Source organism: Halobaculum roseum, from assembly GCF_019880245.1.
GTDB lineage: Archaea > Halobacteriota > Halobacteria > Halobacteriales > Haloferacaceae > Halobaculum > Halobaculum roseum.
In genome coordinates this window covers 2,727,998-2,835,355 of sequence record NZ_CP082286.1, presented here as the reverse complement: position 1 = coordinate 2,835,355, position 107,358 = coordinate 2,727,998, and the positions used below count along the sequence as shown (strand labels likewise).

Annotated in this window: 125 protein-coding genes (2 of these 125 only partly in view); 69 read left to right on the top strand and 56 right to left on the bottom strand. The window is 71.0% G+C overall.

All coding sequences use genetic code 11. The features are described from left to right. The 23 genes from K6T36_RS14525 to K6T36_RS14415 all read left to right on the top strand — a co-directional run. Positions 1-645 carry the 3' portion of a 30S ribosomal protein S3 gene (locus tag K6T36_RS14525; RefSeq protein ID WP_222921903.1) on the top strand. It extends 297 nt beyond the left edge of the window, so only the last 645 of its 942 coding nucleotides appear in the window; the start codon falls outside the window, past its left edge; it ends in the stop codon at positions 643-645. A 3-nt stretch (positions 646-648) separates the two neighbouring features. After that, positions 649-867 (top strand): 50S ribosomal protein L29, encoded by a 219-nt coding sequence (gene rpmC / locus K6T36_RS14520; RefSeq protein WP_222607287.1) that lies wholly within the window; start codon positions 649-651, stop codon positions 865-867. Between the two features lies 1 nt (position 868). Further along, positions 869-1,330, top strand: coding sequence for a ribonuclease P protein subunit (locus tag K6T36_RS14515; protein WP_222921902.1), 462 nt, complete (start codon positions 869-871; stop codon positions 1,328-1,330). After that, positions 1,330-1,662 carry a 30S ribosomal protein S17 gene (locus K6T36_RS14510; RefSeq protein WP_222607285.1) on the top strand — a complete coding sequence of 111 codons (333 nt, stop codon included), beginning with the start codon at positions 1,330-1,332 and terminating at the stop codon, positions 1,660-1,662. The genes K6T36_RS14515 and K6T36_RS14510 overlap by 1 nt, the downstream gene beginning before the upstream one ends. Continuing rightward, positions 1,662-2,060: a 50S ribosomal protein L14 gene (locus K6T36_RS14505; RefSeq protein WP_222607284.1), complete on the top strand. Its 399-nt coding sequence runs from the start codon at positions 1,662-1,664 to the stop codon at positions 2,058-2,060. Before K6T36_RS14510 ends, K6T36_RS14505 begins: the two co-directional genes overlap by 1 nt. After that, a complete protein-coding gene (gene rplX, locus K6T36_RS14500) occupies positions 2,057-2,419 on the top strand; it encodes a 50S ribosomal protein L24 (protein WP_222921901.1) in 363 nt (120 codons plus the stop codon). Before K6T36_RS14505 ends, rplX begins: the two co-directional genes overlap by 4 nt. Position 2,420: 1 nt before the next feature. Next, on the top strand, positions 2,421-3,128 hold the full coding sequence (locus K6T36_RS14495) for a 30S ribosomal protein S4e (protein ID WP_222921900.1): 708 nt from the start codon (positions 2,421-2,423) through the stop codon (positions 3,126-3,128). Beyond that, positions 3,125-3,649 carry a 50S ribosomal protein L5 gene (locus K6T36_RS14490; RefSeq protein WP_222607281.1) on the top strand — a complete coding sequence of 175 codons (525 nt, stop codon included), beginning with the start codon at positions 3,125-3,127 and terminating at the stop codon, positions 3,647-3,649. The genes K6T36_RS14495 and K6T36_RS14490 overlap by 4 nt, the downstream gene beginning before the upstream one ends. Next, entirely contained in the window at positions 3,646-3,837 is a 192-nt protein-coding gene (locus K6T36_RS14485) for a 30S ribosomal protein S14 (protein ID WP_222921899.1), read from the top strand. Before K6T36_RS14490 ends, K6T36_RS14485 begins: the two co-directional genes overlap by 4 nt. A gap of 2 nt (positions 3,838-3,839) precedes the next feature. Then, positions 3,840-4,232: a 30S ribosomal protein S8 gene (locus K6T36_RS14480; protein WP_222607279.1), complete on the top strand. Its 393-nt coding sequence runs from the start codon at positions 3,840-3,842 to the stop codon at positions 4,230-4,232. A 2-nt stretch (positions 4,233-4,234) separates the two neighbouring features. Continuing rightward, the gene (locus tag K6T36_RS14475; RefSeq protein ID WP_222921898.1) at positions 4,235-4,771 is read left to right on the top strand and encodes a 50S ribosomal protein L6; all 537 of its coding nucleotides are present in this window, start codon (positions 4,235-4,237) and stop codon (positions 4,769-4,771) included. Beyond that, positions 4,772-5,485 (top strand): 50S ribosomal protein L32e, encoded by a 714-nt coding sequence (locus tag K6T36_RS14470; protein WP_222921897.1) that lies wholly within the window; start codon positions 4,772-4,774, stop codon positions 5,483-5,485. After that, the gene (locus K6T36_RS14465) at positions 5,482-5,943 is read left to right on the top strand and encodes a 50S ribosomal protein L19e (RefSeq protein ID WP_222607276.1); all 462 of its coding nucleotides are present in this window, start codon (positions 5,482-5,484) and stop codon (positions 5,941-5,943) included. The genes K6T36_RS14470 and K6T36_RS14465 overlap by 4 nt, the downstream gene beginning before the upstream one ends. Further along, positions 5,943-6,506 carry a 50S ribosomal protein L18 gene (locus tag K6T36_RS14460; protein ID WP_222607275.1) on the top strand — a complete coding sequence of 188 codons (564 nt, stop codon included), beginning with the start codon at positions 5,943-5,945 and terminating at the stop codon, positions 6,504-6,506. Before K6T36_RS14465 ends, K6T36_RS14460 begins: the two co-directional genes overlap by 1 nt. Continuing rightward, positions 6,499-7,146 carry a 30S ribosomal protein S5 gene (locus tag K6T36_RS14455; RefSeq protein WP_222921896.1) on the top strand — a complete coding sequence of 216 codons (648 nt, stop codon included), beginning with the start codon at positions 6,499-6,501 and terminating at the stop codon, positions 7,144-7,146. Before K6T36_RS14460 ends, K6T36_RS14455 begins: the two co-directional genes overlap by 8 nt. Continuing rightward, positions 7,146-7,604, top strand: a complete 459-nt coding sequence (gene rpmD / locus K6T36_RS14450) for a 50S ribosomal protein L30 (protein WP_222921895.1) — start codon at positions 7,146-7,148, stop codon at positions 7,602-7,604. Before K6T36_RS14455 ends, rpmD begins: the two co-directional genes overlap by 1 nt. Further along, positions 7,604-8,110: an uL15m family ribosomal protein gene (locus tag K6T36_RS14445; protein WP_222921894.1), complete on the top strand. Its 507-nt coding sequence runs from the start codon at positions 7,604-7,606 to the stop codon at positions 8,108-8,110. Before rpmD ends, K6T36_RS14445 begins: the two co-directional genes overlap by 1 nt. A gap of 246 nt (positions 8,111-8,356) precedes the next feature. Then, a complete protein-coding gene (gene secY / locus K6T36_RS14440) occupies positions 8,357-9,820 on the top strand; it encodes a preprotein translocase subunit SecY (protein ID WP_222921893.1) in 1,464 nt (487 codons plus the stop codon). 151 nt (positions 9,821-9,971) lie between these two features. After that, positions 9,972-10,544: a metal-dependent hydrolase gene (locus tag K6T36_RS14435; protein WP_222921892.1), complete on the top strand. Its 573-nt coding sequence runs from the start codon at positions 9,972-9,974 to the stop codon at positions 10,542-10,544. A 132-nt stretch (positions 10,545-10,676) separates the two neighbouring features. Beyond that, positions 10,677-10,871, top strand: a complete 195-nt coding sequence (locus K6T36_RS14430) for a DUF7511 domain-containing protein (RefSeq protein ID WP_222923487.1) — start codon at positions 10,677-10,679, stop codon at positions 10,869-10,871. 247 nt (positions 10,872-11,118) lie between these two features. After that, entirely contained in the window at positions 11,119-11,580 is a 462-nt protein-coding gene (locus K6T36_RS14425; RefSeq protein ID WP_222921891.1) for a universal stress protein, read from the top strand. Further along, positions 11,577-13,814, top strand: coding sequence for an amino acid permease (locus K6T36_RS14420; protein ID WP_222921890.1), 2,238 nt, complete (start codon positions 11,577-11,579; stop codon positions 13,812-13,814). The genes K6T36_RS14425 and K6T36_RS14420 overlap by 4 nt, the downstream gene beginning before the upstream one ends. A gap of 106 nt (positions 13,815-13,920) precedes the next feature. Further along, positions 13,921-16,224, top strand: coding sequence for a prolyl oligopeptidase family serine peptidase (locus K6T36_RS14415; protein ID WP_222921889.1), 2,304 nt, complete (start codon positions 13,921-13,923; stop codon positions 16,222-16,224). Between the two features lie 8 nt (positions 16,225-16,232). Here K6T36_RS14415 and K6T36_RS14410 read toward each other — a convergent pair whose 3' ends face one another. Beyond that, on the bottom strand, positions 16,233-17,114 hold the full coding sequence (locus tag K6T36_RS14410; protein ID WP_222921888.1) for a winged helix-turn-helix domain-containing protein: 882 nt from the start codon (positions 17,112-17,114) through the stop codon (positions 16,233-16,235). A gap of 308 nt (positions 17,115-17,422) precedes the next feature. Between K6T36_RS14410 and K6T36_RS14405 the strand changes: the two genes are divergently transcribed. From K6T36_RS14405 to K6T36_RS14390, 4 genes are all read left to right on the top strand, one after another. Then, a complete protein-coding gene (locus K6T36_RS14405) occupies positions 17,423-17,839 on the top strand; it encodes a DUF8159 domain-containing protein (protein WP_222921887.1) in 417 nt (138 codons plus the stop codon). After that, on the top strand, positions 17,836-18,783 hold the full coding sequence (locus K6T36_RS14400) for an alpha/beta hydrolase (protein WP_222921886.1): 948 nt from the start codon (positions 17,836-17,838) through the stop codon (positions 18,781-18,783). Before K6T36_RS14405 ends, K6T36_RS14400 begins: the two co-directional genes overlap by 4 nt. 101 nt (positions 18,784-18,884) lie before the next feature. After that, complete coding sequence (locus tag K6T36_RS14395) at positions 18,885-20,144, top strand: ornithine cyclodeaminase, nickel-pincer nucleotide-dependent (RefSeq protein ID WP_222921885.1); 1,260 nt, start codon at positions 18,885-18,887, stop codon at positions 20,142-20,144. Between the two features lie 193 nt (positions 20,145-20,337). Continuing rightward, the gene (locus tag K6T36_RS14390) at positions 20,338-20,580 is read left to right on the top strand and encodes an amphi-Trp domain-containing protein (RefSeq protein ID WP_222921884.1); all 243 of its coding nucleotides are present in this window, start codon (positions 20,338-20,340) and stop codon (positions 20,578-20,580) included. Positions 20,581-20,690: 110 nt separating this feature from the next. Here K6T36_RS14390 and K6T36_RS14385 read toward each other — a convergent pair whose 3' ends face one another. Together K6T36_RS14385 and K6T36_RS14380 are read right to left on the bottom strand one after the other, a co-directional pair. Then, positions 20,691-21,233 carry a GNAT family N-acetyltransferase gene (locus K6T36_RS14385; RefSeq protein ID WP_222921883.1) on the bottom strand — a complete coding sequence of 181 codons (543 nt, stop codon included), beginning with the start codon at positions 21,231-21,233 and terminating at the stop codon, positions 20,691-20,693. Positions 21,234-21,342: 109 nt separating this feature from the next. Next, positions 21,343-21,750, bottom strand: coding sequence for a universal stress protein (locus K6T36_RS14380; protein WP_222923475.1), 408 nt, complete (start codon positions 21,748-21,750; stop codon positions 21,343-21,345). Between the two features lie 112 nt (positions 21,751-21,862). On the opposite strand from K6T36_RS14380, the gene K6T36_RS14375 reads away from it, so the two are divergent. Next, positions 21,863-22,873, top strand: coding sequence for a DUF7490 domain-containing protein (locus tag K6T36_RS14375; RefSeq protein WP_222921882.1), 1,011 nt, complete (start codon positions 21,863-21,865; stop codon positions 22,871-22,873). Beyond that, positions 22,870-23,328, top strand: a complete 459-nt coding sequence (locus tag K6T36_RS18930) for a DUF8060 family membrane protein (RefSeq protein ID WP_225935138.1) — start codon at positions 22,870-22,872, stop codon at positions 23,326-23,328. The genes K6T36_RS14375 and K6T36_RS18930 overlap by 4 nt, the downstream gene beginning before the upstream one ends. Positions 23,329-23,362: 34 nt before the next feature. Here the strand turns inward: K6T36_RS18930 and K6T36_RS14365 are convergent, their stop codons facing one another. Both K6T36_RS14365 and K6T36_RS14360 read right to left on the bottom strand, forming a co-directional pair. Continuing rightward, positions 23,363-24,223, bottom strand: a complete 861-nt coding sequence (locus tag K6T36_RS14365) for a ZIP family metal transporter (protein ID WP_222921881.1) — start codon at positions 24,221-24,223, stop codon at positions 23,363-23,365. Positions 24,224-24,304: 81 nt separating this feature from the next. After that, complete coding sequence (locus K6T36_RS14360; RefSeq protein WP_222921880.1) at positions 24,305-25,834, bottom strand: molybdopterin-dependent oxidoreductase; 1,530 nt, start codon at positions 25,832-25,834, stop codon at positions 24,305-24,307. Positions 25,835-26,026: 192 nt separating this feature from the next. Between K6T36_RS14360 and K6T36_RS14355 the strand changes: the two genes are divergently transcribed. Beyond that, the gene (locus tag K6T36_RS14355; RefSeq protein WP_222921879.1) at positions 26,027-26,164 is read left to right on the top strand and encodes an HVO_2523 family zinc finger protein; all 138 of its coding nucleotides are present in this window, start codon (positions 26,027-26,029) and stop codon (positions 26,162-26,164) included. Between the two features lie 209 nt (positions 26,165-26,373). Then, positions 26,374-27,333, top strand: a complete 960-nt coding sequence (locus K6T36_RS14350) for a phytoene/squalene synthase family protein (RefSeq protein ID WP_222921878.1) — start codon at positions 26,374-26,376, stop codon at positions 27,331-27,333. Positions 27,334-27,419: 86 nt separating this feature from the next. Here K6T36_RS14350 and cruF read toward each other — a convergent pair whose 3' ends face one another. The 3 genes from cruF to K6T36_RS14335 are packed head-to-tail and all read right to left on the bottom strand — an operon-like array spanning position 27,420 to position 30,909. Continuing rightward, a complete protein-coding gene (gene cruF / locus K6T36_RS14345) occupies positions 27,420-28,289 on the bottom strand; it encodes a bisanhydrobacterioruberin hydratase (RefSeq protein ID WP_222923473.1) in 870 nt (289 codons plus the stop codon). Positions 28,290-28,333: 44 nt separating this feature from the next. Beyond that, positions 28,334-29,296: a prenyltransferase gene (locus K6T36_RS14340; RefSeq protein WP_222921877.1), complete on the bottom strand. Its 963-nt coding sequence runs from the start codon at positions 29,294-29,296 to the stop codon at positions 28,334-28,336. A gap of 8 nt (positions 29,297-29,304) precedes the next feature. After that, entirely contained in the window at positions 29,305-30,909 is a 1,605-nt protein-coding gene (locus K6T36_RS14335) for a phytoene desaturase family protein (RefSeq protein WP_222921876.1), read from the bottom strand. A gap of 147 nt (positions 30,910-31,056) precedes the next feature. Here K6T36_RS14335 and K6T36_RS14330 point away from each other — a divergent pair, with 147 nt between their 5' ends. Next, positions 31,057-31,755: an SDR family NAD(P)-dependent oxidoreductase gene (locus tag K6T36_RS14330; RefSeq protein ID WP_222921875.1), complete on the top strand. Its 699-nt coding sequence runs from the start codon at positions 31,057-31,059 to the stop codon at positions 31,753-31,755. Between the two features lie 79 nt (positions 31,756-31,834). On the opposite strand, the gene K6T36_RS14325 is transcribed toward K6T36_RS14330, so the two are convergent. Beyond that, complete coding sequence (locus K6T36_RS14325) at positions 31,835-32,053, bottom strand: hypothetical protein (protein WP_222921874.1); 219 nt, start codon at positions 32,051-32,053, stop codon at positions 31,835-31,837. A gap of 55 nt (positions 32,054-32,108) precedes the next feature. Between K6T36_RS14325 and ddh the strand changes: the two genes are divergently transcribed. After that, positions 32,109-33,047, top strand: a complete 939-nt coding sequence (gene ddh, locus K6T36_RS14320) for a D-2-hydroxyacid dehydrogenase (protein WP_222921873.1) — start codon at positions 32,109-32,111, stop codon at positions 33,045-33,047. Positions 33,048-33,135: 88 nt separating this feature from the next. On the opposite strand, the gene K6T36_RS14315 is transcribed toward ddh, so the two are convergent. Together K6T36_RS14315 and K6T36_RS14310 are read right to left on the bottom strand one after the other, a co-directional pair. Continuing rightward, on the bottom strand, positions 33,136-34,056 hold the full coding sequence (locus tag K6T36_RS14315; protein ID WP_222921872.1) for a DUF106 domain-containing protein: 921 nt from the start codon (positions 34,054-34,056) through the stop codon (positions 33,136-33,138). Between the two features lie 77 nt (positions 34,057-34,133). After that, a complete protein-coding gene (locus K6T36_RS14310) occupies positions 34,134-34,760 on the bottom strand; it encodes an adenylate kinase (protein WP_222921871.1) in 627 nt (208 codons plus the stop codon). 101 nt (positions 34,761-34,861) lie between these two features. Between K6T36_RS14310 and K6T36_RS14305 the strand changes: the two genes are divergently transcribed. Beyond that, entirely contained in the window at positions 34,862-35,314 is a 453-nt protein-coding gene (locus tag K6T36_RS14305) for a DUF7975 family protein (protein ID WP_222921870.1), read from the top strand. Positions 35,315-35,350: 36 nt separating this feature from the next. On the opposite strand, the gene K6T36_RS14300 is transcribed toward K6T36_RS14305, so the two are convergent. Genes K6T36_RS14300 through gatD form a run of 4 tightly spaced genes read right to left on the bottom strand, consistent with a single transcriptional unit; the run spans position 35,351 to position 38,174 of the window. Beyond that, a complete protein-coding gene (locus tag K6T36_RS14300) occupies positions 35,351-35,602 on the bottom strand; it encodes a hypothetical protein (protein ID WP_222921869.1) in 252 nt (83 codons plus the stop codon). A 55-nt stretch (positions 35,603-35,657) separates the two neighbouring features. Continuing rightward, positions 35,658-35,912 carry a hypothetical protein gene (locus K6T36_RS14295; RefSeq protein WP_222921868.1) on the bottom strand — a complete coding sequence of 85 codons (255 nt, stop codon included), beginning with the start codon at positions 35,910-35,912 and terminating at the stop codon, positions 35,658-35,660. 40 nt (positions 35,913-35,952) lie between these two features. Further along, the gene (locus K6T36_RS14290; RefSeq protein WP_222921867.1) at positions 35,953-36,906 is read right to left on the bottom strand and encodes a GNAT family N-acetyltransferase; all 954 of its coding nucleotides are present in this window, start codon (positions 36,904-36,906) and stop codon (positions 35,953-35,955) included. After that, positions 36,903-38,174, bottom strand: coding sequence for a Glu-tRNA(Gln) amidotransferase subunit GatD (gatD, locus tag K6T36_RS14285; RefSeq protein ID WP_222921866.1), 1,272 nt, complete (start codon positions 38,172-38,174; stop codon positions 36,903-36,905). The genes K6T36_RS14290 and gatD overlap by 4 nt, the downstream gene beginning before the upstream one ends. A gap of 172 nt (positions 38,175-38,346) precedes the next feature. On the opposite strand from gatD, the gene K6T36_RS14280 reads away from it, so the two are divergent. Beyond that, positions 38,347-38,871: a hypothetical protein gene (locus K6T36_RS14280; RefSeq protein WP_222921865.1), complete on the top strand. Its 525-nt coding sequence runs from the start codon at positions 38,347-38,349 to the stop codon at positions 38,869-38,871. A 43-nt stretch (positions 38,872-38,914) separates the two neighbouring features. On the opposite strand, the gene K6T36_RS14275 is transcribed toward K6T36_RS14280, so the two are convergent. Both K6T36_RS14275 and K6T36_RS14270 read right to left on the bottom strand, forming a co-directional pair. Beyond that, positions 38,915-39,661, bottom strand: coding sequence for an ArsR/SmtB family transcription factor (locus K6T36_RS14275; protein WP_222921864.1), 747 nt, complete (start codon positions 39,659-39,661; stop codon positions 38,915-38,917). 26 nt (positions 39,662-39,687) lie between these two features. Beyond that, complete coding sequence (locus K6T36_RS14270) at positions 39,688-40,398, bottom strand: DUF1405 domain-containing protein (RefSeq protein WP_222921863.1); 711 nt, start codon at positions 40,396-40,398, stop codon at positions 39,688-39,690. Between the two features lie 221 nt (positions 40,399-40,619). Here K6T36_RS14270 and K6T36_RS14265 point away from each other — a divergent pair, with 221 nt between their 5' ends. The 3 genes from K6T36_RS14265 to K6T36_RS14255 all read left to right on the top strand — a co-directional run bounded on the left by K6T36_RS14265 (position 40,620) and on the right by K6T36_RS14255 (position 43,496). Further along, positions 40,620-41,381 carry a DUF1405 domain-containing protein gene (locus K6T36_RS14265; protein ID WP_222921862.1) on the top strand — a complete coding sequence of 254 codons (762 nt, stop codon included), beginning with the start codon at positions 40,620-40,622 and terminating at the stop codon, positions 41,379-41,381. A 55-nt stretch (positions 41,382-41,436) separates the two neighbouring features. After that, on the top strand, positions 41,437-42,528 hold the full coding sequence (locus tag K6T36_RS14260; RefSeq protein ID WP_222921861.1) for a hypothetical protein: 1,092 nt from the start codon (positions 41,437-41,439) through the stop codon (positions 42,526-42,528). 74 nt (positions 42,529-42,602) lie between these two features. Next, a complete protein-coding gene (locus K6T36_RS14255; RefSeq protein WP_222921860.1) occupies positions 42,603-43,496 on the top strand; it encodes a carbohydrate ABC transporter permease in 894 nt (297 codons plus the stop codon). Positions 43,497-43,591: 95 nt separating this feature from the next. On the opposite strand, the gene K6T36_RS14250 is transcribed toward K6T36_RS14255, so the two are convergent. Genes K6T36_RS14250 through K6T36_RS14240 form a run of 3 tightly spaced genes read right to left on the bottom strand, consistent with a single transcriptional unit; the run spans position 43,592 to position 46,272 of the window. Further along, a complete protein-coding gene (locus tag K6T36_RS14250) occupies positions 43,592-44,527 on the bottom strand; it encodes an HFX_2341 family transcriptional regulator (protein WP_222921859.1) in 936 nt (311 codons plus the stop codon). Between the two features lie 46 nt (positions 44,528-44,573). After that, complete coding sequence (locus tag K6T36_RS14245) at positions 44,574-46,052, bottom strand: sodium:solute symporter family protein (RefSeq protein ID WP_222921858.1); 1,479 nt, start codon at positions 46,050-46,052, stop codon at positions 44,574-44,576. Beyond that, positions 46,045-46,272 (bottom strand): DUF3311 domain-containing protein, encoded by a 228-nt coding sequence (locus K6T36_RS14240; protein WP_222607235.1) that lies wholly within the window; start codon positions 46,270-46,272, stop codon positions 46,045-46,047. Before K6T36_RS14240 ends, K6T36_RS14245 begins: the two co-directional genes overlap by 8 nt. A gap of 290 nt (positions 46,273-46,562) precedes the next feature. On the opposite strand from K6T36_RS14240, the gene K6T36_RS14235 reads away from it, so the two are divergent. After that, the gene (locus K6T36_RS14235; protein WP_222921857.1) at positions 46,563-47,678 is read left to right on the top strand and encodes a glycosyltransferase family protein; all 1,116 of its coding nucleotides are present in this window, start codon (positions 46,563-46,565) and stop codon (positions 47,676-47,678) included. Positions 47,679-47,779: 101 nt separating this feature from the next. Then, on the top strand, positions 47,780-48,379 hold the full coding sequence (locus K6T36_RS14230) for an NUDIX hydrolase (protein ID WP_222921856.1): 600 nt from the start codon (positions 47,780-47,782) through the stop codon (positions 48,377-48,379). A gap of 30 nt (positions 48,380-48,409) precedes the next feature. On the opposite strand, the gene K6T36_RS14225 is transcribed toward K6T36_RS14230, so the two are convergent. Together K6T36_RS14225 and K6T36_RS14220 are read right to left on the bottom strand one after the other, a co-directional pair. Beyond that, complete coding sequence (locus K6T36_RS14225; protein WP_222607232.1) at positions 48,410-48,550, bottom strand: hypothetical protein; 141 nt, start codon at positions 48,548-48,550, stop codon at positions 48,410-48,412. 40 nt (positions 48,551-48,590) lie between these two features. Beyond that, a complete protein-coding gene (locus tag K6T36_RS14220; RefSeq protein ID WP_222921855.1) occupies positions 48,591-48,755 on the bottom strand; it encodes a hypothetical protein in 165 nt (54 codons plus the stop codon). A gap of 251 nt (positions 48,756-49,006) precedes the next feature. Here K6T36_RS14220 and K6T36_RS14215 point away from each other — a divergent pair, with 251 nt between their 5' ends. The 3 genes from K6T36_RS14215 (at position 49,007) to K6T36_RS14205 (ending at position 51,858) form a co-directional block, all read left to right on the top strand. Continuing rightward, a complete protein-coding gene (locus K6T36_RS14215; protein ID WP_222921854.1) occupies positions 49,007-49,813 on the top strand; it encodes a DUF7388 family protein in 807 nt (268 codons plus the stop codon). Between the two features lie 84 nt (positions 49,814-49,897). Next, positions 49,898-50,665 carry a creatininase family protein gene (locus K6T36_RS14210; protein ID WP_222921853.1) on the top strand — a complete coding sequence of 256 codons (768 nt, stop codon included), beginning with the start codon at positions 49,898-49,900 and terminating at the stop codon, positions 50,663-50,665. Further along, positions 50,665-51,858, top strand: coding sequence for an NAD(P)/FAD-dependent oxidoreductase (locus tag K6T36_RS14205; protein ID WP_222921852.1), 1,194 nt, complete (start codon positions 50,665-50,667; stop codon positions 51,856-51,858). Before K6T36_RS14210 ends, K6T36_RS14205 begins: the two co-directional genes overlap by 1 nt. Positions 51,859-51,873: 15 nt before the next feature. Here K6T36_RS14205 and K6T36_RS14200 read toward each other — a convergent pair whose 3' ends face one another. Together K6T36_RS14200 and K6T36_RS14195 are read right to left on the bottom strand one after the other, a co-directional pair. Next, positions 51,874-52,485 carry an Hsp20/alpha crystallin family protein gene (locus K6T36_RS14200; protein WP_222921851.1) on the bottom strand — a complete coding sequence of 204 codons (612 nt, stop codon included), beginning with the start codon at positions 52,483-52,485 and terminating at the stop codon, positions 51,874-51,876. A gap of 2 nt (positions 52,486-52,487) precedes the next feature. Next, positions 52,488-52,646, bottom strand: a complete 159-nt coding sequence (locus tag K6T36_RS14195) for a DUF7559 family protein (protein ID WP_222921850.1) — start codon at positions 52,644-52,646, stop codon at positions 52,488-52,490. A gap of 137 nt (positions 52,647-52,783) precedes the next feature. Here K6T36_RS14195 and K6T36_RS14190 point away from each other — a divergent pair, with 137 nt between their 5' ends. From K6T36_RS14190 to K6T36_RS14175, 4 genes are all read left to right on the top strand, one after another. Further along, entirely contained in the window at positions 52,784-53,677 is an 894-nt protein-coding gene (locus K6T36_RS14190) for a DUF429 domain-containing protein (RefSeq protein ID WP_222921849.1), read from the top strand. An 81-nt stretch (positions 53,678-53,758) separates the two neighbouring features. Further along, positions 53,759-54,001, top strand: a complete 243-nt coding sequence (locus K6T36_RS14185; protein WP_222921848.1) for a hypothetical protein — start codon at positions 53,759-53,761, stop codon at positions 53,999-54,001. A gap of 119 nt (positions 54,002-54,120) precedes the next feature. Further along, entirely contained in the window at positions 54,121-55,902 is a 1,782-nt protein-coding gene (locus tag K6T36_RS14180; RefSeq protein ID WP_222921847.1) for a radical SAM protein, read from the top strand. Further along, positions 55,902-56,726, top strand: a complete 825-nt coding sequence (locus tag K6T36_RS14175) for an MBL fold metallo-hydrolase (RefSeq protein WP_222921846.1) — start codon at positions 55,902-55,904, stop codon at positions 56,724-56,726. The genes K6T36_RS14180 and K6T36_RS14175 overlap by 1 nt, the downstream gene beginning before the upstream one ends. Positions 56,727-56,732: 6 nt before the next feature. Here the strand turns inward: K6T36_RS14175 and K6T36_RS14170 are convergent, their stop codons facing one another. Further along, positions 56,733-56,945, bottom strand: coding sequence for a DUF7511 domain-containing protein (locus tag K6T36_RS14170; RefSeq protein ID WP_222607222.1), 213 nt, complete (start codon positions 56,943-56,945; stop codon positions 56,733-56,735). A 142-nt stretch (positions 56,946-57,087) separates the two neighbouring features. Here K6T36_RS14170 and K6T36_RS14165 point away from each other — a divergent pair, with 142 nt between their 5' ends. Together K6T36_RS14165 and K6T36_RS14160 are read left to right on the top strand one after the other, a co-directional pair. Continuing rightward, positions 57,088-57,861 carry a YkgJ family cysteine cluster protein gene (locus tag K6T36_RS14165; RefSeq protein WP_222921845.1) on the top strand — a complete coding sequence of 258 codons (774 nt, stop codon included), beginning with the start codon at positions 57,088-57,090 and terminating at the stop codon, positions 57,859-57,861. 116 nt (positions 57,862-57,977) lie between these two features. Further along, positions 57,978-58,391, top strand: a complete 414-nt coding sequence (locus K6T36_RS14160; RefSeq protein ID WP_222921844.1) for a TRAM domain-containing protein — start codon at positions 57,978-57,980, stop codon at positions 58,389-58,391. Between the two features lie 86 nt (positions 58,392-58,477). On the opposite strand, the gene K6T36_RS14155 is transcribed toward K6T36_RS14160, so the two are convergent. From K6T36_RS14155 to K6T36_RS14145, 3 genes are all read right to left on the bottom strand, one after another. Beyond that, on the bottom strand, positions 58,478-59,020 hold the full coding sequence (locus tag K6T36_RS14155; RefSeq protein WP_222921843.1) for a CARDB domain-containing protein: 543 nt from the start codon (positions 59,018-59,020) through the stop codon (positions 58,478-58,480). Between the two features lie 100 nt (positions 59,021-59,120). After that, on the bottom strand, positions 59,121-59,546 hold the full coding sequence (locus tag K6T36_RS14150; protein WP_222921842.1) for a universal stress protein: 426 nt from the start codon (positions 59,544-59,546) through the stop codon (positions 59,121-59,123). Between the two features lie 161 nt (positions 59,547-59,707). Beyond that, positions 59,708-61,732 (bottom strand): ATP-binding protein, encoded by a 2,025-nt coding sequence (locus K6T36_RS14145; protein ID WP_222921841.1) that lies wholly within the window; start codon positions 61,730-61,732, stop codon positions 59,708-59,710. Between the two features lie 105 nt (positions 61,733-61,837). On the opposite strand from K6T36_RS14145, the gene K6T36_RS14140 reads away from it, so the two are divergent. Continuing rightward, positions 61,838-62,173, top strand: a complete 336-nt coding sequence (locus K6T36_RS14140) for a DUF7113 family protein (RefSeq protein WP_222607216.1) — start codon at positions 61,838-61,840, stop codon at positions 62,171-62,173. A gap of 42 nt (positions 62,174-62,215) precedes the next feature. On the opposite strand, the gene K6T36_RS14135 is transcribed toward K6T36_RS14140, so the two are convergent. Continuing rightward, positions 62,216-63,469 (bottom strand): DNA double-strand break repair nuclease NurA, encoded by a 1,254-nt coding sequence (locus tag K6T36_RS14135; RefSeq protein WP_222921840.1) that lies wholly within the window; start codon positions 63,467-63,469, stop codon positions 62,216-62,218. Between the two features lie 130 nt (positions 63,470-63,599). Between K6T36_RS14135 and K6T36_RS14130 the strand changes: the two genes are divergently transcribed. After that, entirely contained in the window at positions 63,600-64,265 is a 666-nt protein-coding gene (locus K6T36_RS14130) for an HAD family hydrolase (RefSeq protein ID WP_225935137.1), read from the top strand. 125 nt (positions 64,266-64,390) lie between these two features. Here the strand turns inward: K6T36_RS14130 and K6T36_RS14125 are convergent, their stop codons facing one another. From K6T36_RS14125 to pan1, 3 genes are all read right to left on the bottom strand, one after another. Continuing rightward, a complete protein-coding gene (locus K6T36_RS14125) occupies positions 64,391-64,822 on the bottom strand; it encodes a DUF7993 family protein (RefSeq protein ID WP_222921838.1) in 432 nt (143 codons plus the stop codon). Then, positions 64,822-65,358, bottom strand: coding sequence for a DUF2240 family protein (locus tag K6T36_RS14120; RefSeq protein ID WP_222921837.1), 537 nt, complete (start codon positions 65,356-65,358; stop codon positions 64,822-64,824). Before K6T36_RS14120 ends, K6T36_RS14125 begins: the two co-directional genes overlap by 1 nt. A 142-nt stretch (positions 65,359-65,500) precedes the next feature. After that, positions 65,501-66,718 (bottom strand): proteasome-activating nucleotidase Pan1, encoded by a 1,218-nt coding sequence (gene pan1 / locus K6T36_RS14115; RefSeq protein ID WP_222921836.1) that lies wholly within the window; start codon positions 66,716-66,718, stop codon positions 65,501-65,503. Between the two features lie 127 nt (positions 66,719-66,845). Between pan1 and K6T36_RS14110 the strand changes: the two genes are divergently transcribed. Next, positions 66,846-67,112: a MarR family transcriptional regulator gene (locus tag K6T36_RS14110; RefSeq protein ID WP_222921835.1), complete on the top strand. Its 267-nt coding sequence runs from the start codon at positions 66,846-66,848 to the stop codon at positions 67,110-67,112. Positions 67,113-67,173: 61 nt separating this feature from the next. Here the strand turns inward: K6T36_RS14110 and K6T36_RS14105 are convergent, their stop codons facing one another. Further along, positions 67,174-68,007, bottom strand: coding sequence for a helical backbone metal receptor (locus K6T36_RS14105; RefSeq protein ID WP_222921834.1), 834 nt, complete (start codon positions 68,005-68,007; stop codon positions 67,174-67,176). A gap of 197 nt (positions 68,008-68,204) precedes the next feature. Here K6T36_RS14105 and K6T36_RS14100 point away from each other — a divergent pair, with 197 nt between their 5' ends. The 3 genes from K6T36_RS14100 to K6T36_RS14090 all read left to right on the top strand — a co-directional run bounded on the left by K6T36_RS14100 (position 68,205) and on the right by K6T36_RS14090 (position 70,453). Beyond that, entirely contained in the window at positions 68,205-69,203 is a 999-nt protein-coding gene (locus K6T36_RS14100) for a transcription initiation factor IIB (RefSeq protein ID WP_222921833.1), read from the top strand. 58 nt (positions 69,204-69,261) lie between these two features. After that, positions 69,262-69,969, top strand: coding sequence for a type I 3-dehydroquinate dehydratase (locus K6T36_RS14095; RefSeq protein WP_222921832.1), 708 nt, complete (start codon positions 69,262-69,264; stop codon positions 69,967-69,969). Positions 69,970-70,084: 115 nt separating this feature from the next. Further along, complete coding sequence (locus K6T36_RS14090; RefSeq protein WP_222921831.1) at positions 70,085-70,453, top strand: DUF7575 domain-containing protein; 369 nt, start codon at positions 70,085-70,087, stop codon at positions 70,451-70,453. A 40-nt stretch (positions 70,454-70,493) separates the two neighbouring features. On the opposite strand, the gene K6T36_RS14085 is transcribed toward K6T36_RS14090, so the two are convergent. Next, complete coding sequence (locus tag K6T36_RS14085) at positions 70,494-70,862, bottom strand: winged helix-turn-helix transcriptional regulator (protein ID WP_225935136.1); 369 nt, start codon at positions 70,860-70,862, stop codon at positions 70,494-70,496. A 79-nt stretch (positions 70,863-70,941) separates the two neighbouring features. Between K6T36_RS14085 and K6T36_RS14080 the strand changes: the two genes are divergently transcribed. Further along, complete coding sequence (locus K6T36_RS14080) at positions 70,942-71,391, top strand: hypothetical protein (RefSeq protein WP_222921830.1); 450 nt, start codon at positions 70,942-70,944, stop codon at positions 71,389-71,391. A 37-nt stretch (positions 71,392-71,428) separates the two neighbouring features. Here the strand turns inward: K6T36_RS14080 and K6T36_RS14075 are convergent, their stop codons facing one another. The 6 genes from K6T36_RS14075 to trpC all read right to left on the bottom strand — a co-directional run bounded on the left by K6T36_RS14075 (position 71,429) and on the right by trpC (position 77,116). Beyond that, positions 71,429-72,625 carry a 3-dehydroquinate synthase II gene (locus tag K6T36_RS14075; protein WP_222921829.1) on the bottom strand — a complete coding sequence of 399 codons (1,197 nt, stop codon included), beginning with the start codon at positions 72,623-72,625 and terminating at the stop codon, positions 71,429-71,431. An 81-nt stretch (positions 72,626-72,706) separates the two neighbouring features. Continuing rightward, on the bottom strand, positions 72,707-73,120 hold the full coding sequence (locus K6T36_RS14070; RefSeq protein WP_222921828.1) for an EamA family transporter: 414 nt from the start codon (positions 73,118-73,120) through the stop codon (positions 72,707-72,709). 168 nt (positions 73,121-73,288) lie between these two features. Beyond that, the gene (locus K6T36_RS14065) at positions 73,289-74,086 is read right to left on the bottom strand and encodes a 2-amino-3,7-dideoxy-D-threo-hept-6-ulosonate synthase (RefSeq protein WP_222921827.1); all 798 of its coding nucleotides are present in this window, start codon (positions 74,084-74,086) and stop codon (positions 73,289-73,291) included. Positions 74,087-74,130: 44 nt separating this feature from the next. Further along, positions 74,131-75,018, bottom strand: a complete 888-nt coding sequence (trpA, locus tag K6T36_RS14060) for a tryptophan synthase subunit alpha (RefSeq protein WP_222921826.1) — start codon at positions 75,016-75,018, stop codon at positions 74,131-74,133. Positions 75,019-75,020: 2 nt separating this feature from the next. Beyond that, a complete protein-coding gene (gene trpB / locus K6T36_RS14055) occupies positions 75,021-76,313 on the bottom strand; it encodes a tryptophan synthase subunit beta (RefSeq protein WP_222921825.1) in 1,293 nt (430 codons plus the stop codon). Then, complete coding sequence (trpC, locus tag K6T36_RS14050) at positions 76,310-77,116, bottom strand: indole-3-glycerol phosphate synthase (RefSeq protein WP_264083994.1); 807 nt, start codon at positions 77,114-77,116, stop codon at positions 76,310-76,312. Before trpC ends, trpB begins: the two co-directional genes overlap by 4 nt. A gap of 222 nt (positions 77,117-77,338) precedes the next feature. Here trpC and K6T36_RS14045 point away from each other — a divergent pair, with 222 nt between their 5' ends. Continuing rightward, positions 77,339-77,830 carry an MGMT family protein gene (locus K6T36_RS14045; RefSeq protein ID WP_222921824.1) on the top strand — a complete coding sequence of 164 codons (492 nt, stop codon included), beginning with the start codon at positions 77,339-77,341 and terminating at the stop codon, positions 77,828-77,830. 45 nt (positions 77,831-77,875) lie between these two features. On the opposite strand, the gene K6T36_RS14040 is transcribed toward K6T36_RS14045, so the two are convergent. The 4 genes from K6T36_RS14040 to lonB all read right to left on the bottom strand — a co-directional run bounded on the left by K6T36_RS14040 (position 77,876) and on the right by lonB (position 81,925). Further along, entirely contained in the window at positions 77,876-78,223 is a 348-nt protein-coding gene (locus tag K6T36_RS14040; RefSeq protein ID WP_222921823.1) for a hypothetical protein, read from the bottom strand. Positions 78,224-78,301: 78 nt separating this feature from the next. Continuing rightward, a complete protein-coding gene (locus K6T36_RS14035) occupies positions 78,302-78,775 on the bottom strand; it encodes a rhodanese-like domain-containing protein (protein ID WP_222921822.1) in 474 nt (157 codons plus the stop codon). A gap of 57 nt (positions 78,776-78,832) precedes the next feature. Then, on the bottom strand, positions 78,833-79,783 hold the full coding sequence (locus K6T36_RS14030) for a CPBP family intramembrane glutamic endopeptidase (RefSeq protein WP_222921821.1): 951 nt from the start codon (positions 79,781-79,783) through the stop codon (positions 78,833-78,835). Positions 79,784-79,792: 9 nt separating this feature from the next. After that, positions 79,793-81,925, bottom strand: a complete 2,133-nt coding sequence (gene lonB, locus K6T36_RS14025) for an ATP-dependent protease LonB (protein WP_222921820.1) — start codon at positions 81,923-81,925, stop codon at positions 79,793-79,795. A 166-nt stretch (positions 81,926-82,091) separates the two neighbouring features. On the opposite strand from lonB, the gene K6T36_RS14020 reads away from it, so the two are divergent. From K6T36_RS14020 to K6T36_RS14010, 3 genes are read left to right on the top strand one after another with little or no spacing between them, the layout of a single operon-like run. Further along, positions 82,092-82,655: a nicotinamide-nucleotide adenylyltransferase gene (locus tag K6T36_RS14020; protein ID WP_222921819.1), complete on the top strand. Its 564-nt coding sequence runs from the start codon at positions 82,092-82,094 to the stop codon at positions 82,653-82,655. Between the two features lie 7 nt (positions 82,656-82,662). After that, positions 82,663-83,472, top strand: coding sequence for an SAM hydrolase/SAM-dependent halogenase family protein (locus tag K6T36_RS14015; protein ID WP_222921818.1), 810 nt, complete (start codon positions 82,663-82,665; stop codon positions 83,470-83,472). 38 nt (positions 83,473-83,510) lie between these two features. Next, the gene (locus K6T36_RS14010; RefSeq protein WP_222923470.1) at positions 83,511-84,107 is read left to right on the top strand and encodes a trimeric intracellular cation channel family protein; all 597 of its coding nucleotides are present in this window, start codon (positions 83,511-83,513) and stop codon (positions 84,105-84,107) included. A gap of 49 nt (positions 84,108-84,156) precedes the next feature. On the opposite strand, the gene K6T36_RS14005 is transcribed toward K6T36_RS14010, so the two are convergent. Both K6T36_RS14005 and thsA read right to left on the bottom strand, forming a co-directional pair. Next, complete coding sequence (locus K6T36_RS14005) at positions 84,157-85,512, bottom strand: APC family permease (protein WP_222921817.1); 1,356 nt, start codon at positions 85,510-85,512, stop codon at positions 84,157-84,159. Between the two features lie 152 nt (positions 85,513-85,664). Then, complete coding sequence (gene thsA, locus K6T36_RS14000; RefSeq protein ID WP_222923469.1) at positions 85,665-87,224, bottom strand: thermosome subunit alpha; 1,560 nt, start codon at positions 87,222-87,224, stop codon at positions 85,665-85,667. A gap of 211 nt (positions 87,225-87,435) precedes the next feature. Here thsA and K6T36_RS13995 point away from each other — a divergent pair, with 211 nt between their 5' ends. Then, positions 87,436-88,269: an amidohydrolase family protein gene (locus K6T36_RS13995; RefSeq protein ID WP_222921816.1), complete on the top strand. Its 834-nt coding sequence runs from the start codon at positions 87,436-87,438 to the stop codon at positions 88,267-88,269. Between the two features lie 102 nt (positions 88,270-88,371). Here the strand turns inward: K6T36_RS13995 and K6T36_RS13990 are convergent, their stop codons facing one another. Further along, a complete protein-coding gene (locus tag K6T36_RS13990) occupies positions 88,372-89,286 on the bottom strand; it encodes a glycosyltransferase family 2 protein (protein WP_222921815.1) in 915 nt (304 codons plus the stop codon). Between the two features lie 124 nt (positions 89,287-89,410). Next, positions 89,411-89,683: a MarR family transcriptional regulator gene (locus K6T36_RS13985; RefSeq protein ID WP_222921814.1), complete on the bottom strand. Its 273-nt coding sequence runs from the start codon at positions 89,681-89,683 to the stop codon at positions 89,411-89,413. 261 nt (positions 89,684-89,944) lie between these two features. Between K6T36_RS13985 and K6T36_RS13980 the strand changes: the two genes are divergently transcribed. Beyond that, complete coding sequence (locus K6T36_RS13980; RefSeq protein WP_222921813.1) at positions 89,945-90,337, top strand: PPOX class F420-dependent oxidoreductase; 393 nt, start codon at positions 89,945-89,947, stop codon at positions 90,335-90,337. A 100-nt stretch (positions 90,338-90,437) separates the two neighbouring features. Continuing rightward, a complete protein-coding gene (locus K6T36_RS13975; protein ID WP_222921812.1) occupies positions 90,438-91,142 on the top strand; it encodes a class I SAM-dependent methyltransferase in 705 nt (234 codons plus the stop codon). 54 nt (positions 91,143-91,196) lie between these two features. Here the strand turns inward: K6T36_RS13975 and K6T36_RS13970 are convergent, their stop codons facing one another. Next, the gene (locus K6T36_RS13970; protein WP_222921811.1) at positions 91,197-91,688 is read right to left on the bottom strand and encodes a universal stress protein; all 492 of its coding nucleotides are present in this window, start codon (positions 91,686-91,688) and stop codon (positions 91,197-91,199) included. Between the two features lie 238 nt (positions 91,689-91,926). Further along, complete coding sequence (locus tag K6T36_RS13965) at positions 91,927-93,327, bottom strand: KaiC domain-containing protein (protein ID WP_222921810.1); 1,401 nt, start codon at positions 93,325-93,327, stop codon at positions 91,927-91,929. A gap of 251 nt (positions 93,328-93,578) precedes the next feature. Here K6T36_RS13965 and K6T36_RS13960 point away from each other — a divergent pair, with 251 nt between their 5' ends. Further along, positions 93,579-94,400 carry an NAD(+)/NADH kinase gene (locus tag K6T36_RS13960; RefSeq protein WP_222921809.1) on the top strand — a complete coding sequence of 274 codons (822 nt, stop codon included), beginning with the start codon at positions 93,579-93,581 and terminating at the stop codon, positions 94,398-94,400. 28 nt (positions 94,401-94,428) lie between these two features. On the opposite strand, the gene K6T36_RS13955 is transcribed toward K6T36_RS13960, so the two are convergent. Together K6T36_RS13955 and carB are read right to left on the bottom strand one after the other, a co-directional pair. Continuing rightward, positions 94,429-95,100, bottom strand: a complete 672-nt coding sequence (locus K6T36_RS13955) for an HD domain-containing protein (protein ID WP_222921808.1) — start codon at positions 95,098-95,100, stop codon at positions 94,429-94,431. A 103-nt stretch (positions 95,101-95,203) separates the two neighbouring features. Next, positions 95,204-98,563 carry a carbamoyl-phosphate synthase large subunit gene (gene carB / locus K6T36_RS13950; protein WP_222921807.1) on the bottom strand — a complete coding sequence of 1,120 codons (3,360 nt, stop codon included), beginning with the start codon at positions 98,561-98,563 and terminating at the stop codon, positions 95,204-95,206. 136 nt (positions 98,564-98,699) lie between these two features. On the opposite strand from carB, the gene K6T36_RS13945 reads away from it, so the two are divergent. Continuing rightward, a complete protein-coding gene (locus tag K6T36_RS13945) occupies positions 98,700-99,713 on the top strand; it encodes an LD-carboxypeptidase (RefSeq protein WP_222921806.1) in 1,014 nt (337 codons plus the stop codon). A gap of 237 nt (positions 99,714-99,950) precedes the next feature. On the opposite strand, the gene K6T36_RS13940 is transcribed toward K6T36_RS13945, so the two are convergent. Further along, on the bottom strand, positions 99,951-100,484 hold the full coding sequence (locus K6T36_RS13940; protein WP_222921805.1) for a DUF5815 family protein: 534 nt from the start codon (positions 100,482-100,484) through the stop codon (positions 99,951-99,953). Between the two features lie 123 nt (positions 100,485-100,607). Then, positions 100,608-100,997, bottom strand: a complete 390-nt coding sequence (locus K6T36_RS13935; protein ID WP_222921804.1) for a hypothetical protein — start codon at positions 100,995-100,997, stop codon at positions 100,608-100,610. A gap of 105 nt (positions 100,998-101,102) precedes the next feature. Between K6T36_RS13935 and K6T36_RS13930 the strand changes: the two genes are divergently transcribed. The 4 genes from K6T36_RS13930 to K6T36_RS13915 all read left to right on the top strand — a co-directional run bounded on the left by K6T36_RS13930 (position 101,103) and on the right by K6T36_RS13915 (position 105,954). Continuing rightward, a complete protein-coding gene (locus tag K6T36_RS13930; RefSeq protein WP_222921803.1) occupies positions 101,103-102,419 on the top strand; it encodes an NAD(P)/FAD-dependent oxidoreductase in 1,317 nt (438 codons plus the stop codon). Between the two features lie 228 nt (positions 102,420-102,647). Next, the gene (locus K6T36_RS13925) at positions 102,648-103,373 is read left to right on the top strand and encodes a P-loop NTPase family protein (protein WP_222921802.1); all 726 of its coding nucleotides are present in this window, start codon (positions 102,648-102,650) and stop codon (positions 103,371-103,373) included. Next, complete coding sequence (locus K6T36_RS13920; protein WP_222921801.1) at positions 103,373-103,693, top strand: DUF8156 family protein; 321 nt, start codon at positions 103,373-103,375, stop codon at positions 103,691-103,693. Before K6T36_RS13925 ends, K6T36_RS13920 begins: the two co-directional genes overlap by 1 nt. Then, positions 103,690-105,954 (top strand): DNA polymerase domain-containing protein, encoded by a 2,265-nt coding sequence (locus K6T36_RS13915; RefSeq protein ID WP_222921800.1) that lies wholly within the window; start codon positions 103,690-103,692, stop codon positions 105,952-105,954. The genes K6T36_RS13920 and K6T36_RS13915 overlap by 4 nt, the downstream gene beginning before the upstream one ends. A gap of 79 nt (positions 105,955-106,033) precedes the next feature. On the opposite strand, the gene K6T36_RS13910 is transcribed toward K6T36_RS13915, so the two are convergent. Together K6T36_RS13910 and icd are read right to left on the bottom strand one after the other, a co-directional pair. Next, a complete protein-coding gene (locus K6T36_RS13910; protein WP_222921799.1) occupies positions 106,034-106,330 on the bottom strand; it encodes an SUI1 family translation initiation factor in 297 nt (98 codons plus the stop codon). A 79-nt stretch (positions 106,331-106,409) separates the two neighbouring features. Then, positions 106,410-107,358 carry the 3' portion of an isocitrate dehydrogenase (NADP(+)) gene (icd, locus tag K6T36_RS13905; protein WP_222921798.1) on the bottom strand. The gene runs 314 nt beyond the window's last position, so only the last 949 of its 1,263 coding nucleotides appear in the window; its start codon lies beyond the right edge, outside the window — the gene reads right to left on this strand; it ends in the stop codon at positions 106,410-106,412.

Here is a 107,358-nt window from a genome sequence, read left to right as displayed (position 1 = left end):
GCGAACGCCCTCGAGCGCGGCTGGTACTTCCGCCGTGCGGGCCACACCACGATCGACCGGATCATGGACGCGGGCGCGCTGGGCGCCGAGATCGTCCTCTCCGGGAAGGTCACTGGCGCCCGCTCGCGCGTGGAGAAGTTCAACCGCGGCTACATCAAGCACAACGGCGAGCCCGCCGAGGACGTCGTCGACGAGGGTCAGGGCGTCGCGGTCATGAAGCTCGGCACCATCGGCGTCACCGTCAAGATCATCCCGCCGGGCGCGGAGCTGCCCGACGACTTCGAGATCGCCGACGACGCCGACGCGCCCGAGGTCGAGCAGGCCGCCGCGTCCGACGAGGGCGTCGAGGACCTGCTGGCCGACGTTGACGACGAGGAGGTCCCGGAGGCCGACGAGGCCGAGGGCGACTTCGAGGAGCCGGAGATCCCCGAGGGCGAACCCGAGGAGGTCATCGACGAGGAGGTCGTCGAGGAGGTCATCGAGGCCGACGAGACCGCCGACGGCGACGCGGCCGAGACGGCCGAGCCCGAGGAGGAGGAGCCCGAGCTCGACGACCTCGACGAGGACGTCGAGGCAGAGGCCGAGGACCTCGTCGCGGAGATGGAAGAGGACGAAGCGGACGCGGACGACGAGGGGGAGGAGTAACCGATGGCGATCCTTCACACCCAGGAGATCCGCGACATGACGCCCGCCGAGCGCGAGGCCGAGCTGGAGGAGCTCGAGACCGAACTCCTCAACGCGAAGGCCGTGCAGGCGGCCGGCGGCGCCCCGGAGAACCCGGGCCGCGTCGGCGAGCTGAAGCGCACGATCGCGCGGATCAAGACGATCCAGCGCGAGGAAGGCGACCTGGACGACACCGACGAATAACATGGCACTGACCCCCGAGACGCTCACGCGACACGAACTCCGCGGCCTCCCCGTCAGGGTGGTCGCCGCCGCCAGCGACGCCCACGTCGGGCTCGCCGGCGTCGTCGTGTCCGAAAGCATGCGCACCCTCACGGTGCGCACCGCTCGGGGGGACAAGCAGGTGCCGAAGGAGGGGACGACGTTCCGGTTCGTCCTCTCCGCGCAGGAATCGGGAGACGGCGTGGGCCGCCGTCACACCGAGCCCATAGATGAAGCCGCGGGGGACCGCAAGGCCCCCGGGTCCGCGTTCGAACTTCCGTCGCCCGACTTCCCCACACTGGCCGGGAAGCGCGGGCAGTACGATACTACCGGCGTCAGAACCGGTCAGTCGGACGGTTGCGAGGACGCGGTCTCCGTTACGGTGGATGGGGCCAGACTGCTCTCACGACCCGCCTTCCGCACGGAACGTGCGGGTGATCACTAATGGCAATCGGACTGAACGTAACAGAACCGGAGGAAGCCTGCTCCGACGAGAACTGCCCGTTCCACGGATCGCTTTCCGTGCGCGGACAGACGCTCGAGGGGACGGTCGCCTCCACATCGATGGACAAGACGGTCGTCGTCGAGCGCGAATACGACGTATTCGTGCCGAAGTACGACCGGTACATGAAACGACGAAGCCGCGTGCCGGCGCACCTGTCGCCCTGCCTCGACGTCGAGGAGGGGGACGAGGTCCGCATCGCCGAGACGCGGCCGCTGTCGAAGACGAAGAGTCACGTCGTGGTCGAGCAGCTCGACACGGACGGTGATGCCTGATGGAGGCCCTCAAGGCCGACGTCACGCAGGGCCTCGAGAAGGGCTCGCTGATCGCGTGCGCCGACAACACCGGCGCGCGTGAGCTGAAGGTCATCTCCGTCTCGGGCTACTCGGGCACGAAGAATCGCCACCCCAAAGCGGGCGTCGCCGACAAGGTCACCGTCTCGGTGACCAAGGGGACGCCGGAGATGCGGCGCCAGGTGCTGGAGGCCGTCATCGTCCGCCAGCGCAAATCCATCCGTCGACCGAACGGCACCCGCGTGAAGTTCGCGGACAACGCCGCCGTCGTTATCGACGACATGGAGGAGCCGCGCGGGACCGAGATCAAGGGTCCCATCGCGCGCGAGGTCGCCGAACGCTTCGGGAGCATCGCATCCACCGCGACTCAGATCGTATGAGCGAACAACCGCACAAACAGCGCACACGGACCCGAGACGCGCCGCTCCACGAGCGGCAGAAGTTCGTCCGCGCCACCCTCTCGGAGGAGCTCCGGGAGGAGTACGGCCAGCGGAACGTCCGCGTCAACGCGGGCGACACCGTCGAGGTCATGCGCGGCGACTTCGCGGGCGAGGAGGGTGAGGTGCTCGCCGTGGATCTCCGCGAGTCTGCGATCCACGTCGAGGACGTCACCGTCGAGAAGGCCGACGGGGAGGAGACCCCGCGCCCGCTCGACACCTCGAACGTGCGCGTCGTCGACCTGGACCTCGAGGACGACCGCCGGGAGGCGCGTCTGGAGTCCGACGAGGAGGCTGCATAACATGAGTAACCACCAGAAGCGACTGTCGGCCCCGAACTCGTGGCCGATCGAGCGGAAAGAGGAGACGTTCACCGTGAAGGCGGGCGCGGGCCCGCACGGCGAGTCCGGCGTGCCCCTGCTCATCGTCCTTCGGGACGTGCTCGGGTACGTCGACTCCCGGAAGGAGGCGCGCTACGCGCTCGATCACGGATCCGTGCTCGTCAACGGCAAGGCGGTGTCCGACGAGGCCCGTCCGGTCGGGATGTTCGACATCCTGGCCTTCGCCGAGCGCGAGGAGTACTACCGCGTGTTCCCCGGCGAGGGCGGTCGGCTCTCGCTGACGCCCATCGACGAGGAGGCCGCCTCCTCGCGCCTGGGGAAGGTCGCGGGCAAGACCCAGGTCGCCGGCGGCGACTTCCAGTACACGCTCCACGACGGGACGACCCTCGTGAGCGAGGACGGGAGCTACGCCGGCGGCGACTCGCTGGTCGTCGACAACGACACCAAGGAGGTCGTCGCGCACTTCCCCTACGAGGAGGGCGCGCTCGTCACCGCCGTCGCCGGCGCGCACGCCGGCGATATCGGCGAGATCGACGAGATCACCGTCACCGCCGGCTCCGGCGACAACGCGGTCTCGGTCAGTCAGGAGGACGGCGAGGACGACGGCTTCGAGACGGTCGAGGAGTACGTCGTCGTTATCGACGAGAACTTCGTGGGTGATGACGAATGAGCGAGGCTGACGCTGACTTCCACGAGATGCGCGAACCGCGCATCGAGAAGGTCGTCGTCCACATGGGCGTCGGTCAGGGCGGTCGCGAGCTCGCCAACGGCGAGGAGATCCTCGAGGAGATCACCGGACAGGAGACGGTTCGCACGACGGCCAAGCGCGCCATCGGCGAGTTCGACATCCGACCCGGCGACCCCATCGGGGCGAAGGTCACCCTGCGCGGCGAGGACGCCGACGAGTTCCTCGAGACCGCGCTGGAGCTGGCCGACCTCTCGGCCTCGCAGTTCGACGACACGGGCAACGTGAGCTTCGGCGTGGCCGAGCACACGGAGTTCCCGAGTCAGGAGTACGACCCGCAGATCGGCATCTACGGACTCGACGTCACCGTGACCATCACGCGACCCGGGTACCGCGTCTCCAAGCGGGACAAGGTCACCCGGTCGATCCCGACCGGTCACCGGATGGACGTCGACGACGCCGTCGCGTTCCTCGAACGCGAGTTCGACGTGGAGGTCACAGCATGAGCGACGCAGACACAGAAACGACCGGACCCGAGGAAACGGGCGAGCACGCCGCAAAGCGCACCGGCCAGGAGGCCGAGTGCCGGCGCTGCGAGCGCAAGCAGGGGCTCGTCGGCAAGTACGACATCAACCTCTGTCGCCAGTGTTTCCGCGAGGTCGCCCGCGACATGGGCTTCCGGAAGTACCGATAACAATGGCAGGTAACGACCCCCTCTCCGACGCTCTCGCAGGCCTCGACAACGCCGAGGACGTCGGTCATCTGGAATACACGGTCCAGCCCGCCTCGAACATCATCGGCTCCACGCTCGAGGTGCTGTACGACAACGGCTACGTCGACGGCTTCGAGTTCGTGGACGACGGCCGAGCGGGAACGTTCGAGGTCGAACTGAAAGGCGCCATCAACGAGTGCGGCGCCGTCAAGCCGCGCTACTCCGTGGCCGCGGACGGCTACGAGAAGTGGGAGAAGCGATTCCTCCCGGCGCGCGACTACGGCGCACTCATCGTGACCACGAGTCACGGCGTCATGAGCCACTACGAGGCCCGCGAGGAGGGCATCGGTGGCCAGGTGATCGCATACGTCTACTGACAATGACAGAACGAACAATCGAACTACCCGAGGACGTCTCCGCCGACCTCGACCACCTCGATCTCACGATCGAGGGGCCGAACGGCTCGGTGACGCGCCGCCTGTGGTACCCGGACGTGAGCGTCTCCGCGGAGGACGACGCCGTCGTCATCGCGTACCCGGACGACGCCGACCGCCAGACGAACGCGACCGTCGGTACCTTCGCGAGCCACGTGGACAACATGATCCACGGGGTCACGGAGGGATGGGAGTACGAGATGGAGGTCTTCTACGCCCACTTCCCGATGGACGTGGACGTGGAGGGCGACGAGGTCGTCATCACGAACTTCCTCGGGGAGACGGCACCCCGCCGCGCGTCGATCCGCGGCGACACCGACGTACAGATCGACGGCGAGGAGCTCGTCTTGACCGGCCCGTCCAAGGAGGACGTCGGACAGACGGCCGCCAGCATCGAACAGCTCACCCGCGTGACCGACAAGGACACGCGCATCTTCCAGGACGGCGTGTACATCACGCGCAAACCCACGGGTGATGTCTAAATGAGCGACGACGTGGATTCGCTCGAGGACATCTCCGGCGTCGGCCCGTCAAAGGCCGACGCGCTCCGCGAGGCCGGCTACGAGACCGTCGAGGACGTGAAGGCGGCCTCCCAGTCCGAGCTCGCGGACGTCGACGGCGTCGGGAACGCCCTCGCCGCCCGCATCAAGGCGGACGTGGGCGGGCTCGAGGTCGACGAGGAGGCCGACGCGGAGATCGAGGAGGACGAGTCCGAGGCCGAACCCGACGAGGAGGAGGCCGAGGAGGACGTCGAGACCGAGCTTCGCCCGCGCGGTCACGCGGACAAGACGCCCGAGCTCGACGACGAGCGCGCCCGCGCGCTCGCCAAGAAGCTCCGCGAGGGCAAGCCGCAGTTCAACCGGCAGGACTACCACAAGAAGAAGCGCGTCCCAACCTCGTGGCGCCGCCCGCGCGGCCAGCTGTCGAAGCAGCGCCGCGGCATCAAGGGCAAGGGCCCGAAGGTCGAGGCGGGCTTCCGCTCGCCGACGGCCGCCCGCGGCCTGCACCCGAGCGGCTTCGAGGAGGTCCGCGTGTTCAACACGGACGACCTCGAGGGCGTCGACCCGGCGACCCAGGCGGTTCGGATCGCCTCGTCGGTCGGCGGCCGCAAGCGCGAGGCGATCGAGGACGAGTGTGAGGACCGCGAGATCCGCGTCCTCAACCCGACCTACGTCGAAGTGGAGGTTGAAGAATGAGCGACCTGGCAGCACAGCGCCGGCTCGCCGCCGACGAACTCGACGTCGGCAAGAGCCGCGTGTGGCTCAACCCGGAGGCACAGGACGAGCTCGCGGACGCGATCACGCGTGAGGACATCCGCGAGCAGATCGAACAGGGCAACATCCGCGAGAAGGAGGCCAAGGGCAACTCCCGCGGCCGGGCCCGCGAGCGCGACGAGAAGCGCTCGTACGGCCACCGCACGGGCGCCGGCTCCCGCAAGGGGAAGGCCGGCGGCCGTCAGAGTCAGAAGGACGAGTGGATCTCGCGGATCCGCGCCCAGCGCGCACGCCTCAAGGAGCTCCGCGACGACGGGCCCCTCGACAGCTCGCAGTACCGCGAGCTGTACAACAAGGCCTCCGGCGGCGCCTTCGAGGACGTGCGACGACTCGACTCGTACATCGTGAACAACTACGACGTAACACTGGAGGACGACTGATGGCGACCGGACCACGCTACAAGGTACCGATGCGTCGCCGTCGCGAAGTCCGGACGGACTACCACCAGAGGTTGCGCCTGCTGAAATCCGGCAAGCCGCGCCTCGTCGCGCGCCTGTCGAACAAGCACGTCAGGGCGCAGCTGGTTTCCCCCGGGCCGAACGGCGACGAGACACACGCGGCCGCATCCAGCGAGGACCTCGCGGAGTACGGCTGGGAGGCCCCCACGGCCAATCTCCCCAGCGCGTACCTGACGGGCTATCTCGCGGGACTGCGGGCGGTCGAGGCGGGCCTCGAGGAGGCCGTCCTCGACATCGGCCTGAACACCGCCACGCCCGGAAACAAGGCGTTCGCGGTGCAGGAAGGAGCGATCGACGCCGGGCTCGAGATCCCCCACAACGAGAGCGTCCTCGCGGACTGGTCGCGCAACCGCGGCGAGCACATCGCCGCCTACGACGAGCAGCTCGACGAGCCGCTCTACAGCGGGGAGTTCGACGCGGCGGACCTGCCCGAACACTTCGACGAGGTTCGGGAGACCCTGACGGAGGAATTCGACAATGAGTAGAAACGGCGGATGGGAGCCGCGCACGCGGCTCGGCCGGAAGGTACAGGAGGGCGACATCACCTCGATGGAGCAGGCGCTCAACTCGGGGCTCCCGCTGAAGGAGCACCAGTTGGTCGACCAGCTCCTCCCGGACCTGGAGGACGAGGTGCTGGACATCAACATGGTCCAGCGCATGACCGACTCCGGTCGCCGGGTGAAGTTCCGCTGTGTCGTCGCCATCGGCAACGGCGACGGCTACCTCGGCTACGCCGAGGGCCGCGACGACCAGGTCGGCGGCGCGATCCAGAAGGCCATCGAGGTCGCCAAGCTGAACATGATCAAGGTCGACCGCGGCTCGGGCTCGTGGGAGGACTCCGCCGGCGGAGTCAACTCCCTGACCCGGACGGCCACCGGCAAGGCCGGCTCCGTCGAGGTCGAGATCAAGCCCGCCCCGCAGGGGCTCGGGCTCGCGGCGGCGCCGACCGTCCGCAACATCCTCGAGCTCGCGGGGGTCCAGGACGCCTGGACCTCCTCGAACGGGAACACGCGGACGACGGTCAACCTCGCGAAGGCGACGTTCAACGCCCTGCGAAACGCCTCGCAGGCGCGCACGCCCGACCGGGCGCGGCGCGTCCAGCGCGAAGCGGAGGGTGAGCGCTGATGCAGGCGGTCGTCCAACTGCGCGGCGAGATCGACATGTCCGCCGGGCAGCGCGACACCCTGAAGATGCTCAACATCCACGCGATCAACCACTGCGCGCTGGTGCCCGAGGAGGACACCTACGAGGGGATGATCGCGAAGGTGAACGACTTCGTCGCGTTCGGCGAGCCCGAGACCGAGACGGTCGCGATGCTCATCGAGCGGCGCGGCGAGCCCCTCGAGGGCGACGCCGACGTCGACGACGAGTGGGTCGCCGACAACACCGACTACGAGGACGTCGAGTCGCTTTCGGCGGCGCTGGTCGAGGAGGAGACGACGCTGCGCGAGCAGGGTCTCTCCCCGGTCCTCCGCCTGCACGCCCCGCGCGGCGGCCACGACGGCATCAAGCACGCCGTGAAGAACGGCGGCGCGCTCGGTCGTCACGACGACATCGACACCCTCCTGGAGGCGATGCGATAATGACGAACAAGAAGCGACGCCAGCGCGGCTCGCGCACGCACGGCGGCGGCTCCCACAAGAACCGGCGCGGCGCCGGTCACCGGGGCGGTCGCGGCGCGGCCGGCCGCAAGAAGCACGAACGGCAGCTGTACGGTCCGCTCGGCAAGTACGGCTTCAAGCGCCCGCAGGGCGTGCAGGACGAGGTCGTCGAGGTCTCCGTCCAGAAGCTGGACGAGGACGCCGCCCTCCTGGCGGCCGACGACCTCGCCGAGGAGGAGGGCGACGGCTACGCCCTCGACGCCCGCGACGTGGCCGAGGACGGTCACGAGGTCGACGTGGTGAAGGTGCTCGGCGGCGGGCAGGTCCGCGGGGAGCTGCACGTCACGGCCGACGCGTTCACCGCGGAGGCCCGCCGCCTCATCGAGGAGGCCGGCGGCTCCGCGGAGCTGACCGACCGCGCCGAGCAGGCGCAGGCCGACGCCGAGGCGTCCGAGGAGCAGTCCGACGCCGACAGCGACGACGAGTAATCGGCCCCGTCGACGAACGCCGCGGTCGGATTCCGCGGTTCGCCGCACACTTCTTCACACGACGCGTCCCGACGCCCCGAGCGACGGCTGGCGGCCGCGCCGACCGCGTCGTCGCCCGCGTCAACCCGAGCACGATCGCCCCCGTCGAACGGACCGGGATCGGCCGGCGTCGGCGCCTCACGGCGCGTTGCGGCCGCGGACCTGATCGAAGCGTTAAGGTGTGCCGGCCGACCAGGTGCACGATATATGGGTTGGAAAGAGACCGCGGAACCCGTACTCACGCGGATGCCGACGGTCGAGCGTCCGGAGGGGCACGTGCCCTTCAAACGGAAGCTCGCCTGGACGGCCGGCATCCTCGTGATGTACTTCTTCCTCACCAATATCACGATGTTCGGACTCGCCACCGGCGGCGCCGGGGGCGACTTCTACGGTCGCTTCCGGTCGATCCTCGCCGGTTCGCAGGGGTCGATCCTACAGCTCGGTATCGGGCCGATCGTCACGGCGTCCATCGTCCTCCAACTGCTCGGGGGCGCCGACCTGCTCGGCCTCGACACCGACGACCCCCGCGACCAGGTGCTGTACCAGGGGCTCCAGAAGCTACTCGTCGTCGTGATGATCTGTCTGACGGGCCTGCCGATGGTGTTCGCCGGCAACTACCTCCCGGTGGACAGTCAGCTCGCGGCGTCGCTGGGCATCGGCGGCGGCGGCATGCGAACGGTACTGTTCGCGCAGATCTTCGTCGGCGGCGTCCTCATCCTGTTCATGGACGAGGTCATCTCCAAGTGGGGCGTCGGCTCCGGGATCGGCCTGTTCATCATCGCGGGCGTGAGCCAGCAGCTCGTCGCCGGGCTGTTCGCCGTGCCCGCGCTGGGCACGCAGGTGACCGGCTTCTTCCCCGCGTGGTACGGGATCATCACCGGCAGCGTCGAGCTGGACCCGTTCGTCCAGTCGCTGCTGTTCGACCCCGGGAACATCCTCGCGCTGTTCACCACGGTGCTCATCTTCGCGGTCGTCGTGTACACCGAGTCCGTGCGCGTCGAGATCCCGCTGAGCCACGCCCGCGTCAAGGGCGCCCGGGGTCGCTTCCCCGTGAAGCTCATCTACGCGTCCGTCCTCCCGATGATCCTCGTTCGCGCGCTGCAGGCGAACATCCAGTTCCTCGGGCAGATCCTCAACAACTACATGACGCTCCCGGCGTTCGTCGGCGTCTATTCGCAGGGACAGCCCGTGAGCGGGCTGTTCTATTATCTCGCGCCGATCCAGACGCGCTCGGATTGGATGTGGTTCTCCGGGGCGTTCACCGTGAGCGCCGAACCCTGGCAGATCGTCCTCCGCGTGCTCGTCGACCTCACGTTCATGATCATCGGCGGCGCCATCTTCGCGGTGTTCTGGGTCGAGACGACCGGCATGGGGCCGGAGTCGACCGCCCAGCAGATCCAGAACTCGGGGATGCAGATCCCCGGCTTCCGGAAGAACCCGCAGGTCATCGAGAAGGTGATGGAGCGGTACATTCCGCAGGTCACCGTCATCGGCGGCGCGCTCGTCGGCCTGCTCGCGGTGCTTGCGAACATGCTGGGTACGCTCGGAGGCGTCTCCGGGACGGGGCTGCTGCTGACGGTGTCGATCACCTACAAGCTGTACGAGGAGATCGCCGAGGAGCAGCTCATGGAGATGCACCCGATGATGCGCCAGATGTTCGGCAGCGACTGAATCGAACCGGGATCGACCGCCGAACCGACCGACGCCGGCTCGCCGGTCGCCGATCCTTCGAGTTCCGTCTCGCACCGTCGACCCGCACCCGTTCGCCGGGAGAACGGACGCGATCGTCCCGCTTATCGGGACGCATCGCCTGTCTCCCATCGTGTTACCGCTGGGGCATCTCGCGTTCGCGTACCTCTGGTATGCGTGCTACGGGGCCGTCGGGAGACACCGGCTGCCCGCACGCGCCGCGCTGGTCCCGCTCGCGGTCGGCAGTCAGTTCCCGGACCTGGTCGACAAGCCGCTCGCGTACGTCGAGGTCCTCTCGTACGGTCGGTCGCTGGCGCACTCGCTGTTCGCGTTCGCCGCGTGTTCCCTCGCCGTCTGGTGGATCGCGCGACGCCTGTCCGGGCGCTGGGCCGTAGACACGTGGCCCGAGCGCCTGCGGGCCGTCACGCCCGGGGCGTTCTCGATCGGCTATCTGAGCCACCTGATAGGCGACACGTACCGCTTCCTGCTCGCGGGCGACCTGTGGACCGCGCGCTTTCTGTTGTACCCGCTGTTCCCGGTTCCGGTGTCATCGGCCGACGAGGTGGCGCCGTGGATACGGCTGATCCGGATCTATCGAGACATGGGCACGCATCCACAGTTGGGCGTGATCGCCGTCGCGGTCGTCCTGTTCGTGGGGCTGCGGGTGCGACAGTACTGGAACCGGACGGACGTGGACCGGGCGTAGGGAACCCGGGGCGAACGGGCAGCCGACCGATCGCGACGACGGCCACGGCGACAGCTCCCGCAACCGCCACTGGTTCTCGCGCGCGATAATCCGAACCGCACTGTCATATACCGGAACGTGTGACGTACTGGCATGCACGCGAGCGACGATCTGCCGCAGCTCCGGGAGGCAGCCGCACTCGAGGATCTCCCCGAGTTCGGGCTCCGATACCTCTTCGACGACGGGTCGGACCCGAGTTCGGTGACCGTCTACGACCCGGAGACGCTGGAGACGACGTGGATCACCGTCGACGCCGACGCGGCCGTGTCGCTCGAGGACGTTCGCTGACGGGGCGGCCGGAACGGAGCCGGAGGGGGCCGCAAGAGAACCGGGGGGGAACCGGGGCGGGAACATAAGGCCGCCGGGTACCGGATCGTCGGCGGCGAGGGGAAGCGTTTACTCCGATCGGGTCCGACCGACGGTACATGACCGACATACGTCCCAGCGGTGCGACCGTCGGCGACCCGCGTCGGCCGCCCGGCCGACGCGACCCCGCTTTCGCCGAACTCGACGCTCCCGACGGGGGTGCACGCCGATGAACGGCCTGCTCTCGCGGGTCGTCGTCCCCGTCGCCTCCGAGGCGGACGCGGCCGACACGGCCGCCGCGTTCGCGGCCCACGGCGCCGACGCGGGCGACGTGACGCTCGTGTACGTCGTCGAGAAGGCCGGCGGCGCCCCGGACAAGGCGGGCGTCGAGCAGCGTGAGGCGGCCGCCCAGGAGGCGTTCGACACCTTCGACGCCGCGATGCCCGACGTGACCGTCGACCGCGAGATCGCGTACGCCACCGACGTGGTGGACGGGATCCTCGCGGTCGCCGGCGACGTCGACGCGACGGCGATCGTGTTCACGCCCCGCGACGGCGGGCGGTTCGTGCGGATGCTCACGGGCGACGTGGCGATGCGGCTGATCACCGAGGCCGACCGTCCGGTCGTGAGCCTGCCGCACCGGGCCGGCGGCGACGCCGAGGGCGACGACGGGTCGCCGGAGGACGAATGAGCGGCGACGAGGAGCTCGCGAAGGACCTGGGGCCGCTGGCGGCGCTGACCATCGGCGTCGGAACGATGATCGGCGCCGGGATCTTCGTCCTCCCGGGGGAGGCGATCAGCGAGGCCGGGTCGTTCGCCGTGATCTCGTTCGTGCTCGGCGGCGCCATCGCGATCCTGACGGCGTTTTCGGCCTCCGAACTGGGGACGGCCATGCCGGTCTCGGGGGGCGCCTACTACTACGTGAATCAGGCGCTGGGCCCGATGTTCGGCTCCGTCGCCGGGTGGGCCAACTGGATGGGGCTGGCGTTCGCCTCCGCGTTCTACATGGTCGGGTTCGGCGAGTACGTCGTCAACATCTCCGGCGGGTCGATCGCCGTTCCGGCTATCGGGATCGCGATCCCCGTCGGGGTGAAAGCCGTCGCGCTCACGGGCGCGGCGCTGTTCGTCCTCGTCAACTACGTGGGCGCCAAGGAGACCGGTCGCCTCCAGAACGTGATCGTCGTACTCTTGGTCCTCATCCTCACGGTGTTCACGATCGCGGGCACGCTGCGCGCGGATCCGGCGAACGTCGCCGAGGGAACCGGGTTGGAGCCGATGCTCACGACGACCGGGCTCATCTTCGTCTCGTATCTGGGGTTCGTCCAGATCACCTCCGTCGCCGAGGAGATCAAAGACCCCGGTCGGAACCTCCCGCGTGCGGTGATCGGGTCGGTCGTCATCGTGACCGTGATCTACGCGCTCGTGTTGATCGTGATGAGCGCCGCCGTCGAGCAGGGGTTCATCGCGGCCATCCCCGACGGCCAGATCGCCGTCGTCGAGGTGGCGCGGATCGTCCTCGGGCCCGCGGGGGCGATCGCGATGCTGATCGGCGGGCTGCTGGCGACCGCCTCCTCGGCGAACGCCTCGATCCTGGCGTCCTCGCGGATCAACTTCGCGATGGGGCGGGATCGTCTGGTCTCCCCGAACCTCAACGAGATCCACCCCCGGTTCGGGACGCCCTACCGCTCGATCGCCATCACGGGCGCGCTCATCCTCCTGTTCATCGTCCTCGCGGACGTGAACACGCTCGCGACGCTCGGGTCGGTGCTCCACCTCGTCATCTACGCCCTGCTCAACGTGGCGCTGATCGTGTTCCGCGAGGCGAACGTCGAGGGGTACGAGCCGAGCTACACCGTCCCGCTGTACCCCGCCGTTCCGGTGTTGGGCACCGTCGCCTCCCTGGCGCTCATCGCGTTCATTGACCTGCGCGTGATCGCCATCGGCGGGGCCTTCGTCGGGTTCGCGCTGCTGTGGTACTTCGGGTACGCCCGCTCGCGAACGGAAAGCGAGGGTGCGCTCTCGGAGTTCGTCCGCTCGCGCGCGGATCGGATGCCCGACGCCGCAGTCGACGCGGCCGACGCGGTCGCCCCCGACGGCGGGGAGTACCGCGTGATGGTGCCGCTGGCGAACCCCGCCAACGAGGGAACGCTCATCGAGCTCGCCGCGAACATCGCGCGCGAGCGCGGCGGCAGCGTCGAGGCCGTCCACATCGTCTCGGTGCCCGACCAGACCTCCCTCGAGTACGCCGCGGACAACGTCCGCAAGTTCGACGAGGGGAGCGACGAACTCCTCGAACGCGCGCGCGTCGACGCCGAGGACCTCGGCGTCCCGGTCGAGACGAGCACTATCGTCTCCCACCGGTCCTTCGAGGAGGTGTTCGACGCCGCCCGCACCCACGAGGCCGACCTCGTCGTGATGGGCTGGGGACCGGAGGGCCACGGCGCGCCCGGCCGCGTCGAGGGGCGGATGGACGAGCTCACCAGAGACCTCCCGTGTGACTTCCTCGTCCTGAAGGACCGCGGGTTCGACCCCGAGCGCGTCCTCGTCCCCACGGCGGGCGGGCCGGATTCGGACCTCTCCGCGGAGATCGCCGTCGCCCTCCGGGACGCGTTCGGCTCGGAGATCCGGCTGCTCCACGTCGCCGACGACGTTGGCGACGGCAAGGAGTTCCTGTCCGCGTGGGCCAACGATCACGGCCTCGGCGACGCCGAACTGCTGGTCGAATCGGGCGACGTCGAGGAGGCGATCGGACGACACGCCGAGGACGCCTCGCTGGTCGTCATCGGGGCGACCGAGCGCGGGATGCTCTCGCGACTGGTCAGCGGGGCGCTCGCGCTCGACGTCGTCAACGAGGTCGACTGCTCGGTGCTGCTGGCCGAGCGCCCGACCCGGCGGAGCCTGCGCGACCGGCTGTTCGGACGGTAGTCCGAGACTCGAGACAGGCCCCTCTTCTCACGCGGGAGGAGCATCGAAGCCGGCAACGCCGCCGCCGAACAGCAGCTACTTGCCGCGGGCGCCGGAGGACGGACCGATGACCGACAGCGACGCGGGAGCCGACGCCGCCGGTGTCGATGCCGGTGACGGCGACGACAGCGACGGCGACGACGACCGCCGAACGCGAGCGACGCCGCCCGAGACGCCGCGGCGACCAGTTACCGACGAGCTCCACGGCGAGCCGATCGCGGACCCGTACCGCTGGCTCGAGGGCGACGACGAGGAGGTTCGCGAGTGGACCGACGAGCAGAACGAGTACGCCGAGACCGTCCTCGACACGCCACGGCGGGAGGCGCTCGCCGAGCGATTCGCGTCGCTCGGGCGCGTCGGCCAGTACGGCCCGGTCACACCCGCGGGGGACCGCCTGTTTCAGGAAGTAAAACGCCCCGAGGACGAACAGCCCGTCCTCTACGCGTACGACGATCCCGACGCCGTCGGCACCGACGGGGGAACCGCCCTCGTCGACCCGAACGAGTGGGCCGGCGACGGCACCGTCTCGATGGACTGGTCCGTCCCCGGTCCCGAGGGCGCGTACCTCGCGTACGGCGTCGCCGAGGGCGGCGACGAGCAGTACGACGTTCGGATCGTCGACGTGGCGACCGCCGAGGTCGTCGAGACCGTCGAGGGCGCGGGGCGAACGCAGGCGAGCGGGTTCGCGTGGGTGGAAGCCGACGTCGCCGGCGGCGACGATGCCGACGGGGCCGACGCCGACGACGCCAGGGGTCCCGACGACGCGGATCCCGACGACGCCGCCCCGCGCGGCTTCTACTACGTCACGACCGGCGCCGCCGGCGGCGACGGCGAGGACGACGACAGCGAGGCGGATACCGATGACGCGGGGTCCGACACGCCGTCCGACGGCCAGCTCGACAAGGCGATCCGGTTCCACGAGTTCGGGTCCGGGTCCGCCCCCGCGGAAGACCACGTCGTCGCCGACGAGGTGGGGGAGACCACGTGGCCGACGCTCGTGACCGACGGCGACGCGCTCGTCGCCGGCTACGTCGAGGGCTGGGAGCGATCTGACGTGTACGGCTGCCGCGGCGACCCGGCGACCGCGGAGCTCGGGCCGGTGCTCACGGGCTACGACGCCGTGTTCACGCCGACCATCGACGGCGACCGCGACCGGCTGCTGCTCGCGACCGACCACGGCGCCGACTTCTCGCGCGTGCTCGCCGCGCCGCTGGCCGACGCGCTCGCGGGCGAGGCGACCGATCCGGACGCGTTCGAGGAACTCGTCCCCGAGACGGACGCCGTCCTCCGCGGCGTCGAACTCGCGGGCGACCGACTCCTCGCGCACTACCACCGCGACGCCAGCTCCGAGCTCGCCGTCCTCGATGCCGACGGGCGGCGCGAGGGGACCGTCGACCTCCCGGCGTTCCCGACGGTCGCGGGCGTCCACGGCTCGGGGGACGACCCCGAGGCGTACCTGACCGTCCAGTCGTTCGGCGAGCCGCCGTCGGTGCGCCGCGTCGATCTCGCGGACGGGACGACCGAGACGCTGTGCCGGCAGTCGACCGAGGTCGACATCGACATCGAGGTGAGCCAGGAGTGGTTCGAGTCGGCCGACGGCACCGACGTGCCGGCGTTCGTCGTCCGCCGGGGCGACGTGGAGCCCGACGGCGACAACCCCGCGCTGTTGACGGGGTACGGCGGCTTCCGGGTGAACCGCACGCCGACGTTCGACCGGTTCCGGATCCCCTTCCTCGCGGCCGGCGGTGTGTTCGTCCTCGCGACGCTACGTGGGGGAACCGAGTACGGCGAGCCGTGGCACGAGGCCGGGCGCCGGGGGAACAAGGGGCGCGTGTTCGACGACGCGCTCGCGGTCGCCGACGGGGTCGTCGAGCGCGGGTGGGCCGACCCCGACCGCGTCGGCGTCACCGGGGGCTCGAACGGCGGACTGCTCGTCGGCGCGCTGATCACCCGGCGGCCCGACCGCTGGGCGGTCGCGCTGTGTCACGTCCCGCTGCTCGACATGCTGCGGTTCCACCGGTTCCTGCTCGGGGCGTCGTGGACGACGGAGTACGGTCACCCCGAGGAGGACCCGGAGGCCTTCGCGTACATCCGCGAGTACTCGCCGTACGACAACGCGCCCGAGGCCGACTACCCGGCGACGATGTTCACGACCGCCCTGGGGGACACGCGCGTGCACCCGAGCCACGCGCGCAAGATGACCGCGCTGGTCCAGGAGCGCAACACGGGCGAGGAGCCGGTGATCCTGCGCGTCGAGGACGACGCCGGCCACGGCGTCGGCAAGCCCACGTCGATGCAGATGCGCGAGAACAGCGAGCGGTGGGGGTTCGTGTTCGAGCGGTTGGGGATGGCAGTTCCGAATAGCACGTAAGAGGTGGTTCAGCCGTCCTCCTCCCGTACCGTGTAGTCGATCACTCCGAAGTTTTCATCGACCTCCACATCCAGTCGATCTCCTCCACAGTTGAAGTGACCACAGACACGAACTGGATCCCGATCCATCGAATCAACTATCCAGTCAATTTCGGTCGTCATGACGTGTTCCGCCCACAGGTCGACCCCACGGTGCAAATAGAACTCTTGGACCGGCTCCTTGGAACGAAGAGCAGCAGCGAGGTTTGCATAGAGAAACCATCCGCACTCCTTGCATGCTGCGTGAACGAGCAGTTCACCAGACCGCATGTCGGTCTCCTCCCAATGGCCTGATGACTGTTGTATCGAGGTCACAACTGGGCCAGTACAGTATGGACAGAGACCGTTGAACATTGAATGATAATCTCGACGAAGGCGCGCATCTAACGCGTCGAGAACCGATTCAGGCTCCTCGGGATCGATCTGTGTGCTACTCACCGGATACCGAATTTCCCGTTCACCGCACGACTTGCACGCCAGATACGCACGTCCATTTTTGTACCAAGCCTCTCGATCCCCACCACAAGAATCACACTCCCCACCCAAATCGAAGGGATCAATTCGAACACTGGTCTTTGATTGACGTGTTACGATCGCCTGATACGCCCGGATCCCCGCCAGCGTCAGCGCGTACCCGTCCTCGCGGTCCTCGACGAACTCCCCCACGAGCTCCTGCAGGTGATAGTTGAAGTGGCCGTTGTCCTCGACGCCCGTCGCCTCCTGCAGTTCCGAGAACGCGAGCGTCGCGTATCCGCCCTCGCCGCTGGCCTCCCCGAGCGCCGAGATGATCCCGAGGCGCGTCTCGTTCGCCAGCAACTCGAACGTCCGCCGCGACGACTCGTCGACACCCATCGACCCGTACTGCCACACGGGAACGGATACGTGTTCCGTTCGTCATATCAGTCCGATCGAGTGTAACGCGCTTCACCTGATATCGGGTAGTACACACGTGGTGAACGGTTTTTCACCAAGTGGTTAAGTCGGTGTGCGTCGTTCGATACATTGCGTTGGGAGCGAAGGGACCACAGTGCCTCTGACATGGACTCCCACCCCTCCGCTCCCAGCCGTCCCGTTCTACGACCGTCCGACCTACGACCGTCCGACGCGAGTCCGTGTGTGCGCCCGGAACCAGTAAGTCGCCCGCGAGTGTAGCCCGCGGCATGACCATCGACGAGTCGGCGCTCGCCCGGGAGCTACGAGCCGACGGCATCGACGTGGCCGACGTACGCGTCTCGCCGGAGCGGATCGCCGTCGTCTACACGACGACCCTGCCCGCGGAACGCCCCGCCCACGGCGAGATGGGCCGCGTCTGCAACACGGTGATCGACCTCGTCGAGGCCGGCGACCTGGAGCCGCGTCGCGTCGAGGCCACCTCGCTGCGGTTCGAGGACGACGTGCAGGCGACGTGGCACGTCGAGGCCGAGTGGCTCGACGGGGTGAGGAACTATCGGATCTCCGAGGAGGAGTTCTCCGCGCGCGTGCTCGAGACCGTCGAGACGGATCCGGACGTCGAGCCCGATGTCGGCGACGCGGACGCCCCCCGAACGACCGGCGGTGACGACGGAGGAGCCCGGTGAGCGCCCCGCTCGCGACCCCCGACCGGGCGCCGGCGCGACGCGTTCGCGGGGAGCGCCCCTCCCGCGAGCGGTTCTCGACCCGTCAGCTCACCTTCTCCGTCGAGGGCGACGACTGCGTCGGGACGCTGTACCGCCCGCGCGACGTGGACGAGCCGGAGACGGTCGTGCTCGGCCACGGGTTCGCCGCCGAGGCCGCCTTCGGGCTCGACCGGCTGGCCGAGCACCTCGCGGACGTCGGCTACGCGGCGTTCGCGTTCGACTACCGCGGCTTCGGCGCCTCCGAGGGCGCACCGCTGGTACTTCCGAGTAGGCAGGTCGCCGACTGGGGGGCGGCCGTCGACCGCGTCCGCGGGGTCGACGCGCTGGGCGACGGGATCGCGCTGTGGGGCGTCTCGCTGGCCGGCGGGCACGTCGTCGGCGTCGCCGCCGAGCGCTACGACGTGGACGCCGTCGTCGCGCGCACGCCCTTTTCCGACGGCCGGGCGCTGCTGCGGAGCAAGTCGCCGCGGTTCCTGGCGCGCGCGACGGCCGCGGGGCTGCGCGACCGGCTGGCGGGGCTCGTCGGCCGGGACCACGAGGTGAAGGTGTACGGCCGGCCCGGGGAGTTCGCGGCGCTGAACGAGCCGGGCGCGCTCGACGGCTACGCGGCGCTGATCCCGCGCGACTCGACGTGGCAGAACGGGACACGCGCGCGGACGCTGCTGGCGCTGCCGCGGTACCGCCCGGTCGCCGACGCGTCGGCGGTGACGTGCCCCTCGCTCGTCGTCGCCGGCACTGAAGACGGAATCGTTCCGTACCGCACCGCCGAGCGACTGGCCGACGAGCTCCCCGACTCCTCGCTCGTTGCGCTCCCGATGGGACACTTCGACGCCTGGGACGAGCGGTTCACCGAGGTGCTCGCCCACGAGGTGGCGTTCCTCGACGCCGTCTTCGAGCGACCGTAGGCGGCCCTCCCGCTCGCCGCGAGCCGTCGATACGGACCGTCGTTCACGGCCGATACCGCGGTTACGGGTAGCTTTTCACCGGCGCGGGGCGGAGGGGAGATATGACCGTCAGCGACGTGGTCGAGCTGGAGGGCCACATCATCGACTCCGGCCTCATGGAACGGGCGTTCACCGTCGTGATGGATCTCGGCGGGGAGTTCGACATCGAGGAGTTCCGCGTCGGGACGAGCAAGGACAAGGAGTCGTACTGCCGGATGCGGGTGATCGCCGACGACGAGGAGACGCTGCACCCGATCCTCCACGAACTGCACCAGTCGGGCGCGACGCTCGCGGCGCCGACGGACGCGACGCTGACGCCCGCGCCCGACGACAACGTCGTCCCGGACGGGTTCTACTCGACGACGAACCACCCGACCGACGTGCGCGTCGACGGCGACTGGGTCGGCGTGGACGACATCGAGATGGACTGTGCGATCGTCGTCGAGGGCGTCGAACGAGACGACGGGCGCCTCGTCGTTCCGAAGGGAAGCGAGGTGGCGGCCGAGACGAAGGTGCTCAACGGGATCGAGGCGGGCGACCTCGTCGTCACCGGCGACGCCGGCATCAGGGTGAAACCGCCGGAACGCCCCCGCGACGCCTCCGGTCCCTTCGGGTTCATGCGCGGCGGCGTCTCCGCCGAGCGCCCGTCGGCGTCGCTCATCCGCGACATCGCCGAGGCGATCGCCGAGACGAAGGCGCAGGGCGGGAAGGTGCTGTGTGTCGCCGGCCCGGCGGTCATTCACTCGGGCGGCGGCCCCGGGCTCGCACGGCTCGTTCGCGAGGGGTACGTCGACGCGATCTCGGCGGGCAACGGCTTCGCGGTCCACGACATGGAGCGGTCGATGTACGGCACCAGCCTCGGGATGGACGTGGAGACGATGGAACACCCCCGGAAGGGTCACAAACACCACATCTACACGATCAGCGAGGTGATCCGCGCGGGCGGCATCGAGGCCGCCGTCGAGGAGGGGCTGATCACCGAGGGCGTCATGTACGAGTGCGTCGACAACGACCGCGACTTCGTGCTCGCGGGGTCGATCCGCGACGACGGGCCGCTCCCGGACACGATCACCGACGCCGTCGAGGCACAGAACGCCATCCGCGAGCAGGCCCGCGACGCTGACCTTGTGCTCATGCTCTCGTCGCTGCTGCACTCGGTCGCGGTGGGCAACTGCCTCCCGTCGACGACGCGCACCGTCTGCGTCGACATCAACCCCGCCACCGTCACGCAACTGCTCGACCGCGGCTCCGCGCAGGCGGTCGGGATGGTGACCGACGTGGGGACGTTCGTCCCGATGCTCGCCGAGGAGCTGCTGGGGTAGACAACTGCGCGTCCGGACGCGATAGTGTGCGTCCGAACGAGGGAACCGGTCGCCGAGCGCGCGGTTGTCCCCGAACGCCTCAAGCGAGGTCTCTCGCCCCGGAATCGCGGTGAACGGCGGGGAACCGACCCTCGAACCCACGGCCCGGGAACCGACAGGGGACGCTAATACCTCCGGAAACCGACAGTCGAGTATGCCCGAGGAGGAGCTGTTCAAGACCGAGGAACCGCGAACGAGAGCGGAGATCGCCGAGACGCTCGTCGCCGCGGCCGAAGCGATCGAATCCGGAACCGTCCGCCTCGAGAGTCCCGAGACGCAACGGGAGGTCGCCGTCCCCGAGGACCCGACGTTCGAAGTCGAACTCGAACGCCTCACCGACTCGGAGACGGGCGAGCAGCGGTACGAACTCGAATACGAGATCAGGTGGACGAAGTAGGGCCGGTACCCGGGATCGACCCAGGCAAGACTCCCGCACACCACGGTATCGACGGCGGTGGTCGTCGTCCGTTCGAGCGGGGACGGCCGGCGGGAAGGCCGCCGCGAACGCTATCGGCTGTCGGCCTCGCTGCGCCACTCGTCGGCGAGCAGGCCGAACCGCCTGACGTCGACGTGCTCGCCGTCGACGAACGCCTCCCGGCGGTGGCGGCCCTCCTCGACGAACCCGACCTTCTCCAGGACCCGCGCGGAGGCGGGGTTCGTCTCGTACACCTTCGCGGACACCTTGTGGAGGCGTCGCTCCGCGAAGGCGTGGGCGCACAGCTCGCGGGCGGCATCGGTGGCGTAGCCGTTCCCCCAGGCGTCGGGCGCGAACTGGTAGCCGAGTTCCGCCACCCCCCACGTCCCGTTCGGCGCGTTCACGCCGGCGATCCCGACGGGGTCGCCGTCGACGCACGCGAGCAGGTGCACCCCGCCGTCGTCGCCGACGGCGTCGATCCACTCTCGTTCGTCCGCCTCGCTGACCGGGGTCGCCATCGCGGTCCCCGCGCGGACCCGCGGGTCGTTGACCAGCTCTGCCAGGAAACCGGCGTCCTCCTCCTCGACCGTCCGCAGCTCGACCGTCTCGCCGCGACGGAACACGGGACCGGGCATACCCCGGACCTCGCCGTCCCGGCGCTTCAATCACCCGCCGGTGTGTGACTCCGGCTCACGAACGCGAGCGCGCGGTCGACGGAGGGCGACGGGCGGGGGATCGGCGTTCCTACACCTGTTCCCGGGGGACGACGCGCATCGGGAGGTTCGACCCGAGGAGGATGTCCTGGGCGACGCTGCCGAAGACCACCTTCGCCGTCGGCGAGCGGTCGCGGATCCCGATGACGAACTCGTCGGCGTCCACGTCGTCGGCGTACGCGAGCACGTCCTCGGCGGGCGGGTTGCCGCGCACGAACTGGTGCGTTTCGACGGTCACGTCCGCGACACCCCCGAGCGCGTCCTCGACGGCGGCGAGGGCGTCCTCCCCGTTCCTGATCTCGACGGAATCCGTCCGGTCGCCGCCCCGCTGGGAGTTGACCGCGTGGACCGCGTCGCCGGGTGCGAGCCGGTCGCGGAGGTACTCGCACAGCACCTCGCTGGTTCGAACCGAGTTCGTCGCCAGGACGTACAGCATGATCGAACTCCCGAGCGCACGGCGCAAAACGGTACCGGCGACCACCGGGTCGGGGAAATGTGCGGGATCGGGACAGCACAAAGGGTTTACCACGCGCCTGTGCAGTCCCGGCCGCATGTCACGAGAACGACGGCTGACCGCGGGCGCGGTCGCCGTCCTGCTCGTCGCCCTCCTCGGGGTCGCCGTGGGTCCCGGCGTCCTCGCAGACCCGACCGCGGACGGGCCGGTCCGTCCCGGTCACGTCTCTATCGCCGAGTCGCCGGCGATCGCACCCGGAGAGGTCGACGGCGCGACGGCGACGCTGACGCTCCACACCCGCATCGGCCACCGCGGCAACCCCACGGACAACGTCTCCGTGCGCTACCGCGCGTACGACGCGGAATCCGGCCTCCTGACGACCGAGCGGACGGTCGAGCTGGACGAGTTGACCGGCGACCGGAGCGTTCCGGTGAACGCGACGATCGAGGTGCCCCGCGAGGGCGGCTACGTGATCGAGACGGTCGTCTTCCGCGACGGGCAGGTCGTCGACCGCGACCGGACGCGCGTCTCCGGGCTGGAGGCGCTCGGCACCGAGGTCCGCTTCACCGAGAGCGAGGCGGTGCCGCCGCTTTCGGTGTCCGTTGCCTCGGTCGACGAGGAGGCGAACCGAACCACCCTGGCGGTCGCGGCGTCGCTGACGAACGGCGGCGCCGAGTCGAGCGAAGAGCTGCGCGTCGAAGTCATCGTCCGGCAGGCGGAGTCGAACCTCGTCGCCGCGCGCGACTCCACGACCGTCAGCGACATCGGCCCCGGCCGCACCGCCGACGCGACGACCGAGGTGACCGTGCCGAGCGAGTACAACTACTACGTCGACGCCGCGGTGTACCGCGACGGCGTCCTCGTCGACACCGCGCGCTCGGTGGCGAACCTCGACCCGACCGAGACCATCTCGCCCAACGAGACCACCCGCGAGGTGGAGTTCGAGGTCGGCGACTTCGAGGGCGGCGGCGACGGGGCGGACGACCGAGCGACCGAGGCGGCGAGGGCGACCGAGACCTCGACCGGGGCGCCCGGGTTCGGCCCGGCGCTCGCGGTCGTGGCGCTGCTCGGCGCCGCGCTGCTCGCACGGAGGCGAACCCGACAATGACCGACGACACCGACAACACTGAACGGACGGACGACAGCGATCACACCGACCGGACCGAGCACACCGACGACGCGATCCCGACGGCGGACGGATCGAGCGACACCGAGCCGGCACCGACGGAGCGCGAAGCGCCGCCGGCCGGCTCCGGAGCGACCGCGAGCGTGGACGGCGGCGCCGCGACCGAATCCGTCGATCGCGGTGAGCCGACCGAGACGGCCGACCGCGGGGCCGGCGTCGGCGACAGCGTCACCCGGTACGTGAACTACCTCGTGCTCGTCGCTTTGGTCGTGCTCGCGCTCGTCGCGGGGATCCAGTTCTACGGCGCCGTCTCCCGGACGATCAACCAGTGGGTCGTCGCGGAGTACCGCTCGCTGTTCCACGGCGCGTTCAACCTGGCGGTGCTGCTGGTCGCGGCCGCCGGCATCTCCGTGCAGATCCGGCGGGTCACGTCGTAGGCATCGCCGTCGAAACCGCGGCCCGGTTCCCGTTTCAGACGACGAACGTCCACCCGACGAACACCGCGAGCCCGCCGAGCGCGGTGCTGGCGACGGCGTGGACGCGCAGGCGGTCCAGCAGGGTGTGGGCATCGCCCTCGTGGCTCAGCGACTCGTGGACCTCGCTGCCGATCTCACACTCGGGGAGGAAGTCCATCGCGACGTGGAGGAAGACGCCGGTCGCGAAACCGAAGACGACGCCGCGGACCGCCCCCGAGGCGGGCAGCGCCAACAGCGACGAGGCGATCGCGGCGACGCCGACGCCCGCCGCCGGCAGCAGGATCGCCGACCAGTCGCCGCCGCCCCCGGAGAACCGCCGGACCGCCGCGTAGCCGGCGGGCCCCTTGTGAGAGACGATCGACAGCCCGAGCAGGAGGCCCAACTCCGGCATGTTGCCGTAGATGATGCCGATGATGGCGCCGGCGCTCACGGCGTGGGCGGTCAGCTCCGCCAGCGAGCGATCCAGCGGGAGGTCCATGTGCGACAGGCGGTGGCCGAGCGTGTGGGCGCCGTAGCCGACGAGCAGCCCGATCGCGACGCCGAACCCGCCGTATGCGGGGTGTTGACCGAGCGCCTGCGGGAGGAGGAAGACGGCCGCGCTGGTGATCATCGCGCCGGCGGCGAGCCCGTACCCCCACACGAGCGTTCCGGCGTGGGTGTCGCTCGTCCGGGCGCCGAGCCAACCGGCCAGCGCCATCGCCGCGAACGCGATCCACGCGATCCCGAACAGCTTCGTCCGTCCCGTCGCGAGCGCGTACGCGGTCGCGGCCACCAGCGCCGCCGTGCTCGCGGCGCCGATCAGCCGGGTCCGAGTCGGCCGGGAACGCCCGGCCCCGTCGGTAGTCACGTCGGCCATGTTGCTAACGCGCCGGTTGCGGTTAATAACGGCTCCGATCGATAGACCGGGCTCTGGACGCTCGACCGGGACCGGACCCGCTCAGGGGCGAACCGTCCGGCTCGCGTAGCCGGAGGCGCCGCTGGGGAACGGGTCGCGTTCGGCGGCGGGCTGGACTGTGCCGTCGGCCTCGACCGCGCGGACGACGACCTCGTGTTCCCCGTCGGCCTCGTACTCGTAGCGCCAGCCGCGCCAGGCGTCCGCCGCCTCGCCGCCGACGGCGTCTGGGTCTTCTGGGTCCGCGTCCGCGGGAGTTACTCCGGGAAGTCGATCCGTGAGGTCGGCCTCGTTCCAGGTGTCGCCGCCGTCGGTCGACACCTCGACGGCCGAGACGCCCCTCGTTCCGGCGTACGCGTGGCCGCCGACCGACACCGAGCCGTCGGCGGTCTCGACGTGGTGGAGCTTCGCGACCGTCGAGACGGGGCCGGTGCCGTGCCAGCCGCGCTCCTCCCAGTAGCCGGTCGCCTCCTCCTCGAGGATCTCGATCTCGGTGATCCACTTCACGTTGATCTCGCCCCAGTGCCCCGGGATCAGCGCCCGAGCCGGCGCGCCGTGCGCTCGCGGGAGCGGGCGCCCGTTCATCCGGTACGCGAGCAGGCCGTCCGTGAGGGCCTCCAGCGGGAACGCCTGGTAGTAGTCGTCCGCGGCGCGGACCATGACACAGCAGCCGTCGGGTCGAACGCCCGCCTCCTCGAGGAGGTCGGCGACGGGGATCCCGGTCCACACCGCGGTGTCGGTCTTCCGCCCGTTCACCGTGTCGCCGACGCACCGCAGCGTGACGAACCGGTGCTGTGCGGGCCGCGATTCGACCGCGTCGAGGTCGACCTCGACCTCCTCGTCGACGGCGCCGGTGACCCGCAGCGACCACGAGTCGGGGTCGACCCGCGGGTCGGCCGCGTTCTTGTCCACGACGTAGAACGACTCGGAGACGAGCGGCTCCGCGCCCGCCAGGTCGAACGAGTTCGCCGCGGCGGCATCGAGCAGGCGCTCGACGAGGGGGTCGCGCTCGCCCGGCTCCGCCCGGTCGCGTCCGTCCGCACCGCCGCCGATGGCCCGCGCGAACGGTCCGGCTCCCGCGAGGCCGACGGCCGCCGCGGCGGCGCCCGCCGACCGCAACAGCCCGCGTCGCGCCCGGGAGACCTCCCCGGTTCCGGTCGCGGATGCGCCCGCCAGCCCGACGGCCGCGGCGCCGAGCGCGCCCCCGACGACGGCCGCCGCCGGATTCACCGCCAGGAGGAACGCCGCGAGCGCCTGGAGCGCCCCGACGAGGAAGACTATCTCTGCACGGTCCCTGTCGGCGACCCGGCCGAGACGGAGCGCGAACAGCGCTAGCCCGCCGAACAGCGCCACCGCGAGCCCGGCGGAGCCGGCGACCAGCAACGGCTGACCGGTGCTCCCGAGTCCCTGGATCCCGGCCGCCAGCACCGCGTCGGGGAGCGCGAGCAGCACGGTCTGGGCGATCGCGACGACGACCCACCGGGGCGAGAAGCCGGCGACGAGGAACGTGCCCGCCGCGACCGCGACGCCGGAGGCGGTCGCGACCGCGACGCGCCGGACGCGAGGTGGAGTCATTCGTGCGTATACGGGCTTCCAGCGGTAAAACGCGCACGGTGGGGTTATCGTCGGGGCGGCGAAGAGATGGTCGCCGGCGGCGCCGCGGTCGCCGGATGGACGGTCGCCGGCGGATGGGCGGTGGACGCTGTCGCCGTCGAACGGCGCCGCACGGTCAGAACCGCTTTGTCGTCGCGCCACGACGGCCCGAACGTGAGCGAACCCGAGGAGTCGACGAAGCGGACGCGCCCGTGTCCCTACTGCGGGGCGTCGATGGTCCACCGCCACTGCGAGTACGTCTGTCCGCAACACGGCGTCGTCTTCGACTGTTCGGACCCGTTCTACGGCTGACCGCCGCCTCGTCCGGGACACCGTCGGGACCGCCGCGCCGAGCGGGCGCAATGCGACGTGGCTCACGGCGGGAAAATTCCGATCGAGATCGGCCGAAACCGCACGCCCGAACCGGCACCAACTGTTATGGTGTCGGCCGTCGTAAGGAATTCTACTCAGATGCGAGGACGGGACAGTGAAAACGTCGTGCGGGACGCGCCGGGGCGACGATGGTAGCCGACGACCAGATCGCCCGGAGCAAGCGCATCCAACAGCGCACGGGGAAGACCTTCCACTTCGCGACCCGGGTGCTGCCCGAACGGGTTCGCGAGCCGACGTACGTGCTGTACGCGTTCTTCCGGGTCGCCGACGAGGTCGTCGACGGCGCGGAGACGGGCTCGCCCGAGGAACAGCGCCGGGAATTGGATCGCCTCCGCGAGGCCGCGCTCGGCCGCGAGGAGACCGACGACGCCGTCCTCTCGGCGTTCGCCGAGCTGTGTGAGGAACACGACATCGCCGAGGAGGACGTCGAGACGTTCATCGCGGCGATGCGCTCGGACATCGACACCGACCGCTACGAGACGTACGATGACCTCGAGGCGTACATGGACGGTTCCGCCTCCGCCGTCGGTCGCATGATGACGGCGGTGATGGACCCCGAGGATCCCGAAGCAGCCCTCCCACACGCGACCGCCCTGGGCGACGCGTTCCAGCTGTCGAACTTCCTGCGGGACGTGCGCGAGGACATCGTCGAGTTGGACCGGGTGTACCTGCCCCAGGAGACGCTTCGCGAGTACGGCGTCACCGAGGAGCAGCTGAAGCGTTTCGAGTTCGACGGGAACGTCGAGGCGGCGATGCGCCACGAGCTTCGCCGCGCGGAGTCGCTGTACAAGGAGGGCGTCGCGGGGATCAAGTACCTCCCCGAGGACTGCCAGTTCGCCGTGTTGCTGGCGGCGGTGCTGTACGCCGAGCACCACGCGCTCATCCGCGAGCGCGGCTTCGACACGCTCACCGAGACGCCGGATCTGGGGACGGTCCGCAATCTGAAGCTGTTCGTCAGGACGCGCTGGGCGTGGTTCCGCTGTAAGGACCCCGAGACCGTGTTCCGCCGCGTCTCCTGCGTCCGGTACGGCGACAGCGAGCCGAACCGCTCGGGCGCCGGCCACGCGGACCGCGTCCCCGCACGCTGACGCCGCGGGTCGCCGTTCTCGCGCGCCGACGCCGCCGGTTCCGGCTCCGCCACCGAACCCCCGGTCTCTCTTTCCTCGTGCCCCCTTCAGAACGCCTGCCTGAACAGCGACGCGTCGAAGCGGTCGGCCCGGACCAGTCCGATACCGATGCACGCCGCGACCGCGGCGGCGACGGGGTTCCAGAACCAGAGGTTGACGCCGCCCCACAGCAGCACGAAGCTCACCATGTCGTCGAGCATGAACTCGCAGTCGGCGAGGCGGGCGCGCAGCGCCGCGCGGTCGAAGGCGGCGTCGAGCACGACGACCGCGACGGTCGCGGAGACGACCCAGCCGGCGTAGTTCGACAGGGGGACGCCGTAGAAGCCCGCCCCGGAGAGCACGCCGACGGCGCCCGCGTCGGCGACCCCCTCGTACGCCCAGAAGCCCAGCGCGACGGCCCCGGGATCGAGCACCACGTCCATGACCAGCACGAGCGCGATGACCGCGAGCAGCCGCACCGCCGCGCGCTCCGCCCGGTCACCGAGCAGGAGCAGACACAGGAGGTAGGCGTTCGCCACCAGCGGGAGGAAGAACACCGGCAGCCCCAGGGGAACGCCGCCCAGCTCCGGCCCGAGCGCGACGAGGTACTCGAACTCGCCGTAGGGCCACCCGGTCGTCACGCCGACGTACTCGATGGCGTACGCGTACGCCGACAGCAGCCCGATCCCCGCCAGTTCGCGTCTGCCGACCAGCGGCGCGAGCCCGACGACCAACGGCGAGCGCATCACGAGCGTCCCGAGCAGGATCATGCCGCCGTTGAACGCCAGCGGGGCGAGCGGCGTGCCCGCGAACGCGCCCTCCGCGCTGGCGACGAGCAGCACCGCGCCCACGACCGGGAACACGACCGAGATGGTGAACCGGTTCTCGCGCACGAGCGCGTCGAGGCTCGCCTCCGCCTCGCGTCGATCCGCCGGCATCGCCTCCCGGAGCTCGGCCAGCCGTCCCGGGCGGGTCTCCGGGCTCACGGCAACACCGCCTCCGGGGGGACGATCCGAGTGAGCGCGCCCATCGTGAGTACGGCGCCGACGGCGGTGTTGATCGCGGGGAACCACCAGTACGCGCGGTCGACGGCGACGCCCGCGAGGCGTATGGCCCCGACGAGCGCCGGGTACGCGAGCAACACCGCGCCGATCCGCGGGTCGACCGCCGCGAACGCGCCCGCCGCGGCGAGCCAGCAGCCCGCACAGTACGCGAGGGTCCGCGACTCGCCGAGCGCGGTCGCGGTCGTCCGGATGCCCGCCGCGCGGTCCGGCTCGATGTCGGGGATCGCCGAGAACGTGTGCATCCCCATCGCCCACAGCCACGCGCCCGCGAGGGCGGCGGCCGGGGGAGCAGCGCCGGCGACGAGCGCGTACGCCGCGGCGCCCGGGAGGACGTATAGCCCGTTCGACAGCGAGTCCAGCAGCGGCGTCGTCTTGAACCGCAGCGGCGGCGCCGAGTACTCCACACCGAGGAGGAAGAACCCGGCGAGGAACGGCCACGCCGCCGGCGGCGTGATCGCGAACGTCCCCGCGCCCAGCACCAGCGACGCGACGACGACCGCGGGGACGAGGCGATCGCCCCCGTAGCGGACCTCCCGGCCGTCCTTCTTCGGGTTCTCCTCGTCGACGTCTCGATCGAACACGTCGTTGACGCCGTAGAGGAACAGGTTCGCCGGGAGCAGGAAGTAGCCGAACAGGAGGACGTTCTCCAGGGCGAATAGCTCGGCCACGTTCGCCGCGCCGAAGGCGACGCCGACGAGGATCGGCCCCGCGAGATAGAGCCAGAAACGCGGGCGCGAGAGCTTCAGAAGGTAGCGGGCGCTTGCGGCGACGCCGGCGCGGTCGATCGGATCGCCGTCGCCGGCGTGGTCGATCGGGTCGCCGTCGACGGAGTCGGTCGCATCCGCGTCGCCGGACTCGGTCGGGTCGGTGGCGGTCGGCATGGGCGCGGTCAGGACGACTCCGCCATCGTCTCGGCCGTGAGCAGCCCCGAGATGAGACACATGGGAACCCCGATCCCGGGCGTCGTCGTCGACCCCGTGAAGTAGAGGCCGTCGACCTCCGAGGACTCGTGGCCGGGGCGGAACGGCGCCGTCTGGCGCAGCGTGTGTGCGAGCCCCAGCGCCGACCCCTTCATCGAGTTGTACCGCGTCGCGAAGTCGTCGACGCAGAACTCCTCCTCGAAGACGATGCGCTCGCGCAGGTCGACGCCGGTGTTCTCGGCGATGTCCTCCAGGACCAGTTCGTGGTACCGACTCCGGAGTTCGGGCGTGTCCTCAAGTCCCGCCGCGACCGGGACGAGGACGAACAGGTTCGAGTGCCCCTCGGGGGCGACGGTGTCGTCGGTCTTCGAGGGGACACAGAGGTAGTAGGCGGGGTCGTCGGGCCAGGCGGGCTCTTCGAATATCTGCTCGAAGTGCTCGTCCCAGTCGGTCGGGAGCACGAGCGTGTGGTGGGCGAGCTCCTCCACGTCGCCCTCGACGCCCATGTACAGGAGGTACGCGGAGGGGGCGTACGTGCGCGAGTCCCAGTAGTCGGCGTCGTACTGCCGTTTGCGCGGCGCGAGCAGCTCCTGCTCGGTGTGGGCGTAGTCGGCGTCGCTGACGACGAGGTCCGGGAAGTAACTCTCGCCGCCCCCGGTCGTGATCGCGGCGGGCGCGTCGGCTGACGTGCCCGCCGCGCCACCGGCGCCGTCGGCGGCGACCCCGGCCATCCCGGCGTCGGCCCCGCCGTCGCCGACGGCGGTCTCCACCTTGAAGCCGCCGCGCTGTCCCTTGATCGCGGTGACCGGCGCGTTGGCCACGTAGTCGACGCCGAGTTCCGCCCCCAACTCGACGATGCCGTCGACGACGGCGCCGACGCCGCCGTCGGGGTAGTAGACGCCGAGGTTGAAGTCGACGTGGCTCATGAGGTTGTACAGCGCCGGCGTGTTGTGCGGCGATCCCCCGAGGAACACGAGCGTGTACTGCATGATCTGCTGGAGCTTCGGGTGATCGAAGTAGTCCTCGACGTGGTCCTGCATCGACCCGATCAGCGACAGCCCCCACGAGTAGCGCAGCACGTCGGGGTCGACGAAGTCCGCGAGGTCGTCGCGGTGTTCGTACACGAAGTGCTCCATCCCGATCTCGTAGTTGCGCTCGGACTTGCGGAGGTAGTCGTCGAAGGCGTCGCCGGCTCCGGCCTCGTACGACTCGAACGTCTCGCGATTCGTCTCCAGATCGGGGACCAGGTCCACCCGATCGCCGTCCTTGAAGAAGATCCGGTAGTGCGGGTCGAGCCGCGACAGCGAGTAGTACTCCGAGGGCTCCCGGCCGAAGTGGCCGAAGAACGTCTCGAACACGTCGGGCATCAGGTACCACGACGGCCCCATGTCGAACCGGAAGCCCTCGGCCTCCAGCGTGGAGGCCCGGCCCCCGAGCTGCTCGTTCTTCTCCAGGAGGGTCACGTCGGCGCCGGCGTCGGCCAGGTAGCAGGCCGTCGACAGCCCGCCGAAGCCGCCGCCGATGACGACCACGTCCTCGCCGGCCAGCGAGGAGCGGTCACGAGGGTCACGCATTAACCGTGTTACGGCGGGGCGGCGTATAAATATGGGCGCACGGGCGGGGCCGTGCTCGCCGACGAGCCCCCTCTCGTCACCCACCGACCCGCCATCCGCGGCGCCGCGGCCCGCAACCACTACCTCCCGCCGGTTCCTGGCTATCCCATGGACGGAACCACCGCGGTCGTCACCGGCGGAACGCGCGGCGTCGGGCGAGCCGTCGCCTCGGCGTTCGCCGACGCCGGCGCCCACGTCGTCGTCTGTTCGCGCGACGGCGGCGCGGTCGACGGGACGGTCGACGAGCTCTCGCGCTCGGGTGCCGCCTCGGGACTGCGTGCGGACGTGCGCGACGAGTTCGACCTCGAACGCCTCATGGAGCACGCCGATCGCGCGGGCGAGCGAGAGGGGATCGACGCGGTCGTCGCAAACGCCGGCATCACCCACGGCGCGCCCGGCGAGATGCCGCTCGACGGCGAGTCGTACAGCCGGTTCGACGACACGCTCCGCACGAACGTCCGCGGCGTGTTCGCGACGGTCCGGGAGGCGGTCCCGTACCTGGCCGACGACGCGCGGATCCTCGTCCCCTCGGGGTCGATCGCCCGCGAGACGAAGCCGGGAATGGGCGCGTACGCCGTCTCGAAGGCCGGCGCCGAGGCGGTCGTCCGGCAGGCGCACGCCGACCTCGACGCGACGGCGATGACGCTGGATCTCGGGGTTGTCGACACCGCGCTCACGGGGGATCAGGGCGGACGGGACCCCGAGGAGGTGGCGCCGATGTTCGTGTGGGCGGTCACCGAGGCCGATCCCGACGAGCACGGCGGCGGGGTCGTCGGGCTCCGGGAGTGGAAGTCGGCGACGCGGTAGGACACGCGTGGGCGACGAACGGATGGACGGACGGCGGCGACGTAGGCGTACGGAACGATCGACGGGGAAGCCGTGCGATTCAGTGCCGTGAGCGGTCGGTCTCCTCCGAGGTGGGTACCTCCGCCATCACGGGGATACCGTCCTCCGTGACCCCGATGGCGCGTTCGAGCGCGGGCCCCACCTCGGCGGGGCCCTCCACGCGTTCGCCGTGACCGTCGAGCGCCCCCGCGAGGTCGGCGTAGTTCCCCGGGAACGGCGTGTCGTACGAGGCCATCCCGAAGTCAACCGGAATCGTCAATTATTACCACGAACCGAATTGGAACGCCACGGGGTAATCAACACCGCCGGACGAGATGTCGGACATCGAGACGCTCGACCGGCTCTGCATCCACGGATCGGTCGAGAACAAGTTCCCGACGGAGTCGTTCCGTGCGGCCTTCGACGACCTCGACCTCCCCACGGAGGTCGTCGGTGACGGGGAGTCGTTAGGGCCGACCGACGCGGTCGCGTCGTTCAGACCCCGCCCGGAGTTCCACGACGCTGCGTGGGTCCACTGTATCCGCGCGGGCTACGACGAGTTCGACACGGCGTCGTACGAGGCCGCGGGCGTGCCGCTGACGAACAGCACGGGTATCCACGACACCACCGTCGGCGAGATGGCCATCGGCTACATGCTCTCGCTCGCGCGCCTGCTGCACGTCTACCGCGACCGTCAGGTCGAGCGCGACTGGTACGCCCCGCCGTACGAGCGACCGTTCACCGTCGAGAACGAACGGCTCTGCGTGATCGGTCTCGGCACCATCGGCGAGGGTATCGCCCGTCGGGCGGACGCGCTGGGGATGGAGGTGGTCGGCATCCGGCGGTCGGACGAATCGGTGCCCGGTGTCTCCGAGCGCTACCACCCGGACGACCTCCACGACGCGATCGGCGACGCGCGGTTCGTCGCGGTCACGGTCCCGCACACCCCCGAGACCGAGGGGCTGCTCGCCGGCCCGGAGTTCGAGGTTATGCGCGACGACGCCTACGTCATCAACGTCGCCCGGGGGCCCATCGTCGACGACGACGCGCTCGTGTCGGCGCTTGAGTCGGGTGACATCGCCGGCGCCGCGCTGGACGTGTTCGCCGAGGAGCCCCTCCCGGAGGACCACCCGCTGTGGGGGTTCGAGGAGGTCATCATCTCCCCCCACCGAGGGTCGGCGACGAACCGGTACCATCTCGACATCGCCGACCTCGTGAAGGAGAACGTCCGGCGGATCAGGGACGGCGAGCCGCTCCGCAACCGAGTCGCCTGAGCACGTCGCCGAAGGGGTTCGAGGCGACCGAGCACGTCGCTACGAAAGGCGAGGAAGCGGAACCGGGGACACCGGAAGGTTGCCGGATCTACGACGTCGACGGCGACATCGAGATGTTGAGCCCCTTCTGGATGATCTGGGTGAACGCCATCGAGCACAGGAAGTACCAGATGATCCAGGTGGGCATGACGAGGATGTTCTCGGTCCAGCCGACCTGTCCCCAGATCGGGAGGACGATCGGCTGGAGGTCGGTCCAGACGCCCTCGGCGCCGCGGAAGCCGATCCCCCAGTACATCCACAGGAACGCGGGGATCGTGAGCACCATGATCCACACCATCGGGCGGAACTGCTCTTTGAACATACCGAGCTGGTCGCCCATGGCCTCCATCTGCTCCTCCTGGATGGCGTCCATCGCCTCGTCGTCGCCGCGCTCCTTGGCCTCCTTGCGCCGCTCCTGGATGTCCTTCATCCGCTGTTGGTAGGCGGCCATCCGGTCCATGTCCATCAGGTTCGCCCGCAGGAGCGTGGAGTACAGCCCCGTGAGCGTCGCGATGATCATGATGACCGCATACAGCGGCAGCAGGTCCTGCAGCGGGCCGAAGATCACGTCGATCCCGTTGCCAACGACGTCCCGGACCGGGCCGTAGGAGTAGCCGACGAAGAACAGCAGCGTCACGACGGCCGCGCCCTTGTCGTAGATGCTCCACGACGCCCCGTCGGAGTCGGGGATCTCGACGCTGCTGCCGCCCGTGCTCGCGCCGCCGCCGGAGTCGTCGGGCGCCTCCAGCCCGTCCTCGATCGCGTCGCGGTCGGCGAGCGCGAAGCCCGCCTCGCCGTCCTCGAGGAGCCCGCGCTCGATGAGCCGACCCCACTGCCCGCTGGTGAGGTCCTCGCGCACGTCGACCCACTGGATCTCGCCGTCCTCCGCGCGCTCGAGGACGAGTTCGATCGCCTCGCGCATCTCGGGCTCCTCGGCGAGCTCCCGAGTGCGCTTCTCGATTCGTGCCATTGGCAGTCGCTAAGCGATAGCCACGTAAGAAGGTTGTACTCTCGGCGCGCCGCGGGCTCGACGCCGGGACCGCCGGGTCAGGCCTCGACCACGTCGCGCAGGCGGCCGAACACGTCGTCGGGGGTACCCTCGCCGGACACCTCGACGAGCGTTCCCTCCTCGCGGTAGTGCTCGACGACGGGCTCGGTGTTCTCGCGGTAGACGCGCAGGCGCTCGCGGACGGTGTCCTCGGTGTCGTCCCCGCGCTGGACCAGCTCGCCGCCGCACTCGTCGCAGACGCCCGCCTCCTCGGGCCGGTCGAACTCGACGTGGTAGGTGGCACCGCAGTCGTCGCACACGCGGCGGCCGGTGAGTCGTTCGACGAGTTCGTCCTCGGGGACGCTCAGGAAGACGACGTGGTCGAGGTCGGTCTCCTCGCTCAGGAACTCCGCCTGGTCGAGGTTGCGCGGGTAGCCGTCGAGCACGAAGCCGTCGGCGTCCTCGAGGGCGGCGACGACGATCTCGTTGACGACGGGGTCGGGGACGAGCTCGCCGGCGTCCATGTACTCGCCGGGCGTGCCGTACTCCGTCTCCATCTCCTTGTTCTGGCGGAGCGCGTCGCCCGTCGTGATGTGATCGAGGTCGTACTCGTCGGTGAGTCGCGTCGCCTGGGTGCCCTTTCCGGCCCCCGGCGGACCGAGCAGCAGGATTCGGTGGTCGGTCATACCCGAACGCTCCGGGGCCACGGTGAAAGGCGTGCTGAATCCGGCGCGGTTCGCGGGGTCGGAGCGCCCGGTTTTTACCCCGCTTGACCCTACGGGCGCACATGACCAGGTTCGACGCCGACACGCCCGCCGACCGGCGAAAGCTGTTCGCGGACGCCGTCACGGCCCACCGCGAGCGCGGCAGCGCGTTCCTCACGGTAGAGGTCGAGCCGCCGCGCGAGGAGCTGCAGTTCGGCGAGCCGAGCGGCGACGGCGAGTCCGAGGAGCCGACCGACAACGGCGACGCCGAGTCGCCCCCGCCGTGGATCCAGTTCGCCGAGAAGACGTTCAACCTCGACTGCACCGACGAGGAGCTGGAGCGCCTGCACGACCTCCTCGACGAGTACCCGGAGTTCCGGATCGACGAGCAGGAGACGCCCGAGGACGCCGAGGGGACGAACGTCCGCATCTCGGCGCGCTCGGACGCCAACCGGCTCGCGGGTTTTCTCGACCGGGCGTTCGCGGAGGTGTACGACCAGCCCGACGACTACCGGGCGTGGGTCGTCCAGGTCTGAACGGTCGCGACCGTCACCGACGCTGAATCCCGGAGCCTACTCGCGTTCGATGAGCAGGTACAGCAGCAGCACCGCGCCGGCGCCGAAGACGGAGACGAACAGCCCCGCGAGCACCGTCGCCAGCGCCCACAACGTCTCGTCGGTGTCGCGCCGGCCCTTGGCGTCCTGATACACCCAGTAGGCCATCCCGACCGGGAGCAACAGCGAGAAGACCAACAGGAGGATGAAGAAGACGATCAGCAACTCGACGCCGCCGGGGATACCGCCGAACAGTGGAAGGGGGACCATGTCCCAGCGTTGCGACGCGTCCGACAAAAATCCCGTCGGTGTCGCCGGCCGCGACTCAGTCGCGGATGACGACGAAGTAGTACACCGCGAACGCGACCAGGAAGCCCAACAGGTTCAACAGCAGCGACGCCAGCGCCATCCCGCCGGCCCACAGTTTCGGCGAGTCGGTCTTTCGGGCCGTCGCGTCCTGGTAGGTGAAGTAGCCGACGATCACGGCCACGATGACGTTGAGCAGTCCGAACAGGCTCGGATCGAGCACGCCGAACTGGAGCGGAACCGTAGACGTGGCAGTCGCGATGACGGTGAACACAACCCGAATCTGGAGCGAGAAGCCGGAAAGCTGTTGCGGCTCAGTACAGCGAGTCGTCGGTGAGATCCGCCGCGAGCACGAAGTCGGGCTCGTCGGAGACCGGGGTGCGCGTCGCGGCCGCGTCCGACACCCACCGCACCCCCTCGGGGATCAGGATCCGGGTCGCATCGATCCCGCGCTCGGCGGCGTCGCGGGCGATCGCGTCCGTGAGCGACTCCAGCGCCCCGGTGTCGTCCCACGCCGCGGCGTGGTAGATCCCCCACGTCACCGTCTCCCCGTCGTCGTTCTCCCGGTCGTACGTGTACGCCAGCGCCGACATCGCCCGGGTGCCGCCGTCGGCGACGACGAACAGGCCGTCGCGGTCGGCCGCGTTCCGGAGGTCCGCGCGGGTCAGCTCCGAGCAGGCCCACGACTCCTCGTCGTCCATCGCGAGCCCGCAGAGGTGCTCGCGGGCGTCGCTGGCCGTCCAGTACGCCCACGCGGCGTCGGGGTCGGCGACCACGTCGGGCGCGGGGTCGGCGTCGGCGTCCGGCTCGGGCTGGAGCCAGCGGAACTCCGTCGCGGGGCCGAAGCCGACCGAGCGCGACTGACCGAGGCCCGCGACGTTCCACGAGAACACCATGTTCCGGCAGACCACGGCGCCCCGATCGCGGGCCCATCGGAAGGCCGCCCGCGAGAGCTCCGGCGAGAGGTTCCGGCCGCGGTAGTCGGGATTGACGCGCATCGCCTGCGCCCACGCCTCCGTGTCCGAGAGCATGACGCACTGGAGGACGCCGGCCACGTCGTCGCCGTCGTCGACGTCGACGACCATCGTGTGCTGGGTCGGTCCGTCGCTCGCGACCATCTCGTCGAACACGTCCGGGAGGTAGTCGCCGTGTCTGTCGCCCCAGGTGTCGCGCGTGAACCGGACGACGTGTTCGACGTCGGACTCGCGGGCCTGCCGGATCGCGAACTCGTGGTCGGGGTCGTCGTGAGCGATCTCCCGTCGGCTCATACCCAGGGCTTGGACTCCTCGGTCAACTCGCCCGCCAGATCGCGTCCCATCGCGTCCTCGGGATCCGCGGCGTTCGCGAGCGCCCACATCAGCTTCACCTTCGCGGTGCCCGGGAGCGTGTCGCCGGCCTCGACGACGCCGGCGTCGAGCAGGTCGCGTCCGGTGTCGTACACGCGGTCGCAGACGCGGCCCTCCAGACACTGGCTCGTCATGACAACCGTCGCGCCGTCGTCGACGAGACCCTCGAACCGCGGGATGAGGTCGGTGTGGACGTGCCCGAGGCCGGTGCCCTCGATCACGACGCCCGACTTCCCGTCGAGGTAGTCGAGCGCGGCCGGGTCCATCCCGGGCGTGAACTTCACCAGTTCCACGTCCTCGACGAGGTCGGGCGCGATCGCGAGGCCCGCGTCGCCGCGGCGGGTGTACGTCTTCCCCTCGCTGAACGACACCGCGATGTCGTCCTCGTCGGTCCCGTAGTCGACGCGACCCAGCGGTTCGGCGCCGACGGTCCCGAAGGCGTCGCGGCGGGAGGTGTGGTTCTTGCGGACGCGCGTGCCGCGGTGGAGCGCGCAGTAGTCGTCGGAGGGCGTCCCGTGCATGCAGACCATCACCTCCGCGCAGTCGGACTTGGCGGCTTCGACGGCGCAGACGGCGTTCATCACGTTGTCCGAGGAGGGTCGGTCCGCCGAGCGCTGGCTGCCGGTGAAGACGACGGGGACCGGCGTGTCGAGCATGAACGACAGCGCCGACGCGGAGTACTGCATCGTGTCGGTGCCGTGCATGACGACGACGCCGTCGGCGCCGGCCGCGATCTCCTCGTGGACGGCCTCGGCGAGGTCCGTCCAGATCGCGGGGTCCATGTTCTCCGAGAGGATGTTGGCGACGACGCGGCCGCGGTAGTTCGCGCGGCCCGCGAGGTCGGGGACGGCGCGCAGCACGTCCTCGGCGTCGAACTGGGCGGTGACGGCGCCGGTGCGGTAGTCGACGGTGGAGGCGATGGTGCCGCCGGTGGAGATGAGCGCCACGGTCGGGAGGTCGTCGTCGAACGCGACCTCTGAGGCGTCGTCCTCGGCGCTGTCGTCCTCGCCGACCTCGCGGGCGCCGCGCTCCAGCACCTCGACGGCGGCGTCGGCGCGGTCGACGCCGACGTTGTACCCGCCCTCCAGCTTGAGCACGAGGTGCTCCTCGTCGCTCGACGGCATCAACACGCCCTCGTCGGTGACGCCCGCGCGCTCGACGCGGACGCGGTCTCCGGGGCTCGGGGTCATACGGGAGGGTAGCGGCCGGCGCGAACTTGAACCTGCCCGTCCGCGGTTCCGGGTGCGGGGTCCGTGGCCGCGCCGTGTGTCGAACTGCCGCGGTCGCCCACGCGCGTCCGGTCGATCGCGTCCCCCCGGAACCGGCACAAGAGCCATGAGCGCGCGCCGCCCAGGTGAACCCATGTCCAAGAGCCTGGAGGAGCTTCAGGAACTCGCCGAGCGCGACGGCGCCGCCGGCGACCCCGCCGCCGACTCGTCGACGGGGGCGACCGACGGGGACGACGAGCCCGGCCCCCGGAGCGACGCTGACGACTCGCGCGCGCTGCTGGGCCGGACGCCGTTCTCGGCGAAGGGGTTCCTCGTCACGTTGGCGGTGCTCCTCGGGGGACTGATCGCCGGCTCCGCGGTGCCGCTCGTCGGCGGGCTCGCGCGGTATCTCGGGCTGTTCGTCGCCGCGTTCGCCCTCGGCCTGGGTCGCTCGCGACGGGCGTATCTGGAGACGGCCATCGCCGGCGCGCTCGCGGCGGGCGGCGCGTTCCTCCTCGGAACGCTCACGACGGGCAGCCTGCTCATCGGGACGAGCCTGCTCGCCGACTACGGCCTCCCGGTCGCGGGCGTCGGCGTCACCGTCGGCGTGCTCCTGTCGGTCGCGGGCGTGTACTTCGGGCGCGACCTCCGGGCGGGCCTGACGCGGGACGTCGAGTAGCCGGCCGGCGCGCGAAAGCCGGGCGCGGTAACTTCTGGCGTTCCTAGCCTGCGAGCCGCCAGCGACCGGACTCGCGCGCGAGCAGGTCCGCGTCCGCGAGCCGTTGCAGCCCGTCCTCGACGGCCTGCGGGTCGGCGTCGACCTCCTCGACGACGGCGCGGTGGCTCCCGTCGGTCGAGGTGACGGCCGCGAGCAACTTGGCGTAGAATCGGGAGTCCGCGTCGACGCCGAGGCGGTCGTTCACGCGGTCGAGCAGCTCGCTCATCCGGCCGTGGACCCACCGTTGGGCCAGCGAGAGTTCGTTTTCGAGGTCCTGGAGCTCGTCGAACTCGGCGGCCAACTGGGCCAGATCCCCCCGGCGGTCGTCGGCGCCTCGGGCGGCGTCGCCCGTGCCCGCGTCGCCGTCGACGGTCGCCGCGTCGCCGTCGCCGTCGGCCGTCGGTTCGAGCGACCGAAGCTCCAGGTCGATGTGCATGTGCGGGCAGCGACCCTGGATGTCGAGGCTCGGGTTGGCGGGGTAGGCGGACTTCGTGCCGAAGCCGTGCCGGGAGACGTTCACCTCCAGGCGCACGTCGCGGGCGATGTGGAAGTACTTGCGCCGGCGGTCGTCGGTGTGGCTCTCGATGAGCCCCGCGTCCTCAAGCTTCCGCAGGTGGTCGATGACCGCCTTCGGCGACACGCCGAGGTACTCGCTGATCTCGGTGACGTAACACGGCTTGTGCGAGAGCAGCCGGAGGATGCGCCGGCGGTTCTCGTTTCCCAGGAGATCAAGCAGCACCGCGGAGTCCATACACCCGAGGTAACTGCCGGGCGTATTTAAGCACCGCGTCGGCGACGCCCGCCGTCGATCGACGGCAGGACGGTCGCCGCGACCGCGACCGCGACGACCGTCGCGGCGAGGCTCCCCAGCGCGAGCGTCCAGCCGGGCTCATAGCGGACCGGCGGATGGTTCGACAGCGGGAGCCCGAGAAGGAAGCCGTAATCGAAGAGATCGTTCGCGAGCGCGAGGACCGCGACGCCGCCAAGCACCGGCCTCGACGTTCGGCCGACGCGGGCGATCAACAGCGCCTCCGCGAGGAAGGCCGCGTGCGTGGCGAGGATGCCCCAGTACGCCCACAGCGAGTCGGCGTCGAAGCCGACGTACAGGTCGGCGGGGAGATCCGGCCGGACGAACGGCACGTTCAGCGCGAGGAACGTCCACAGCCCGGTCTTGACCAGCCAGACGACCGCGAGCGTCGACAACACCGACAGCAGGGTGGTTCGGGGAACCGACGACAGCCGGCGGCCGGCGAACGGGACCAGCGCCGCGAGCACGAGCGTGGCGAGCGCGATCGCCGTCGGCGAGTCGCCGTACAGCGGCCACAGCCACGTCGCCACCGCGGGCATCGTCTCGACGTAGTAGCGGACGCCGACGAGGAACGCGAGCGCGTTGACGAGCAGCAACAGCCCCAGCGTGAACGGCGTCGTGAGGTAGAACTCCGCCAGCGACTCGGGAAGCGGGTTTCGGGTCGCGGTGTCGTCGGCCACGGGTTGTCGCCTGCTTCGTCCGCCCACGGCTTAACGGCGCGTGGTTCGGAACCACTCGGGAGACTCCCTCGATACCTCACGGGACACGGGCGGGTGTCCGCGACGGGTCGACCGGCGGAGGGCCGGCGGCGACGACGGGGACCACGACGACCGGTGCGTCGGGTCCGTATCGATCATCGCCACGGCTAAGCCGGCGACGCGCCACCACACGCCACACCCGAATGAGCCTCCTCGCCGACCTGACCGACGACGACGGACTCCCCGAGCGCCCGGACCTCCCGTGGTACGTCGCGCCGCTCCCGCGGGCGGTCGAGAACGTCGGCCTCCGGATCGCGTGGGTCGTCGTCGCGATCAACCTCGTCGGCACCGCCTTCGGCTTCTGGTACTACGGCGTCCACCCGCTGCCGCTGTCGGACCCGCTGATCACCTGGCAGCTCGCCGGGACGCCCCCGAGCATGTGGGTCTTCGTCCCCGACTCGCCGGTGGCGACGCTGTTCATCGCGCTCGCGCTGGGGCTGTGGGCGCTGGGGCGGTCGAACGAGTACGTGAACGCGCTGGCCTTCTTCGGCTGCTGGAAGCTCGGGCTGTGGACGCCGTTCGTCCTCCTGGCGTTCGCCGACGGCTTCACGGCCGCCAACCCGCTTCCGATGTACCTGTTCCTGCTGTTCTCGCACCTCGCGATGACCGTCGAGGGGTTCCTCCTCTACCGGATCTCGGGGTTCCCGGTGCGCGCGGTCGCCGTCGCCGTCGCGTGGTACGGCCTCAACGACGTGGTCGACTACTTCGTCCCCGTCGCCGGGACGCCCCACCACACGCTCATGCCCGGGCAGGTGCTGCTCGAGTCGGGCGTCGGCTTCACCCACCCGTCGCCGACCCACGAGATCGCCGCTGCCGGCGCAGTGGTCCTCACGCTCACGGCGACGTTCCTCGCGCTGGCGACGCGGGTGAAGCTGCTGGAGGCCGGCGCGCTCTCGTCCCGGTGACGGCGGCCGCCCCCGGCGAGTAAGGACTATCCCCCGCGGGGGAGAGAATTCGACCGTGAGCACACCCACACTCTTTCGCGCGATCGCCGACCTCCCGCTGACGATCGAGTCGGTGGCGCTCCGGCGTCGCGCCAGCGACACATCCTCGGGATTCGAGCGCGTGAGCACGACGTTTCGGCTGCGCGGCGGCGGGGAGCTCGGCCGGGGCGAGGACGTGACCTACGACGCGCCGGATCACGACGCGCTGTTCGCGGATCCCGAGCGCGACCCGCGGACGACCGTCGACGGCCTCGGGTTCGAGGCGGCGTTCGCCGGCGAGTGGACGTTCCGGGAGTTCTCCCGACACCTCGACGACGTGGACCTCTTCCCGGTCGGCGAGCCCGAGCGGAAGACGGGCTACCCCTACCGCCGCTGGGCCGTCGAGTCGGCGGCGATGGATCTCGCGCTCCGGCAGGCCGACACCGACCTCGCGAGCATCCTCGGGCGCGAGGCGGCCCCCGTCACGTTCGCGGCGTCGACCCGACTGGGCGAGCCACCCACTGCGGACCGCGTGACCGCCATCGCCGAGCGTGTCCCCGGAATCGGGTTCAAGCTCGATCCCACCGACGACTGGACCGACGCCGTCGTCGACGACCTCCCGACCGAACAGGTTCGCGTGCTCGACCTGAAGGGGCTGTACGAGGGGACGGAGGTCGACCAGGAGCCGGACCCGGAGTTCTACGAATGGGTGCTGGAGTCGTTCCCGAACGCGGTGATCGAGGATCCCGCGATCACCGACGAGACCCGGCACGTCTTCGAGGGCGAGGAGCACCGCGTCTCGTGGGACTACCCGATCGACGGCGTCGAGAGCGTCGAGGCCCTGCCGTGGGAACCGGAGTGGCTGAACGTCAAGCCCTCGCGGTTCGGGACGCTGGAATCGCTGTCGGACACGATCGAGTGGGCCCGCGAGCGCGACGTGACGCTGTACGGCGGCGGGCAGTTCGAGCTGGGCGTCGGCCGCGACCAACTGCACGCGCTCGCGTCGGTGTTCTACCCGGACGCGCCGAACGACGTGGCCCCCCGCGTGTTCAACGACCCCGACGTGCCCGACCGGCTTCCGGCGACGCCGCTGGCCCCCGCGGCCGCCCCGCGCGGCTTCGAGTTCTGAGGTCGGGACCCGAAGCCTGGGGCGTCGCCCTCGGAAGGTAAACCGTTATCCGTCGTCTCGCGCACGGGCGACCAATGGCGACGGACGACGGTCGGATCGCACGCGCGACCGACAACGCGATCCGGTATCCGACCGCCGTCTACCGACTCCTGTTCGTGGTCGCGACCGGCTTCTTCCTGCTGTTCGCCCTGTTTCCCCTCTACTGGCTGCTGGTCGTCTCCGTGACGCCGACGGGGACGTCCCCCGCGCTCGTTCCCGCCGCGGCGACCCCGGCGAACTACCTCGCGGTCGCCGCGGCGGAGTTCCTCAGGTACGTGTTCAACAGCCTCGTCATCGCCGGGAGCACGACCGTCGTCGTGGTCGTCGTCGCCGCCCTCGCGGGGTACGCCTTCGGTCGGCTGGAGTTCCCCGGAAAACGGGTGTTGCTGCTGATCACGCTCTGTGTCGCGTACTTCCCGCCGGTGGCGTTCGTCATCCCGCTGTTTCGGCTGCTCTCGGGGGCGCTCTCCTGGTCGGCGTTCGGGGTCACCCTGACGAGCCCGGATCTCTTCAACACCCCTGCCGGGCCCGGCGTCCCCCTGACGGGGCTGACGATGCCGCTGGCCATCTTCGTGTTGACGACGTTCTTCGACCGGATCCCGGACACCCTCGAGGACGCCGCGCGCGTCGAGGGGACGACGCGGCTCGGCGCGCTCGTCCGGGTGATCGTTCCGCTGTCGCGCCCGGGGATCGCGACCGCGGCCGTGTTGACGTTCCTCCAGGTGTACACCGAGTTCTTCTTCTCGCTGCTGATGACGAACGGCGACCCGGGTGACTGGGCGCCGATCGTTCCCCCGCTTCGCGGGCTCGCCCCGGCGGACGCGTCGTTCGCCGCCGCGGCCGCGGTGACCGCGCTCCTCCCGGTTATCCTCCTGCTGGCGCTTGCCGACGACCACATCGTCGCCGGGCTGACCACCGGGTACAGGTAGCCGGCGCGACCGATCGGTCGGTCGGCACCTGGGGTCGCCGGTCGGTCAAGAGCCGTCGATCTGTCAGGGGTCGCCGGCCGTCGGCGAGGCGGGGGTCACCAGTCGTAGTCGGTCGCGTCCTCCGCGGCGTGCGCGCGCACCCACAGCTCCCCGATCCGCGAGAGGCGCGTCCGGTAGGACTTCCCGTGTGACTCCTGCTCGATGTACCCCTTCCCGCCGGGGCCGAGGCGGTCGACGTTGTAGATCACCTTCGAGCGGAACGAGTCGGTGTACTCCTCGTTCAACTCCGCGGCCAGCGCCTTCGCGAGCTCGCTCACCGACTCGAACTCGCCGTCCTCGCCGAGCTTGTAGAGGATCACCTCCTCGAAGGGCTTCACGTTCGAGAACGACGCGACCGGCAGCTCGATGATGTGCTTCCCGTCGACCTCCTTGGCGCCGATGGTCGTCCCGCGCTCGTCGAACTCCGCGAGCAGGTCCGTCGCCGTCGACAGGCGCTCGCGGAGCCGGTCGGCGTCGACGCCGGCGACCTCCGCCGCGTCGTCGCCGACGCCGTCGAGCAGGTCCCCCAGGAGGTCGCGGTTCGCCCGGAGCTCCTCGGCCAACTCGGTCTCCAGGTACTTCTCGGGGGCCGTGTAGTAAGTGTGGATGCGGTCGCGGTCGGCCTGCCGCTCCAGCGTGACCGAGTGGGCGGCGGTCGCGAACGCGAACGAGACGGGGCGGGGCATCGAGGAGACGTTGACCCACACCTCCCGGTCGGCGTCGAGTTCGGTGTTGATCAGGTCGTACGCCTGCTCGAAGGCGGCGTCGTAGTCGTACACGTCGGCTATCTCGACGCGCTCGGTCTCCGCGCCCAGCAGGTTCCGGAAGTCCGTCTCCAGCTTCTGTGAGAGGTTCCGGGAGTACTCGACGTTGGCCTCGCTCCCCACCGCACCTTCCAGGAGGACGACCCGGTCCACGTCGAACTGGTCGCGAACCAGCGGCGCGATGAGCCGGTCGTAGTCGAAGCCGACCGGGACGACGTGCGTCTGCATGATCGGACCGTGATCGGGTGACGGGAAAAGCGTGCCGTGGCGCGGATCAGTCGGCGCCGACGCCGAACTTCTCGGCGTTGGCCGCGGGCGCGGGTGCCGTCACCGTCGACACCGCGACCGTCACGACCAGCGACAGCAGCATGCACCACAGCGCGAAGTCCCACGTGAGGTACGTCGCCGGCAGCGGAAGGAACACGTGCGCGAGGTACACCAGCTCGGCGCTCACGACGCCGGCGATCATCCCGTTACGGGTCGTCCCGCCCCAGTACAGCGCGAGGAGCAGCGGGATCGTGAGCTGAGCGTAGCCGCCGAATGCCGTGTCCCCGAGCGTGACGAGCACGTCCAGCCCCCCGCCGCCGCCGACGAGCAGCGACGCGAGGAACGTCGACCCCGCGAAGCCGGCGACGCCGACGCGGGCGACCCACCCCTCGCGGGCCTCGCTCGCGTCCGGGGCGACGAGCGGCCGGTAGAGGTCGCGCGTGAAGTACGACGACCCCGACAGCAGCATCGAGTCCGACGAGGACATCATCGCCGCGAGCGCGCCGGCGATCACCAGCGCCGCGAACCACGCGGGCGTGTACTCGTTCAACAGCAGCGGGAGGACGTTGCTCCCGTCGGGCACCTCGATCCCGAGCCCGACCGCCCACGACCCGAGCAGGAACGCCGGAACGAACAGCAGGAGGACCAGCACCGGCCACAGCGCGAACGAGCGCTTGAGCGTCTCGACGCGGTCGGCCATGAAGAACCGCTGGTTCACCTGCGGGAACGCCGCGACGCCGAAGGCGATGACGACCGCCTGCGCGATCATCCACTGCGGCGAGTACAGCCCGCCCCCCAGCGCCGCGAACTCCGGGGCGGAGTCGGTCATCCCGGCGGTCAGCGCCGAGACGCCGCCCTCGGTGGTCGCGATCCACGCGACCGCGAGCCAGATCACGCCGAGCATGAACACGCCCTGGAGCGTGTCCGTCCAGGCGACGCCGCGCAGGCCCGAGAGGCCGACGTACGCGACCATGAACACCGTGATCAGCGCCGCGCCGGCCCAGTAGGGGACGACGCCGTCGGTCAGCCCCACGAGCGCCTGCCCGGCGCCGATCTGCTGGAGCATCACGTACGGGAACAGCCACAGCAGGCTCACGCCGGCGACGAGCCCCCGCAGCGCCGTCGAGTCGAAGCGGTCCCCGAGCATCTCGCCGAGCGTCACGTAGCCGTGGGCCTTCCCGACGAGCCACTGCTTGTAGCCGATCGCGTACCACAGCAGCGCGAACAGGATGCCGTCCATCAGCCCCATCACGAGGATCCACTCCGGTCCCGCCGAGAACGCGAGGTTCGGTCCCCCGAAGAACGTGAACGCCGACAGCAGCGTCGCGAATGTCGTGAACAGCAACACGACCGTTCCGACCGACCGCGACGCGAGGTAGTAGTCCTCGGCCGTGCGGTCGGTGAGCCGGTACGCCACCACGCCGATCGCGAGCGCGATCAGCAGATACCCCACGACGACGCCCAGCGAGACGCCCAGATCAGCCACGGCGGATCACCTCCGCGTCGACGCCGCGGTCCCACGCCCCGCCGCGCGCGAACGCGGCGAAGACCACGCTCGCAAGCGCCATCCAGCCGACGTGCCACCACAGCCACAGCGGCAGCCCCGCGACGACCGTCGCGTCGCCCCAGAGGAACCACGGGACGGCGAACGCGACCAGCAGCCCGAACGCCGCGATCCACAGCGCGTCACTTCGAGTTCGCGTCATCACCTGGTGGTAGTAATTCATACACCATGAATGTTATCAGATCGTCGCTCCGTTAGCATGTTCGAAGAGAATATTTCTTCGATACACCGATCCCGGTTCCGTAACCGTTTCAATCGCCGAACCCGGACGCGTCCGACCGACTCGAATCGGTCCGTCCCGGTTCCATCCGGTTCGATTCGGTTCGGACCCCCCGGTTCACTCCGGTGGGCCCGCGACGACACCGAACGGGTTCCCCGTCGACGCGCCCGGCATCCCCGGATTTATTCGCCGCGCCCCCCTGCGTTCACGGGATGGAATACGTGCAGGAGCGCGTCGCCACGCTCCACGCGTTCGGCGAGGGGGCGCCCGACGCGCCCGCCGACCGCGCGGCCGTCGTCGTGCCGATGACCGAGCGGGAGTACGCCGGCCTCGCCGCCGAGCGCGTGCTCTCGGAGCTGGAGGCGCTGGAGCCCGCGCGGGTGGTCGTCCCCCTCCGGGCGCCCGCCGAGCGGGTCGGCGCCTTCCGCGAGTGGCTCGACGGCTTCGACCTCCCGCTGGAGACGCTGTGGTGTGACGGCCCCCGCATGGCGGATCTGCTCGCGGACGCCGGACTCGACGGCGAGCGCGGGAAGGGTCGGGACGTGTGGCTGGCCCTGGGGCGCGCACTGGAGGAGGAGTACGTCGTCGTCCACGACGCCGACACGAAGTCCTACTCGGGGGACTACGTCCGGCGGCTGCTGTTCCCGCTGGCGAACGGGTTCGACTTCTCGAAGGGATACTACGCCCGCGTCGAGAACGGACAGCTGTACGGGCGGCTCTTCCGGCTGTTCTACACCCCGCTGGTGCGCGCGCTGCGGGAGGCCCACCCCGACTCGGAGTTCCTTGAGTACATGGCCGCGTTCCGGTACGCGCTCGCCGGCGAGTTCGCCGCGACCGGCGACGTGGTCGCCGCGATGCCCGTCCAGCGCACCTGGGGGCTGGAGGTCGGGACGCTCGCGGCCGCCTACGACGCGGTCGGGGTCGACGGCGCCGCGCAGGTCGACCTCGGCAGCTACGAACACGACCACCGCGCGGTCTCGGGCCCGACCGGGCTCTCGGACATGAGCCGGTCGGTCGGCGCGGCGCTGATGCGCGCCGCCGAGGAGCACGGCGTCGACCCCGACTACGACGCGCTGCCCGAGGCGTATCGCACGGTCGCCGAGTCGTACGTCAACCGCTACGCCGCCGACGCCGCGTTCAACGGGCTCTCCTACGACCGCGGCGGCGAGCGCGACCAGGTTCGGACGTACGCCGAGTCGATCGCGGCACCCGGGCCGGACACGCGGCTGCCGCCGTGGGACGAGGTCGCGCTATCGCCGGACGACGTGGCCGCCGCCGCGAAGGCGGACGCGCGCGACGCGGCGAACGGCGACGTGACCGGCGAGTGACGTGACGGCCGACGACCACGGAACGTGTTCGGGCGACGGCGGCCGGTCGTCGCCTCCGACACGACCGCACGGTTGAAGCCGGACGGGCCTGCATAGGGGGTATGGACTTCGAGCGCGTTCGTCGGTACGCCCCCGTCGAGGTGACGGACGCCGAGCGGCGCGCGGCGGTGCTGGCGCCGATCGTCGACCGGGGCGGCGCGCCGCACGTCCTCTTCACGAAGCGTGCGGACCACCTCGGGAGCCACCCCGGGCAGATGAGCTTCCCCGGCGGCGGCGTCGAGTCGCACGACCCGGACCTCACGTCGACGGCGTTGCGCGAGGCCGACGAGGAGATCGGCCTGCGGCCCGAGGAGGTCGAGGTCGTCGGCCGCATCGACGACATCCAAACCGTCTCCGAGTACGCGGTCACGCCGTTCGTCGGCACCGCGCCCGACCGGACGTACGTCCCCAGCGACGACGAGGTCGCCGAGATCGCGATCCTCCCCGTCTCGGAGCTGACCGCCCGCGAGAACTACGAGTCCGAGCGCCGCGACCACCCCCACTACGGGGAGGTCCGCCTGCACTTCTTCCACGTCGACGGGTACACGGTCTGGGGGGCGACCGGCCGAATGCTCGTGCAACTGCTCGAACTGCTCACCGACTGGGAGATGCCCGCGGAGGTCGACCGCGTCGTCGACCCGGACGCCGACCTGCCGGTGTGAGCGCGGGCGGTGAGACCCGCGGAGCCGCGCTCACACGTAACTGAGGACGACGAGCGCGAGAAAGAACAGCCCCAACGCGCCGGCCAGCACCAGGATGGAAACGACGCGGCTCGACTGGACGACGCTCCGGCCGCCGTCCTCGGTGCCCACCGAGAGGTTACTGAGGTCCACACCGCCGGTAGGCTGTGGTTCTACAAGTAGTCGGCGCCGCTCAGACGTAGCTCACGACCACGAGCGCGAGAAAGAACAGCACGAGGACGCCCGCGAGCGCGATCGACGCCTTCACCCAGCCGTCGACGCTCCCGAACCGGTCAGTGATCGACCGCTCGCCGCTCGTGACGATCGGCCCCCTGTCGGCGCCGCCCGCGTCGGACATATCGCGTTCGTGTTCGCCCTGGAACAAGAATCCCCGGCCTCGCCGATTCTGACGAGAACACCACGCTTATTCCCGCGAGCGTGTTCACCGGTAGTATGGCCGCACAGGCGATGGATCGCGTTCCGCGACCGTTCTAGTTCTCCACCGACGGTGTCGGCGACGCCGACACCGACGCCGGCATCGACACCGACATCCGGATCCGACCGCTCGACGCCTCGACCGATCACCGATCACCCGACCGTCTCTCTCACATGAAGCTCACCGCATCCGAAGCCGCCGACAGCGTCGTCGCCCGAACGAACCTCGACGGGGTCGCGCTCAAGCCGACCGAGTGCGACGTGTCCGCCGCGGTCGACCTCCCTGTCGACCTGGTGTGTCTCGACTACGAGGGACGCGAGGCGCTACCGGACGCCGACGCGCTCGCCGCCCTCGCGGAGTCGGTCGACCTCCGCGTGACGACGCCCGTCCGCGCCGACGGCTTCGACCCCCGCGGCGACGACTCCCTGGTCGAGACACTCCCCGAGGCCGCCAAGCGCGTGCTCGTCGCGGGCCACGGCGCGTACCTCTCTGAGACCGAGCGCAAGCGCGCGGTCGCGCCCCGCCTCGGCGACGCCGCGGCCGCGGTTCGCGAGGCCGGCGGCACGCCGTGGGTCGGCACCGAGGGCGTCGAGCGCCTCGCGCTCGCGGCCGGCGGCGTCCAGTACGACCTGCTCTCGCGGACGACCGAGCGGGACGTGCGCGGACTGCGGGCGGCCGGCTTCGACGGCGAGGTGGCCCTGTACGCCCCTGTCGTTCCGACCGACGACGAGGACGCCGTGCTCGACGCCGTCGGCGACTACGCCGCCCGCCGCAGGCCCGTCCGCGAGGCGCTCCCCGAGGGCGCCGAGACCGACGCCGCCGCCACGGGACGCGCCCGCGAGGTGCTCTCGGCGGCGGTGCGCGACTTCGCGCTCGTGGGCGACCCCGAGACGATCGGCGAGCGCGTGCGCGAACTGAAGGCCGTCGGCGTCGACCACGTCGTCGGCTACCCGGCGACCGGCGTCGACGCGCTTCGGTAGGACACGACGCCCGCGACGCGCCCGAGTCGCGGTCGACGCACCCGCCACCCGAACGCCTACCTTCCCGCACGCGGACCGGCCGGTATGCGACTGCTCCACGAGGAGACGACGACGAGCGCGGGCGAGGCGTTCGACGACCGCGTCGAGGTGGCGATCCTCCCGACCGGTTCGGTCGAACAGCACGGCCCGGCCCTCCCGCTGGGAACCGACTTCCTCGCGGCCGAGGCCGTCGCCCGCGGGATCGACCGCGACGACGCGGTCGTGTTGCCGACCGTGCCGGTCGGCGTGTCCGCACACCACCGCCAGTTCGACGGGACGTTGTGGGCCGAGCCCGAGACGTTCGAGGACTACGTCGGCGAGATCGCCGCCTCCGTCGCGAGCCACGGCGTCCGCAAGCTCGTGTTCTGTAACGGCCACGGGGGGAACAGCGACGCGCTCCGTCGGGCCGCCCGGCGCCTCCGCGGCGACCGGATCGCGTACGCCGCGCCGTGGAACTGGTGGTCGAGCCTCGCCGGGCTCGACGAGGAGCTGTTCGGGGCGTCGGGCATCGGCCACGCCGACGCGATGGAGACGAGCATGGTCGCCCACCTCGCCGGCGACCTCGTGCGCGAGGCCCTCCTGGAGGAGGCGGAAGCCGGCGCGGCCGACTCCTGGGGGAAGTCGGTTCACGGCGCCGCCGTCGGCTTCGACACCGCCGACTTCTCCGAGTCGGGCGCCGTCGGAACGCCCACCGAGGGGACCGCCGAGAAGGGACGGAAGCTGTTCGAGCAGGCGACGGGCGAACTCGACGCGCTCGTCGGCTGGCTGGCCGAGCAGCCGTTCGACGCGCTCACCCCGGAGCCGCACCGCTGATGGCCGGGCGCGACCCGGACACCGGTGCCGACTCGGCTGCCGGCGACGGCGTGCGCGTGGCGGTCGTCGGCGCCGGCGCCGTCGGCGTCACCGCGGCGCACGACCTGGCGGTCGCCGGCGCGGACGTGACGCTGTTCGACAAGGGGGAGGTCGCGTCGGGCGCCTCGGGCCGGGCCGCGGGCGTCCTCTACGACGCCTACGCCGAGGACATCGACGCCGAGCTCGGCGCCCGCGCGCTGGAGCGCTTTCGGGCTCTCTCGGGCACCGGCGACTTCTCGTTCACGGAGTGTCCGTACGTGATGCTCGCGCGCGAGGGCGACGACGACCTCGCGGAGGCGGTCCGCGGCGCCGCAGAGCGGATGCGCGTCCACGGCCGCGAGGTGGAGACCGTCGACGGCGACGAACTGGGAGAACGGTTCCCGAGCCTCCGGACCGGGGATGTCGCCGTCGCGGCCGTCGCGCGCAACGCCGGCTGGACGGACCCGGGGAGCTACGTGACGACGGTCGCCGACCTCGCCGCCTCGGCGGGCGCCGAGATCCGAACGGACAGCCCGGTCGCGGTGTCGACGGCGCCACCGGGCGTGGCCGTCGCGAGCGAGGCGCCCGTCACGCGCCGCTTCGACGCGGTCGTCGTCGCCGCGGGCGCGCACACCAAGCAACTGCTGGCGGACGCCGGGGTCGCGGTCCCGCTCAAACCCTACCGCGTGCAGGCGGTCGTCTCGGCGCGGTCCTTCGACGGTCCGATGTGGTACGACGCCTCGGCGGGCGTGTACGCGCGCCCGCACCCGACGGGCCTGCTCGCGGGCGACGGCACCGTCCCGGTCGAGGCCGACCCGGACGACTGGGACCGCGACGCCGACGACTGGTTCCTCGCGGACGTGAGCGAGACGCTGCGCGAGCGTGCGGGCCACGACCCCGACGTGGAGCGGGCGTGGGCCGGCCTGTGCACGGCGACGCCAGACGGCGACCCGCTGCTCGGCGAGGTCGCCGACGGCGTCCTCGTCGCCGCCGGCTGGCAGGGCCACGGGTTCATGCGCGCGCCGGCGACGGGAGAGGCGATCGCAGGGCAGGTGCTCGGCGAGGGAGGGGGAATCGCGCAGTTCGACCCCGGTCGCTTCGACGGCGACGAGGAGTTCGAGATAAGCGAGGGGATGGCCGTCGAGACGGACGACGGGGCGGAGAACCGGAGCTGACCGCGAATCGGAGCGCTACTTCTCGTCGGCGTCGTCGGACTCGGCGTCGTCGGTCTCGCCCTCCGAGCCGTCGGCGTCCTCGTCGGATTCGGCGCCGTCGTCGGCAGCCTCGTCGGGGTCGGCCTCGTCCTCGTCCATGTCCAACTGAACCGGCTCGTCGTCCGCGTCGGCATCGGCTTTCCGGTCGCTCTCGGCGTCTTCGACGGCGACGGAGCCGCCCTCGGCCTTGGGGACGCGGACGCGGAGCGTCCCGTGGTCGGTGAGCGTCGAGGTGGCGTCCTCGGGTTCGACGGCCGCGCCCGGGGGAAGCTCCGCGCGCCCGTCGAGCGCGAGCCCGCGCCCGGGGAAGCGCATCTCGAACCCCTCGCGGAAGTCGCGGAAGCGGTCGATCCGCACCTCGACAGCGCCATCGTTGAACCGGACCTGCACGTCGCTGCGCTCGGCGCCGGGGGCGTCGAAGACGACGAGGAAGGCGTCCTCCGACTCCAGCAGGTCGTACGCGAGCGGCGACTTCTCCTGGACGGTCGCGACGCCGCGGCCGACGCGGTCCAGCACCGTGTTCATCGCGGACTCGCCGACGTCCTTCAGGCGGTCGGTTCCCTCGGCGAATTTGTCGCGTTCGGGCATGGTTACAGCTCGATCTCCTCCAGACAGTCGGTCCCCCCGCACAGCGGGCACGACAGGTCCGCGACCGTGTGGTCGTCGGCGATGTCGTAGGTGTAGTGGTTCTCGAACATGTCGAGCTCGCAGTCGTCGCTGAGGCACTTGACCTCCTTCGTGGCGGGCATACCCGGACTTGGACCGCACGCGGCATAAACGACGTGGGGCGGGCGGGGGCTTCCGGTATCCCTCGGTCGCACGCGCGACGCTCCCGCGGCCGTCCGGAGCCGTCGCGGCTTTGGGTGTCCCGTCCCTTCGAACGCTCGTGTCCCGTATCCCCGAGCCGAACGCGGTGTACGGCGTCGACCTCAGCGCCGCGGCCATGCGTGCGGGCGCCGACACGTGGGTCGCCCGTTGCGTCGTCGACGGCGACGCGCTCGTCGTCGCGGAGCTGGCGTCCGCCGCCGAGTTCCTCGACCTCGACTCGACCGCCCGCGAGGACGTGCTTCCGGCGCTGGCGGCCCACCTCGGCGGGGTCGACGGTCCCGCCGTCGCGGGGATCGACGTGCCGTTCAGCCTCCCGGCGTGGGTGCTCGGCGACCGGACCTGGCGCGAGTTCGTCGCCGCCACGCCCGAGGAGTGGGGGATCCTCGACGGGGTCGACACCCCGCGCGACCTGTACGACGCGGTGCGCGACGCCGCCGACCCGGAAGCCGGGAGACGCCTCCGGCGCGCGACCGACGACGCCCACGGCGGACAGGACCCCGCCGGGTTCCGGATCAAGACCCAGACCTATTACGGCATCTCCGTGGTGCTCCGGCGGCTGATCGAACGCGAGAGCGTGTGCGTGCCGCCGGCGGTTCCCCCCGCGGAGGTCGGGGCCGAGCCCGACTCGCCGCCCCGACTCGCCGTGCTGGAGACGTACCCCGCGTCGGTGTTCGACCGCCTCGACGGGGCCGACCGGACCGGCTACAAGGGAAGCCAGCGCCGACACGTCGAGGTGCGACGACGAAACGTCGCGGCGCTCGCCGACGCCGGCGTCGGATTTCGCGACGAGACGGCTCGCGGCGACGCGGCCCGGGACTGCGCGGTCGCGACCGACGACGCGCTCGATGCTATCGCGGCCGCGTACGCCGCCGCCCGGAACTACCGGACGGCGGTCGATCCCGACGCCGAGCGCGTCGACCGCGATCGACGGGAAGCCCGAATTTACGCCTGAGGGCGTCGAGACCGGCGTCAAGCGGCGATCCGACGCAACACTGAATAGCCATGACGTTCGACACCGTGTGGGGTGAAACCAATGCGCACGAGACGGCGTGAACACGAGCGGGAGCGACGCGCCCGGGAGGCCGCCGACCGGGAGGAACGACGGTCAGCCGCGGAGACGGTCGCCGACCCGCCGCGGACGGTCGACGACCTGCTCGACGTGCTGGCCGACGGTGACGGGGTGACCTACGAGGAGGCGGCGCTCGTCGGCGGCATCGAGGAGGAGGTCGGCGGGTTCGAGGCCGACGGCGACGCGCGGACGCGCGGCGGCTGGTGAGCGGGAGCCGCCGCTGCCGCGAGCGTGACCGAGCCACGACCGCCGAGAACCGAACCCGACCTCCCGGGAACCGACCCCGGACCGCACGGCTTTAGCCGCTCGGCCCGCCATCGACGGGTATGACCGCGCCGGACCCGAGCGGCCTCTCCGTCACGATAATCGACGGCTACGTCGACGAGCCGGCGCACTTCGGCGTCCCTCCCTACGTCTCGACGTACCCGCGCTTCACCGCGGGCGCGCTCGTCGACGCCGGCGTCCCCCAGTCGAACGTCACCTACCACACCATCGACGAGCTGCGCGACGACCGGCGCAAGTGGGGCGACGTCGCCGACGCCGACCTCATGATCTACGTCGGCGGGATGACCGTCCCCGGGAAGTACGTCGGCGGCACCCCCGCGGAGCCCGACGAGGTGCGCGAGCTCGCATGGACCGCCGACGGCGTCACCCTGCTGGGCGGCCCCGTCCGTTTCGGCGTCGGCGACGAGAACGCCGGCGCCCAGGAGATGGAGCGCGACGACCTCGACTACGACTTCGTCGCCATGGGCGACGTGGAGGCGGCAGCCTACGACATCGTCGAGAGCGGGCTGGAGGGGTTCGGCAACCGCATCCGCGACTACGACGAGGTGAGCCGCTGGTCGAGCATGGGCGCGTTCGTCGTCGAGCAGCACCCCAACCACCCCGACTACCTCATCGCTGAACTGGAGACATCGCGGGGCTGCGCCTACCGCTGTTCGTTCTGCACGGAGCCGCTGTACGGCGATCCCGACTTCCGCACGGCGCCGGACGTGGTCTCGGAGGTCGACGCCCTCTCGGACCACGGCGTGCGCCACTTCCGACTCGGCCGACAGGCGGACATCCTCGCGTTCGGCGGCGACGGCGAGGCGCCCAACCCCGACGCGCTCCGCCAACTGTACGGCGGCATCCGCGAGGTCGCGCCCGACCTGCGCACGCTCCACCTCGACAACATGAACCCCGTCACGATCACCGACTACCCCGAGGCGTCGCGGGAGGCCATCGAGGTGATCGCCCGCCACAACACGCCCGGCGACACGGCCGCCTTCGGCCTCGAATCGGCCGATCCCGAGGTCAGAGAGAAGAACAACCTCCTCGTCAGCGCCGAGGAGTGCCTGGAGGCGGTCCGCGTCGTCAACGAGGCTGCCGGGTGGCGCCCCGGCGAGGACCCCGCCGACGCGCCCAGCTTCGGCGACTCGGCCCCGCGGCGACTCCCCAAGCTCCTCCCCGGGATCAACCTCGTCCACGGGCTGGAGGGCGAGACGGCGGACACCTTCGAGCACAACAAGGAGTTCCTCGAGTCGGTGATGGACGAGGGGCTCATGCTGCGCCGGGTGAACGTCCGGCAGGTGATGGCGTTCGAGGGAACCGAGATGGCCGAGACGGGCGCCGAACTCGCCCGCGAGCACAAGAAGGAGTTTCAGTCGTACAAGCGCGAGGTGCGCGAAACGGTCGACCGGCCGATGCTGGAGCGCGTGATGCCCACCGGGACCGTCCTCCCGGACGTGTATCTGGAGTACCACGAGGACGGGACCACCTTCGGGCGCCAGCTCGGCACCTACCCGATCCTCGTCGGGATTCCCGGCGAACACGAACTCGGGCGGACGATCGACGTTGCGGTCGTCGACTGGGGCTACCGCTCGGTGACGGGCGTGCCCTACCCGATGGACCTCAACGGCGCCTCGATGAACGAGCTGACCGCCATCCCGGGGATCGGGAGGTCGGCCGCGGGCGACCTGGTGGTGAACCGGCCGTACGCGAGCGCCGCCGAGGCCGCCGAGGTCGCGGGCGCCGACGCCGACCTGACGCGCTTCGCCGACGCCGGCGTCCCCGGCGTCGACGCCGATGCGGAGTACCCCGGCGCGCCCGCCCCGCGGAGCGCCGACTGATGACCCGACGGGCCGCCGATCCCGCGCTCGCCGCCGACACCCACGTCGACCGCTTCTCCGTCCCCGTCGAGACGCGCGCGCCCGGCGGGACGACTAACGCCTACGTCGTCGGCACCGGCGAGACGCTGCTCGTCGACCCGGCCGCGCGCACCGACACGCTGGACACCGTCGTCCGCGAGAAGGTCGCCGACCACGTCGCCGTCACGCACGCGCACCCCGACCACGTCGGCGCCGTCGCCGACTACGCCGCCGAGACGGGCGCGACGGTCTGGGCGCGGCGAGGGTACGAGGACCGCTTCGCCGACGCGACCGGCGTCGAGCCCGACCGAACGTTCGGCCCCGGCGACCGCGTCGGCCCGGCGACCGTCCTCGATCTCCCGGGCCACGCGCCGGACGGAGTCGGGTTCGAGACCGGTAACGGCGTCGTCTGCGGCGACGTGGCCGTCGCCGAGGGGAGCGTCGTCGTCGCCGCCCCCGAGGGCGACATGCGCGCGTACCTGACGGCGCTCCGCCGGCTCCACGCCCGCGACCCGCCGGCGCTGTTTCCGGGGCACGGGCCCCGGATCGACGACCCGCGGGCGACGTGTGCGCGGCTGATCGCCCACCGGCTCGACCGCGAACGGTCCGTCCTTGCGGCGGTCGACGCGGGCGCGAGCGATCCCGATGCGGTCCTGGATCGCGCCTACGAGAAGGATCTCGCGGGCGTTCGGGATCTGGCACGCGCGACGGTCCGGGCACACGTCGAGAAGTCGGCGCGCGAGCGGCGCGTCCGGTGGGATCCGGAGGCGGAGTCGATCGCGCCGGTCGCACACGAGGGGGAGTAACCGTCGTCAGCGGGCGTCGTCGAGGGCGACGAGGCAGTCGGCGTCGACCGAGAGCCACGTCGTCACGAGGGCCACGTCGTCTGCGTCCTCCGGATACACCGTACACCGGTCCGGCTCGCCGTCGTGGCGAACCACCGCCGCTCGGAGCCCGGACGGGGCGGAAAAGCGGGGGTCGGGCGTGCGCACGTCCTCGGGTGACCGGTCGGATGCGGCCGACATACTCGTGTCAAAACGACGAAACTACTTAAACCTCGCTAAGACAGGTCCGGGCGGATACCGAGCACTCCCGAGCGGTGTAGAGCGAACTGACCTCGTCGGGAGGCCCGACGACGTTTTGTTCGCAAGGGCCGCACGACCGACCGTGCAGTCGCTTGAAGCCGAACTGGAGCGCGCACGCGCCCTCGACGTGAGCGAGTTGGCCGACGCCGTCGAGACTATCGGGTTCGAGTGCACCCGCTGTGGCGCCTGTTGTAAGAGCGAGGCCGAGGACCCGCACACGGCGACGGTGTTCCCCGACGAGGTACGGCGGCTGCAGGAGGCTGCCGCCGCCGGCACCGCCGACGAGGACGACGGGGGCGATAGGACGGACGGCGACGGCGATGAGGGCGGCGACGCCCGCGATTGGCGGGACGTGGCGCGTCCGATGCCGTACGGGCTGGTGGACGGCGACGACGGGCCGGACGGTGAGACGTTCGAGTGGGCGCTCCAAACCGATTCCTGCGGCGACTGCGTCTTCTACGAGGAAGACGAGGACGGCGTCGGCGCCTGCGGGGTCCACGCCGACCGGCCGCTCATCTGCGAGACGTATCCGTTCTCGGTCGATCTGGAGGGCACGAGCCAGCCGATGGGCGAGGCCGTCGACAGCGTCGCGCTGGGATCCGACGACGAAGCCGACGAGACCGACGACACCGGTGGGGCCGTCCGCGCCCACGAGTGCGAGGGGCTCGGCCGCGACATCGACCGCGAGGACGCCGAGTCGCTCGCGGCGGCGCTGAAGGAGCGCGCCGTCCGCGAGTTGGAGGAGGCGATCGCCGTCCGCGACAACTACGACCCCGTCTCCACTGAATCGGGGGAGGTCGTCGTCCACGACTCCGAGGGCGCCAAACACCCGGACGGGAGCCGGCGAGACGGGTAGTGCGGCGGGCGACGGGATCGGTTTCCCTCGCCGACGGGCGCGGCGGGCGGGTCGCTCCCGTGCGGCGGTAGGTATATGTCACATCGCCCGAACGTGCGGGGTGGAGGGATATCTCCGTGGAAATCTCCGACGAACTCATCTGTCTGTTCAGCGCGGACGTCCGCGAGGACGACGACCGATACACGATCGAGATCCCGAAACGCGAGGTCGACGCCGGGTCGGTGACTCCCGGCGGCGTGTACCGCGTGGCGCTCATCGAGCGCGAGGGCGCCGGCGGCGACGCCGGCGACACGACCGCCGCGGGATCGACCGCGACCGACGACGGCCCGCAGCCGCCGGTCGAGCGCGGCGAGATCCGCTACGTCGAGATCGAGGACCTCGGGAAGCAGGGCGACGGGATCGCCCGCGTCGAGCGCGGGTACGTGATCATCGTCCCCGACACCGAGGTCGGCGAGCGCGTGAAGATCGAGATCACCGAAGTGAAATCCAACTTCGCCGTCGGCGAAGTCATCGACGACGACGACGCCTGACGGCGCCCGCGGCCGATCTTTGAACGACCGCCGAAGCGACCGACGAGCGACGGCGTCGCCGACGCGACCGTGTTCGACCGTGCCCGTTACCGCCGCAGGTAGCCGATCCCGCCGATGACCGCGAGCGACCCGACGAGCGCCGCGAGCGCGTACTCGGGCGTGTCGATGTCGCCGCCGAGCCCCTGGCGCTCGACGGTGACGCTCATCGGTTCGGAGGCGTCGAAGCGGTGCTCGTAGCCGTCGCCGTAGACGACCGCCTGCAGCCCGTGCTCCCCGGGCGTGCTCGCGTCGACCGACTGCGTGACCGTGAGCGTCTCGCCGGGCTCCAGCGAGCGCTTCCGGAGCTCGTAGGAGTCCGTCTCGTTGTCGGGGCTCACGACGTTGAGGACGACGATCGCCGTCGCCCGTTCCTCCCCGGTGTTCTCGACGGTCAGCGACAGCTCCGTCGACTCCCCGGCCGTCAGCGTCTCCCCGTCGAGGCTCGCCTCGGTGAGACACACCTGCTGGCTCCCGTTCGCCTGACACGACGCCGCCTGCGCGCCGGCCGTCCCCCCGACGGCCGGCCCGACCAGCAGGGCCGCGATGAACAGTACGACTGCGCCGCGAACGACCGCGCTCCGCGCTCCCATGCTCACAGCGGGTCCCGGCCCGGACCTAAACCCTCGCCCCCGGCTATCGAAGTTGAAACCGCGTCGAGCCGTGGGGTCGTGCCGGTCGTCCGCGTCGGTCCTACCTGACGACGGTGACTGGAACCGGGGAGTTGCGGACGACCGCCTCCGCGACGCTGCCGAGCACGATCCGCGAGATGCCGCTTCGACCGTGACTCCCAACGACGATGTGGTCGATGTCGTGGTCGGCGGCGTACTCGACGATGGCGGCCGCGGGCTTGCCGACCGTCGTCGCGGTTTCGACGGTGCCGGCGATGTCGAGCGAGTCGGCCGACGCCGCGAGCAACTCCTCGGCGTCGGACTTCCGGCGCTCGTACCACTGCTCGGCCCCGCTGGGGATGCCCGCGCCCGGCGTGTGTCCCGCCTCCGATGGGTCGATCACGGTCACCAGCACCAGGTCCGCGTCGCGCCACTCGTCGGCCGCGAACGTCAGCGCGTCGCGCGCCTGCTCGGAGTCGTCCACGCCGATCAGGATGCGGTCGGTCATACCCGAACGATCCCCGTACGACGAGAAAAAGGTCCTCCCGCGGGCGACGGAACCGACTGAATCGACGCAACCGACAGAACCGACGGGATCGACAGAACCGAGCGAGCCGACGAACGGTGGCGACGTGCGCCGGACGGACCCTCACCCGTCCCCGCCGCCGATCACTCCCCGTGGCGGGTCACACACACCGGCAGCCCGGTCACCTCCACAGGCTCGGAGTTGTCCGGGGAGTAGACGACCTGCTGTCCCTTCTCCATGTACGGCACCTTCTTCGCGAGCGACGGCGGGATGTTCACCGACTTGATCGCCTCCTCATCGCCGAGGTTGAGCACGAGCCGGGTGTTCACCTGCTTGAACACCGGGTCGGCGATGTCCTGGGGGTCCTGCGTGATGAGGAACAGCCCCAGGCGCTCCTTGCGCCCCTGCTTGGCCGCCTCGGTGAACTTCGACACCACCTGCCGCGCCTGGACGTTGTCGGCGCCCGAGAGGAAGTTGTGCGCCTCGTCCATGCCGAGCACGAGCGGCGTCTCGTCGATCCGCGCGCTCCGCGGCGAGTTCGAGAGCTTGTCGTCGACGAGCATCGCCGACACCGCGAGCACGAACATCTCCTTAGCGCGCGCCGACGAGAGGTGGTAGGTGGGCACGACCGTCAGCCCGCCCGGGCGAACGAGCGTCGTGTCTAGCTCCGTGATCGGCGTCGCGTCCTGGTCGAACACACCCGAGGGCACGCTGCGCACGCGCCGCTTCACCGCGTCGAAGGTGGCCTCGTGGACGCGGCCGGTCTCGTCGAGCTCCTCCTTCAGCGCCGGATCGTCGAGGAAGTTCAGGAACTGCCGGTAGGTGCCGTCGTCGTAGTTGCGGAAGAAGCGGTTGATGAGCGTGAGCAGCGCGGGGTACTGGTTCTCGTTGAGCGACGCGCCGGCGACGAGCCAGGGCATGTCGTACTCGTTCACGACCGAGAACGGGATCGTGAACTCGACCTGCTCCGCGCGATGTCCGCGCCCCGGGTAGCTGACTCCCGCCTCCTTCGGCACCAGCGCGATCGTGTCGTCGTGGCCGCCGTAGGCGACGTTCTCGCGTTCGAGCCGCCGCGCCAGCTCCTCGTCGAGCGCGGGGTTGTCGTCGTGCATCTGGGCGTACTCGTCCTGCGGGTCGAACATCACGACGGCCGCGCGCGCGTCGCGCCCGTCGTCGGTCTCGTAGGTGCGCCCGAGGTACTGTCGGAGGACGTTCTTGGCGCCGTGGGTCTTCCCCGAGCCGGTGCCGCCGGCGACGAGCGTGTGCCGGAACACGAGCGGGTCGCCGTCGGCGTAGTCGTCCTTCAGCCGGTAGTCGACGGTCGGCGGCTCCGCCGCGGTCCGCACCTTCTCGCCGCCGACCGAGAGGTGGCCGAGGAACACGCCGTCCTCGGGGATCGCGAGCCCGGTCTTGATCTGCTCGGCGTCGCCCGCCTGCCGGACCAGCGCGCCCGGCTTGGGCACGCGGTCGACCATCCGGCGCTTCAGGTCGGCGTCGCCGGACTCCGTCCGGCTTCCCGAGGCGCTTCGCGCCTCGCTGTCCTCGAACAACACGGCTACGGGCGACAGCTCGGCGAGATACTTGTAGTCGGCCTCGGTGAACTCGCCCCCACCCGTCTGCATCCGCCGGCGCGCGGTCAGTTCGGTCGCGTCGTCTGTGCGGAACTCCTGGTCGTACTCCAGCGCCGTGATTCGACAGAACAACTGCTCGCCGTCGGGGTACGGCACGATCAGGTACTTCCCGATGCGGACGTCGTCACGGTTCCCGACGGTGACGAACGCCTTGAGGCTCGTCTCGTCGTCGTCCTCGGCGACGCGCAACCCCTGGGCGACCGAGACGGTCCCGATGCCGTCGGCGGTCCCCGCCTCCGCCGCCTCCATCGCGTACTGTGCGAACCCGGAGTCCGCGTCGGCGTCGGTGTCGCTGTCGCTGTCGCCGGTGCCGGCGGTGGAGGAAGCCGTGGCGTCGCCCTCGCGGGTCGCGCCCTCGTCGGCGCCCGCCCGCTCGTCCGCCGACCCACCCGTCGCCTCGTCGGCTGAGTCTGCCGAGTCTCCCGCGCCGTCCTCGGGGTCGTCGGCCTCGCCCCCGCTCGCGTCGCCGTTGCCCGTCTCGTCGAACTGGCCGGGGTCCTCGAAGTCGCCGAGGTTCGGCTCTCCGGCGTCGGTCATGTCACGGCCTGCGTGACCCGGGGTGAAAACCGTATCCGTCGGGCGACGGGCCCGCGCTCGGCCCGGATGCGACCGCTTTTCCGACTCGGACGGCTACTTTTCGCTATGTTACTCGTCCGCGGGCGCGGCGGCGGCACCGCGCTCACCGGCACGGTGTACGAGCGCGGCGAGCGCGCGCCGACGTTCAAGGGCGCGCCCGACGAGGACGCGCCGTACGTGTGGGTGTGTGACGCGTTCTACGAGGTGGAGTCCGGCGGCTCGGAGCTGGTCGTCGACGGCGAGGCGATCCGCGTCGCCTTCGAGTCGCCCGCGCCCCGCGGGTTCGACACCCGCGAGCAGGCGCTCGCTGCCGCGAAGGAACACGTCCGAACGCAGTTCGCCCGCGTCGGCGTCCGCGAGGCGGACGTGGAGATCGAAGTCGAGAAGCGCGACCCCGAGTGACCGTCCGGGTCGACGCCGCTTCGGTCGATGCCGCCCCCGGCGTCACTCCGACTCAGTCCACCGAACGTCGTCGTACGTCCGCAGGTGCTCGGCGCCGAAGCGTTCCTCGAACTTCCCGCGCAGCGCCTTCGTCTCGCCGACGCCGATCCGCGCCAGCTCGTCGGCCTTCGCCACGGGCGTCGGCGGGCCGGCCTCGGCGGCGACCTCCGAGATCACCTGCCGGGTGAGGCGCTCGCGCGTCGTCGGGTCGTCCGTGAACGCCGCCGGCGCCTCGACCTTGAACAGCACGTCCTCGCGGGGTTCGTACACGTGCATGAACGTCACCTCGTACCCGGACGGGTCGAGGTCGCGCTCGACGCCGAGGGCGTCGCCGTCGCTCGCCAGCGGCGAATCCGAACCGCCCCGCGAGCGCAGCCACGAGGTGAACGTGATCGCGTCGTCCGCCCGCTCGCCGTCCGGTCGTCGCTCCAGCAGCCGGGTGAACAGCGCGGCGTCGTCGGGCCACGGCGCCTCGACGCCCTTGCGGTCGAGGGTCCGGGTGATGTACCCCGAGGTCGGGTTCTTCACGAACCCGAGCACGGGCACGTCGCGCTCGATACACGACTCGACGAGCCGGACGTACGTCCGCACCGCCTCCTGCACCGTCTCGCCGTGGGCGACCTCGCGCAGCTCCCGGTCGCGGGTCGCCCAGTTGAGCAGGCGTTTGGGGTACAGCGGGCCGTCGAGCACGAGCAGGTCCGACACCTCGCCTCGTTCGAGGTGTTTGCGCGCGTGGTGGGACTCCGCCAGCGACAGCGCCAGCTCGTGGACCATCTCGTCGGCGAACCGGCGGCTCCGGGGCACCTTCAGCACCCGGCGCTCGGAGTTGCCGTCGTCGTACGGCATCCAGCCGTCGGGCACGTCGGGGAAGACCACCGTCGCGTCGTTGGCGTGGACCGTGACGACGATGGAGCGCGCGCGGTGGAGGTCCAGATCCGTCGGCTCGGCGCCCATCGCCGCCTGCGCCACGTCGAGCACGAGGCCGTTCTTGAACGATGTGGGGTTGAGCGTGCCGGAGTCGACGCCGTGGCTCGTCTCGAACGGTCGGTCCGCGAGCGCGGCGTCCTCGACGGGCGTGCGCCGCAGCTCGTGGTCGCCGAGTGCCTCCAACACGACCCGGCCGTCGTCGTGGAGGGGGTCGAGCCACTCCGCCCACGCCGTGCCCGCGAGGTCGTCGTGGTCGGCGTCGTCGACCCCGTCGGCGATGGCCGAGGCGAGGTAGGCGATGGTGTCGACGTGTACGGGGTCCAGCGTCACGGCCGAACGCGGGCGCCGACGGCGCAAAAGCGGTGCGGTCGGCGACGTGGGAAATCGTCCCGCCCGCCCGCACGCCGCCCGGTCCGCCGGCGTCGCTGTCTTCATACCCTCCCGCACCCTTCCCCCGGTCGTGATACGCGCGGTCGGGTTCGACCTCGACGCCACGCTCGCCGTCCCGGAACGCTCGCGGGCGCGCATCCTCGCGGACGCGCTCGACGCCGCCGGCGCCCCGGAGTTGACCGACGCCGTCGACCGGGCGGCGTACCTCGACGCCCACGCCAACCACCGCACCGCCGACAGCAGGGAGCCCGTCTTCGCCGAGCTGCTGGAACCGCACGACGCGGAGGCGGACCCGGCCGCCCTGGCCGACGCCTACCGCGAGGCGGTGACGACCGCGCTCGTCCCCGTGCCCGGCGTTCGGGAGCTCGTGGCGTCCCTCCGCGAGGAGTACCGCGTCGGCCTGCTCACCAACGGCCCCGTGCGCGCGCAGTCGGCGAAGCTCGACTACCTCGGCTGGTGGGACGCGTTCGACACCGTCCACATCTCGGGGGACCTCCCCGCGGGCAAGCCCGACGAGCGCGCCTTCGAAGCGCTGTTGGACGGGCTCGGGAGCGACCCGGACGAGACGGCGTTCGTCGGCGACCATCCGGTCGAGGACGTGCGGGGCGCCGCCGCGGCGGGGCTGCGAACCGTCCACGTCCTCGGCGAGGGGGACGACCCCGCGCCGGAGGCGGACGCGACGGTCGCACGCGACCGCCTCGCCCGGGACCTCCCCGGCATCCTCCGGGAGCTGTAACCCGGCATTGTCGCCGCCGCCGGCGTCGTTGCCATCGGCGTCACCACTGTCCCCGTCGCCGTCGGCGTCGCCGGCGGCGTCATCACTCCGACGCTGCCGCCCTTACCGTATCTGTGCCTGCCGCGTTACGTTGCGTCGGAGCTCACGACGGCCTCGAACGCCGGTAGCACCCGCTTCACCTGTGCGCCGTCCTCGACGAAGACGACCGTCCGCGGGGGCGTGACCGCCTTCGGGCGCACGCGCAGGCCGGAGTCTTCCGCCGCGGTCGCGGCGGCGTCGGGAGCGACGACGAACTCGACGTGCGCGCGCTCGGGGTGGACGTACACCTCCGCGAGCGGACGGCCGGCGCCCTCGCTTCCCTCGGCGCCCGCTCCGTCTTCGCCGTCGTCGCTGTCTTCGAGCCGAACCCGGTACGCGAGCGTCCCCTGCGTCGTCGGCTCCACGTCGGGGTCGGCGTCGCTCACGCGGACGGCCGCGAGGGCGTCGCCGTCGCCGACCAGCTCCGAGGCGAGCAGCTGTGCGATGCGGACGCCGTCTGTGGTTCGGTCGGCGACCATCACGCTCCCCCCGTGGACGCGTCGTCGCCGGCGTCGTCAGTGGCGTCGGCGGCGTCGGGCGACCCGTCCGGTTCTTCCCCCTCGGTCGCGTCCGCCGTCAGTTCCTCGCGTGCCGCGTCGGCGATGTCGCTCACGTCGACGCCCCGCTCGCGGGCGACGAGTACGGCCGCGGTTTCCAGGGTCACGCCGGCTTCGCGCTGGCGACGGTTCGCCGCGGCGACGGCGTCGCGCTTCTCCATCCCGTCCGCGACGACCGCGTCGACCGCCTTTTCGAACGTCGACTGCTCGCGGAGGATCGACTCGTCGGGGGCGAAGTCGGCGGGGACGTTCACCTCCGCGGGGTCGAACTGCGCGCGGAGGTCGCCGCCTTCCTCGTCCAACAGCCCCCGGGCCGTCGCGATGTCGACGAGACGCTTCGCCTGATCCGGGGAGAACCAGTCGCGATCGAGCGAGAGCGCGACGACGAACTCGCCCTCGCCCATCCGGTCGGTGCCGGCGCCGCGAAACGGCGCGGCGACGGCTGCCTCCAGGGTCATACGCGTCGGTTCGCCGCACGGACCAAAAGCCGCTCGGGGCGCGGTCGCTCAAGGGGCGGGCGGCCGGAAGAACTGGTTATCGGAGAAACGGGATCGGGAGAACAGCGGTCGGACGAACTGCGGTCGGTAGAAACGCCGGTCGTTACGCGAACGCGAGCGAGTCGTCGGCGTCGGTCTCCTCGGCCTGGGAGGTCTTCTCCCAGGCGTTCTCGAAGTCCGCCATCGTGATCTCGGTGCGGTCCTCGCGGATGGCGAACATGCCGGCCTCGGTACAGACGGCCTTCACGTCCGCGCCGGAGGCGCCCTCGGCGAGCTCCGCGAGCTCCGCGAAGTCCACGTCGTCGGCGACGTTCATGTCGCGGGTGTGGATCTCGAAGATGAGCTCGCGCCCCTCGGCCTCGGGCTTGGGCACCTCGATGAGGCGGTCGAACCGGCCGGGACGGAGGATCGCGGGGTCGAGCATGTCGAAGCGGTTCGTCGCCGCGATGATGCGGATCTCCCCGCGCTCGTCGAAGCCGTCCATCTCGCTCAGGAGTTGCATCATCGTGCGCTGGACCTCCGCGTCGCCGGAGGTCTTCGAGTCCGTCCGCTTGGAGGCGATGGCGTCGATCTCGTCGATGAAGATGACCGCCGGCTCGTTCTCGCGGGCGACCTCGAACAGGTCGCGCACGAGTTTGGCGCCCTCGCCGATGAACTTGTGGACCAGCTCCGAGCCGGCCATCTTGATGAAGGTGGCGTCGGTCTGGTTCGCGACCGCCTTCGCGAGCATCGTCTTCCCGGTCCCGGGCGGACCGTGCAGCAGCACGCCGCTCGGGGGCTGAATGCCCACGTCGGTGAACATCTCGGGGCTCTTCAGCGGCATCTCGACCGTCTCGCGCACTTCGTTCATCTGCTCGTCGAGCCCGCCGATGTCCGCGTAGGTGACGTCGGGGGAGTGCTCGACCTGCATGACGCGGGCGCGCACGTCCGTCTCCTTCTCCAGCTTCTTCACGACCGACAGGGAGTTGTTGACGGCGACCCGGTCGTCGGGGTCGAGGTCCTCGCGCATCTCGTCGGTGACCTCCGTCAGCGCCTCCTGGTTGTTGCCGTGCTGTTTGATCACGACGCCGTCGTCGGTCAGCTCCTGGACCGTCGCGACGAACAGCGGCGACTGCTTGAGCTTCTTGTTCTCGTGGGTGAGCCGCTCGAGCTTCTGCTGGTACTTGTTGTTCTCCGCGTTCGCGTCCAGGAGCTTGTCACGCATCTCCTCGTTTTGCCCCTCGAGAACCTCGAGGCGCTCCTGAAGGGCCTCGATCTTCTCCTGCTGCGACGCCGCCTCCTCCTCGTACGGGAGGTCGACGTCGTCAACGGTGTCAGTCATCGGCGAGGCTAGGGCGGTGAGTACCAAGAGACTTCGGGTCGGGGTGAGGACCGTGAGAATCGGATGTCCAAAGGTAATAATGAGAATAGAAACTATTAACAAACGGCATCGCGTGGAACCAGACAGCATGAGCGCATCCGACGCAGAGGCCGTCGTCGACGACGCCTCGATCGACAGATGGGAACGCGTTCGCGACCTGCCGCCGAGCGCGAAGCTGGTCGCGAAGGTGCTGGAGTACGAGGACACACTGAGCCAGAGCGAACTCGCCGAGGAGACGCTGCTCCCGCCGCGGACCGTCCGTTACGCGTTGACCCGGCTGGAGGAGGCGGACGCCGTCGAGTCGCGCTTTTCGTTCACCGACGCGCGCAAGCGGCTCTACTCGCTGGACCTGTAGGCGTTCCGAGGGCGACCGGCCCGGCCCGCTATTCGGTCGACCGCCCGGCCGGCTATCCAGTCTACTTCTCGGACACGTTCACGCCGTGGAACAGTTCCGCCAACGTCTCGATCCCGTCGACCAGTCGCGGGCTCGGCTGGTTCAACAGGGAGTCGTCGATCACGTGGACCGCGGGGTCGACATCCCAGTCGCGGTCCGCGAGCGTATCGGCTCCCGGACTGCGGTTCGTGCCACACCAGTGGAGCACCGCGTGATCCGGGTCCGCACGTTCGACCGCCGAGGGGTCGACCTCGTGTGAGCGCTCGCCCGCAGGGACGAACGGGCACCGCCCGCCGGCGGCGGCGACGGCGTCGGGCACCCAGTTGCCGGCGGCCATCGGGGGATCCCCCCACTCCTCGGCGTAGACGACCGGTCGCTCGGCGGGGTCGCCGGGGACCGCCGCCCGGACCCGGTCGACCCGGTCGCGCAGGTCGCCCGCGAGCCGGTCGCCGGCGCCGGGTCGCCCGACCGCCGCCCCCACGTCCGCGACGTACGCGTACACGTCCGCCAGTCGGGTCGGCTCGGCGTGTTCGACGACCAGGCCGCGGTCGCGAAGCGCGTCGGCCGTCTCGCGCTGAAGCGGGTCGCACGTCAGCACGACGGTCGGGTCCAGCCGCTCGACGGCGTCGAGGTCGGGGTTCGGCCACCCGCCGACGACGGTCGGCGACGCCCCCGCGGGCGGGGTGCACGCGTGCGTCACCCCGACGAGCGTGTCCGCGACGAGCGGTGCGTCCGTGGCCGTCGATTCGTCCGCGGACTCCCGCCCTGGCGGCCCCGCGGCCGCGTCGAGCGCGTCGAGCGCGCCGAGGATCGCCGTCGCGCTGGGCGCCAAGGAGACGACCCGTTCGGTTACCATCGCGGAACGATCACCATCGTTAGCCCGTGAGAGTCGATCGCATAAATAGTCCCCGTCGGGCGGTTTCCGGATCACGTGACGGTGTCTCACTGTGATCTCCACACCGTTTGTTTTATGTACTGATCGCGCTTCCTTTGGGCACAGAGTCACCCGGGGTTTTTTGTATCCCCTTTCGGGCTCCCGCCCCATCAGACGCAATGAGCGAGAACACACACACCCGCCGGCGACCCGCCGGGCGCGACCGACGAACAGCACACGAACACCAGGACGAATCCGAGCAGGAGGAGCAGTCGGGCGACGAGCTCGCCTGCCCCGAGTGCTCGGGCAACGTCATCTCCGACGAGGAGCACGGCGAGACGGTCTGTGAGGAGTGCGGCCTCGTCATCGAGGAGGACTCCGTCGACCGCGGCCCCGAGTGGCGCGCGTTCGACGCCGCCGAGAAGGACCAGAAGTCCCGCGTGGGCGCCCCCACGACGAACACGATGCACGACAAGGGGCTGTCGACCAACATCGACTGGCGCGACCAGGACGCCTACGGCCGCTCGCTGGGCGCCCGCCAGCGCCAGAAGATGCGCCGCCTGCGCAAGTGGAACGAGCGCTTCCGCACGCGCGACTCCAAGGAGCGCAACCTGAAGCAGGCGCTCGGCGAGATCGACCGGATGGCCTCGGCGCTGGGCCTCCCGGACAACGTCCGCGAGACCGCCTCGGTCATCTACCGCCGCGCGCTCGACGAGGACCTGCTCCCCGGGCGCTCCATCGAGGGCGTCTCGACGGCCTGCGTGTACGCGGCCGCCCGGATGGCGGGCGTCCCGCGCTCGCTCGACGAGATCTCGGACGTGTCGCGCGTCTCGAAGGACGAGGTCGCGCGCACGTACCGCTACGTCGTCCGCGAGCTGAAGCTGGAGGTCAAGCCCGCCGACCCCGAGCAGTACGTCCCGCGGTTCGCCTCCTCGCTCGACCTCTCCGAGGAGTCGGAGATGCGCGCGAAACAGCTCCTGAAGAACGCCAAGGAGAAGGGCGTCCACTCGGGCAAGTCGCCCGTCGGCCTCGCCGCCGCGGCCGTCTACGCCGCCGCGCTGTTGACCAACGAGAAGACGACGCAGGCGGCCGTCTCGGAGGTCGCCGACATCTCCGAGGTCACGATCCGCAACCGCTACCACGAGCTGCTCGAGGCCGAGGACGGCCTCGTCGCGTAACGTCGCCGGCCGACCCGCGACCACCCACGGTTTTGCGTACGGCCGACCTTCCCCGACCATGAGCGACGCGTACGCCATCGACCTCGACTCCTTCTCGTTGTGCGCCAGCACCGCCGACCTCGCGGCGGAACCGGCCGCCCGTGAGCACGCCGACTGCGTCGAGTTCCGGATGGACCTGGCCGACGACCCGCTGGACGCGCTGGCGACGTACGACGGCGATCTCCCCCTGTTGGTGACGAACCGCCCGCGCTGGGAGGGCGGCGAGACCGCCCCGTACGACCGGCTCGACGCCCTCGCCGCGGCGGTCGAACACGGGGCGGTCGCCGCCGTCGACGTGGAGCTGGCGACCCTGCGGGGGCGGCCGACGGGAACGAACGAGGTCGACGCCGAGGGGCTGGTCGCCCGCGCCCGCGAGCACGACGCGGCGGTCGTCGCGTCGGTCCACGACTTCGACGGGACGCCGCCGGCGGCGACGCTCGATCTCCTGCTGCGGGCGGCCGCCGCCGCCGGCGACGTGGGCAAGCTGGCGGTCACCGCGCGCACCAAAGGCGAGGCGCTGGCGCTGCTGTCGGCGACCCATCGGGCGACCGGCCGCGGCGACCGCGTGGCGACGATGGCGATGGGCGAGCACGGGAGCCACACCCGCGCTGTCGCCCCGGTGTACGGCTCCCGGCTCGGCTACGCGCCGATCGACGCCGCCGACGCGACGGCGCCGGGCCAGTACGACCTCGCGACGCTCCGTCGGCTCGTCGACGACCTCCTGTGACTCGACCGGGCGACCGGCGGCCGGTTCCCGGATCCGACGCCCGGCGGCCGCGGAGCGGACACGCGTCCGACGCCGCGTGAGAACCTTCTTGTCCGTGCTGAGGTGACTGAGCGGTATGCGACGACGCCCGGCGTTCGCGGCGGCACTGGCGGTCGTGCCGGCGCTCGGACACGTCTATCTGCGGCGCTGGAGTCGCGGGCTCGCCTGGCTCGCGCTGCTGGCCGGGTCGGCGCTCGTCTTCGCCGGCGTGTTCGGCGTCGACGGGCTCGCTCCGGCGTCGCTCGGTCGCTCCCTGGCGGCGGGACTTCGGCTCGGCGTCCCGCTGGCGGTCGTGCTCGCGCTGTCGGCGGCCGACGCCTACGTGTTGGCCCGGCGCGACGCCCGCCCGACCGGGATCGCCTGTCCCCGATGCGGCCGGGGAGTCGACCTCTCGATCGGGTTTTGCTGGTACTGTTCGGTCGAGTTCGAGTACGTCGACGAGTAGCCTGAGACGGGGGTCGAGCGGGGTGCTTTCCCGAGCCCGTTCACCGGCCGTCAGATCGCTCGGACCGATCGGCGGTCCAGCGGCGGACCGGCTCGAGCCGTTCGCGGAGCCGTTCGCCGTCGTCGGTGAGCGCGTACTCCACGTGGGGCGGGATCGTCTCCCGCTGCTCCCTGTCGAGGAGGCCCGCCTCCGTGAGCTCGTCGAGGCGCGCCGAGAGCGTCGAGCTGCTCACCTCGCCGAAGGTCGCCTCGATCTCCGAGTATCTGACCGGCTGTGCCGCGCCGACGATGCAGACGACTCCCATCGCGTGGCGCCGGGAGAGCAGGTCGAACAGCGGGTTCAGCCGGCAGTAACATCGCTCGCGGTCCGGCTCGCCTCGGTCGTCGGCGTCGGGGGCTGGGTCGGTCATGTGCTTCGATCGGTCGAAGTCGCTTCGATGATCGCTACTTGACAACTTAACCCCTCCGCCACCCGAACACGGACCGACGATGAACGACCCCGACACACACGACGAAGGCGAGGCGAGCGACGCGAGCGAGCCGACCGCCGACCGGGAGGAGGTCGCCGCCGATCTCGCGGTCGCGTGTACGCTGACCGAGGACGAGCGCAGCGAGCGCGCCGAGCGGGCACGGTCGACGCTCGCGGACGCGTATCGAGGAACGAGGGACGCCGAGGACGGGATCGTCCTCGTGTTCGACGGAATCGACGGGACGATCGCGGACGTGGCCGGGTTCGTCTCGGCGGAGCGCCGATGCTGTTCGTTCGCCGCCTACAGCATCGAGGTGTCGCCGCCGTACGAGGAAACCGGGCTCAGGATCTCGGGCCCCGACGGGACGGCGGAGCTGTTCGAGGACGGACTCGCGGACACGTTCGAGGACGGATTCGTGGACACGTTCGAGGACGGATTCGTGGAGCCGATCGAGCGGACGGAGGGGTGACCGGCCGCGACCGACGGTCGGGCCGAACTCGGCCCCGCTACTGCTCGATGATCGACTCCTCGACGGCCTCGCCGAAGTGGCGGGCCACGTCCTCGTAGTAGACGAGCACCTCGTCGCCCTCCGCGAGGTCGGTGACGGCTTTGCGGCCGTCCGCGGTCGCGACCTTCACCGTCTCGGCGTTCTGGATGAGCGTCTCGATGCGGTCGACCTCGCCGTCGTCGGTTTCGACCTCCGCCTGCACGCGGAACATGGGCCGCTTCTCGATCTTCACGCGGCCGACGACGGCCTCGCGCGTCTTCCCGTCGGTGTCGAGCACCTGCACCTCGTCGCCCGAGCGCAGTTCGCTCAGGTACTTCGTGCCGCCGTCGGGCGTGCGAACGTACGCGTGGACCGCGCCGGCGTTGACGCGGAACGGCCGGGAGGCGACGTACGGCGAGTCGGCCGTCTCGGCGTGGACGAAGAACAGCCCCCTGCTCATCGACCCGACGAGCATCCCCTCGTCGTGGTCCATCATCGTCCCCGTGTCGACGCAGACGCGGTCCGCGGAGCCGGTGCGCTCGATGGCGGTGACCGTCGCGGTCGTGAGATCGAGCGTCTCGCGGTCGGCCTCGTCGCGAACCTCCACCGTCTTGCGGATCTCGTCGGGGTCGTCCGTGTCGAGCAGGACGCCCTCGGCGCCGAGTTCGAGCGTCTCGAACGCCGTCCTGGCCTCCTCGGCGGTCGTCGCGCCGGCGACGAGCGTCGTGTCGTCGCCGATGCGGGCGATGAGGTTCTCCAGCGGGATGATCTGCCAGTTCTCGCTGGCGACGACGAGGAACTCCGCGTCGCGGGCGGCCGCCTCCGCGAACGCCTCGTAGTCCTCGTCGAAGATGCGGACGAACGCCCCCTGCGCGCGGTTGTCGCCGCGGCGGAGCGTCGACAGGTCCGCCGAGCCGGAGAAGTCCGAGGGGAGGTCGACCGTGCCGTCGCCCTCGCCGTCCTTGCCGACGATGTAGGCGTCCGCGACCGCCTCGTCGCCGTCGGACTCGGCGTCGCCGATCACGTCCACGTCGGCGTCCGAGCGGAAGGCCGCGACGTTCACGTCGCCCAGTTCGCGCACCTTCGCCACGTCGCGCTCGTCGACGAGCACCCAGTCGACGCCGGCCTCGAGGCCCGCGGTGATTCGTTCGCGTCGCGCGTCCCAGTCGCCCACGTCGCCGTCGGCTCGGATCCAGACGGACCGCGTTCGTGTCATTGTGGGTCGCTATCGTGGACGGCGCTTCAAGTTGGCGGATACGGCGACCGAGGGCGACACGAAACGAGACGGGGCCCGGACTCAGGTGGCGATGAGAACGATCGCGACGGTCCCGAACGCGATGCCGAGGACCTTCCTCGCCGTCACGCCCTCCCCCAACACGACGATGCCGAGGAGCGTGCCCCCGACGAGGAACATCCCGAAGATCGGGACGACGACGCTGACGGGGCCGGTCGAGAGCGCCCGGAAGTATCCGACGACGGCACCGACGAGACAGACCCCCGCCGCGAGGGCGAACACGACCGGCAGGCTGCGCACCGAGGGAAGCGACCAGCCGCCGAACAGGGCCGTCACGGTCGTCGCTCCCACGGCCAGCGTCACGACCGCGATCGGCATGACGGTGAACGCGGGCAGGTCGTGCATCGCGAGCTTCATGAACAGGAACGCGAACGAGTAGCACGCCATCGCCACCACCGCCCAGAACACGTAGTTCACGGGACGGATCCCTCCGTATCACGGCTCGGGACGCGCGCTCGTCTGGGTGCCATCCGCTCACAAGGATAGCTGCGGGGACAAAAAACCGGGCACCGACCGAGTACGGCAGAGAACTGGACGAGCACCGGCCGGGACGTCGGTGGCGACCCGAGCGTCGCGTGGCCGGTCCTACAGCCCCGACGCCGACAGGGCGTCCTCGGCGTCGGCGTCCCCGTGGACGACCGCCGAGACCGCCGCGGTCATCGCCTCGGGGTCGTCGTGCTGGAAGATGGTGCGGCCCATCGAGACGCCGGCGGCGCCGGCGTCCATCGCGCCGCGCACGTCCTTCAGCGTCCGGAGGTCGCCCGAGGGCGACCCGCCGGCGATGATGACCGGCAGTCGAGTGGACTCACAGACGTGTTCGAAGCTCGCGGAGTCGCCCGAGTACGCCGTCTTCACGAGGTCCGCGCCGCACTCCTCGGCCAGGCGGACGGCGTGTGCGAGGTTCTCGGCGTCGTGCTCGGGATCGTCGCCTGCGAGGTTGGCGCCGCGGGCGTACGCCATCGCGAGCACGGGCACGCCGTAGTCGGCCGCCTCCTCACACAGCTCCGAGAGGAACGTCATCTGTCCCGGTTCGTAGTCCGAGCCGACGTTGATGTGCATCGAGACGGCGTCGGCGCCCGAGCGGATGGCACCCTTGACGGTGCCGGTGGGGCGTTTGTCGTTGCTGTCCGGTCCGATCGAGGTTCCGGCGTTCAGGTGGACGACGTAGCCCGCGCCGTTGAGGTTGGCGTGGACGCGCGGGGCGATCCCCTTCTGGGTGAGCACCGCGTCGGCGCCCCCGCGGGTGACGGCGTCGATGGTCCCCTCGATGTCCTTGAGCCCCCGTACCGGCCCGAGCGTGATCCCGTGGTCCATCGGGACCATGAGGATTCGGTCGTCCGTGGAGATGCGATCCATGCGTGCGGCGAGTCCGGCGTGTTCCATTGGTGTGGTATGGCGTGATCGGGCGTAAATGGCTTGCGAACGGCTCAATCGGAAGTACCTTCGGGTGCCGGCGTCCGTCGCCCGTACCCGTCGAGCGCGCCCCGCTTCAGTTCGCGCGCCGTCGCTTCCAGGCGGTCGGCGACCGCCTCGGTCGGTTCGCCCCCCTCGTGGCCCTCGGCGACGATGTCCACCAGCGCCGAGCCGACGATGATCCCGTCGGCGCCGGCCTCGACGATCGTCGCGGCCTGCTCGCCCGAGGAGATGCCGAACCCGACCGCCTTCGGGAGGTCCACGTCCGAGAGACGCGCGAGCGACTCGCCGGTCCGGTCGGACACCGACGACGACGCGCCGGTGACGCCGAGGCGGGCCTGCACGTAGACGTACCCCGAGGAGACCTCCACGAGCTTCTCCAGGCGCCCCTCGTCGGTCGTCGGCGCGACGATGGAGATCAGGTGGAGCCCGAACTCGTCACAGGCCTCCCGGAGCGGCCCGGCCTCCTCCGCGGGGAGGTCCGGGACGACGAACCCCGAGATTCCGGCCGAGGCCGCCTTCTCGACGAACGGGCGCGGACCCTGCTCGTTGCCATATTGATAGATCAGATTGTAGTACGTCATGCAGACGAGCGGCACGTCCACGTCCAGCTCCTCGACGAACTCGAAGAACCGCGTCGGCGTCATCCCCGCCTCCAGCGCGCGGGCGACGGCGTTCTGGATGGTCGGTCCCTCGGCGATCGGTTCCGAAAACGGGAGCCCGAGTTCGATCACGTCGGCGCCGCCCTCGGCGAGCGCCTCGACGTACGCGAGCGACGACTCGTAGTCCGGGTCGCCGACGGCGAGGTACGGGACGAACGCCGGGCCGTCGGCGAACGCGTCGGCGACGGGGTCGCCGGCCGACCGGTCGTCGCCGGCGTCGCCGCGGCGGTCCTCCGCCATCGTCACAGCCCCCCCTCGAACATCGACATGTCCGGCGCGTTCGGCACGTCCCGCCGCGTCGTCTCCTCGATCACCGACTCGAGGTCCTTGTCGCCGCGCCCGGAGACGTTGACGACGGTCACGTCGCCCAGCTCCTCGTGGTGCTCGTGGAGGTACGCGAGCGCGTGAGCCGACTCCAGGGCGGGGATGATCCCCTCCTCCTGGGAGAGCCGGTGGAAGCCCTCGATGGCCGCGTCGTCGTCGACGTTCACCGGCGTCACGCGCCCCTCGTCGACGAGGTACGCCAACTCGGGGCCGACGCCGGCGTAGTCCAGCCCCGAGGAGACGGAGTGGCTCTCGACGATCTGGCCGTCGTGGTCCTGCAGGAGCTTCGTTCGCGCGCCGTGGAGCACGCCCTCGCTGCCCGTCGACAGCGACGCGGAGTTGGGCGCGACGCCCTCCTCCTCGTCGACCGCCAGCGAGGAGCCGCCGGCCTCGACGGCGAACAGGTCGACCGACCCGTCGCCTACGAACTCGTGGAACGCGCCCATCGTGTTCGAGCCGCCGCCCGCGCAGGCGACGACCGAGTCGGGGAGGTCGCCGGTCCGCTCGATTGCCTGCTCGCGCGCCTCCTCCGAGATGACCGCCTGGAAGTCCCGCACCATCTTCGGGAACGGGTGCGGGCCGACGACCGAGCCGATGACGTAGTGGGTGTCCTCGACGTTCGTCGCCCAGTCGCGCATCGTCTCGGAGATGGCCTCCTTCAGCGTCCCCCGGCCCGTCGTCACCTGGGTGACCTCCGAGCCGTTGATCTTCATCCGGAAGACGTTGGGGCGCTGGCGGTTGATGTCGCGCTCGCCCATGTACACCTCGCAGGGCATGTCGAGGTGTGCGGCCGCCATCGCCGTCGCGGTGCCGTGCTGGCCGGCGCCGGTCTCGGCGATGATGCGCTCCTTGCCCATGTACTTCGCGAGCAACACCTGCCCGAGCGCGTTGTTCAGCTTGTGCGCGCCGCCGTGAAGCAGGTCCTCGCGCTTGAGGTACACCTCGGTGTCGTAGCGCTCGGAGAGCCGGTCCGCGCGCTGGAGCGGCGTGGGGCGCCCGCCGAACTCGCGGATGCGCCGGCGGAACTCGTCCATGAAGCCGTCCTCGTTGTTGAGGACGTACCGCTCGTAGGCGTCGGTCAGCTCCTCGATGGCGGGCATCAGCGCCTCGGGGACGTACTGGCCGCCGTAGCGGCCGAACTTCCCGTCGCCGGCGGCGACCCACTGGCCGCCGTCGCCGCCGGTCCCGCTCCGTTCGCCCTCGCTGCTCATACCTCCTCCTCGGACTCCGCGGCCGTAAACCGACGGGTGTTGGCAGAAACGTCGCCGCCGGTTCCCGCCCCGTCCCCGCCCTCGGCGTCCATGATCGCGGAGCCGATGAGCAGCCCGTCCGCCCCGGCCTCGCGCATCCGTCGGGCGTCCGCGGGCGTCGTGATCCCCGACTCGGCGATCACCGTCACCCGGTCGGGCACCTCGGGCGCGACCGTCTCGAACGTCGAGAGGTCGACCTCCAGCCTCCCCAGGTCGCGGTTGTTGACGCCGATCAGCTCCGCGCCGGCCGCCAGCGCCGCGGCGAGTTCCTCGCGCGTGTGAACCTCGACGAGCGGCTGGAAGCCCCGGTCGCGCGCGGCCTCGACCAGGTCGGCGAGGTCGTCGCCGACGAACCGCGCGATGAGGAGCACCAGGTCCGCCTCCGCGGCGTCGAGCTGGTCCTCGCGGACGACGAAGTCCTTCCGTAACACGGGCACGTCGACCGCCTCACGGACGCGCGTCAGGTTCTCGACGGAGCCGTCGAAGTGCTCCGGTTCGGTCAGCACCGACAGCGCCGCGGCGCCGCCCTCGACCATCGACGCCGCCAGCGCGACCGGGTCGTCGTCGCGCGCGCCGTCCGTCGTCGGGCTCGTCGGCTTCACCTCGGCGATCACCGGGACGCGACCGTCGGCCTCCGCGGACGCGAACGCCTCCGACAGCGACCGCGCGTCGACGGACACGCGCTCGTCGCCGCCGGACCGCTCGCTCGCGGCCTCGAGGATCGATCGCACCGCGGGCGCGAGCTCCTCGGTTGGTGTGTTCATCTATGTACATCGGTGGGCTCTTTCGTTCAAAAGTGTTGCGTCGGCGCGGACGGGGACTCGGTGGGCGCGGGGGTCGTTGCCGTCGCCGTTGCGGGGGTCGTCGCCGTCGCAGTCACGGACGCCGTCGACCCCTCGATCGGAGCGCCGTCGGCCCCGCGATCGGACCGGCGGCGGCGACCGCGACGGGCGGGATTGAAACGTCGTCGTCGCGTTCGATCGGACATGACTGCGACCATCGGCGGCGGCCCGGGCGACACCGGCGTGTTCGGGCGCCGCTTCGACGCGATCGATCGGGCGGTGGAACTTGGAACCGCGAGCGGGCGACTCATCTCCGTTTCGTTCCCCGAGACCCTCCCGTCGGACGCCGACGGCGAGCACGCGCTGTTGGACCGGATCGGCGAGTACCTCGCCGGCACCGAGGACGACTTCGCCGACGTCGAGGTCGCCATCACCGTGCCGACCGACCAGCGGTCGGTGCTGGAGTCGGTGCGGAACGTCCCGTACGGCGAGTCGGTCGACCTCGCGCGGGTCGCGAAGATGACTGCCGGCCTCGACCACGAGGACGAGGCCGACCTGCAGACCGCCCGGGAGGCCCTGCGTGCGAACCCGATCCCGATCGTCGTCCCGGATCACCGCGTCCGCGATGTCGGGGGCGCCACGCCCGAGGCGGTGGCCGCTCGGCTCAGGGAGATCGAGGGGGTTCGGTCGTTCTGACGGGCGCGGCGACCGGTCGGCCGCTGACGGGGCGGTAACCGGCCGTTAGCGACCGTACGCGCGAACGAGGTAGTACGCGAGGGCGATGAGAAACAGCGCCTCGCCCGCGGTCTCCATCGGGGCGATCCCCAGGTCGACGCCCCCGATCTTCGCGCCCGTCGCGAGCGCGAACAGCCCCGCGTTCGAGAGCGCGCCGGCCTCGGTGGGCGAGCCGTGCAGCCACATCGTCCGCTGGCTCGCGAGGACGCCGACGGCGAGCATTCCCGCACCGACGGCCATGTCGACCGGGACCGTCCCGCGGTACCAGCCGCCGACGCCGGCGACGACGGCCGAACAGGCGAGGAACACCGCCGCGCCGGTCGACAGGTCGACGCTCCGCTTCGACGCGTGCATACCGCACGACGCGGGCGGGACGTAGGTAAGCGTGGCGTCGCCGTCCGCCGATCGTCCGCCGTCCGTCCGACGCGGGAGTTACCGGTCCGAGTAGTCCGGCTGCTCCACGTCGGCCTGCTCGTACCCCGCCTCCTGCCACGCGGTGAAGCCGCCCTCGACGTGGGCAACGTCCGCGAACCCCATGTCACGCAGCGCCTTCGCCGCGAGCGCCGACCGGCCGCCCTCGTTGCAGTACAGCACGAACCGGCGGTCCGTCTCGAAGTAGTCGCGGTAGTACTCCGTCTCGGGGTCGGCCCAGAACTCCAGCATCCCGCGCGGGGCGTGGGTGTCGTCGGGGATCGCGCCCTCGATCCACCGCTCGCGCACGTCGCGCACGTCGAGGAAGAACGTGTCCGCGTCGCCCGCGGCGTCGTCGGTGCTCCCGTCGTCGTTTTCGCCGTCGTCGCCTCCGATCATCTGCCACTCCTCGTGAGCCTCGTCTATGCTCAGCACCTCGACGTCCTCCTCGGCCTCGGCGGCCATGTCCCACGCGTGGTTGTCAACGTCGCTCATGGATCGAAGGCGGCGAGCACGGGACAAAGAGCTACCGGCGGGCGTCGGGGCGAGGAGCTACCGGCGGGCGCCGAGCGGGGCCGGGTCGAACTCGTGGACGACGAGCGTGAGCGCGTTCACGAGGTAGTGGGCGACGACGACGAGCGCGAAGCTCCCGGTGAGCACGAACGCCCCCGCGAGCACGAACCCCAGCGCCCCGGTGGCGACGATCCCGGCGCGGCCCTGCGCGCCGTGGCCGAGCGCGAACGCGACCGACGACCCGGCCGCCAGCAGCCATGGCCACGGGTCGAGGCCCGCGATCGTCGCCGGCAGCCACGCCGGCGCGTCCAAGCCGACGCCGAAGGCGCCGACGAGCACGGCCCGAAAGAGGAACTCCTCGAACAGCGCGACTGTCGGCAACACGGCGAGCAGCAGGATCGCCCAGCCGCCGAGCGTGTCGGGCGCGAGGGCGCCACGCAGCGCCTCGTTCACCTCGATCCCGACCCGTTCGGCGAGGCGGCCGCCGGCCTCGCTGGCGAGCCACAGGGCGGCGCCGAGGCCGACGCCCAGCGCCAGATCCGGGAGCGTCGCCGCCGGTACGAGCCCCAGCGCCGCGGCCGGCACGTCGGCCCACACCGCGGCGGCGACGAGCATCGCGCCGAAGACGCCCTGCGAGAGCGCGACGTTCGCCAGCAACACGCCCGCCGACAGCGACGCCTCCGCCTCCGCGGCGGCGACGGGGCTGCGCTCGGGAGCCGACAGCGACCGGTCCGCGTCGGGAGTCGTCGCCGGGTGTGACGGCGTCTCCGGACGTGACGGTGTCGCCGTGGGCCCGTGAGCCTCCGGCGCGGCATCGGTCCCACCTGTGGCACCCGTGGCGCCGTCTGCGGCGCCGTCGCCGGTGCGGTCGCCGCCGCGAGCCGCCGGCTCGTCGACGGGTGCGAACTGTGCCTCGGACAGCCTCGCGAGGCCCAAGAGGAGAAGCAGGACGACGGTCGCCAGCCCCGCGAACGCCGTCCAGCGCGTCACGTCGGGTCGCTACTGCGGGCTGGGGCTGGTCGGCCCGCGGCCGGCGCCGGCGCCCTCGCCGGTCTTCTCCAGCGCGGAGCCGGTGATGCTCTTGAGACGATCGACCAGCGAGTCCTTCTCGGGCTCGCCCTCCAGCGCGATGTCGAGCACCTCGGAGATGTGCTCGACCGGGATGATGTCGACCATCTCCTTGTACTCGTCCTCGATCATCACGTCCTGCTCGTTCGCCTTCGGGATGATGACCGTGTCGCAGCCGGACTTGGCCGCGGCCTCGATCTTGTGGGTGACGCCGCCGACCGGGAGCACGTCGCCCCGGACCGACAGCGACCCCGTCATCGCGAGGTTCTGGTCGACCCCCACGTTCTCCAGCGCGGAGATGACGGCGGTGGCGACCGTGATGGACGCCGAGTCGCCGTCGACGCCCTGCTGGCCCGTCTGGACGAACTGGATGTGGATGTCCTTCTCGGTGATGTCCTCGTCGGAGAACTTCTTGATGATCGCCGAGACGTTCTGAACGGCCTCCTCGGCCATCTCCTGGAGCTGGCCGGTGGCGATCACCTGGCCGGGCCCCTGCGAGGGGGTGACCTCAGCCATGACCGGGAGCATGATGCCCGAGTCCTCGCCCATGACGGCGAGGCCGTTCACGCGGCCGACCTGGTAGCCCTCGGCGACCTGCAGCTCGTAGTCCTTGCGGCGCTCGATGTAGTCGTCGGCGAGCTGCTGCTCGATGGAGCGCGAGCGGCCCTTCGCCTGGAGTACGTGGTCGCGAGTGACGCGCTCGGCGTCCTCGCCGCGGGCGATGTCGCCCGAGACGCGGACCAGCCCGCCGAGGTTCCGCAGCTCCAGGGTGAGGTGGCCCTTCCGGCCGGCGCGGCGGCGGGCGGTGAGGATGACCTCCTCGATGGCCTCCTCGCTGAACGCCGGCAGCCGGCCGTCCTTGGCGACCTCCTGGGCCACGAAGCGGGCGTACTTGCGGCGCATTTCGGGGGTGTCCTCGATGGTGTCGTCCATGTAGACCTCGTAACCGTATCCCTTGATGCGCGAGCGCAGCGCGGGGTGCATGTTCTCCATCGCGTCGAGGTTCCCCGCCGCGATCATGATGAAGTCGGTCGGGACGGGCTCCGTCTGGACCATCGCGCCCGAGGAGCGCTCGGACTGGCCGGTGATCGAGAACTCGCCCTCCTGGATCGCGGTCATCAGCTTCTGCTGAGAGCGGATGTCGAGGGTGTTGATCTCGTCGACGAACAGGACGCCCTTGTTCGCCTTGTGGATGGCGCCGGCCTCGACGCGGTCGTGGCTCGGCGTCTCCATCCCGCCGGACTGGAACGGGTCGTGACGCACGTCGCCCAGCAGCGCGCCGGCGTGGGCGCCGGTGGCGTCCTCGAACGGCGCGGACTTCTCGTCGGCGTTGTTGACGAGGAGGTTCGGGATCATCGAGTCGCTGCCGCGCGAGCCGTAGCGGAACGCGAGGTAGATGATACCGGCCGCGAGGATGCCCAGCAGGATGTTGCTCACGACGAGCAGCGAGTAGCCCAGCACCACCGCGATGATGATCCACATGAGGAAGCTGCGCATCTGGTTGCGCTTTCTGGCCTCCTCCTTGTGGGCGTCGACGATCTGTTCGCCCTTGCCCGAGGGCACCGTCCGCACCTTCGGGTTGTTTCCGTCGTCGGGGTTGTGGTACACGAGCACGTCCTGGAGCTCCTCCTTCGGGAGCAGCTCGGACATGGCCTTCGCGAGCATCGACTTGCCCGTCCCGGGCGAGCCGATCATCATCACGTGGCGGCGCTGCTTGGCCGCCTTCATGACTACGTCGCGGGCGTGTTCCTGCCCGATAACCTGGTCGACGAGTCGGTCGGGAACCTCGATGTCGTCGGTCGAGTCGATCTGGAGGCCGCCGAGCAGGTGCTCCTCGGCGATCTCCTCGTCGATCTCGGCGTCGATCTCGACGTCGCTCCCGAGGTCGTCGATGTCGGCCTCCTGGTCGGAGGGATCGTTGGAGGCACCCACCGACCGGCCGCCGGTCGTGCCGCCGGACCGCCCGTCGTCGGCCCCGTTCGACTCGGGGCCGCGATCGGCGGGGGCGTCCTCCGGATCCAGGACATCGCCGCCGTCCCGGCTGTCGTTTCGATCGTTGCTCATAGAATCGTCGCTACCGTAAAACAGGGTCCGTCGATTCATATACTTTCTCCCCCTGTGAGCCGCCCCTGCCCGAGCGAGAACCGCCGGTAGCGCCGCTGAATCCGTCGGACCAAGACGCCCGCGGCACTCGCCGGGCTTTTAAACTCGCCGCGAGATACGTCCAGTCATGCGGGGGTTCTACATCGGGCGGTTCCAGCCGTATCACAACGGCCACCACCACATGGTCGAGGAGATCGCCGGCGAGGTGGACGAGCTCGTCCTCGGCATCGGCTCCGCGGGCGACTCCCACACCCGGCGCAACCCGTTCACCGCCGGCGAGCGCGTCATGATGGTGACGAAGGCGCTGGCGGACGTCGACCTGACCACCTACGTGGTCCCCATCGAGGACCTGGAGCGCAACTCCGTGTGGGTGAGCCACGTCCAGTCGATGTCGCCGAAGTTCGACGTGGCGTACTCGAACAACCCCCTCGTCGTCCGCCTGTTCGAGGAGGCCGGCGTGGAGGTGCGCTCCTCGCCGATGTTCCGCCGGGAGGTGCTGGAGGGAAGCGAGCTCCGCGATCGCATGATCCGCGGCGACGGCTGGGAGGACCTCGTCCCCGACGAGGTCGTCGAGACGATCGCCGAGATCGACGGCGTCGACCGGATCCGGCAGGTGGCCTCCTCGGACGCCAACGGCACCGGCGACTCCCTCGATTTCGACCACGACAGCTCCACCGCCGACCCGGCGTGATCCCCCGATGTTGACGCTCGCCTCCGACTTCGGCTCGCCGTACCCCGCCGCGATGAAGGGCGTCCTCCGCTCGCGCGGCGTCACAGATCTGGTGGACGTGGCCCACGACCTCCCCCAGGGCGATCCTCGCGCGGCCGCGTTCTGGCTGCGCTTCGTCCTCCCCGAGTTCCCGTCCGGCGTCCACCTCGTCGTCGTCGACCCCGGCGTCGGCACCGACCGCGCGGCGATCTGCGTCCGCGCGGGCGACCACGCCCTCGTCGGCCCCGACAACGGCTGTCTGCTCCCACCCGCGAGGGAGTTGGCGGGCGAAGAGGGCGACGTGGAAGTGTTCGCGGTCGACGAGGCCGACCCCCGGTCCAGCACCTTCCACGGCCGGGACGTGTTCGCCCCCGCGGCCGCCCGCGTCCACGAGGCCGGCGTCGACGCGATCGGGTCCCTCGACGGCTTCCGTCGGGTCGACGACTACGACGATTTCGAGATCCCGAGGGCGTGGGTCGAGGCGGAGACGGCCGCCGGCGAGGTGCTCGTCGTCGACGACTTCGGTAACGCGATCACCAACGTCCCCGGCTCGTTCCTCGACGGGCGCGTCGGCGAGACGATCGCCGTCGAGACCGCCGCGGGCGTCCGCGAGGTGCCGGTCGTCGAGACGTTCGCCGACGTGAACAAACACGACCCGCTGGTCACCGTCGGCAGCCACGGCTACGTGGAGTGCGACGCGAACCAGGGGCGCGGCGACGAGGCGTTCGACCTGGCGCCGGGCCGGGCCGTGACCCTCTCGTTCGAGGAGGCGCTCGCGGCGACGGTGCCGACGGCCTGACCGTGGGCGTCGTCACCGCCGTCGCCGCGGTAACCGCGATGAACCTCGTCGGCCTGCTGGCGTTCGCCGTCGCGGGGTCGCTCAAGGGCGCCGACGCGGAACTCGACCCCTTCGGCGTCGCCACGCTCGGCGTGCTCACCGCGCTCGGCGGCGGCACCGTCCGCGACGTGCTCGTCGGGCGCGTCCCCGCCGCGCTGCGCTCGACCGGCGACGTGCTCGTCGTGCTCGCGGGCGTCGGCGTCGGCCTCCTCGTCGCGTGGGCGCTGTCCGGCGGGGCGGGTCGCGTCCGCGACCATCCGGCGTTCCTCGTCGCCGACGCCGTCGGGCTCGCCGCCTTCGCTGCCTCGGGGGCCGCCGTCGGCGCCGAGGCGGGGCTGTCGGCGTTCGGCGTCGTCGTCACCGCGACGCTCACCGGCGTCGGCGGGGGGTCGCTGTCGGACCTGTTGCTCGCGCGGGTGCCGGTCGTCCTCCGGGAGGACTTCTACGCGACGCCCGCGCTGTGCGGCGGCGTCGCCTACGTCGTCGCCGGCGCGGTCGGCGTCCGCGGGGCGACCGCGACGCTCGGGGTGGCGCTCGGCGTGTTCGTGCTCCGGGTGCTCGCGGTTCGGCGCGGATGGTCGCTGCCGTCGCTGTGAGCGGCGAGCCGACCCCGCACCGGTCCCCGTCCGCCCGTGCAGTTCGTGCTCACCCGCCCACGTCGTCGAGGATCTCCTCGACCGGTTCGATCTCCTCGGCGAGCGTCTCCCGCTCGAAGTACAGCAGCTCGACGCCGACGACGAACGCCGCCAGCGCGACGACCGTGTAGAAGGTGCCCGGCCGGGTCGTGTACAGGTGCCACGTCATCAGGGGGAGGAACGCGCCGGCGCCGACGGCACCGACCGCCGGCGGGACGGGATCGACCGCGTCGGCGTCGCGGTGGCGGAACGCGAGCGCGCTCATCGCGGCGAACACGACGATGAACGCGATCGACGCGAAGTTCGTGATCGCGCCCAGGGTTCCGACCACGGTGAGGGCGGCCGTGATCACACCCAGCGAAAGCAGCGTCCGCTCGGGGACGCCGTCGGCGCTCGCGTCCCCGACGCGGTCGGGAAGCAGGTCCTTCGAGAGCAGCCCCTTCGCGAAGTGACCCGTCGAGAACAGCGTCGCGTTGATCGCGCTCCCGGTCGAGAACAGCGCCGACAGCGACATGATCACCGCGCCGACCTCCGCGAGGCCGACCACGCCCGCGATCCGCGCGGCGGCGTCCGTCAACGCGGTGTGCGGGTGGCTCCGGAGCGCCTCCGGCGCGAGATTGTACGTGGCGACGGCGACGAGCACGTACACGAGCACCGCGGCGGGGATCGATATCAGGACGGCCCTCCGGGTCGTCCCGACGGGGTCGCTCATGTTCTCCTGGTCGTAGAAGAGGAGCTGCCACCCCTGGAACGCGACGAACGAGACGCCGGCGGCCATGATCGGCCCGAACGACGCCACCCCGCCGACCCCGTACTCGGCGGGGTCGGGCGAGACGAGGTAGACGTACGCGATCCCGCCGACGCCGAAGGCGACCAGGATGGCGACCTTCGCGCCGACGAGGACGTTCTCGGCCTGCCCGGTTACGCGCGACCCGAGCAGGATCAGTCCCGTGAACCCCGCCACCGCGGCCACGGACACGACCGGGCGAAGCGGGACCCCGAACGCCGATTCGGGGACCGCCGGAAGCGCGACGGCGAACTCGCCGAAGGCGAACGCGTACATCGCCATCGAGCCGACGTAGCCGAACAGCAGCGTCCAGCCCGTCATCCCCGCGAGCGTGGTGTTGCCGGTGAAACACTGGACGAACGTCACCGACCCGCCGTTCTGGTCGGCGATCGCGTTGAGGACGGTGTAGGAGTAGGCCGCACACAGCGCGACGACCCCCGCGAGCACGAACGCGGCCCACGTCGTCGCCCCCGCGATCGTGGTCACGACGCCGAGGACGGCGTAGATCCCCCCGCCGATCATGCCGCCCAGCGCCATCGACACCCCCTCGACGACGCCGAACGATCCGTCGTCGCTCACGGGGAACGGTGGTCGCGTCGAAAACTAAACTCGCACGGCCGATCCCGGAGCGGAGGAACGAGAGGTTCCGGAGTACAGAGGGGTTTCGGGAGTACAGAGGGGTTCCGGAGTACCGGGAGATTTCGGGAGTCGACCGCGGAGCGGTCGCCCCCTCAGTTCGCCGCGATCACGTCGTCGATGCGGAGGATCATCGTCGCCGCCTCGGTGGCGGACTCGAGCGCCTCACGCTTGACGGCCGCGGGGTCGACGACGTGGTCCTCGCGGGGGTCGGTGATCGCGACGGACGGCCCGTCGATCACGATGCCGGCGACGCCCTCGCTGTCGTGGCGCGCGCGGAGGTCGACCAGCGCGTCGATGGGGTCGAGCCCGGCGTTCTCCGCGAGGGTGCGCGGGATCGCGTCGACGGCGTCGGCGAACGCCTCGACCGCCAGCGCCTTGCGGCCCGTGACCGCGTTGGCGCCCGAGCGGAGCCGGTCGGCGATCGCGACCTCGACGGCGCCTGCGCCGGGGACGATCTCGCCGTCCTCGTAGGCGGCGACCGTCACGCCGAGGGCGTCGTCGATGGCGCGCTCGGTCTCGTCGACCACGTGGTCGGTCGAGCCGCGCACGTACAGCGTCACGGTGCGGGAGTCGTCGCTCCCCTCGAGGAAGGCAACGTCGTCGCCGCCGTGGCGCTCGACGCGGACGGACGCGGCGGTGCCGAGGTCGTCCGCCTCGATGTCGTCGAGCGTTCCGAGACGGCGCGCGCCGGTGGCGCGGGCGAACGCGCGCGCCTCCGACGCCTTCACGTTCGAGAACGCGAGGATGCCCGCGTCAGCGAGGTACGCGGCGACGGGGTCGGAGATCTTCTTCGAGCAGAACACCACGTCGACGCCGGCCGAAGAGAGCGTCTCGGCGATGCCGCGGCGCTCGGCGTCCTCCGCCGAGAGCGCGGCGTCGAGCTGGTCGACGGAGGTGATCGTGTACTCGGTGTCGACCTCGCCCGAGCGGACGTCGAGTTTCATGTCGAGCACCGCGACGGTCGCGTCCTCGACGCTGCGGGGCATGTTGTCGTTGGCGGGGCCCTCCTCGAAGACGACGCCGCGGACGAGTTCCGTCGCCGCCGCGGAGGCGCCCGTTCGGGTGAACACACGGATGTCGTCGCGGTCGACGCGGCGGTCGTCGTCGGCCACCTGGAGGACCGCGTCGACGACGACGCCCGCGAGGACGCCGGTCGCGATGTCGCCGGTGCCCTTGCCGGTCATGGCGGACTCGGCGACCGTCACGAGCGCCTCGCGGTCGACCTCGCCGTCGATCAGCATGCCGTCGACCGCGTCGAGCGCGAGCCGCAGCGCCTCGTGGTACCCCTCGACCACGGCCGTCGCGTGGACGTCGTCGTCGAGGAGGTCCTCGGCGCGAGCGAGGAGTTCGCCCGCGAGGACCGCCGCCGTCGTCGTGCCGTCGCCGACCTCCGCCTCCTGGGACTCTGCGACCTCGACGAGCATCCGTGCGGCGGGGTGCTCGATGTCCATCTCCGTCAGGATCGTCGCGCCGTCGTTCGTGACGACCACGCCGCCCGAGGAGTCGACGAGCATCTTGTCCATGCCGCGAGGTCCGAGCGTCGTTCGGACCGCGTCGGCGACGGCCCGACCCGCGGCGACGTTCGACCGGCGCGCGTCGGCGCCGCTGGTTCGCTGGGTCGACTCCGTCAGGACGTAGAGGGGCTGCTGCATGTAACTCATGGAGTGATCAACGAGTAGGATGGTTGTGGTTCTATATGAAGTTATCGTAGCCGATCCGGTTGGAAACTACCCGACTGCGACGTGATAGCTCGCGTCAGTATCGCCGGCGGATCGGTCGGCGAAGCCCCGACGGCCGGCGGGATCTCGACCGGCGCGCGGAGACTGCAACACTCAAGTCGAGCGCGTCGTTGGGGGGTGATAGATGCTGGAGTTGGAGCACGGGTTCCGCGTGGTCGACGTGCACGCCCGCCTCGACCCGGACGACGGCGCGGTCGTCGCCTCCCGCGGGCGCGACATCACTCCCGAGCGGCTCCAGCGCGAGATGCACCAGGCCGGCGTCGTGCAGTCGGCCGTCGCGCCGGGCCCGCGTCCCGCCGGCGAGGGGTACCTCCGCGCGAACAACGCGGTCGCGCGCCTCTCGGTCGACCGGCCGTTCCGCGCGATGGCCCGGCTGAACGGTCCGCGCGATCCCGGCGACTCGCCCGTCTCCCGGCTGCGCAACCTCGCCGCCGCCCCCGAGGACCACCACACCGACCCCGGCGACGTGGAGCAGTACGCCTACGACAGCCGCCTCCACGGCTTCGTGCTCGACCCGGTCAACGACGGCCTCCCCACGGAGGCGACGCTCGAACAGATCGAGGCCGCCGGCGAACCGGTGCTCGTCCACGCCGGCCGCGGCTACCCGCCCGGCGCGGTCGCCGACACGGTGCTGTCGTACGACTTCCCGACGATCCTCTCGTCGTTCGGTGGCTACCCCCTCGACCGGACGCTGATGGACGAGGCCCTGGAGCTGTTGGACTCCCACGACGACCTCTACCTCGACACCGCGTTCGTCCGCTTCCGCGACGTGCTCGAACGCGGCCTCCTCGAACACCCCGACCGCGTGCTGTTCGGCTCGGGCGCGCCGGACACCCACCCCGACGTGGGCGTGATGGAGGTGCTCACGCTCGACGTGCCCGAGGACCTCCTCGACCGCGCGCTCTCGAAGAACGCCGCGCGCGTCATCGAGGGACTGGCGCCCGGCGCCGACGCCTGAACCGACGGCAGAATCGGCTCCTGAATCGACGCCAGAACCAGCTTCTGAACCGCAGCCCGGGTCCCCGGCCGAATCCCGCACCCATCGGTTCCGAGCGGTCGGCTACTCGGTTCGTCGGTCGTACCGCGCGACGGCCCGGTCGGCCCGAACGGTGACGCCGTTCGGGTTCCGCTTCGGCGAGCGGTCCCGCGCGCGGGCGACGAGCCCGTCGGACGCCCCCCGGGAGATCCCCACGACCACGTCGCGTCCGTTCCGCGCCCACGAGGTCGGGGTCGCCTCGCCGCCGAGGACGTCGCGCATCGCGCCCACGGCGTCGCCGACGGCGTGGCTGATCGTTCGGCGAACGACCGTCGGGCGGATCCCGTAGTTCTTCGCGAGCCGGTACGCGAGCGCCCGGTACTTCCAGCCGAGGTCGCGGCGCTCGATCCCGCCGTCGGTCGCCTCAGTGCGCCGTCGGGCCGCGGCGTCGCCGCTCCAGGTCACGTCAACGCCCATCCCGGCGAGGCGGTGGGCGGCGTCGCGGGCGCCGCCGGTCTCGAGGTACTCGTCGAACCCGTCCAGATCATCCAGCACGGGGCGCGCGAAGACGACGTTTCGACCGTTGAAGTACGACACCTCCCGGTCGCCGATGCGGCGCCGTTCCAACCCGTCGCTGGTCGCGCCGCCGCGCACCGTCCGCCGCAGCGGCCCGGTGACGACCGACGCGCCCTCGGCGAACGCGTCGGCGACGCCCTCGCGCCAGCCGGGCTCCACCTCGTGGTCGTAGCCGAGGAAGGCGACCGCGTCCCCGTCGGCGACCTCCAGTCCCGCGTTGCGGGCGACGTTCACGTTGCGCGCCGCGATCTCGACGAGGACGTCCACGTCGTCGCGGTCGCGCACCATCCCGGTCGTCCCGTCGGCGGAGGGACCGTTCACCACGATCACCTCCGCGTCCGGCGCGACGGTCGCCAGCGCGTCGAGGCTGGCCGCCAGCCTGTCCCGACCGTTGAGCGTCGGGACGACCACCGAGAGCTCCATAGCCGATGGTAGGAAGTCGGAGACTTAAAAGGGGGGATTCCGATCGGTATCCGGGCCGAACGCACCGCCGCCGGCGACGGCGTCGAACGACGACCGCGTCGGCGTCGCCGCGCCGGTCGATCGTCTACCGGTTCAGGTAGTAGACTTGCTTGCGCGCGTCCTTGAACGAGTAGCGGGAGCCGACGAGCCCCTGATCCTCGAGCCGGTTGAGCGCGTAGCGCACGGTGCGGTCGGGCAGCAGCGACTCCTCGGCCAGCTGGCCCTGCGAGAGCGGCGCGTCGCCCTCGAGAACCTTGGCGACGAGCTTCGCGCTCGGCGGCAGGTCGCTGAGGAGGTCGCGATATTCTGTGTCGGTGAGCGCGTCTGCGGCGTCCGGGTCCGCGGTACTGGTGCTCATACTTCAGCGAAGTCCGAGGGTGGTGGTAAAGGTTGCCTCAATACAAGTCCAACTCGTGTATATCCCTTATACGCATATTATCGGATCGCGACCTGCGTCGATCGCGACGTGATCCGGACGGTGTCGGGCGATCTGCGGCGCGTCGTCGCCATCGTGTCGGCGCCGTGATCACTCCACGGTGGCGACGCCAACCCCCGGGTCGACGCCAGCGATTACCTCGTCGACGCCAACGACCAAGTGGTCCGCGTGCGAGGGAGGCACGTGATCCCCGAGTCGCACGTCGACATCTTCGAGTCGGAGTCGTTCGCCCACCTCTCGACGGTGATGCCCGACGGCACGCCGCAGGTCACGCCGGTGTGGGTCGACCACGAGGACCGCGAGTACGTGCTCGTGAACACCGCCCGCGGCCGTCGAAAGGAGCGGAACGTCCGGAACAACCCGAAGGTCGGCCTCTCGGTCACCGACCCCGACGACCCGTACCGCTACGTGTCCGTCATGGGGGAGGCCGAGCTCACGGAGGAGGGCGCTGTCGAACACATCGACGAACTGGCGAACCGGTACTTCGGCGTCGACGAGTACCCCCATCACGGCGAGGAGTCCGGCCCGCGCGTCATCGTCCGGATCCCGACCGAGAAGATCGTCACGAGCGGCTGAACGAGGGGTCCGCGACCGACCGACGGGTGGTCGCGGATCGCGGGGCGGCCGAGGGGCTATCAGTATCGTTTTACCGTTCGCCCGAGGACCCCGAGGTAGTGTGAAGGGCCAGGAGTGGTACCAGGCCGACTCGGTCGCCGAGGAGTACGACGACAAGCGGTTCTCGAAGGGCGGACGGCTCATCGACCGCCGCGAGAAGCGCGCCGTGCTCGAGGCGCTCGCGCCGGTCGAGGACGAGCGGGTGCTGGAGATCGCCTGCGGCACCGGACGGTTCACCGTGATGCTCGCCGAGCGCGGCGCCGACATCGTCGGCCTCGACATCTCCGACGCGATGCTCGCGCAGGGGCGCGAGAAGGCGCGTCGGGCGGGGCTGGAGTCGACCGTCGAGTTCATGCGCGGCGACGCCGCCCGGCTCCCGTTCCCCGACGACCACTTCGACGCCGTGTTCGCGATGCGCTTCTTCCACCTCGCGGACACCCCCGCGAAGTTCCTCGCGGAGATGGCCCGCGTCTCGAAGGACGTCGTCTTCTTCGACACGTTCCGCGGCTCCTCGTTCCGCGTGCTGTACAACTGGGCACTTCCGATGGGGTCGCGGCTGTACGGGCGCGAGGAGGTCGAACGGCTCATCGACGGCGCCGGCCTGCGGCTCCGTCGCGCCGATCACGACTTCGTGTTCCCGTACGGCTTCTACCGCGAGGTTCCCAACGCCGTCGCCGATCCGTTCTGGTCGGTCGACCGGACGGTCGGCGGCAACGCGATCGGGGAGAAGCTCTCGTCGGTGTCCTACTGGACGGCCGAGGTCTGACCCGCCCGACCCGCGACCGCGGACCGACCGCGGCGATCCGCCCGTGGCGACACGCTACTCGTTCGTCGGAACCGAGACCACCGGCACGGCGGTCGCGTCCCGAACGTCGCTGGCGAGGTTGGAGGGGGAGAACAGCCGCTTGAACCCGCTCCGATCCGGTTCGGCGACGACGACGAGGTCGACGTCGTTGCCGTCGGCGTACAGGCCGATCTCCTCGGCCGGCGTGCCGTAGCGGAGCCACTTCGAGACCGGAACGCCCGCGGCGTCGGCTACCTCGCCGGCGCCGTCGAGCGCCGCCTCCGCCTCGTCCTCGCGACGCTCGACGACCATGTCCCAGTGGTCGACGGACGAATCCAGCGGTACCACCGACAGCACGTCCAACTCGGCGCCGTGTGCCGCCGCTAGCGAGACCGCCACCTCCCGTACCCGCTCGTCCGTGTCGCCGTCGACCGCGAGGAGCACGCGGTCGAACGCGCCGACCGCCGTCGCGCCCGAACCGATCGCCCCCTCGTCCACCGCGTCGATGCTCGAACTCGTAGTTGCCATTACTACACCGATATGGCCCCAGTACCAAATATTTGTCCATGTGTTCGGAGAATAAAGACAAGTTATCGACCATTACAGACCGATAGAGTATGAACGTCCATTACATTGGCGACTTTCGTGATGGATCGGGATCTCCGATCGGCTGACCGACAGGTCGTTGTCGGCGCTCGGCGATGTGGCGGCGTGCGCTCGGATACGGTGGAGGGTCGGTGACCTCCGGTCGGTGCCCCCGGCCTGTTCAGAAGATGTTCGCCTGCCGGTACACGGAGATCCCGTCGCTCATGATCTCGTAGGGTTTCGTCTCCCGGGAGTGGTTCGCGTCGCGGATCTTCTGGATCTCGACGGCGAGGCGGGTCTCCCGGAAGTCCGACGGCCGGACGTACTGGAGGACGAACACGGCGTCGGTGAGGTACTCGACGATGCCGTGGCGCGACGCGTAGGGGTTGTCCTCGCTCGCCTCGCTGGTCAGCATCGTCGTCACGCCGGCCCGTTTCAGCGAGCGGGCGAAGTCGAACACCTCCGAGCGGCGCTTGCTCGGGTGGTCGTACATCATCTCCAGCAGCGAGACGGAGTCGAGCACGAGCCTATCGGCGTCGAACTCGGTGACGAGCCGGGAGATGTCGTCGCGGAGGGAGTCCAGCGAGTTCGCCATCTCGATGGGGTCCATCGCGACGACCGCGAGACGGTCCTCCTCGGCGAAGCGTCGGTACTCCCACCCCTTCTCCTCGGCCGTCGAGAGGATCGCCTCCCTCGATTCCTCGAGGGTGATGTACACCGCGTCGCCGTCGTTCTCCAGCGCCTCGTTGAGGAACTGGAGCCCGAACGTCGTCTTCCCCGTCCCCGCGCTCCCGATGACGGCCATCAGCGACCGCTCGGGGACGCCGCCGAGGATCATCTCGTCGAGCCCCTCGATGCCGATGTCGATACGGGCGATGTCGGAGTCGAACTCCTCCTCGTCGAACTCGGGGCCGCCGCCCCCGAAGTCACCCCCGAAGTCGCCGAACCCGCCGCCGAAGTCGTCGCTCCCCGGCTCCGCCGGTCCCCCGCCGCCAGCACCGCCGTCCGGACCGCCAGCCCCGGGTGTGTTCCGCATCGCCGCGCCGAAGCCCTCGCCGAACGGGTCCTCGCCGGGGCTGTCGTCGCGATCGGCGGGCTCCGAGTCCTCGGCCCCGTCGTCCTCCGACCCCTCTCGCGGGCCGCCGAACGGGTCCGCCGCCGGACCGTCGTCGACGCCGCCGCTCCCGTCGAGACCGCCGAACCCGCCGCCGTCGAACCCGTCGCCGTCGACGGACTCCGGCTCGGCGCCGTCAGGGGCGTCGCCCTCGAAGTCGCCCTCGACCGCGGCCCCGAACGAGTCGTCGGCGATGTCGTCGAACCCCTCGTCGACCCCCTCGACGTCGGCGTCGAACGGCGAGTCGTCCGGCGACGCCGCGTCGCGGTCGCCGTCGCCGTCGCCGTCGACGCTCGCCTCCTCATCGTCCACGCCGTCTGCGGGGTTCGCGTCGTCTGCCCCGTTCCCGCCGTCTGCGTTGTCCGCACTGTCCGCGTCGTCCGCCCGCTCGTCGTCGGACCTGTCTCCGTCGTCGTCCCGGTCGTCCTCGCGGAGGGCGCGCTCGAACCAATCGTCGTCGTCGCTCACGGTCGACCCCTCCCGTGAGCTCGACCGACCGGCGCCTGCCGTGGCGGGTCGCGGGCGGCGCGCGCCGGCGTCGGCCGTTCGCTCATCGTCACCCCGGAGACGGGCCGCCGGCATGAATGTTCCCCAGCGCGTCGCCGGCGCCGACCCACGCCGTGCGGCTGCCGTGTCGGGAGCCCGTTGTCCGGGGGCCGTCGTCGCGGGGAGCGATCGCTGTCGGGTGGCTTTTTGCCCGGGGACGGCGAGGTCCGCGTATGGAAGTCGGCATCGTCGCTCAGCGGGGGAACAACCGCGCGGCGTACCTCGCGGAGGACCTGCGCGACAGGCTCCGTGCGGCCGACGTGCGCGTCGCCGTCGACGAGGCGACCGCCGACGCGCTCGACCTCGACGGCGTCCCCGTCTCCGCGATGGACGGCGTCGATCTCGTCGTCTCGATCGGCGGCGACGGCACCTTCCTCTTCGCCGCCCGCGGCGCCGGCGGCGTGCCGATCCTCGGCGTCAACCTCGGCGAGGTCGGGTTCCTCAACGCCGTCTCCCCGGGCGAGGCCGTCGACGCCGTCCTCGACGAGGTGGAGGCGTTTCGCGGGGAGGGGATGCGCGTCCGTGAGGCACCCCGGCTCGCGGCCGCCTGCGACGGGTGGCGCTCGGAGCCGGCGGCCAACGAGATCGTCGTCCAGGGCGGGCGCCGCGGGCGCGGCGGCGGGGTCGGCTACGAGGTCCGCGTCGACGGCTCGCTGTACTCCAGCGGCCACGCGGACGGCGTCCTCGTGTCGACCCCGACCGGGTCGACCGCGTACAACCTCTCGGAGGGCGGCCCGCTCGTCCACCCGTCGGTCGACGGTCTCGTCGTCACCGAGATGTGCGCCGAGGACGGAATGCCCCCGCTGGTGACGGGACCGGACACGTCGGTGAGCCTCACCCTCACCGACGCCGATGAGGCGATCGTTATCACCGACGGGCGCGGCGGGCGCTCGTTCGACGTGCCGACGGAGGTGACCGTCGCGACGACGGGGCCGCCCGTCCGGATCGCCGGGCCCTCCGCGGACTTCTTCGAGGCGCTCGGGAAGCTGGAGTAGCCGCCGCGGGGACGGTTCCCGCCCCGCCTCAGGCGTCGCGCAGGTCCTCCAGCGCCCGCGCTCGGATCGCCGCGGCGGCGACCTCGTCGGCCCGCTTCACGATCTCGGCCTCCAGCGTCGCCGGTTCGACGGCGGTGCGGCCGGTGTGTGAGAGCACGACGTGTGAGAGTTCGACCGACAGCCCCGCGGCCTCACAGACGTGGACGCCGACGTACGGGTGGCCGAGGAGGTCGTAGTACTCGGTGCCGGACCGGCCGTCCGCGGTCCCCTCGTCGCCCTCGGGACCCTCGTCCCCGTCGAACGCGTCGGCGTCCCCGGGACCGAACTCGTACAGTTTGCTGATGTCGTGGAGGAGCGCGCCCGCGACGACGAGGTCGCGGTCGAGCCCCGACTCGGGGCGACGCGCGAGCAACGCGTCCGCGAGCGCCGTCGCCAGCGCCGCCACGTCGTTGACGTGCCTGACGTTCGTCTCGTCGGGGAGGCCCAGCCGGGCCTGCTCGTCCGGGAGCCACGGCACCGCGTCGAGGTCGGCCCAGTCGGTCTCCGCGAGCGCGACCGCGTACGCGTCGCGGACGCCGACGCGGAGGTCGGGGTCGGCGATCTCGGCGTACGCGGGGAACACCTCCGCGAGGTCGTCCGGAAGCGAGTCGGCTACCGGCTCGGGTGCGTCGTCGGTCGAGGACGGAGCGTCGTCGGTCATGGGCCGTCGTTCGCGGAGCGGCGTGAAAAGCGGGTCGGGGGTCGAAGCCGAGGATCGGGAGTCGGAATCGGGGGTCGGCGCCGCTTCGGCCGTCAGCGTCGTTTCAGTCGTCGGCGCGCCCCCACGCCTCGTTGTGGCGCGGGCGCTCGGAGACCGCGAGCACGTCCAGGTCCTTCCCGCGGGAGGCGAGCGCCGAAAGCGACGCCTCGACGGACTCGGTCGTCGAGAGGTACGCGACCTCCTCGGTGACGGCCGCCCGCAGCGCGTCGACCTCGTCGGAGATCAGGAGGTCGATGTCGCCGCGGCGCAGGGCCTCCTCCACGTCGCCGACCGGCTCGATCTCGTAGTACTCCTCTAAGCCCGCGCGGAGGTGCTCGTACCCCTCGGTGCCCTTCAGCGGGAGGCTGTCGCCGACGGTCTCGAAGGCGACCGTGCCGCCGTCGGGGAGCCGCTGGCCGGCGGCGTCGAGCGCCTTGCCGTAGGCGACGCCGAAGTCGCTCGCGGTGCCCATCACCTCGCCCGTCGACTTCATCTCGGGGCCGAGCCGCGGGTCCGAGTTCGGCAGGCGGTCGAACGGGAGGACGACCTCCTTCACCGAGAAGTGCTCGGGCACCGACTCCTCGGCGCCGATGTCCGCGAGCGACTCGCCGGCCATCACGCGCGCGGCGAGCTTCGCGATGGGGACGCCCGTCGCCTTCGAGACGAACGGGACGGTGCGCGAGGAGCGCGGGTTCGCCTCCAGCACGTACACCTCGCCGTCACGAACCGCGAGCTGGACGTTCATGAGGCCGACCGTGTCGAGGGCGTCGGCGATCTCCTCGGTCACCTCGCGCACGCGGGCCAACGTCTCGTCGTCCAGCGAGCGCGGCGGGATGACGCAGGCGGAGTCGCCCGAGTGGACGCCCGCGGCCTCGACGTGCTCCATCACGCCGCCGATGAGCACGTCCTCGCCGTCTGCGACGGCGTCCACGTCGAGTTCGACCGCGTCCGCGAGGAACTCGTCGACGAGGATCGGCTTGTCCGGGGAGACGCGCACGGCCTCCTCGATGTACTCCCTCAGCTCGTCGTCGTCGTCGACGACGCGCATCGCGCGCCCGCCGAGCACGTAGCTCGGACGGACCAGGACCGGGTAGCCGATGTCGCGCGCGAGTTCCAGCGCCTCCTCCTCGCTGGTGGCGGAGCCGCCCTCCGGCTGGGCGATGCCGCGCTCGTCCATGAGGCGGTTGAAGCGGTCGCGGTCCTCCGCCAGGTCCATCGCCTCGACGGAGGTGCCCATGATGTCGCACTCGACGCCGCGGCGGTCGAGTTCGTCCGCCAGCGGCTCGCCGATGTCGACGGAGGTCTGCCCGCCGAACTGGATCATCACGCCGTCGGCGGCGGTCGCCTCGATCACGTCGGCGACCTCCTCGGCGGTGATGGGCTCGAAGAACAGCCCGTCGGAGGTGTCGTAGTCGGTGGAGACGGTCTCGGGGTTGTTGTTGACGACGTGGGCGTCGATGCCCTGCTCGCGCAGCGCGCGCACCGCGTGGACCGAGCAGTAGTCGAACTCGACGCCCTGGCCGATGCGGATGGGGCCGCCGCCCACGACGACGACGCTCTCGGCGTCGCGGTCGACGCGGAGCTCGCCGCCGGCGGCGTCGCCCTCGAACGGGCCGGAGAACCACTCGGGCTTGCGCGAGGAGTAGTAGTACGGCGTCGACGCCTGGAACTCGCCCGCGCAGGTGTCGACCTGCTTGTACGTCCGGCCGGGGACGTTCGCCTCGACCTCGCCGACGCCCGCGCGGGCCGCCGACACCGGGAGGTCGCCGCCAGCGTCGGCATCGGCGTCGCCGCCGGCGGTCGCGGCGGCCGCGGTCGCGTCGCTCGCCTCGCGCCACGCGCCGCGCGTCTCGGGGAGCCACGTGAGGCTGGAGTCCTCGAAGACGTTGCCCGCGAGCGCGCTGATCTCCGCGTTCGTGAAGCCCGCGGTCGCCGCCTCGGTGAACTCGCCGTCGACGACCTCCTTGCTCGCCTCGACGATGCGGTGGAAGCGCTCGACGTACCACTCGTAGATGCCGGTCGCCTCGACGACCTCATCGACCGAGAACCCGCGCTCGAACGCCTCGAACATCGCGTACGGCCGGTCGGGGCTCGGGCGTTCGAGGTACTGCTCGGTCAGTTCGTCGTCCTCCAGGTCGCCGAAGTCGACGGCGGGGTCGTACTCGGAGCTCCGGAGCGCCTTCAGGAGGCTCTCCTCGAAGGTGCGCCCGATGGCCATCGCCTCGCCGGTCGACTTCATCGCCGTCGAGAGCGTGAAGTCGGTCTCCTCGAACTTGTCGATGGGCCAGCGCGGCACCTTCGTGACGACGTAGTCGATGGCCGGCTCGAAGGCGGCGGTCGTCTCGCCGGTGATCTCGTTGGTGATCTCGTGCAGGCGCTTGCCGAGCGCGACCTTCGCGGTGACGCGGGCGATGGGGTAGCCGGTCGCCTTCGACGCCAGCGCCGAGGAGCGCGAGACGCGCGGGTTCACCTCGACGACGCGGTACTCGCCGCCGGGGGTGCCGTCGTCGCGCCAGGCGAACTGGATGTTACAGCCGCCCTGGATGCCCAGGTCGCGGATCACTTCGAGCGCGGCGTCGCGCATCTCCTGGTGGCCGTCGTCGGGGATGACCTGCGAGGGCGTGACGACGGTGGACTCGCCCGTGTGGATGCCCATCGGGTCGAGGTTCTCCATGTTGCAGATGATGACACAGGAGTTGTCGGCGTCGCGCATCACCTCGTACTCCAGCTCGACCCACCCGGAGATGGACTCGGTGATGAGCACCTCCGAGTTGCGCGAGAGGCGCAGGCCCTTGCGCACGCGGTCGATCAGCTCGTCCATGTCGTCGACGACGCCCGACCCGCTCCCGCCGAGCGTGTAGGTCGTGCGCGCGATGACCGGGAGGCCGCCCACCTCGTCGACGGCGTCCTCGACGCGCTCGCGGAGGTCGTCCTCGGTGAGCTGCGAGACCGACTCGTCCTCGTCCATCGAGATGGTCGTCGAGGCGGGGACCGGCTGGCCCAGTTCCTCCATGCGCTGGCGGAACAGGTCGCGATCCTCGGTCGCGTAGATGGTGTCGAGGGGAGTCCCCATGATCTCCACGTCGTGCTCCTCGAGCACGCCCTCCTCGGCCAGCTCGGCGGTGACGTTGAGGCCGGTCTGGCCGCCCAGGCCGGCGATGACGCCGTCGGGCTGCTCTTTCGCGATGACCTCCGAGATCGCCTCGGTGGTGATCGGCTCGATGTACACCTTGTCCGCCATCTCCGGGTCCGTCATGATCGTCGCCGGGTTGGAGTTGACGAGGACGACTCGCGCGCCCTCCTCCTGCAGCGCGCGACACGCCTGCGCGCCGGAGTAGTCGAACTCTGCCGCCTGTCCGATCTGGATGGGCCCGCTGCCGATGAGGAGAATGGTCCGGGTCTCCTCGTCGGTGTCCTGACTCATTACCGCCACCGAGTGCGTTCATCGTAATAAGGCCGACGACTCGTACCGATTTTCGTAGCGACTTTACGAAATTCGTAATGCGGGTGAGTGACACACCGGGCCGAGAGTTTAGGCGGCCGCCGCGGACGTCGCACGTATGCAGTTCATCCGTGCGCCGGCGCTCTCGGCCGGCGACAGGGTCGGCCTGGTCGCCCCGTCGCGGCCGGTCGCCGACGGACGCCTCGATATCGCCGCGGACCGACTGGAGTCGGCGTTCGATCTGGCCGTGACCCGGTATCCGACCGCCGAGCGCGACCCGGAGGGGGGGCCGGCCGCACCGGCCGCACGCGCCCGGGACATCCACGACGCGTTCGCGGAGTGCGAGGCGGTGCTGGCCGCCACCGGCGGCGACGATCAACTGCGCGTGCTGCGGCATCTCGACGCCGATCACCTCCGGGAACACCGCGCGCGCTTCTTCGGCTACTCGGACAACGACAATCTCCGCCTGTTCCTGTGGAACGCGGGCCTCGTGAGCTACGGCGTGCAGGCGCACCCCGACGTGACGGTCGACCCGGATCTGCACCCGTACACCGCCCGCTACCTCGAACGCGCGCTGTTCGAGGAGACGCTGGGCGAGGTCGCCCCCGCGAGCGAGTGGACCGACCGGTGGTACGACTTCGAGACCGGCGGCCCGCGGGAGTGGTTCGACGCGCCGGGGTGGACGTGGCGCGACCGCGGTCGCGCGACCGGGCCGGTGTGGGGCGGGAGCCTCGCGATCGTCGCGTGGCACCTCCAGACGGGTCGGTATCTCCCGGACCCAGACGACCTCGACGGGGCGGTGCTCGCGCTGGAGACGTCGGAGACGCTGCCGCGGCCCGAGGAGGTGGGGTACGTGCTCCGCTCGCTCGGCGAGCGGGGGTGGCTGGACCGCTTCGACGGCCTGCTCGTCGGGCGACCGCAGGCCTACAACCCCGCCAGCGACCGCGATCCGGAGTTCGACGACTACCGCGCGGCCATCCGCGAAGGGGCGACCCGCGAACTCGACCGCTACGCCCCGGAGACGACCGCCGTCTTCGACGTCGACTTCGGTCACACGTCGCCGACGGTTCCGCTCCCCCTCGGCGCGACCGCGACGCTCGACCACGCAGACGAGACGCTTCGGTTCGACTGACGGGCACGACGGATCACACCCACCGCGAGCGCGCACACCGACCACGCGAATGCCACGCTGGCCCGTCCGAGCAACAGGCGGGACTTTCGCGGTCGTCGTCGCTGTCGCCGTAACTGTCGCTGTCGAAGTCTCCATCCCCGTCACTGAAGCGGTCGCCGGTGCGGTCAGGGTCCCGCCAGTCACGACCGCCGAACCGACGGTACCGACTACAGCGACCCCACCCGGAACACCGGAGGATCAGACGTACACGTCGTCGGCGTCCAGGTCGCGCTCCGCGCGGTACTGGTCGACGAACTCCGTCACGTCGAACTCCAGCATCTGCTCCTCGAACTGTGTCATCGCCGTCGAGTCCTCGGCGTGGCTGACGGCGTGTTCCATCAGCTCGATCACCAACTCGACGACGATCTCGTGGAGGCGCCGGGAGTCGAACGCCGTCACCCACAGCATCGAGTAGCCCATGTCGGGGTTCTCGCTGGCGTCGACGGCCGTCACCCGTTCGGGGAACTCCTCCAGCACGATGCCCATCAGGTGCGGGGTGCCGAACTCCGGCATCTCGTCGCTGGTCGTCTCGACGGCCTCCCGCAGCGTCCCGACCAGGAACTCCGGGAGGAAGCGCTCGGGCGGGTTCACGTCGGTGACGACGCCGTGGGTCGCCCCGCACGCGCAGTCGTACTCGCGCATGCCGAGGTCGAACACCGACATCGGCCGCGTCTCGCCGCACGGCAGCTCGACGGCGTCGTCCCCGCCTCCGGGGACGCGCGGTTCGCTCATACCCGCCGTTGGCTCCCGCACGGGTTAAAAAGCGCGTTCGTCGCCGACGCCGGTGCGGTCGCGCGTCTTCCGGTCCGGGGTCGCGTCCGGCCGACCACCCCGCCCCGAACCCGTCGCCCGCCGTCACTCGTAGTTCTCGTGGGCCGGTCCCTCCGCGTCGGGGTCCGGCTCCGCGTCCACGTCGGCCTCGTGCTCCGGCTCGCCGACCTGCCCGTGCTCGGGCTCGTCCGGGTCGAGCACGCCCTTCCCCTCCTCGTGGTCCTCCTTCTCGTGCTGCTCCTCCCCGTGCTCTTCGCGCTCCCCGTCCCCGTCCTCGTCTCCCGCGCCCTCGTGACCGTGTTCCCCGTGGTCGCTTCCGCCGTGGCGCTCCACCTCCACCTCGACTTCGATCTCCAGCCCGTCGGTCTCCAACTCGGCCTCGTACTCGGTCGCGTCGCCGACCTCGACCTCCAGTTCGTCGCCGTCGACCTCCACTTCCACCTCGACCTCCACCTCGATGTCGTCGTCCGTCATGCGTCGGCGTTCGGTCGCCAGCGGTTTCAGCGTTCCCGCCGCCCACGCGATCGGTCCCGGCGCCCATCCACAAGCGACTTGCCACGCCGTCCCGCAGTCCACGGCATGATCGCTATCGTCGGCGGCGGCATCGCGGGCCTGGCCGCCGCCCGCCGCCTGCGCGCGAACGGGCGCGAGGTGACGGTGTACGAGGCCGGCGGCGAGGACGCGCTGGGCGGGCTCGCGCGCACCTACGGGACCGCGGGCGACGACATCGAGCAGTTCTACCACCACCTCTCGAAGTCCGAGGAGACGATCGTCGAGCTGGCCGAGGAGCTGGGCGTCGGCGACCGCCTGGAGTGGCTCGTCGGGAAGAACGCCTACTACGTCGACGGCGTCGTGCACCCGCTGGACACGCCGTGGCAGATCCTCGCATACCCGCACATGAGCGTGTACGACAAGTTCCGGCTGGGGATGCTCACCCTGGAGATCGACGTGCGCGGCGGGATCCCCTCGTTCGACACGTACGACGACCTCGCGGACTTCGAGGACGTGCCGATCCGGGAGTTCCTCGTCGAACACACCTCCCGCGGCGTGTACGAGAACTTCTTCGAGCCACTGCTGGACGCGAAGTTCGGCAGCCGCAAGGACGACGTGAGCGCCGCCTGGCTCCTAGGTCGGGTGAAGTTCCGCGGCGAGCGCGACCTCCTCCGTGGGGAGATCCTCGGCTACTTCGACGGCGGCTTCGCCCCCGTCATCGAGGCGCTGGTCGAGGACGTCGGGATGGAGAACGTCGAGACGAACGCGCGCGTCGTCGACCTCGACATGGACGGCGACGCGGCCTCCGCGATCACCGTCGAGCAGGACGGCGAGACGCGAACGGAGGCCGTCGACGGCGTCGTCGTCGCGACGATGCCGAACGTGCTGGAGGACCTGACGGGGTACGCCTGCGACATCGACTTCCAGGGGGCCGTCTGCGCGGTGGTCACGATGGACGAGCCGCTGACGGACACCTACTGGCTCAACATCGCCCACGACGCCCCCTTCGGCGCGCTCATCGAGCACACGAACTTCGTGCCGCCCGAACGCTACGGCGGCGACCACCTCCTGTACGTCGCCAGCTACGTGCAAACCGAGGACGAGTGGCTCGCGACCGCCGACGAAGAGGAGATCGAGGACCGCTGGCTCGATCACGTCGTGGAGATGTTCCCCGACTTCTCGCGCGAGGCGGTCACCGAGTTCCGGCTCGCGCGCGCGCCGCGGGCGGCGCCCGTCTACGAGCGCGGCTACCTCGACCTGGTCGTCCCCTACGATCTGAGCGACGAGGTCGCCGCCGGCCTCTACTACGCGGGGATGGCCAGCGAGGCGCAGTACCCCGAGCGCAGCCTGAACGGCGGCGTCGTCGCCGGCTACGAGTGCGCCGACCGGATCCTCGGGAGCTGATCCTCGGGGACGGTCGGTCCCCCGCGGCGGTCCGGGACCCGCCGTCGGGATCGAGGTCCCGCGGCGCCGCGGTCGCGTCGACGTTCACTTCCGCCCGGAGAGTACAGATCGAACAGCCGAAATTCCGCGTATTCGAGCCGTCTCTGTACCGGACTCTCCTCGTGAGTCGGTTCACTTCCACCGCGCTCACGGCTCGCGACTAAGTGCCGAGCGGCGGATCCCTCGCCCATGCGACTCCCGACGACGGACCGTCCCGCGCCGACCGACCGTCCGGCCCCGGAACCGGGCGTCACCGTGCTGCGAACCGAGCGCGCCGGGGGCGGCGCGCTCGCCCGCCTCGCGACCGACTGGCTCGCGCGCGACCCCGGGCCGGCCTACTGGGTCGACGCAGGCGGCGCCGCCGACACCCGACGGCTGTACGACGCCGCCCCGACCCGCCGGACGCTCGCGGGGCTTCGCGTCGCCCGGGCGTTCACCGCCTACCAGCACGCCGAACTCATCCGCCGGCTCCCCCGGCGCGCCCGCCCCGGGACGCGGCTGATGGTCGTCGCCGACGCCGCGCGCCCGTACCGCGAGGGCGACGCGCCCGACGACGAGGCCCGTCGCCTCCGCCGGGCGGGCACGGCCGTCCTGACAGAGCTCGCGGCCGCGTTCGACTGTCCCGTCCTCGTGTCGGTCGCCGGCGCCGGCGACCACGCCGACGCCGTCGCCGACGCGGCCGACCGCGTCATCGAGTGCGAGGCGACGCCGTTCGGGACCCGCTTCGACGCGCCGGGAGAGACCGTCCGGGGCTACCGCGTCGCCGGCGGCTGGCAGACGACGGTCCCCTACTGGGTCGACCTGTTCGGCGTCGACCCCGCGGACCCGCTGTCGACGGCCTCGCCGGCGGCCGTCGCGGCGGCGACGACCGGACCGCTGGCTGCGACCGCCGACGCCGGCGACGGGGGTGGCTGATGGGGCGCACGACGCCCACCTACCGGCGGTTCCTCGACGCCTACGAGGACGACTGGGCCGACTACCGGCGCGCGCTGCGCCGCGAGCACCGGGGCGACTTCGACCGGCTGTTCGAGGGCGCGGCCGCCCACGCGCACGCCGCCGGCCTCCAGAACCCGCCGGACGCGCTGGAGGCGATGTACCTCTCGATGCTGCTGGCCCATCAAGCGGAGATCCGTCGCCTCCGGGACCGACTCGACGCCGTCGAGTCGGCGGGGACGGACGACACCGAACTCGCCGAGTCGTCGGAGTCCGCCGACCACGCGGGGTCCGACACGTGACCGTCGCGATCGAGTTCGTCGACGGCGCCCCGGTCGTCTGGGAGCGTCCGGCAGACGCGACGCCGTCGGGGGAGCCCGCGACCGCCGTCCCTCGCCGCGATCCCGACTACGAGCCGGCGTTCCTCGTCGCCGGCCCGTCGCGGGCCCGGGCGCGGCTCGCCGACTGGCTCGCCGGCGACGACCGCGTGACCGGGACCGCGACCCGCCGTCGCTACCGGTCGCTCGCCGATCGCGAGAGCGAGCGCATGCTGCGGGTTCGCGTCCGGGAGCCCGACGCCGTCCGGGCGGTCGCGCGTCGCGTCCGGGGGGGGTTCGAGCGCGCGCACTACGCGCCGGGGACGCTGCGGCTGTTCGACGTGGACCTGGACCCGACGTTCCGCTACTGCCTCGACACCGGGGCGCGACCCGTCCCCGACGCCGGCGACGCGGACCTCACGACGCTCCGGGTCGACCTACCCGAGGACGCGCTGGCGGCCGGCGACGCCGGCGCGCTCCGGATCGGCGGCGACCCGGCGGCGCCCGACGGCGACGAGCGGGCCGCGATCGAGACGCTGCGCGCGGGGCTCGACCGCCGCGACCCGGACGTGCTCGTCGTTTCGGGCGGCGACCTCCTCCCGTTAGTCGCCGAGCGCGCGGACGACCTCGGCGTGTCGTTCCGGTGGGGCCGCCACCCGGACCGCCGGGTCCGGCAGGTCGCCGGCGCGAACAGCTACGAGAGCTACGGCCGGGTCGGCTTCTCGCCCGCGCGGTACGTCGTCCCCGGCCGGGCCGTCGTCGACCAGTCGGGGAGTTTCCTGTGGGGGGACGGCCGCCTGGAGGGGCTCGTGTACTTCGCGCGGCGCTCCCGGCGGCCGCTGCAGGCGACCGCCCGCGCGAGCATCGGCGGCGTGCTCACCTCGATGCAGGTGTACCACGCCCGCGGCCGCGGGGTCCACGCGCCGTGGCGACCCTGGACGCCCGAGCGGTTCAAGCCCCTCTCGACGCTGCACGACGCCGACCGGGGCGGCGTCACGCTCTCGCCCCGTGTCGGCGTCCACGAGGACGTGGTCGAGGTCGACTTCGCCTCGCTGTACCCGGCGGTCATCCGCGCGCACAACGTCAGCCCCGAGACGGTCCGGTGTGACTGCTGTCGCGACGGGGACCCGGGAACCGGGTCGGTGCCGAACCTCGGCTACCGCGTCTGCGACCGCGAGGGGTTCCTCCCGGGCGTGCTCGGGCGCCTGCTCGACGACCGCGCGACCGCGAAGGCGTTCGTCGCCGGCGGCGACGACACGCGGCGGCGGATCGGCGGCGACGCGGTCGACCCGGCGGGGGCCGGCCGCATCGCCGACGCGATCAAGTGGGTGCTCGTGTCGTGTTTCGGCTACCAGGGGTACCGGAACGCGAAGTTCGGCCGCATCGAGTGTCACGAGGCGATCAACGCCCACGCCCGCGAGGCGCTGCTCGACGCGAAGGCGGCGTTCGAGGCCGGCGGCTGGCGCGTCCTCCACGCCATCGTCGACAGCGTCTGGGTCGCCCGCGACGACGACCGCGACCCCGTTCCGGCACGGGAGCTCGCCGCCGACGTGAGCGACGCCGTCGGCGTGCCCCTGGAGTTCGAGGCGCGCTACGACTGGGTCTGTTTCGTCCCGAAGCGCGACTCGCGGGCGGGGGCGCTCACGAAGTACTTCGGCCGGCGCGCCGACGGCGGCGTCCGCGTCCGCGGGATCGAGTGCCGCCAGCGGAGCACGACGGCGTTCGTCGCCGACGCACAGCGGGAGATGATCCGCGCGCTCGACGGGACCGCTCAGGCGACGAACGCGGAGGGGGACGCGGGAACGGCGAGCACGGACGGCGACGCCGATTCCGGCCTCGTCGAGGACCCCCCGGCGGCGGCCTGTCGCGTGCTCGCCGAGCGCCTCCGCGACCTCCGGGCCGGCGCCGTCGACCCGGCGGACCTGGTGGTCCGGACGCGCGCCTCCAAGGACCCGGAGGCGTACGACCGGGACACGACGACGGCGGCGGCGCTGGCGCGGTACGAGCGCGCCGGCGTCGACCGCTCGGCCGGACAGACGGTCGCGTACGTCGTCGTCGACGACGACGCCCGCGGCGCCGGCCGGGTCCGGCTCGACTTCGAGGACCCCGGAAGCTACGACGCCGACGCCTACCGCGAGCGACTGCTCCGCGCCGCGCTCAGCGTGGTCTCGCCGTTCGGCTGGGACCGCGAGGACGTGACGGCGTTCCTCGCCGACGGACGGAACGCCCGGCTGTCGGCGTACTGACCGGGGCGGATGCGCCGGACCGGGACCGCGCCGTTCCGGTCCGTCAGGAACCCTCGCACCGCCGGACCGGCCGAGCGGCTCAGGCGACCTCGAACCCGCGGTCGGCGAGCAGATCGCGCACGCGGTCGGCGTGGTCGCCCTGCACCTCGATGACGCCGGCGTCGTCGTCGACGGTGCCGCCGGCGCCGACGGCGGACTTCAGCTCCGAGGCGAGGCCGGCGAGGTCGGTCGCGTCCGGATCGAACCCCTCGATCACGGTGACGGGCTTGTCGTAGGTGCGCCGCTCGACGCGGATCGACAGCGTCTGGTCGGCCCGGTCGAGGTCGGCGGTCGGGTCGTCCGGGATCCCCGCGAAGGGATCGTCGTCGTCACTCACACCCGAGGGTACGCGTCGGAGGCTGAAAAACTGCGGTGCGGTCGTGTGTGCGCCGCGGACGTGCGGCGCGGCGGCCCGCTTACGCGAGGTCGTGGATGCGCTCGACGACCTCCTCGGCGAACTCGGAGGTGGCGAGCTTCGTGGCGCCCTCGCGCTGGCGTTCGAGGTCGTAGGTGACGCGACCCTCGCTGATCTGCCCTTCGACGGCGTCGCGGACGAGGTCCGCGGCGTCGCTCCAGCCGAGGTAATCGAGCATCTCGCGGCCCGAGAGGATCATCGCGGTCGGGTTGACCTTGTCCTGGCCGGCGTACTTGGGGGCGGAGCCGTGGACCGGCTCGGCCAGGGCCTTGCCCTCGCCGTAGTTGACGCCGGGGGCGATGCCGAGGCCGCCGATCTGCGCGCCGGCGGCGTCGGACATGTAGTCGCCGTTGAGGTTCATCGTCGCGATGACGGAGTACTCGTCCGTCCGCGTGAGGAGCTGCTGGAGCATGTTGTCGGCGATGCGGTCGTTGACGACCACGGTGCCGTCGGGCTGCTCGCCGTCGTACTCGTCCCACAGCTCGTCCTCGGTGATCACGTTCTCGCCGTACTCCTCCTCGGCGACCTCGTAGCCCCAGTCGCGGAAGGCGGCCTCGGTGAACTTCATGATGTTCCCCTTGTGGACGAGGGTGACCGAGTCACGGTCGTTCTTGACCGCGTAGTCGATGGCCTCGCGGATGAGGCGCTTGGAGCCGAACTCGGTGATGGGTTTGACGCCGATGCCGACTGGGCCGTCGTGGATGGTCGAGTCGAAGCCCATGTCCTCCTCGACGAACTCGCGGACCTGCTCGACCTCGTCGGTGCCGGCCTCCCACTCGATGCCGGCGTACACGTCCTCGGTGTTCTCCCGGAACGTGATCATGTCCATCTCCTCGGGGTTCTTGACCGGCGACGGAACGCCGTCGAGGTGATAGGTGGGGCGGACGTTCGCGTACAGGTCGAGCGTCTTGCGCAGCGCCACGTTGAGCGATCGGAACCCGGATCCGACC

Bases quoted from the DNA above. Each gene is read 5' to 3' on its own strand.
- secY (WP_222921893.1), top strand. From the start codon at position 8,357: ATGGGTTGGAAAGAGACCGCGGAACCCGTACTCACGCGGATGCCGACG.
- K6T36_RS13955 (WP_222921808.1), bottom strand. From the start codon at position 95,100: ATGACCGACGACGCTCCGTCCTCGACCGACGACGCACCCGAGCCGGTA.
- K6T36_RS14460 (WP_222607275.1), top strand. From the start codon at position 5,943: ATGGCGACCGGACCACGCTACAAGGTACCGATGCGTCGCCGTCGCGAA.
- K6T36_RS14430 (WP_222923487.1), top strand. From the start codon at position 10,677: ATGCACGCGAGCGACGATCTGCCGCAGCTCCGGGAGGCAGCCGCACTC.
- K6T36_RS14300 (WP_222921869.1), bottom strand. From the start codon at position 35,602: ATGGTCCCCCTTCCACTGTTCGGCGGTATCCCCGGCGGCGTCGAGTTG.
- K6T36_RS14010 (WP_222923470.1), top strand. From the start codon at position 83,511: ATGAACCTCGTCGGCCTGCTGGCGTTCGCCGTCGCGGGGTCGCTCAAG.
- K6T36_RS14045 (WP_222921824.1), top strand. From the start codon at position 77,339: ATGACTGCGACCATCGGCGGCGGCCCGGGCGACACCGGCGTGTTCGGG.
- K6T36_RS14395 (WP_222921885.1), top strand. From the start codon at position 18,885: ATGACCGTCAGCGACGTGGTCGAGCTGGAGGGCCACATCATCGACTCC.
- gatD (WP_222921866.1), bottom strand. From the start codon at position 38,174: ATGACCCCGAGCCCCGGAGACCGCGTCCGCGTCGAGCGCGCGGGCGTC.
- K6T36_RS14445 (WP_222921894.1), top strand. From the start codon at position 7,604: ATGACGAACAAGAAGCGACGCCAGCGCGGCTCGCGCACGCACGGCGGC.
- K6T36_RS14140 (WP_222607216.1), top strand. From the start codon at position 61,838: ATGTTACTCGTCCGCGGGCGCGGCGGCGGCACCGCGCTCACCGGCACG.
- K6T36_RS13970 (WP_222921811.1), bottom strand. From the start codon at position 91,688: ATGGCAACTACGAGTTCGAGCATCGACGCGGTGGACGAGGGGGCGATC.
- K6T36_RS13995 (WP_222921816.1), top strand. From the start codon at position 87,436: ATGCTGGAGTTGGAGCACGGGTTCCGCGTGGTCGACGTGCACGCCCGC.
- K6T36_RS13945 (WP_222921806.1), top strand. From the start codon at position 98,700: ATGCAGTTCATCCGTGCGCCGGCGCTCTCGGCCGGCGACAGGGTCGGC.
- K6T36_RS14205 (WP_222921852.1), top strand. From the start codon at position 50,665: ATGGCCGGGCGCGACCCGGACACCGGTGCCGACTCGGCTGCCGGCGAC.
- ddh (WP_222921873.1), top strand. From the start codon at position 32,109: ATGTCGGACATCGAGACGCTCGACCGGCTCTGCATCCACGGATCGGTC.
- K6T36_RS14390 (WP_222921884.1), top strand. From the start codon at position 20,338: ATGCCCGAGGAGGAGCTGTTCAAGACCGAGGAACCGCGAACGAGAGCG.
- K6T36_RS14170 (WP_222607222.1), bottom strand. From the start codon at position 56,945: ATGTCGGCCGCATCCGACCGGTCACCCGAGGACGTGCGCACGCCCGAC.
- K6T36_RS13925 (WP_222921802.1), top strand. From the start codon at position 102,648: ATGCGACTCCCGACGACGGACCGTCCCGCGCCGACCGACCGTCCGGCC.
- K6T36_RS14210 (WP_222921853.1), top strand. From the start codon at position 49,898: ATGCGACTGCTCCACGAGGAGACGACGACGAGCGCGGGCGAGGCGTTC.
- K6T36_RS14475 (WP_222921898.1), top strand. From the start codon at position 4,235: ATGACAGAACGAACAATCGAACTACCCGAGGACGTCTCCGCCGACCTC.
- K6T36_RS14105 (WP_222921834.1), bottom strand. From the start codon at position 68,007: ATGGTAACCGAACGGGTCGTCTCCTTGGCGCCCAGCGCGACGGCGATC.
- K6T36_RS14020 (WP_222921819.1), top strand. From the start codon at position 82,092: ATGCGGGGGTTCTACATCGGGCGGTTCCAGCCGTATCACAACGGCCAC.
- K6T36_RS14125 (WP_222921838.1), bottom strand. From the start codon at position 64,822: ATGGTCGCCGACCGAACCACAGACGGCGTCCGCATCGCACAGCTGCTC.
- K6T36_RS14075 (WP_222921829.1), bottom strand. From the start codon at position 72,625: ATGACACGAACGCGGTCCGTCTGGATCCGAGCCGACGGCGACGTGGGC.
- K6T36_RS14250 (WP_222921859.1), bottom strand. From the start codon at position 44,527: ATGCAGACGCACGTCGTCCCGGTCGGCTTCGACTACGACCGGCTCATC.
- K6T36_RS14335 (WP_222921876.1), bottom strand. From the start codon at position 30,909: ATGCGTGACCCTCGTGACCGCTCCTCGCTGGCCGGCGAGGACGTGGTC.
- K6T36_RS14350 (WP_222921878.1), top strand. From the start codon at position 26,374: ATGGTAGCCGACGACCAGATCGCCCGGAGCAAGCGCATCCAACAGCGC.
- K6T36_RS13930 (WP_222921803.1), top strand. From the start codon at position 101,103: ATGATCGCTATCGTCGGCGGCGGCATCGCGGGCCTGGCCGCCGCCCGC.
- K6T36_RS14315 (WP_222921872.1), bottom strand. From the start codon at position 34,056: ATGGCACGAATCGAGAAGCGCACTCGGGAGCTCGCCGAGGAGCCCGAG.
- K6T36_RS14080 (WP_222921830.1), top strand. From the start codon at position 70,942: ATGAACGACCCCGACACACACGACGAAGGCGAGGCGAGCGACGCGAGC.
- K6T36_RS14065 (WP_222921827.1), bottom strand. From the start codon at position 74,086: ATGGAACACGCCGGACTCGCCGCACGCATGGATCGCATCTCCACGGAC.
- K6T36_RS13935 (WP_222921804.1), bottom strand. From the start codon at position 100,997: ATGACGGACGACGACATCGAGGTGGAGGTCGAGGTGGAAGTGGAGGTC.
- K6T36_RS14230 (WP_222921856.1), top strand. From the start codon at position 47,780: ATGGACTTCGAGCGCGTTCGTCGGTACGCCCCCGTCGAGGTGACGGAC.
- K6T36_RS14175 (WP_222921846.1), top strand. From the start codon at position 55,902: ATGACCCGACGGGCCGCCGATCCCGCGCTCGCCGCCGACACCCACGTC.
- lonB (WP_222921820.1), bottom strand. From the start codon at position 81,925: ATGAGCAACGATCGAAACGACAGCCGGGACGGCGGCGATGTCCTGGAT.
- K6T36_RS14240 (WP_222607235.1), bottom strand. From the start codon at position 46,272: ATGACGCGAACTCGAAGTGACGCGCTGTGGATCGCGGCGTTCGGGCTG.
- rpmC (WP_222607287.1), top strand. From the start codon at position 649: ATGGCGATCCTTCACACCCAGGAGATCCGCGACATGACGCCCGCCGAG.
- K6T36_RS14415 (WP_222921889.1), top strand. From the start codon at position 13,921: ATGACCGACAGCGACGCGGGAGCCGACGCCGCCGGTGTCGATGCCGGT.
- K6T36_RS13940 (WP_222921805.1), bottom strand. From the start codon at position 100,484: ATGAGCGAACCGCGCGTCCCCGGAGGCGGGGACGACGCCGTCGAGCTG.
- K6T36_RS14215 (WP_222921854.1), top strand. From the start codon at position 49,007: ATGAAGCTCACCGCATCCGAAGCCGCCGACAGCGTCGTCGCCCGAACG.
- K6T36_RS14095 (WP_222921832.1), top strand. From the start codon at position 69,262: ATGAGCGACGCGTACGCCATCGACCTCGACTCCTTCTCGTTGTGCGCC.
- trpA (WP_222921826.1), bottom strand. From the start codon at position 75,018: ATGGCGGAGGACCGCCGCGGCGACGCCGGCGACGACCGGTCGGCCGGC.
- K6T36_RS14420 (WP_222921890.1), top strand. From the start codon at position 11,577: ATGAGCGGCGACGAGGAGCTCGCGAAGGACCTGGGGCCGCTGGCGGCG.
- K6T36_RS14385 (WP_222921883.1), bottom strand. From the start codon at position 21,233: ATGCCCGGTCCCGTGTTCCGTCGCGGCGAGACGGTCGAGCTGCGGACG.
- K6T36_RS14405 (WP_222921887.1), top strand. From the start codon at position 17,423: ATGACCATCGACGAGTCGGCGCTCGCCCGGGAGCTACGAGCCGACGGC.
- K6T36_RS14310 (WP_222921871.1), bottom strand. From the start codon at position 34,760: ATGACCGACCACCGAATCCTGCTGCTCGGTCCGCCGGGGGCCGGAAAG.
- K6T36_RS14425 (WP_222921891.1), top strand. From the start codon at position 11,119: ATGAACGGCCTGCTCTCGCGGGTCGTCGTCCCCGTCGCCTCCGAGGCG.
- K6T36_RS14015 (WP_222921818.1), top strand. From the start codon at position 82,663: ATGTTGACGCTCGCCTCCGACTTCGGCTCGCCGTACCCCGCCGCGATG.
- K6T36_RS14150 (WP_222921842.1), bottom strand. From the start codon at position 59,546: ATGACCGACCGCATCCTGATCGGCGTGGACGACTCCGAGCAGGCGCGC.
- K6T36_RS14145 (WP_222921841.1), bottom strand. From the start codon at position 61,732: ATGACCGACGCCGGAGAGCCGAACCTCGGCGACTTCGAGGACCCCGGC.
- K6T36_RS14340 (WP_222921877.1), bottom strand. From the start codon at position 29,296: ATGCCGACCGCCACCGACCCGACCGAGTCCGGCGACGCGGATGCGACC.
- K6T36_RS14410 (WP_222921888.1), bottom strand. From the start codon at position 17,114: ATGGGTGTCGACGAGTCGTCGCGGCGGACGTTCGAGTTGCTGGCGAAC.
- K6T36_RS14180 (WP_222921847.1), top strand. From the start codon at position 54,121: ATGACCGCGCCGGACCCGAGCGGCCTCTCCGTCACGATAATCGACGGC.
- pan1 (WP_222921836.1), bottom strand. From the start codon at position 66,718: ATGACTGACACCGTTGACGACGTCGACCTCCCGTACGAGGAGGAGGCG.
- carB (WP_222921807.1), bottom strand. From the start codon at position 98,563: ATGAGTCAGGACACCGACGAGGAGACCCGGACCATTCTCCTCATCGGC.
- K6T36_RS14265 (WP_222921862.1), top strand. From the start codon at position 40,620: ATGAGCCTCCTCGCCGACCTGACCGACGACGACGGACTCCCCGAGCGC.
- K6T36_RS14220 (WP_222921855.1), bottom strand. From the start codon at position 48,755: ATGTCCGACGCGGGCGGCGCCGACAGGGGGCCGATCGTCACGAGCGGC.
- K6T36_RS14155 (WP_222921843.1), bottom strand. From the start codon at position 59,020: ATGGGAGCGCGGAGCGCGGTCGTTCGCGGCGCAGTCGTACTGTTCATC.
- K6T36_RS14235 (WP_222921857.1), top strand. From the start codon at position 46,563: ATGGAATACGTGCAGGAGCGCGTCGCCACGCTCCACGCGTTCGGCGAG.
- K6T36_RS14120 (WP_222921837.1), bottom strand. From the start codon at position 65,358: ATGACCCTGGAGGCAGCCGTCGCCGCGCCGTTTCGCGGCGCCGGCACC.
- K6T36_RS14360 (WP_222921880.1), bottom strand. From the start codon at position 25,834: ATGACTCCACCTCGCGTCCGGCGCGTCGCGGTCGCGACCGCCTCCGGC.
- K6T36_RS14510 (WP_222607285.1), top strand. From the start codon at position 1,330: ATGGCAATCGGACTGAACGTAACAGAACCGGAGGAAGCCTGCTCCGAC.
- rpmD (WP_222921895.1), top strand. From the start codon at position 7,146: ATGCAGGCGGTCGTCCAACTGCGCGGCGAGATCGACATGTCCGCCGGG.
- K6T36_RS14275 (WP_222921864.1), bottom strand. From the start codon at position 39,661: ATGGACTCCGCGGTGCTGCTTGATCTCCTGGGAAACGAGAACCGCCGG.
- trpB (WP_222921825.1), bottom strand. From the start codon at position 76,313: ATGAGCAGCGAGGGCGAACGGAGCGGGACCGGCGGCGACGGCGGCCAG.
- trpC (WP_264083994.1), bottom strand. From the start codon at position 77,116: ATGAACACACCAACCGAGGAGCTCGCGCCCGCGGTGCGATCGATCCTC.
- K6T36_RS14490 (WP_222607281.1), top strand. From the start codon at position 3,125: ATGAGCGAGGCTGACGCTGACTTCCACGAGATGCGCGAACCGCGCATC.
- cruF (WP_222923473.1), bottom strand. From the start codon at position 28,289: ATGCCGGCGGATCGACGCGAGGCGGAGGCGAGCCTCGACGCGCTCGTG.
- K6T36_RS14365 (WP_222921881.1), bottom strand. From the start codon at position 24,223: ATGGCCGACGTGACTACCGACGGGGCCGGGCGTTCCCGGCCGACTCGG.
- K6T36_RS14185 (WP_222921848.1), top strand. From the start codon at position 53,759: ATGCGCACGAGACGGCGTGAACACGAGCGGGAGCGACGCGCCCGGGAG.
- K6T36_RS14330 (WP_222921875.1), top strand. From the start codon at position 31,057: ATGGACGGAACCACCGCGGTCGTCACCGGCGGAACGCGCGGCGTCGGG.
- K6T36_RS14455 (WP_222921896.1), top strand. From the start codon at position 6,499: ATGAGTAGAAACGGCGGATGGGAGCCGCGCACGCGGCTCGGCCGGAAG.
- K6T36_RS14255 (WP_222921860.1), top strand. From the start codon at position 42,603: ATGGCGACGGACGACGGTCGGATCGCACGCGCGACCGACAACGCGATC.
- K6T36_RS14465 (WP_222607276.1), top strand. From the start codon at position 5,482: ATGAGCGACCTGGCAGCACAGCGCCGGCTCGCCGCCGACGAACTCGAC.
- K6T36_RS14305 (WP_222921870.1), top strand. From the start codon at position 34,862: ATGACCAGGTTCGACGCCGACACGCCCGCCGACCGGCGAAAGCTGTTC.
- K6T36_RS13960 (WP_222921809.1), top strand. From the start codon at position 93,579: ATGGAAGTCGGCATCGTCGCTCAGCGGGGGAACAACCGCGCGGCGTAC.
- K6T36_RS14100 (WP_222921833.1), top strand. From the start codon at position 68,205: ATGAGCGAGAACACACACACCCGCCGGCGACCCGCCGGGCGCGACCGA.
- K6T36_RS14085 (WP_225935136.1), bottom strand. From the start codon at position 70,862: ATGACCGACCCAGCCCCCGACGCCGACGACCGAGGCGAGCCGGACCGC.
- K6T36_RS14035 (WP_222921822.1), bottom strand. From the start codon at position 78,775: ATGAGCGACGTTGACAACCACGCGTGGGACATGGCCGCCGAGGCCGAG.
- K6T36_RS13985 (WP_222921814.1), bottom strand. From the start codon at position 89,683: ATGAGCACCAGTACCGCGGACCCGGACGCCGCAGACGCGCTCACCGAC.
- K6T36_RS14495 (WP_222921900.1), top strand. From the start codon at position 2,421: ATGAGTAACCACCAGAAGCGACTGTCGGCCCCGAACTCGTGGCCGATC.
- rplX (WP_222921901.1), top strand. From the start codon at position 2,057: ATGAGCGAACAACCGCACAAACAGCGCACACGGACCCGAGACGCGCCG.
- K6T36_RS18930 (WP_225935138.1), top strand. From the start codon at position 22,870: ATGACCGACGACACCGACAACACTGAACGGACGGACGACAGCGATCAC.
- K6T36_RS14505 (WP_222607284.1), top strand. From the start codon at position 1,662: ATGGAGGCCCTCAAGGCCGACGTCACGCAGGGCCTCGAGAAGGGCTCG.
- K6T36_RS14280 (WP_222921865.1), top strand. From the start codon at position 38,347: ATGTCCAAGAGCCTGGAGGAGCTTCAGGAACTCGCCGAGCGCGACGGC.
- K6T36_RS14195 (WP_222921850.1), bottom strand. From the start codon at position 52,646: ATGCCCGCCACGAAGGAGGTCAAGTGCCTCAGCGACGACTGCGAGCTC.
- K6T36_RS14290 (WP_222921867.1), bottom strand. From the start codon at position 36,906: ATGAGCCGACGGGAGATCGCTCACGACGACCCCGACCACGAGTTCGCG.
- K6T36_RS14485 (WP_222921899.1), top strand. From the start codon at position 3,646: ATGAGCGACGCAGACACAGAAACGACCGGACCCGAGGAAACGGGCGAG.
- K6T36_RS14040 (WP_222921823.1), bottom strand. From the start codon at position 78,223: ATGCACGCGTCGAAGCGGAGCGTCGACCTGTCGACCGGCGCGGCGGTG.
- K6T36_RS14470 (WP_222921897.1), top strand. From the start codon at position 4,772: ATGAGCGACGACGTGGATTCGCTCGAGGACATCTCCGGCGTCGGCCCG.
- K6T36_RS14375 (WP_222921882.1), top strand. From the start codon at position 21,863: ATGTCACGAGAACGACGGCTGACCGCGGGCGCGGTCGCCGTCCTGCTC.
- thsA (WP_222923469.1), bottom strand. From the start codon at position 87,224: ATGCAGCAGCCCCTCTACGTCCTGACGGAGTCGACCCAGCGAACCAGC.
- K6T36_RS14200 (WP_222921851.1), bottom strand. From the start codon at position 52,485: ATGCCCGAACGCGACAAATTCGCCGAGGGAACCGACCGCCTGAAGGAC.
- K6T36_RS13920 (WP_222921801.1), top strand. From the start codon at position 103,373: ATGGGGCGCACGACGCCCACCTACCGGCGGTTCCTCGACGCCTACGAG.
- K6T36_RS14090 (WP_222921831.1), top strand. From the start codon at position 70,085: ATGCGACGACGCCCGGCGTTCGCGGCGGCACTGGCGGTCGTGCCGGCG.
- K6T36_RS14515 (WP_222921902.1), top strand. From the start codon at position 869: ATGGCACTGACCCCCGAGACGCTCACGCGACACGAACTCCGCGGCCTC.
- K6T36_RS14110 (WP_222921835.1), top strand. From the start codon at position 66,846: ATGAGCGCATCCGACGCAGAGGCCGTCGTCGACGACGCCTCGATCGAC.
- K6T36_RS14480 (WP_222607279.1), top strand. From the start codon at position 3,840: ATGGCAGGTAACGACCCCCTCTCCGACGCTCTCGCAGGCCTCGACAAC.
- K6T36_RS13990 (WP_222921815.1), bottom strand. From the start codon at position 89,286: ATGGAGCTCTCGGTGGTCGTCCCGACGCTCAACGGTCGGGACAGGCTG.